Origin of the sequence: Aeromonas sp. Y318-1 (assembly GCF_027706125.1) — a bacterium.
GTDB lineage: Bacteria > Pseudomonadota > Gammaproteobacteria > Enterobacterales > Aeromonadaceae > Aeromonas > Aeromonas hydrophila.
This window is the reverse complement of sequence record NZ_JAPDCM010000001.1, coordinates 57672-173014: the sequence shown is the minus strand read 5'-3', so window position 1 is coordinate 173014 and position 115343 is coordinate 57672. Positions and strand designations below refer to the sequence as shown.

Sequence of the window (115343 nt, the reverse complement as noted above, 5' to 3'; positions counted from 1 at the left end):
GAGTCCAAGGCTGCGGCGGCCTCCGCCAAGGCTGAAGGGCGTGCGGTGGAGTACGATCGCGAGCTCATCAAGGCCGACGAGATCTACGGCGCCAAGTTCCGCGAGCTGGCCTATCAGGCCGATGGCAAGACCTATCGTGCCATCGAAGAGATCGCCGCCGATCCGGAAGCCCGCAAGGTGGGTCAGCGTCTGTTCCTGCAGAACTGCTCCCAGTGCCATGGCTCCGACGCCCGCGGTGGTCGCGGTTTCCCGAACCTGACCGACAGCGAATGGCAATGGGGCGGCGCGCCCGACCAGATCAAGACCACCATCATGGGTGGTCGTCAGGGCGTGATGGCAGCCTGGGGCGAGATCCTCGGCAAGGACGGGGTCAAGGAAGTGGCCTCCTACGTGCTGAGCCTCTCCGGTCGCAAGGTGGACATGGTGGAAGCCAAGAAGGGTGAAGCGCGCTTCACCATCTGCGCCGCCTGTCACGGTCCGGACGCCAAGGGCGGCATCGCCTTCGGAGCGCCGGATCTCACCAACAACACCTGGCTCTATGGCGGTTCCCGTCAGGTGGTCGAGCAGACCATCACCCACGGTCGCCACGGCGTGATGCCGGCCTGGAAGGATATTCTGGGTGAAGACAAGGTGCACCTGCTCGCCTCCTACGTTTACAGCTTGTCCCACAACGACCAGCAAAATAAGCAGTAACATGTGATAAACACGTGATTACTCAGCAAAAAGCCTCGACTCTTCGAGGCTTTTTGTTATCTTGTGTTGACTGAAATTCCTCTGTTTCGTTAATCACTGGTTTCACGGTAGTAGCACTATGTCCCAACCCTGGTATCGCCAATTCTGGCCCTGGTTCATCATCGCCCTCCCGACCGCAGCCGTGATCGGCAGCATCAGCACGGCGATCATCGCCAGCAAGGATGGCGTCAACCTGGTGGCCGAAGACTATTACAAGCAAGGCAAAGAGATTAATCAGGATCTCAGCAAGTTTGATCGCTCCGAAGCCCTCAACATCCACATCGCGCTGGAGGTCAACGGCAACGAGCTGACCCTCAAGCCGCTGTCGGGGGATATCCCGGCCGGCCAGGCGCTCTACCTCTCCCTGTTTCACCCCACTCTCGCCGGCATGGACAGCGAGCACATGGTGACCGCCGACGGCAACGGCGTCTATCGCCTGCTGCTCGACAAGCCGCTCACCGGCAAGTGGCACGTGCGGGTGGATGCCTTCAACCACGAATGGCGGCTGCAAGAGACTGTCCAGCTCCCCACCAAGGCCCCCGTCGAACTCGATCCCAAAGGACGCTGAGTCATGAGCCGTCCTGTTTACCATGACGCGCCGGCAGTGACCGGCGCTTCACTGTTTCTGCCGACAGGCCAGGCGGCCTGCGGCCAGCTGTCATGAGCGGCTGCTTTCACTGTGGTGAGCCGGTGCCCGCCGGCAGCCACTATGCCCTCGAGATAAAAGGCATAGTCCAGCCCATGTGCTGCCCCGGTTGTCAGGCGGTGGCGGAAACCATTCTGGAGTGCGGCCTGGCCAGCTACTACGAGCACCGCACCGCCCCCGGCACCAAGGGCGAGCTGGTACCCGCAGAGCTCGCTGCCCTCACCCACTATGATCTGGCCGAAGTACAGCAGGATTTTGTCACCGACAGCGCTACCGGCAGCCACAAAGTGCGCGAGATCCAGCTGACGGTAGAAGGCTTGACCTGCGCCGCCTGTGCCTGGCTCATCGAACGCCATCTGGGCAACCTGGCCGGGCTGCACTACATCAACGTCAACACCACCACGCACCGGGCCCGCATCAAGTGGGATCCGGACCGGCTCTCTTTGAGCGACATCCTCAAAGGCTTTGCCAAGATTGGCTATCGCGCCTACCCCTTCCAGACTCACCAGCAGGAAGCGCTCTACGCCAAAGAGGTGCGCAGCTACATGTTCCGGCTGGCACTGGCGGGGCTCGGCTCCATGCAGGTGATGATGTGTGCGGTGGCGCTCTACATGGACCTCTTCATCAGTGTCGAAGAGGAGTTCATGGTCTACTTCAAGTGGATAAGTCTGCTGCTCTCCACCCCCATCATGATCTATTCGGCCCAGCCCTTCTACGTGGGTGCCTGGCGCAGCCTCAAGCAGGGGCACCTCTCCATGGACGTGTCGGTGTCGCTGGCGTTGATCGGTGCCTTCGTCGCCTCCATGTGGGCCACCGTGTTCAACACCGGCGAGGTCTATTACGACTCCATCACCATGTTCGTCTTCTTCCTGCTGCTGGGGCGCTTCCTCGAGCTGCGGGCCAGACGCAAAGCCTCCGAGTCGAGCTCCAACCTGGCGCGGCTGGTGCCCATCATGGCCACCCGGCTCGATGAGGATGGCGAACACGAGGTGGCCGCCAAGACGCTGCAGGTGGGCGACCGGGTACGGGTGCTGGCGGGTGCCACCCTGCCGGCGGATGGCATCATCCTGGTTGGGCAGGCCAGCCTCAACGAATCCATGCTGACCGGCGAACAGCTGCCGCTGCTCAAGCAGGTGGGGGATGCCGTCTACGCCGGCACCATCAACACCGACGCCCCCCTCGAAATTCGGGTCAGCCATCGCATCGAAGAGTCGCGCCTGGCCCAGATCATGCGGCTGCAGGATCACGCGCTGGACGACAAACCGGCCATTGCCCAGATGGCGGACGTACTCTCCCGCCACTTCATTCTGGTACTGCTGTTCATCGCCGCCGGGGTATGGACCTTCTGGCACTTCCATCAGCCGGAGCAGGCCTTCTGGGTCACCCTGGCGGTGCTGGTGGCGACCTGCCCCTGCGCCCTGTCGCTGGCCACCCCCACCGCGCTCACCTCGGCCACCGCCCGCCTGACCCGCGCCGGCATTCTGTTGCGCCGTGGCCACGTGCTGGACGTGCTGACTCGGGCCAATCGCATCGTGATGGACAAGACCGGCACCCTGACCACGGGCAACATCAGCCTCACCAGCACGGAGGCCCTGGGTAACCTTGACGAGACGCGCTGCCTTGCCATTGCCCGCGCCCTGGAGGCCTATTCCGAGCACCCCATCGCTCGCGCCTTTCGCAGCAACGCCGCAGAGGACGCCGTGCTGCTGGCTGCCAGCAAGGTGACCCCCGTCATCGGACACGGTATCGAGGGGGTGATCGACGGTCGCCACTATCGCCTCGGCAGTGCCCGCTGGCTCGGCATCAGCGATGCCCACGAAACGCAAGCGGACGGGCTGGTCATCTATCTGGCCGACGAGGTTCGGGCGCTCGCCCGCTTCCTGCTGACCGATACCCTGCGCCCCGATGCGAAGGCGCTGATCCAGGCCTTCAAGGCGGCTGGCCTCAAGACCACCATCCTCACCGGCGACAGCTCGGCCCAGGCCGACGAGGTGGCCCGCGAGCTGGGGGTCGACGAGCTGGTCAAGGGCGTCACGCCAGATGGCAAGCTGGCCTACCTCAAGGAGCACGAGGCCCGCGGAGACATCAGCATCATGGTGGGAGATGGCATCAACGATGCCCCGGTGCTGGCCGGTGCCCACGCCTCCTTCGCCATGGCCGGCGGCACCGATCTGGCCAAGAACAGCGCCGACGCCATCTTGCTGGCCGATGATCTCTCCCGCCTGCTGGATGCCCGCGCCCTGGCGCTGCGCACCCGCAAGATCATCAAGGAGAACTTCGCCTGGTCCATCGGTTACAACCTGCTGGTGCTGCCGCTGGCGGCGAGCGGCTGGCTGCCCCCCTATGTGGCGGCGGCGGGCATGTCATTGAGCTCCCTCATCGTGGTCACCAACTCCATGCGGCTCAACCGCTGAGCCGTGGCCACAGGGACAGACAGGGTGAAGGGAGCGGGCTCCGGTCAGGCTCCCTTCACCATCGAATCGACGGGCCTGCGGCCACCAACGGGTGTACCATGACCCTTTTCATTGCAAGGCTTGCTGCATGAACATCATCTTCGTCCTCATCCCCATCGCCATCCTCTTCGTCATCATCGCCGGCGCCGTCTTCTTCTGGGCCATTCGCTCCGAGCAGTTTGAAGATCTCGACCGCCAGGGTTCCAATATCCTGTTCGACGAAGAGCAACCCGCCCCCAAACATGCCGAACACGAGCACAAAGATGACGGCCACCCTTGATCTGCTGGGCGCCCTGCTGGTGGGACTGGCTGGCGCCGGCCACTGCATCGGCATGTGCGGCGGTGTCTCCGCCGCCCTCTCCATGGCCATTCCTGCCGAGAAGCAGCACTTCTGGGGGCGACTCGGTTATCTGCTCAACTACAACCTCGGCCGGATCCTCAGCTATGTGATTGCCGGCGCCTTGGTCGGGGGACTGCTGGCCACTACCAGTGAACTCGGCGCGGGCAAGCACGCCATCGCCGGCTTGCGGCTGGTGGCGGCCTTCCTGATGATTGCCCTCGGGCTCTATCTCGCCGGCTGGTGGCAGGGGGTGTTGCTGCTCGAGCGCATTGGCGCCAGGTTGTGGCCCCGTCTCAAGCCGCTGGCGGGCAAGTTCATCCCCTTCACCTCGACCTGGCAGGCACTGCCGTTTGGCATGGTATGGGGCTGGCTCCCCTGCGGGCTGGTCTACTCCATGCTGACCTGGAGCGCAGCGGCGGGATCCGCCGGTGGTGGAGCGCTGATCATGCTCTTTTTCGGGCTCGGCACCCTGCCGACCCTGTTTGCGCTGGGGGGGCTGGCGGATCGGCTGCGCTACTGGCTGACCCTGCGCAGTTTGCGCCTTGGTGGTGCCCTGCTGCTCATCGCATACGGGCTGCATACCCTCTGGATCGGGATTGCGTCCTTTTGAAACCCTATCCAAAACGGATGAGTTGATGGTAAACTTGTTTGATATAAATCAATTATTCGTATGAGCCTATGATCCCGGAAAAGAAACCTGGCAGACGTATTCAGAGCGGTGGCTGTGCAATTCATTGCCAGGATTGCAGCATCAGCCAGCTCTGCATTCCCTTCACTCTGAACGACAACGAGCTCGATCAGCTGGACAGCATCATCGAGCGCAAGAAGCCGATCCAGAAGGGTGAAGAGTTGTTCAAGGCCGGCGATGAGCTCAAGTCGCTCTACGCCATCCGTTCCGGGACCATCAAGTCATACACCATCACCGAACAGGGTGACGAGCAGATCACCGCCTTCCACCTAGCTGGTGATCTGGTTGGGTTTGACGCCATCCACAAACAGGCTCACCCCTCCTTCGCCCAGGCGCTGGAAACCGCCATGGTGTGCGAGATCCCGTTCGACGTGCTTGACGATCTCTCCGGCAAGATGCCGAAGCTGCGCCAGCAGATCATGCGGCTGATGAGCAACGAGATCATGGGCGACCAGGAGATGATCCTGCTGCTCTCCAAGAAGAATGCCGAAGAGCGCCTCGCCGCCTTCCTGCACAACCTGTCGGTGCGCTTCTCCGAGCGTGGTTTCTCCGCCAAGGAGTTCCGCCTCTCCATGACCCGCGGCGACATCGGCAACTACCTCGGCCTCACCGTCGAGACCATCAGCCGTCTGCTGGGCCGCTTCCAGAAGTCCGGTCTCATCAGCGTCAAGGGCAAGTACATTACCGTGCTGGATCACGTTGCCCTCGGCGTCATGGCCGGTGCAACCCGCCCCCCCTGCGGTTAAGCTTCCTCTCTCTGGTGCCGGATCGGTTTACCCCGAAATTTGATCCGGCACACGTCCCCCTCTCTCCTCCTGAGCTAAGCTGTAATGGCTAAAGGTCTGCCATCATTGGTATTTTTGCCAAGGAGGAGGAGAACATGGTCAAGTACCGAAAAATTCTGGTGGTCATCAACCCGGAAGAAGAGCGGCAAATCGCCCTCGAACGTGCGGTCAAGGTAGCCGAGCTGGATGAAGGCGCCCAACTGACCCTGTTGCTCACCATTTACGACTTCTCGTATGAAATGACCGCCATGCTGTCGGTGGATGAGCGGGAAGAGATGCGCCACGGGGTGATTGCCCAGCGCCGCGAATGGCTCGACGACATTCTCAAACCCTACCGCGCCCGAGGGCTGGATTGCGAGATCAAGGTGGTCTGGCACAACCGTCCCTTCGAATGCATCATTCAGGAAGTGCTGGAGCAGCGCCACGATCTGGTGGTCAAGGCCACCCACCACCACTCCTTCCTGCAAACCTTCATCTTCACCCCCACCGACTGGCATCTGCTGCGCAAGTGCCCCTGCCCCGTGCTGCTGGTGAAAGAGGGTCATTGGCAGCGGGGCGGCAACATCATCGCCGCCATCAATTGCTCCAGCGACGATCAGGATCAGAAACTGCTCAACGAGCGGATCACCGAAGAGGGGATCGCCATCGCCGAGCTGCTCGGCTCCAACCTCTATCTGGTAAACACCTATCCGGGCACCCCGGTCAACGTGGCCATCGAGCTGCCAGAGTTTGACCCCAACGCCTACAATGACGCCATTCGCAAACACCACGAGAGCCTACTGCTGAGCCACGCCGACAAATACGGCATCGGCCATCTCTGGACCCGGGTGGCGGAAGGCCTGCCCGAAGAGGTGCTGCCCGATCTCGCCGGCGAGCTGCAGGCCACCCTGATGATCATGGGGTGCGTCGGTCGCACCGGGCTCTCCGCCGCCCTGCTCGGCAACACCGCCGAACACGTGGTGGATCGCCTCGCCTGCGACATGCTGATCCTCAAGCCCGCCGATTACAGCTGCCCGGTCGATAGCCGCCGTCCAGCATAAGCCTTTCTTGCCCTCCCCCGGGACATGGCTATAATAAGCCGCTTATTTTTGTCCCGGGTTTCAGGTCATGCTAGAAGAGCTTAACGCCAAAGAAAAATACAGTTTCAACAAACTGCAGAAGCGCCTGCGGCGCAACGTAGGTCAGGCCATTGCCGACTTCAACATGATTGAAGAGGGTGACAAGGTCATGGTGTGCCTGTCCGGCGGCAAGGACAGCTTCGCCATGCTCGACATTCTGATGAGCCTGAAGGCCAGCGCCCCCATCCATTTCGATCTGGTGGCGGTCAACCTGGATCAGAAGCAGCCCGGCTTCCCCGAGCACGTGCTGCCCGAATACCTGACCACCCTCGGCATCGACTTCAAGATCGTCGAAGAGGATACCTACGCCATCGTCAAGGAGAAGGTGCCGGAGGGCAAGACCACCTGCGCACTCTGCTCCCGCCTGCGCCGCGGCATTCTCTACCGCACCGCCCAGGAGCTGGGCTGCACCAAGATTGCCCTTGGCCACCACCGCGATGACATCCTCGAGACCCTGTTCCTCAACATGTTCTACGGCGGCAAGCTCAAGTCCATGCCGCCCAAGCTGGTGAGCGACGATGGCAAGAACGTGGTGATCCGCCCGCTCGCCTACTGCAAGGAGAAGGACCTGGTACGCTATGCCGAGGTCAAGGCCTTCCCCATCATCCCGTGCAACCTGTGCGGCTCCCAGGAGAACCTGCAGCGCCAGGCCATCAAGCAGATGATGCAGGAGTGGGATCGCCGCTTCCCGGGTCGTCTCGAGACCATGTTCACCGCCATTCAGGACGTGATCCCGAGCCACCTGCTCGATCACAAACTGTTTGACTTCAAGAGCATCAACCGCGACTCCGGCATCATCGACGGCGGCGACAAGGCGTTTGATCCGCCCGAACTGCCCAAGGCACCGCTGCTGGACATCGACGAGATGGACATGCTGGACGTCATTGAGGTGCGCTAAGCCCACTTCAACCATAAAAAAGGAGCGCATCGCGCTCCTTTTCGTTTTTATACCGGCCACCCTCGGTAGCGGCTCAAGATGGGCTAGCCCTTGTGCAGCCAGGGAGTCAACCGCAGGATCTCCCCCTGCAGCTGCAGCTTGCCCCCGGCAAACTCCGCCAGCTGGGCGTTGCTCAGCAGCAATTGCCCCTCCTGCCAGGGCAGCGGCAGCTGGCGAGCACCGTCGATGAGGTAGGCGGTACCGCTTGGCTGCACCAGGCTGACCCTCACCCCCGTCATCTCGGGCAGGAAATATTTGCCGACCATGCCGGCCAGCTTTTCCAGCAGGCTCTGCATGTCGTGCTGGCGCCCCGTCAGCTCGCTCACCTTGAGCTCCCACCGACTGTCTGCCGGCGGCGGCACATCCGCCATCACCTGTACCGACAGATCGCAGGCCTCATGGGGCTCGGTGAGCCCCACCACCACGGTCGCCTTGTCGAGATTCAAATCATCGTCATAGGGCAGCCGCAATTCGCTGTCGATGGTCACCTCGGCCGCCACGTCCCGATCCAGAGTCGAGACCCGGGCCGAGGTGAGCAAGCAGCGCCGGCCATTTTGCTGATCGGTCAGATAAAAGCCCAGCCTGGCGTGACCAAACTCCCCTTTAGCGAAGGTCTTCATCTGGCTGTAGAAGGTACCGTACTGCAGCTCAAGGGAGGGCTGGGCCACTGCCAGCATGGGCGCCATCAGCAGCGCGGCCGCCATCCCGTATCGATTGTTCATATGCCATCCTTTTGCATCACGCATCTGTACGCGCCGCTATCTGTAGCTGTTGTCTGAGGCCCTGCATGCCGTCAGGCGTTGAAATGATCGGGGCCCTGGCTCACCTCGGTCACTTCGACCGCCACCCCGCACAGATCCCGGTAGAGGATCCCCTTGCAGTTGAAATAGAGCGGTGCCACCCAGATAAGTCCGAGCCCCATGGGGATCAGCGCCAGGAAGAACAGCGCCATCATGACCCCGTGCAGCAGCACTATGCTGGGCCAGCCGCGGGCAAACAGGCGCAGGGAGACCAGGATGGCCTGCACCGGCGACAAGCCGCGCTCCAGCACCAGCGGCACGGTAAACACCAGCCCCATGCCGATCAGGGCCGACGGAATGAAGGCCAGCATTACCGGCAGACCCAGCAGTTCGAACAGCGGGCCGAACAGGCTGGTGATGAGGCTGCCGAGCAGGCTCAGGCTGCCAAGGCGCAGGAAGTGGCGAAAGAAGTCGAACACCTGGCTCGGTCGGGCTCTCACCCCCACCGACTGCTGCAAGCCCAGCATGTCGAGGGAGGAGGTCATGGGCGACATGATGATGGTGATGAGCAGGCTCAGCACCAGGGCCACGTCCATCCCCCCTTCCTGACTGACGTAGGGGGCGAGCAGGGTGTTGCTCAACAGCATCCAGATGGCTGTCACCCCGACAATGGCCAGCAGCAGGCCGAATCCGGTGCGCCGCGTCTGTTGCCAGCTCTCCTGCAATACCCCCTTGAGGTCGAGACGATATCCCTGGCTCAGGGACTGTTCGAGGGAACCACCTATCCGCATTTTGTTACTCAATTGACTATCCAACATCCGAAAAACTGCTATTCAGGGAGCACATTATAGCGATTTGACCCGGCATGCGTAGCCGTTTTTCCCACGCGTCTGCGCTCAAAAAGCCTTTGATTTCATCACCCCCCATAGTCCAGGCCAGGATCCCCTCCTTGGCCGACGGCCACCAGGGGCGTAGGATGCCAGGCGACAGTGCGGATTTTTTTGCGCGCCCCGCCCTACCCGGGAATACAGGGGCACGCGCTTTACAAGGAGATGTTCATGTCTGATTTGACCCTCTATCTTGCCCCCGGTACCTGCGCCATGGCCGTGCGTATCGCCCTCACCGAAGCCGGTGCCCCTCATCGGATCAAGCAGCTGGATCTGACGGCTGGCGAGCAGCGCTCCCCTGCCTATCTCGCCATCAACCCCAAGGGACGGGTCCCGGCGCTGGTGACCGAGCGGGGCGTACTCACCGAGACGCCGGCCTTGCTGCTTTATGTGGCGCAGCGTTTTCCCAATGCCGGGCTGGCGCCGCTGGACGATCCCTTCCTGCTGGCCAGGATGCAGGAGGTGCACGGCTTTCTCGCCGCCACCGTGCACGTCGCCCATGCCCACGGCCGGCGCGGCAGCCGCTGGGCCGATGACCCGCAGGCCATTGCCGCCATGCAGGCCAAGGTGCCACACAACATGCGCGATGGCTTTGCCGAGATTGAACGCCATTATCTGGCCGGCCCCTGGGTGCTGGGGGAGCGGTTCAGCCTGGCCGACATTTACCTGTTCGTGGTGGCGAGCTGGCTCGAGGGCGACGGGGTGGCCATCCGCGAGTTTCCCAAGGTAGCGGACCACTATCGGCGCATGCTGGCACGTCCCGGCGTGCAGCAAGGGCTCGCCCTCTAGTCCGCTCATTGCGGGTGCCAGTGCTCCTCTGGCACCTGTTTTTCCCCGCTTTCCCCTCCCCATTGAGATCGTTTTCACATTTCTGCCATCTCTTGGTGGATCAAAACCGCCTGAGCGCCTATCTTCCACCCCATGACGCAACCGGTTGCGTAACCGGTTGCCTAGCTAACATCAAATACGCGGGCATAGCCTGCCGAGGTGCTGTATGAAACGAGGCTTACTGCTCAATGCTCCCCTGAGTGCCCTGGTGGCACGGATGGGTCACACCGACGAGATCACCGTCTGCGATGCCGGCCTGCCCATTCCGACGGGACCGGAGCGGATCGATCTGGCGCTGATGGCGGGGACGCCGAGCCTTAAAACCGTACTGACCGCCCTGCTCACCGACCTGGTGGTGGAGAAGGTGATCATGGCAAGCGAGATCAAGCAGATCAGCCCCGCTGCCCATCAGGCGCTGGTGGATCAGCTGGAGGCGCACGCCGCTGCCCAGGGCAAGCCCATCACCATCGAGTACTGCCTGCACGAAGCATTCAAGGCTCGCTCCCACCAGAGCAAGGCCATCGTGCGCAGCGGCGAGGTGACCCCCTACGCCAACCTTATTCTCTGCGCCGGCGTGGCGTTTTAAATTCCCAAGGAAGCAGCTATGAGCAACGCCAATATGCTCCCCTCGCCCATTCTGGCTCTTTCCGGGATCGTCAAGACCTTCCCCGGGGTGCGTGCCCTCGATGAGGCGGGCCTCAAGGTCTATCCAGGCCAGGTGATGGCCCTGCTCGGCGAAAACGGCGCCGGCAAGTCGACCCTGATGAAGGTCTTGACCGGCATCTACCAGGCCGATGCGGGCAGCATCAGCTATCGCGGCCAACCGGTTCACTTCAAGGGGCCGCGCGACTCTCAGGATCAGGGTATCAGCATCATCCACCAGGAGCTGAACCTGCTGCCGGAGTTGTCGATTGCCGCCAACATCTTCCTCGGCCGCGAGCCCCGTACCCGTTTTGGCAGCATCGACCACAAACAGCTGCGCGAACGAGCAAGCACCCTGCTGGCACGGCTTGGCGTCAAACACGGCCCGGATACCCGGCTCGGGGATCTCTCCATCGGCGAACAGCAGATGGTGGAGATCGCCAAGGCGCTGTCGTTTGATGCCAGCGTCATCATCATGGACGAGCCCACCGATGCCCTCACCGACACCGAAACCGAGCAGCTGTTCGTGGTTATCCGCGAGCTGCGTGAGCAGGGTTGCGGCATCGTCTACATCTCCCATCGCTTGAAGGAGATCTTCGAAATCTGTGATCGGGTCACCGTGCTGCGCGATGGCAAGTGGATCGGCGAGCAGGCGGTGAGCGAGCTCGACGAAGACAGGATCATCGAGATGATGGTGGGTCGCCGGCTGGAAGAGCAGTACCCGCGCCTTGCCCGCGAGCTCGGTCCGGTCAGCCTGCAGGTCAAGGATCTGGCCGGTCCCGGCGTGCGCGGGGTGAGCTTCTCCCTGCGTCAGGGTGAAATTCTGGGCTTCAGCGGCCTGATGGGGTCCGGGCGTACCGAGCTGATGAAGCTCATCTACGGTGCCAGCCCCATCAGCGCCGGTGAAGTGGCAGTGGACGGTCATGCTCTGGTGCCCAAAAGCCCGGCCGATGGTCTGGCCGCCGGCATTGCCTACATCTCCGAGGATCGCAAGGGCGACGGCCTGGTGCTGGAGCTGTCGGTGCGCGAAAACATGAGCCTGTGCGCCCTTGGCGAGTTCATCAGCCACGGCAAGATTGACGGTCAGGCCGAGCGCCAGGCGGTGAGCGACTATGTGCGTCTGTTCAACATCAAGACCCCGAGTCAGGATCAGCTGATAAAACTGCTCTCCGGCGGCAACCAGCAGAAGGTGGCCATCGCCAAGGGGCTGCTGACCAGGCCCAAGGTGCTGATCCTGGACGAGCCGACCCGCGGCGTCGATGTCGGCGCCAAGAAGGAGATCTATCAGCTCATCAACCAGTTCAAGAAGGAGGGGATGAGCATCATCCTGGTCTCCTCCGAAATGCCGGAAGTGCTCGGCATGAGTGATCGCATCATGGTGATGCACGAAGGGCGCATCAGCGCAGAATTCAACACCCGCGATGCCAATCAGGAGAAGCTGATGGCAGCGGCAGTCGGTAAACAGTGGCAAGCAGAGCAAGAGGCAGCACAATGACAACCCAAACCCTTTCCCGCCGCGGCGTCATGAGCAAGGCCTGGTGGATCGAGAACAAATCCCTGGTGGCGCTGCTGGTGCTGATCGGCGTGGTCTCCTTCCTGAGCCCCAACTTCTTCACCGCCGACAACCTGCTCAACATCCTGCGCCAGACCTCGGTCAACGCCATCATGGCGGTCGGCATGACGCTGGTCATCCTCACCGCCGGCATCGATCTGTCGGTTGGCTCGGTGCTGGCCCTGTGCGGCGCCCTGGCCGCCACCATGGTCGCCCTGGAGCTGCCCATCGCCCTGGTGATCCCCCTCACCCTGGGGGCCGGCGCCCTGCTTGGCGGCATCAGCGGCCTCATCATTGCCAAGGGCAAGGTACAGGCCTTCATAGCCACCCTGGTCACCATGACCGCCCTGCGCGGCGTCACCATGGTCTATACCGAGGGGCGCCCCATCTCCACCGGTTTCAGTGACGGCGCCGATCACTTCGCCTGGCTGGGTACCGGTTACCTGTTCGGTCTGCCGGTGCCCATCTGGCTGATGGCCATTGTCTTCCTGCTGGCCTGGTTCATGCTCAACCACACTCGCCTGGGTCGCTACATCTATGCCCTGGGCGGCAACGAATCGGCCACCCGCCTCTCCGGCATCAATGTGGACCGCGTGAAGCTCGCGGTGTATGGTCTGTGCGGCATGCTGTCGGCACTGGCCGGGCTCATCGTCACTTCCCGCCTCTCCTCCGCCCAGCCGACCGCCGGCATGGGGTACGAGCTGGACGCCATCGCCGCCGTGGTACTGGGTGGCACCAGCCTGATGGGGGGCAAGGGCCGCATCATGGGTACCCTGATCGGTGCCTTGATCATCGGCTTCCTCAACAATGCCCTCAACCTGCTCGACGTATCGTCCTATTACCAGATGATCGCCAAGGCCAGCGTGATTTTGCTCGCCGTGATGATCGATAACAAAAGCAATCGTTGATAAAACAAGCCACACACAAGGAATGAAATGATGAAAAAGCTCAATACCCTGCTCGCTGCCGCCATCATGTCCGTGCTGGGCACCGCCCAGGCCGCCGATCACACTCTGGCCATGGTGGTCTCCACCCTCAACAACCCCTTCTTCGTCACCATGAAGGAAGGGGCCGAAGCCAAGGCCAAGGAGCTTGGCTACGAGCTGGTGGTGCTGGACTCCCAGAATGACCCGGCCAAGGAGCTCTCCAACATGGAAGATCTCACCGTGCGCAAGGTCAACGCCATCCTGATCAACCCGACCGATTCCGAAGCGGTGGGCAACGCCATCCGGCTGGCCAACAAAGCCAACATCCCGGTGCTGACCCTGGACCGCGGCGCGGCGCAGGGTGACGTCAAGGCCCACATCGCCTCCGACAACGTGGCAGGTGGCAAACTGGCCGGCGATTTCATCACCCAGAAGCTGGGTGCCGGTGCCAAGGTGATCCAGCTGGAAGGGATCGCCGGTACCTCCGCCGCTCGTGACCGCGGCGAAGGCTTTGCCCTGGCCGTGGCCGCCAACAAACTGGAAGTGCTGGCCTCCCAGCCCGCCGACTTTGACCGCACCAAGGGTCTGAACGTCATGGAGAACCTGCTGGCCGCTCACCCGAGCGTGCAGGCGGTGTTCGCCCAGAACGACGAGATGGCGCTGGGTGCCATCCGCGCCGTGCAGGCCGCCGGCAAAGAGGTGATGATCGTAGGCTTCGACGGCACCGACGATGGCAAGGCCGCCGTGGCCAAGGGTAAACTGGCCGCCACCGTGGCCCAGCAGCCCGCCCTGATTGGTGCCATCGGCGTGGAAACCGCCGACAAGGTGCTCAAGGGGCAGCCGGTAGAAAAATCCATCCCGGTTCCACTGCAAGTGGTCAGCAAGTAAGTTGACGGGGGGAGGCTCGCCTCCCCCTTTTTTCTCAAGGTTTAGGGTGCCTCCCGGCCTGGATCCGGCTTTCGTGTCCATGCCAAGATGCATCAGGAGTACTCAACATGAATCGTCTCGTCGTTCTGGGCAGTGTCAATGCAGACCACGTGCTGCGCGTTCCCCACTTTCCTCGCCCGGGTGAAACCCTGACAGGCCACAGCTATCAAGTGGTGCCCGGTGGCAAGGGCGCCAACCAGGCGGTGGCCGCCGCTCGGTTAGGCGCTGAAGTCTCCTTTATCGCCCGCATCGGCGATGACGCCATCGGTCACCAGATGAAGACCGGCTTTGCCAAAGACGGCATCGACGTGAGCGCCGTCGAGCTCGACCCCAAGCTCCCGACCGGCATCGCCATCATCTATGTGAGCGATGAGGGGGAGAACAGCATCGGCATCTCCGCCGAAGCCAACGGCGCCCTCACCCCGGCCGTGGTGAAAGGCCATGAAGCAATGATCGCCGCCGCCCATACCCTGCTGCTGCAGCTGGAAGTGCCGCTGGAGAGCGTGCTGGAAGCCGCCCGCCTGGCCCGTGCCCATGGTACCCGGGTGGTGCTCAACCCCGCCCCCGCTCGCCCGCTCTCAAACGAACTGCTGGCACTGGTCGACCTCATCACCCCCAACCAGACCGAGGCCGAGCTGCTGACCGGCGTCAAGGTCACCGACGAGGCGAGCGCACGCGAGGCGGCTGCCAGCTTCCACCAGATGGGCATCGGGGAGGTGATGATCACCTTGGGGTCGCAAGGAGTCTATTGCAGCAAGGGGCAGCAACAAGCGCTCATTCCGGGTTTTCGAGTGAAAGCAGTAGACACCACGGCGGCCGGCGATACCTTCAACGGCGCCCTGCTGGCGGCCGAGCTCGCCGGTGCCGACTTTGACGCTGCCGTGCGCTTTGCCCACGGCGCCGCCGCGCTCTCCGTCACCCGGTTTGGTGCCCAAAGCTCCATCCCGAGCAAGCAGGAGGTCGACGCCTTCCTGCTTGAGCAGACTGCGCAGGGGCACTGATGGCCAATATCAAGGAGGTGGCGGCGCTGGCGGGGGTGTCGACCACCACCGTTTCCCACGTCATCAACGAGACCCGTTTCGTCGCCGAGGAGACCCGCGAGCGGGTCTTCAGCGCCATGCGCGATCTCAACTATGCCCCGAGCCTGGTGGCCCGCAGCCTCAAGGTGAAGGAGACCAACAGTATCGGCATGCTGGTCACCACCTCCAGCAACCCCTTCTTCGCCGAGGTGGTGCGCGGGGTGGAGCGCTACTGCTTCGAGCAGGGCTACAACCTGATGCTGGGCAACACCGAGGGCCAGGCCGAGACGGCGCTCTCCTACCTCAAGATGATGCTGCGCAAGCGGGTCGACGGCCTGCTCATCATGTGCAGCGAGGGGCAGCAGGAGGTGTTCAACCAGCTCGACTGGCTCAAGAGCCTGCCGGTGGTGGTGATGGACTGGGGGATGGAGAGTGCCGACGTGGATCTCATCGCCGACAACTCCCATCGCGGCGGTTACCTGGCGACTCGCCACCTGCTGGGGCTGGGTCACACCGCCATCGGCTGCATCACAGGCCCCCACAGCCGCGCCCCCGCCAACCAGCGTCAGGCAGGCTTCGAGCAGGCGATGCAGGAGGCCGGGCTCACCGTCAACCCAGAGTGGGTTCAGGAGGGTGACTTCGACTGCGCCAGCGGTCATCAGGCGATGACCCGCCTGCTGGCGCTGCCCGAGCGCCCCACCGCCCTCTTTGTCTGCAACGACATGATGGCGATGGGGGCCATCAGCGCCGCTCATCAGGCTGGGCTGGTGATCCCGCGCGATCTCTCCATCATCGGATACGACAATGTGGCGCTGGCCGAATTCATGTCGCCGCCGCTCACCACCGTCAATCAGCCGAAAGAGGAGCTGGGCCGCCTTGCCGTCACCCGGCTGCTGGCGCGCATCAATGGCGAGGCGGTGGCGGATCATCTGATCACCGTCGACCCTGACCTGGTGATCAGGGATTCCTGCTCCCCCCGCCCCTGACATTCACGGGCATTAAACGCAGCAAGGCGACCCTGGGGTCGCCTTGCTGCGTTTTGTCTCTGGCCGGTTCAATACCGCTCTTTGTGCTCAGGCCAGCTGCCTTGCCTCACCGCCCGCCAGCACCTGCAGTTGCAGTTGCACCAGCCCCAGTCGCCGGGCCAGCGGCTGCAACAGCTCGCTGTGCTCCGCGTCATCTGGCAGCCAGTAGCGGACAGGCCAGCCGGCCGCCAGCTGGGCCGGGGTGGCGCTGCCAATGTCTCTGAGCGCCAGGGCGCAACCCTGCTGCCGCAACCCCGCCAGCAAGGCTGCATCCGGCAACAGCGCCGGCACCAGCAGCACCCGCGGCGTGCGGGATGCAGCCGGCAGATAGGCCACGACATGGGCCAGCTGGGCCTGGTTGTCGAGCGGGAGCAACAACGCCCGCCCATCGACATGCTGCGCCTCGTGCGCTTGCAGCAGCCGGGCCAGCACGGGCCCCAGCACGCCGCACTCCTGCAGCCAGCGCATCTGGCAGGGCGCCCCCTGCTCACGCCAGTAGAGCGTCATTTGCCACAGGTCGTTGCCCTGCCCGTCCGTCAGCCCCTGCAACGCCACTCGCAGCGGTGCAGGCTCACGCCCGGCCAGCCAGTCGCGCAGCTGATGAAGCTGATGCTGGCTCAACTGCAGTTGCTGCAGCATGGCAGGTTCGAACCAGCAGATGTCCCCCTCCTGGCTGCGTTTGGCCTGATTGAGGGCCAGGATGGCCTGATCCAGCAGCCGGCCGGCATCTTGCTGCTGCGCCTTGGCCACCCCGAGCCGACAGGCCAGATCGAAGCTGCACTCCCGGGTCACGAACTCGAAATGGAGCAGGCTCACCAGCTCATGAATGCGGGTTTCCAGCACGCCATCCGCGCGGGTCAACACCACCGCGAACTCGTCGCCACCGAGCCGGTAGGCGTGGCCACCGTGGGCCTGCTGCAGCTTGTCGGCCACCGTCTGCAACAGCCGATCACCGACCTGATAACCGAGCAGATCATTGACCTGTTTGAAGCGCTTGAGATCGAGCACCACCAGGGCGCTCGCCTCGCCAGCATGCAGGGCGCGGGAGAGCTGCTCCTGCAGGGCACGGCGGTTGCCAAGCCGGGTCAGGGGATCGAGCAGGGCGAGCCGGCGATTCGCTAGGTTGGCGCGAATGAGGGCGGCCACCAGGGCGCCGCCGGTCAGCAGCAGGATCAGTTGCCAGATCTGCAGCCAGAACAGGCTGCTGCGGATCTGGCTGACCGAACGCTCCCGCTCCTGGCCGGAGAGGATCTGATCCCCAATCTGCTCGATGAGGCGGGTCTGGCTGGCGATCGCCTCTTGCAAGCGAGCAAGCTCGGCCCCCTCGCGCAGCGCACCGGCCTCCATCTGGGGCTCGAGCTGCTTGATCTGCTCGAACAGTCCGGCCAGCGCCTTGCCAAGCCCGTGCCGCTGACGCGCCTCGGCGGTTTCGCTGCTGATGAGGAAGATATCGAGCCGGTTCCACAGCAGATCGTAATCAAGGCTCAGGGTCTCCATCGTCAGCCGGCCGGCCCGGTAGAGCTGCAGATCGTAGAGGAAACGCTGGGATTCGAGCATCACCTGGCTGATGTTCCAGTGGATATTGCGGTAGAAGGTATCGACCAGCTGCTCCTGGCGATGCTGCAGATAGAGGCTGCTGCCCGAGGAGAGCAGAAACAGCAGCGACACCGCAACCAACAGCAGTTTGTGGCGGGATAGCCCCATCAATCGACGATCTCGATGCGGGTCACCTGCCACACCATGCAATTGTGGATGGCGGGCACGTCCAGCTTGGGATAGGTGGTGAACGGAATGAGCAGCCAGAGCGGGCCCTTGTTGCGCCGGGTCAGCGGCTTGCCGTCCTCCTGGCGCACCAGGGTCAGCGGCACGCCGTCGAACAGGGCCAGATCCACCACCTGCTGATAGCCGTTGAGGGCCGAGACGGCGATCTTGCGGGCATCCAGGATCCCTTGCGCCGCCAGCACGGCTGCCAGGGTCGGCCCGCGATAGTGGTGGGCGCCCTGGGTCCAGGGGGTGGTGGTAGTGAATTCGGTCTGCGGCAGGGCGGACAGGGCCGCCTCATCGAGGGCCACTTGCTGGCCACTTGGCAGCACCAGGGTCATCAGGGGGATCGAGGCCGATGCGCCGGCACTGGCCAGCATCAGGAGGAAAAAAGCGATCCATTGCTTTACTGCGGTCATGGTAATTTGCGCCAACTGCGTCCCATTTTTTGTGGCTGCCAGTGTGGCGATTTCACCGGTTCATTGCAACTGTCCAGTCACACAATAGCTCAGGGACCGCGCATCTCCATCCAGTTGTGGCCCTCGATCTGCGCCGGCTGGTGCACGCCGCAGCTTTGCAGCAGCTCATCCACGTAGGCCGGCACCAGCAACGAGGCCGGACCGTAGCGCTTCTCGTCAAACTGGCTGCCCACTTCGCTCGGTTCGAGATTGAGCTCGATGGTATGGGCCCCGTTCAATCCCGCCTCGTGCACGAAACCGGCCGCCGGATAGACGGCGCCCGAGGTGCCAATGGAGATGAACAGATCGCACTGGGCCAGCGCGCTGTAGATGCGATCCAGCCCGAGCGGCATCTCGCCGAACCAGACCACGTGCGGGCGCAGCGGCTGGGGAAACTGGCAGCAGGTGCACAGCTCCTCCTGCTGCAGATCGCCGCGCCATTCGATCACCTGGCCCGAGCCCGGGCAGCGCGCCTTGAGCAGCTCCCCGTGCATGTGAATGAGGTTCTTGCTGCCGGCACTCTCGTGCAGGTTGTCGATGTTCTGGGTCACCAGGGTGACGCAGCCCGGCAGCAGGCGCTCGAGCCGGGCCAGCGCATAGTGGGCCGGATTGGGGTGGATGTGGGGTTGCTGCAGCTGGTAGCGGCGGGAGTTGTAAAAGCCCTGCACCAGGGCGGGATCCCGTGCGTAGCCCTCCGGCGTCGCCACGTCTTCGACCCTGTGCTCTTCCCACAGACCGTCACAGGCGCGAAAGGTCTTGATGCCCGACTCGGCCGAGATCCCGGCACCGGTAAGAATGACGATGTGTTTCGCTGACTGCACCATGACTGACTCCCTCTGACGACCTCTCTGGCTGACCTTAGCACAGGGTGAAAAACCGGCCTATTCGCCCTTGGTCTTATGACGCGGTTACAGGGTGTCGAGCACGCTCAGATCGAGTCGCACGAACACCAGCTCCCGCCCCGTCACCAGGGTGAGCGGCAAGCCCAGCCCGCGCAGCAGCGCCAGCATGGGGCGATTCTGGGGCAACACCTCCGCCGTCCACTCGCGAATGCCTTCGGCGCGCGCCAGCAGGGCCAGCGCCAGCAGGATGCGCCGTCCCGCGCCCCGGTGCTGGAAGTGATCGGCGACGATGCAGGAGAACTCGGCCCGATCCGGGTGCAGCCGCCGCCGGATGGACTGGGCCTGGGCCAACGGTCGCCCCTGACCGTCGGTCAGCAGCAGCCCAATCTGCTGCTCTTTGGGGTAATCGAGGAAGAAGGCGAGCTGCTCGTCACTCGGGATCTGCTTGGCGCGCATGAAACGCAGGTAGACGCTCTGTTCGCTGAGCTCGCCATAGGCGGCCCTGATCCGCTCGGGATCGGCACCCGCCAGCTCCTGCAAACGGCAGGGAATGCCCCCCACCTCCATCATCAGTGGCAGGGCAGCCCGTGAATGAGGATGCAACCAGCCGGCCAAGGCGCGTCGCAGCCGGGCCTCGTCCGGTGGCCAGCAGAGGTAGCGGGCCATTGTCTACCAGCGCCCCGCCACGCCCTGATCGCGCCACAGATTGCTGTCCAACAGGTTGAAGGGATCGTCCAGATAGAGGGCGATCCCGAGCTCCCTGGCCCGGTTGATGAAGCGCCCCAGCAGGGAGTCCGGGGTCATGGCTTCCAGCCCGGGCAGCAGACTCTGTCCCAGCAGCAGGTGCTGTAGCGGCATCCGCTCCAGCAAGTCGAACGGAATGTGCTGATCGTTGTCCAGCAGCAGTGCCAGCTTGGCCCCCGCCAGACTGGCCTGCAACACCAGGGCAAAACGCTCCGCCTGGCTCAGCAGGTGGTCGCGCCGGTGGATGAGCAGGGTGAGCTCGCCGGGCTCCCGGCCCTGCTGGACCAGCCACTCGCGCACCCGCTCCCAGCGCGGCGGCAAGCCGGTCACTGCCAGCCAGATGGGCAAGGGTGACGGGGGATCGGACAAGAGCCCGAGCAGCCCTTTCTCTTCCCCCTGCCAGGTGCGGATGGTGCGGCGCAGGCCGCTCAAGCGGCGCTGACGCTGCGGCCCCAGATAGAGCGTCTTGAGCAGCCGCAGCAGATCGTCGGCCAGCAGCGGCTTGGCCAGGGCGGCCAGCACGTTGAAACCGGCGTCGTGCAGCAGGCGGCGGGCGCCGTCGATCAGGGTCTGATCGTGGGCGGAGAGCAGCACGATGGGCAAGCCACTGTGCTGGTATTGGGGCTGGCTCATCAGCAGGCTGATGGCATCCTGCTCCACCAGACTGAGATCGCTCACCAGCAGCTTCACCTCGCCGCCGGCCAGCGCCTTGATGCAGGCGTTGCCATCCTGCACCCACTGGCAAGGCACCCCCAGCCCCTTGATCTCCTGCTGGATGTGGGCCCCCTGAAACGGGTGATCCTCCAGCAGCAGCACTTGGGTCTGGGCCAGCCACTCCTGCCACGCCAGGTAGCGGCCATTGACCCCCGCCAGCCAGTCGTCGGTGAGGCGATAGACACCCTCGGCCTGCGCCGTCAGCTGTGGCAAATAGTCAGCCCCCACATGGGAGTCGGGATCGAACAGGGCGATGGCACCGGCGGCAAACAGCCCTTCCCACTGCCAGCAGGCATCGGGGCGGGTACGGCGCAAGGTGGCGAACTCGGGCAGCTCGACGGCTTTTGCCGTCCGATAGGCGACCCCGTCCAGGGCGTAGATGGTCACGGGGTGGAACAGGCGCTCGTCCGTCTCTTCCGAGTTCAGCAACGCCAGTAACTCTTCATCTGTGATGATCATGTCAGAGCCTCTCACGTAGTCGCCGGCACACCTCATCCAGAGCTTGCCGCAGCGGGGGTAGCAGGGGTTGCCGTGGATCCCGTTTCCACTGCTCGATCACCTGAACAAGCGGGGTGGCTCCCACCATTTTGGCGGCCCCCTTCATCTTGTGTAAAGCGGCTTCAAGCGCCATCTCGTCCCCTTGTGTGACGCAGCGCTCAATGTCGGCCAGATCCTGCCCGGTCGCATCCAGATAGAGCGGGATAAGCTCTGGCGCCAGCAGCGACACCTCTCGCGCTGCCCAGACCTCCCCTTCTGCCGATACGTCGCTTTGAGGGGGCGGCTCGGGTGCCGGTGCCTGGTCCGGCTCGCCCAGGCTGCGCAGCAGATTGGCCAGGTCTTTGAGCAGCAGCGGTTTGTCCAGATGCCCGCGACAACCACAGCTGGCCAGCTGCGCCGCCGCCTGCTCGCTGAGATCGGCGGTGATGACATAGGTGGGCAGATGCTGCCAGCGCGGCGAGTCACGCAGCTGGCGGCAGAGCTCGGCCCCGTCCATCACCGGCATCTGCAGGTCGGTCAACACCAGATCGACCGTCTCATGCTGCAGGATGTCGAGCGCCAGCTGGCCGTTGGCCGCGCTGATCACCCGGGCCCCCAGCTGGGTCAGCTGCATGCTGATCAGCACCCGGTTCACCTCGTGATCTTCGACCAGCAGCACCCGCATCCCCTGCCCCGGCAGCGTGATCATGCCCTGACTAGAGGGCACTAGCCTTGGCTGCATCAGGCTGACCACCGAGCCCGGCACCCAGGGTTCCCCCTGCCAGTCCCAGTAGCGCAGCCCCTGCTCATCCAGCCGGACGCTCAATACCGGGCCGGCCGGATCGTCCTGCAAATCCAGTTCACCCAGCCAGGGCAGCAGATAGTCCCGCTCCGCCCCGCCAAGTTGTACATGCACACTGGCCACCCTTGGCCGCCAGCGCGGCATCTCCTGCAGCAGCACCAGTGGCAGCGCACAGAGGAAACGGCTGCCGCCGGTCGGTCGCGGCTCGACCCGGATCTCGCCCCCCATCTGCTCCATCAACTGGCGACAGATGGCAAGTCCGAGCCCGGTGCCCTGGGCCCGCGGCTGACCCGCCTCCCCGCCCTGCTCAAAGGGCAGGAACAGCCGCGGCAGCAGCTCGGCACTGATACCGGGTCCCTCGTCGTCCACTCCGCACAACAGCTGGGAGCCAGCGCGGCGGGCCCACAGCACCACCTCGCCACGGGAGCTGAACTTGATGGCATTGGCCAGCAGGTTGTGCAGCACCTGCTGCACCCGGTGCGGATCCAGCTCCACCTGGGCGGGCAGTCGATGATCGAGATCCAGCCGCAGTTGCAACCGCTTGGAGCGGGCCTTGGACCAGTGCACGGCCGCCACGTGCTCGCACAAATCCACCAGATCTGTGGGTTGCAGCGAGAGCGCCAGCTGCCGGTTCTCGTTGCGGCTGAAGTCCAGCACGTCGTTGAGCAGGCCCAGCAGCTCGTCCCCCGCCTGGCGGACGTGGGCCAGTGCCGAGCGCTGCTCGGCATTGAGGGAGGTGTGGCTGAGCCACTCCAGCAACCCCAGAATGGCGTTCATGGGGGTGCGAATTTCGTGGCTCACCGCCGCGAGGAAACGCCCCTTGGCCAGCACCGCCTGCTCGGCCCGCTCGTGGGAGGCCTGCAGCGCCTGCTCCTGCTCGACCCGGGTCGTGACATCCTGCACCACCCCGTACACCCGCCAACCCTGTTCGGACTGGCTACGCCCCCGGCCGTAGAACTGCAGCCAGCGGGTGCCCTTGCCCGGATGCTCATAGCGCAGCGCGTAGGAAAAAGGCTGACCGGCCTGCAGCATCTCCAGCATGGGGATCTGCATCTTGCGCCTGTCCTGCTGATCCAGCCGGCCCAGCGCCTGACCGGGATTGCGGCGGATCTGCTGGCTGGCCAGCCCCAGCAGCTCGTAGCTGCCACGGCTGATGAACTCTACCTGGGCGATGCCTTCTCGCTGCAGCAGGAACTGGATCACCACTCCGGGCACCGTATTGGTCAATGCCCGCAGGCGGCGCTCGGCCTGGCGCAGCAAGCGGGTGCGCTCGCGCAGGGCGCTGATGTTGGAGAGCGCGATGAGATCCCCCGCCGGCGACTGCTTGCCAAGCTGAAGCGGGATCTGGGCATAGGAGTAGACCTGATCGCCCAAGGCCATCTCCCCCTCGCCCCCCTGCAACTGGGCCTGCGGCAGGTGCAGCTCGGCCAGGTAGCGCGCCTCTAGCCGCTTGGCCTGCTTGTTGCGCTTGATGATCTCGCCCTGGTTGTCCCGCAGAAACACCGGCACCGGCAGCGCCTGGAACAGCGACTCCCTGAACTGGCTCTCCAGCGCCAGGGTCTGCTCCATCTCCTGACGCTGGCTCACTTCCCGGGCCAACTGCTGGCGGGAGCGCCAGATCAGCCAGATGACGCCGGCACTGATCAACAGCGCCAGCGACACCGACCCCAGCCAGATCCCGTAGCTGACGCCGGCTTGCTGGGTCAGCACCAGCCGGCGCCAACGCTGATTGAGATCGTCATTCTGCCTGCTGGTGAAGGCCATCAGGCTCTGCTCCATCACCCCGGCGAGTCGCGGGCTGTGATGGCTGATGGCAAACCCCAGCCCGAAGCGTTGAGGTAGCTCCCTGATATCCAGTCCGTCCAGCTGGTTGTTGCGAAGCGGGTATTGCAGCTGGTAGAGCTCGGCCAGCATGGCGTCGGCCTCACCGCTTTGCACCGCCGCAAGCCCTTGCGCCAGGGTGTCGCTTTTGCGCCAATGATGTTCGCCATCCAGCCGGGCCAACATCCCTTCGTCATAGAGGGTGGCGGGCACCACGATGTCGCCCTTCACCGCCGCCAGCGTGTCGAACGACTTCGCCTTGCGACTGACCAGGGCATAGCGATTGAGCGCCATGATGCGGGTGAAGTCGAAGGCATTGGTCAGCGCCGGCGTCTCCAGCAGGCCGGCCATCATATCTGCCTCACCGCTGCGCAGCTTGGCCAACGCCTCTTCCTTGCTGGCGGTCGGGATCACGTGGAAGTTGAGCCCGGTCTGCTGGCTCACCTGCCGCAGTACGTCGGCGCTCCACCCCTTGAGTTCTCCCTGCTCGTCGAGACCGCTGTAGGGCATGAAATCCGGGTTGACGACCAGCTTGATGGCACGGGAGGTACCGACCAGCCAGGCCTGCTCCTTGTCGGTGAAGTGCAGCGGGTTGATGTCCTGCTCCCCCTGTGCCAGATAACGGTCCAGATCCTTGTAGAGGGCGCCGGGCGGCAGATAGCGGATGGCGGTATCGATGAGCTCGCGCAGTTCCGGCTGGTCGCGCATCATCAGCCGGTAGCTCACCACCAGTTCATCGCTGCGCAGCCGGCGCAGCCGCAGCCCCTGATCCGGATATTCGCGCATCAGGTAGCGCAGTTGCAGATAGTCACCGAGGTAGGCGGTCCCCTTTCCCGCCGCCAGCGCCGCATACCAGTTGTCCGCCTCGGTCAGGGGCAACTGGGTTGAACGGGGATAGAGCGCCTTGAGCACCTCGTTCGCCTGCCAGATAGGAGACACCAGGAAGGTCGCCCGCTCCAGATCGCCGCGATATAGGATGGCGGATTCGGCCTCCAGCATGGCACGACTCAGTGCCATGCCCGGCAGGGCCTGCAATGAAGGGCCGACATTGGGAATGAGATCGCAGCGCCCCTCCAGCAAGCCGCGCTGCACCGCCGACCAGTTGGGCAGCTTCTCATGCAGGAGCGGAAAAGGGAGCTGCTCTGCCAACCGCTCCATCTGATCGATCAGCAAGCCTCCCGACTCCTCGAGATAAGGCGGCCGGATCAGCGCCGGATAACAAATGGTCAGCGACTTGGTGGCATCGGCATACGCCTTGGCCGCCGGGGAGAGGGGGAGATCCATCGCCTGCAGTGGCGTAGCCAGCAGCAGGCCTAACAATAAGCTGGTTTTTCTCATGAAAAAGTAAAAGCCAGGCGGCTGCCTGGCTTTTTGTCACTCGTTGGGCTCAACATTTTCGACCCTGGCCTTGAGCTTCTGACCAGGGCGGAAGGTGACCACCCGCCGGGCGCTGATAGGAATATCTTCGCCGGTTTTCGGGTTACGTCCAGGACGCTGGTTCTTCTCACGAAGATCAAAGTTACCGAAGCCTGAAATCTTGACTTGTTCACCACGCTCAAGCGCTTGTCTGATCTCTTCAAAGAAGGCTTCCACCATATCTTTGGCTTCACGCTTGCTCATCCCGAGCTGGGTGAACAGGTGCTCTGCAATGTCGGCTTTGGTAAGCGCCATAGATCAATCCCTCAAGGATGCATTCAACTCTTCACCAAGGGCCCGCACGACATTGTCTACGGTCTCGGCAATCTCTTTCTCCTCCAGAGTGCGCTGGGTGTCTTGCAGAACAAGACTGATGGCCAGGCTCTTCTTGTCCTCTGCCATGCCAGCACCCTGGTATACGTCAAACAAGTTTATTCCAACTACCTGATTTCCGCCAACTTTTTTAATTACTGCGAGGACATCACCGGCCAGGACCTGACGATCAACCACCACGGCGATGTCACGACGGTTGGCAGGGAACTTGGAAACCTCGGCAGCAACCGGCACCTTGGCCGGGGTCAGCTTGTCCAGCTCCAGCTCGAACATGACGGCGCGGCTCTTCAGACCCAGCTTCTTCTCGAGGCTCGGATGGATCACGCCGATGTGGCCGATCACCAAGCCATTGCGCAGGATGGCCGCGCTCTGGCCCGGGTGCAGGGCACTGTGCTCGGCACGCTCGAAGGTGAAGGTGGCCCCTTCGGCGGTCAGATCCAGCACCGCTTCCAGATCCCCTTTCAAATCAAAGAAGTCGGCAGCGCGGCTCTTGATGTCCCAGTGCTCGTCGCTCTGGTTGCCGGTGATGATGCCGGCCAGCATGGGCTCCTGACGGATGCCGTTCTCGGCATTCTCGTCCTTGATGAAGCGCAGGCCCTGTTCGAACAGGCGCACCCGCGGCTGCTGACGGTTCTGGTTGTAAACCACGGCCTGCACCAGACCCGGGAACAGAGAGACGCGCATGGCGGACATCTCGACCGAGATCGGGTTGGGCAGCACGATAGCATCGCTCTGCGGGAACAGGGTCTGCTGAGCCTTGGGATCGACGAAGCTGTAGGTGATCGCTTCCTGGAAGCCACGATCAACCAGCAGGTCGCGCACGCGCTTCAAGGTCACCTGCCCTTCTGCCTGCTCCACCATCGCCAGAGAGGCGGCGGGTTTGAGGTTCGGGATGTTGTTGTAGCCGTAGATACGGGCCACTTCCTCGATGAGGTCTTCCTCGATGGCGATATCGAAACGCCAGGAGGGTGCCAGCGCGGTCCAGCCGTCGGCTTCAACGGTTACCTGCATGCCAAGACGAGTCAGGATCTCGACCACCTGAGCGTCAGCCACGCTGATACCGATCACCTTGTCGAGCTTGGCGCGACGCAGCTTGATGGGAGCAGCCTTGGGCAGATGAGCATCGGATTTGACCTCTACAACCGGACCTGCTTCACCGCCGCAGATGTCCAGCAGCAGACGGGTGGCTCTGTCCATCACCTTGGCCTGCAGCTGCGGATCCACCCCGCGCTCGAAGCGGTGGGAAGAGTCGGTGTGCAGACCGTAGGCGCGGGCACGGCCGGTGATGGAGAGCGGCGCGAAGAAGGCGCACTCCAGCAAGATGTCGGTAGTGGTCTCGGAGACACCGGTGCGATCGCCACCGAAGATGCCGGCCATACAGGCAGGGCCCTGGGCGTCTGCGATAACGAGCGTGGTCTCTTTGAGCTTCACTTCGTTGCCATCGAGCAGGGTCATCGGCTCGTCGCTACGAGCGCGGCGCACCACCAGTTCCCCTTCAAGCGTCGCCAGATCGAAGGCGTGCATCGGCTGACCGTATTCCAGCAGCAGGTAGTTGGTGATATCGACGATGGCGTCGATGGAACGAATGCCGCCACGGCGCAGCTTCTCCTGCATCCAGAGCGGGCTCTGGGCGTGCAGATTCAGCCCCTTGATGACACGGCCCAGATAACGGGGGCAATCGGCCGGCGCTTCAACCCGGATCGGGAAGGTGGCATCGATAGTGGCAACTGCAGGCGTCCAGGTCGGCTCGACCACGTCCACGCTATTGAGCACACCGATTTCACGGGCCAGACCCGCGATGCCGAGGCAATCAGCACGGTTCGGGGTCAGATCCACGTCGATGCTGACGTCGTTGAGTGCGAGGTATTCGCGGATATCGGTACCGATGGGTGCATCAAGCGGCAGCTCGATGATGCCATCAGCTTCGACGTCGATACCCAGCTCGCTGAAGGAGCAAAGCATGCCGTGAGACGGCTGGCCGCGCAGCTTGGCTTTCTTGATGGTGAAATCACCCGGCAGGGTCGCCCCTACTTTGGCTACGCACACTTTAAGGCCGGCGCGGCAGTTCGGCGCGCCGCAGACGATGTCCAGCAGCTCGGCCTCGCCCACGTTGACCTTGGTCACCCGCAGCTTGTCGGCGTCCGGATGCTGGGCGCACTCGACCACTTCACCCACCACCACGTTGTTGAACTGGCCGGCCACCGCTTCCACGGCGTCCACTTCCAGACCGGCCATGGTGATCTGCTCGGCCAGTGCATTGTCACTCAACTCGGTGCGGACCCACTCCATCACCCAGGATTTACTGAATTTCATGTTCTCTCGCCCTTACTTGAACTGCTTGAGGAAGCGCAGGTCGTTTTCGAAGAAGGCACGCAGGTCGTTGACCCCGTAACGCAGCATGGTCAGGCGTTCAACGCCCATGCCGAAGGCAAAGCCGGAGTATTTTTCCGGATCGATGCCGACCGAACGCAGCACGTTCGGGTGCACCATGCCGCAGCCCAGCACTTCCAACCACTTGCCGTTCTTGCCCATCACATCCACTTCAGCGCTCGGCTCGGTGAACGGGAAGTAGGAAGGACGGAAGCGAATGGTCAGATCTTCCTCGAAGTAGTTGCGCAGGAAGTCGTGCAGAATGCCCTTCAGCTCGGTGAAGCTAGCATGCTCGTCGACCAGCAGGCCTTCGACCTGGTGGAACATCGGGGTGTGGGTCATGTCGTAGTCGTTACGATAGACGCGGCCCGGCGCGATGATGCGGATCGGCGGCTGCTGATGTTCCATGGTGCGGATCTGCACACCGGAGGTGTGAGTACGCAGCATCAGATCAGGATTGAAGTAGAAGGTATCGTGATCGGTACGCGCCGGGTGGTGAGCCGGGATATTCAGCGCATCGAAGTTGTGGAAGCCATCTTCAATCTCGGGGCCACGGGCAACCTTGAAGCCCATCTCGCCAAACAGGCGCTCGATGCGCTCGATGGTGCGGGTCACTGGGTGCAGACCGCCATTCTCGATGCGGCGGCCCGGCAGGCTGACGTCGATGGTCTCGGCGGCCAGCTTCTGGTTCAGCACGGCGACTTCGAGGGCTTCACGACGCTCATTCAGGGCATCCTGAACCTGCTGTTTGGCCTGGTTGATCACGGCGCCCGCGGCGGGACGCTCTTCAGCGGACAGGGCGCCCAGGCCCTTCATCTGCTCGGTAAAAAAGCCCTTTTTACCCAGATATTTGACCCGGATTTCGTCAAGGGCGGCGATGTCGCTTACGCCCTCAATTTCGGCCCTGGCTTGGCCGACTACTTCTTCAAGCTGTTGCATGTCTTCCTCGTCACCACTCCCGGTACAGGAGCCTTTAGGCTAAATAAGGTCAAGAGGGGAATAATACAAAAAAAGCCCCTTCACTGACCATAGTTAAGGTGCCCTTTTCTCCCTAGAAATCATTTTGTTATCAAGTAGGGCTTCGAGCCGGACCGGCTTCTTCTTCGTGATTGGCTACACAATTTTAGTTTGATGGCATATGTAGCCATATGCCTAGCTATCATGATGGTCGAGTCATCACTACCTGCAGACGGTAAATGACAGACAACAAAAAAGGAGGCCTGAGCCTCCTTTTAGCATTTATAACAGAACCGGATTAGACCAGAGCTGCTTTGGCCTTTTCAACCAGGGCGGTGAAAGCCAGCTTGTCGTGAACGGCGATATCGGACAGGATCTTGCGATCGATCTCGATGGAAGCCTTCTTCAGACCGTTGATCAGACGGCTGTAGGACAGACCGTTCTGACGGGCTGCTGCGTTGATACGAGCAATCCACAGTTGACGGAACTGACGCTTTTTCTGGCGACGGTCACGGTAGGCATACTGACCAGCTTTGGTTACCGCTTGTACCGCTACGCGGTAGACACGGGAACGGGCGCCGTAGTAACCCTTGGCGGCTTTCATTACTTTCTTGTGACGAGCGCGAGCGGTCACACCACGTTTAACTCTTGGCATTTTTCACATCCCCCCTTATGCGTACGGCAGACAAGCGACAACACGTTTGTGGTCGGCAGCGGAAACAAAGAACTTCGGTCCCAGCTGACGCTTACGCTTACTGCTCTTCTTGGTCAGGATGTGACGCAGGTGGTTGTGCTTGCACTTGAAGCGACCTGAGCCAGTCTTCTTGAAGCGCTTTGCGGCGCCCCGGTTGGTTTTCATCTTCGGCATTTCATACTCCGCATTGTGAGTGACAACAAAATCGCAAGGCGAACCGACTCATGGGGCTGGCCCCATGAGTCAATTTCTTGTGGGCCTTAAGATTTCTTCTTAGGTGCGAGGACCATCACAGCTTGACGGCCTTCGACTTTCGGGAACGATTCGACTACGGCCAGCTCTTCCAGATCGTTCTTGACGCGCTCCAGAACCTTGATACCAAGTTCCTGGTGGGCCATTTCACGACCACGGAAGCGCAGGGTGACCTTTGCCTTGTCCCCGTCTTCCAGAAAGCGAACCAGGTTGCGTAGTTTTACCTGATAGTCGCCTTCGTCGGTGCCAGGACGGAATTTGATTTCCTTGACCTGGACGACTTTCTGCTTTTTCTTCTGTTCTTTGGTGGTCTTGCTCTTTTCGTAGAGGAATTTGCCGTAATCCATGATCCGGCAAACGGGCGGCTCAGCGTTCGGACTGATCTCGACCAGATCCACTCCGGCCTCAAGGGCCAAGTTCAAGGCATCCTGGATGGAGGTGATGCCAATGGCTTCACCATCCAGACCAGTCAGACGAACTTCTTTCAGACGGATCTCTTCGTTGATCCGGTGAGCGCGGGCTTGCGGTTGCTTACCCAGTTTTTTTCCGCCTTTTATAGCTTATTCCTCCACTTTCTTTTGTCCGCGGGTCTGAACTTCCTGGGTCAACAGAGCAATCAGCTCTTCAACAGGATAAGTGCCCAGGTCAGCCCCTTTACGAGTACGCACTGCAATCTTGCCGGCTTCTACTTCTTTATCGCCGCAGACCAGCATGAAGGGTACTCGCTTCAAAGTATGCTCGCGGATTTTAAAGCCAATCTTCTCATTTCTCAAGTCCGCTTTTGCGCGAAGGCCCGCATCATTCAATGCTTTGGCTACTTTCACTGCATAATCGGCCTGATTGTCGGTGATATTCATGACCACGGCTTGGGTCGGTGCCAGCCAGGTCGGGAACAGTCCGGCGTACTCTTCGGTCAGGATCCCGATGAAACGCTCCAGCGAACCCAGAATGGCGCGGTGGATCATCACGGGAACATGACGTTCGTTGTCTTCACCCACGTAGGTGGCGCCCAGACGGCCCGGCAGGGCAAAATCGAGCTGCACGGTACCACATTGCCACGCACGATCAAGGCAATCGTGCAGGGTAAATTCGATCTTGGGACCGTAGAAGGCCCCCTCACCCGGCTGCAGATCGTACTTCAGGCCGTTCAGTACCAGGGCTTCGGCCAGCGCGGCCTCGGCGCGATCCCAAGCTTCATCGGAGCCGATACGCTGTTCCGGACGAGTGGAGAGCTTGACCACGATGTTCTCGAAGCCGAAGGTGCCATAGACGTCGTAGACCATGCGGATACAGGCCGACACCTCTTCCATGATCTGCTCTTCGGTACAGAAGATGTGCGCGTCATCCTGGGTGAAACCACGTACCCGCATCAGGCCGTGCAGGGAGCCTGACGGCTCGTTGCGGTGGCAGGAGCCGAACTCGGCCATGCGCAGCGGCAGATCGCGGTAGGATTTCAGACCCTGGTTGAAGATCTGCACGTGACCCGGGCAGTTCATCGGCTTGATGGCGTACTCGCGGTTCTCGGACTGGGTGGTGAACATGGCCTGGGCGTATTTCTCCCAGTGACCCGAACGCTCCCACAGCACGCGATCCATCATGAAGGGGCCTTTCACCTCCTGATAGTCGTACTCTTTGAGCTTGCCGCGGATGAAAGTTTCCAGCTCACGGAAGATGGTCCAGCCATCGTTGTGCCAGAACACCATGCCAGGCGCTTCTTCCTGCATGTGATACAGGTCGAGCTGCTTGCCGATCTTGCGGTGGTCGCGCTTGGCGGCCTCTTCCAGGCGCTGCAGGTAAGACTTGAGCTGCTTCTTGTCGGCCCAGGCGGTGCCGTAGATGCGCTGCAGCATCTTGTTGTTGGAGTCGCCGCGCCAGTAGGCGCCGGACATCTTCTGCAACTTGAAGTGATGGCAGTGACGCATGTTGGGCACGTGCGGGCCGCGACACATGTCGATGTACTCTTCGTGATGGTACAGACCGGGCTGGTCATCACGGGCAATGTTCTGATCCAGGATCTCGACCTTGTAGGTCTCGCCACGGGCTTCAAACACGTCGCGTGCTTCCTGCCAGGAGACCTTCTTCTTGATGACGTCGTAATCCTTGGCGGCCAGCGCCAGCATGCGCTCTTCCAGCGCAGCCAGATCTTCGTCGGTCAGGGTGCGGTCGAGATCGATGTCGTAGTAGAAACCGTTGTCGATGACGGGACCGATGGCCATCTTGGTCTGAGGCCAGAGTTGCTTGATGGCATGACCCAACAGGTGTGCACAGGAGTGGCGCAGGATGTCCAGACCTTCTTCGTCTTTGGCGGTGATGATGGCCAGGGAGGAATCGGCTTCGATCAGCTCGCAGGCATCCACCAGTTCACCGTTTACCCGACCGGCAATGCACGCCTTGGCGAGACCGGGACCGATGTCCGCGGCCACATCCATGACGGAAACGGCGTGGGCAAATTGACGTTGGCTGCCATCAGGCAGAGTAATGATTGGCATTGTGTGTTTCCTTATACAGTGGTGCCCCCTACCAAAGGGCACATGCGGGATGGAAAGATTCATTCAAAAATGGGTGATGTTCTGGCTCTCCACAGCACTTTGCGAAGGCGCCCCGCGACGCAAACAACCCGTTCAACGTCGCAAGACAAACCAAAAACCGGACCATGCTACCAGAAGTAGGCGGGGCTGTATCGGGTTTGCTGAGATTTTCTACAGTCAGATGAAGTGCTTGGCAACTATTCCCCCAGCAAGGGCTGCCAGTTGAAATCGAATGTGGAACTCCCCTCCTGCGCCAGTTCCAGCTCCTGCAGCACCTTGAGCGCCAGCTGATTGCCCTGCTTGGCGGCCTGATAGAGCCACTCCTTGGCACGGGGCAGATCGACCCGCCCACTGACCCCCATCAGATGCAGCACCCCTACCTTCAACATGGCGGGCACATCGCCGTTCTTGGCCGCCAGCTCCATCCAGTGAAACGCCTCGCGCAGATCCCGCTTCACCCCGGCCCCCCGCAGGTAGACCTCCCCGAGCCGGTATTGGCCGAAGGCATCCCCCGCCTGCGCCGCCTGACGATAGAGCGTGATGGCCCGGCTGATATCCTGCTCGCTCCCCTGCCCCACTTCATGGCTCCAGCCCATCAGCGCCTGGGCCCGTGGCTGGCCCTGCTCGGCCAGCGGCGACCAGATCCGGGTCGCCTCATCAAAGTGACCGGTGCGCCAGGCGCGATTGGCCGAGGCCAGCTCCTGCTCGGTAGAGAGCGGGATCAGGCGCCAGATAACCAGCGCAATGACAGCGATGAAGAGCCAGCGGGAGGTGATGGGTGCCATGATGATTTCCGTGATCCAGTTCGCATTTCGTCTATGTAAACGAAATGTAGCGCCGCGATCAAGCAAGAGATCCCTTTGGCATGCTTTTTATGACCGGCTGAGTCGGCAGGGCTTGCATTCGGCAATGGGGGCCAGCATGATAACTGTATATATAAACAGTACTGGTGCAATGCGATGGCAGGTCGAGGCAGTTCCCACAATGTTGATCACCGCTTCAGCGGCCAGCGGGTCGATGCGGTCGACGATGGCTGGTCCCAACCCGAGTGGGAAGCGGCATTTGCCACCAGCGATCCCCGCACCGAGGTGACGGAGATCAGCGCCCGCAGCATCATCAGTTACAACAGCTCCCCCGACGTCCCTTTCAGCCGATCCATCAACCCCTATCAGGGCTGTGAGCACGGTTGCATTTATTGTTATGCCAGACCGAGCCACGCCTATCTCGAGCTCTCCCCCGGCCTCGACTTCGAGACCCGCTTGTTCGCCAAGCTCAATGCCGCCGAGCTGCTGCGCCGGGAGTTTGCCAGACCCGCCTATCAGCCGCAGACCATTGTGCTGGGAGCCAATACCGACCCCTATCAGCCCATCGAGCATCGCTATCGCCTCACCCGCCAGCTGCTCGAGGTGATGCTGGCCCACCGCCATCCGGTCGGGATCATCACCAAGAGCGCCATGATATTGCGCGACCTCGATCTGCTGACGGAGCTGGCCCGGGAGGGGCTCTGCCAGGTGATGGTGTCGGTCACCACCTTGAATGAGACATTGCGGCGACAGCTGGAGCCAAGAGCCAGCACGGGGGCCGGCCGGCTCAAGGTGGTGGAGAAACTGGCCAGGGCCGGCGTGCCGGTCGGTGTGCTGGCGGCCCCCATGATCCCACGGCTCAACGAGCCTGAGCTCGAGCAGATCATCAAAGGCGCAGCCGAGGCCGGAGCCCATTGCGCCGACTATATCCTGCTGCGACTGCCCCACGAGCTGGCACCGCTGTTCAGTGACTGGCTGGAGCAACACTATCCCGGCCAGAAGGAGGCAATCCTCAACCAGCTGCGGGCCAGCCGGGACGGCGCCCTCAACAGTCCCGCCTTCGGCAGCCGGATGCGGGGAGAAGGCCAGTTTGCCGATCTGCTGGCCCAGCGCTTTCGGTTGATCGCCAAGCGGCTCGGGCTCGGCAAGCGCCACTTTCAGCTGCGCCAGGATGCCTTCATCCGCCCTGGCGAGCAGTTGCGGCTGTTCTAAGCGCCCGTCAAGCCCGCCACGGACAAGGTCTCAGCCCCTTGGTCGCGACGCACTGACCTTGCTACGGTGGGCAATCAACTCGGCGGGCAAACGGGCTGGCTCATGTGCCACTTCAGGTTCATGTTCGCCTGTGCGCATATCCATCTCTGCCTCGCCCCATACCCGGCTCCACCAGATCTCCCACATTACCCAGCTGGTCATGACATGCTCCTGGCAGGTGTTACCTGCGTCTATGGTGGTTTATCTCCAACGGGAGCAGCATGGCTGGCCGCCATGACAGAGCGATGACATTCACATGAAGGAGCCGTGTCGAGGCCATGCGCCCATGAAGGCAGCTCTGGAAGGCGAGTAGTGCCCGTTCTTCCTGCCATGACAGGCAAGGCTTGACAGAGGAAAAAGGAAGAGAAGGAAGAGAAGGAAGAGAAGGAAGGAGGATAACGGGGGACGCCAGCGACAAGCGAGCCAATGAAAAGAGCGGCCATGAGGCCGCTCTTTGGCATCGAGTAAAGAGGAGCGATTATTCGTCGCCCGCTTCACCTGCATCGACAGCACCGGTGTCCGCTGCGGTATCGGTGCCTTCAGACACCTCCCCTTCAACGGCCAGCACTTCGTTTTCGTCTTCGTCGCTCTCGGCAACCCGCTGCAGACCGACCACGGTCTCGTCTTCACCGGTACGGATCAGACGCACACCACCGGTGTTGCGGCCGATGACGCTCACCTCGGACACCCGGGTACGTACCAGGGTACCGCCGTTGGTGATCAGCATGATCTGGTCGGTATCTTCGACCTGGATCGCATCGATCACCTTGCCGTTGCGCTCGTCCACCTTGATGGAGATGACGCCCTGGGTACCACGGCTCTTGGTCGGGTACTCGTCCAGCGCGGTACGCTTGCCGTAACCGTTCTCGGTGGCGGTGAGGATGGCCCCGTCGCCACGCGGCACGATGAGGGACACCACCTTGTCACCGGCGCCCAGCTTGATGCCGCGCACACCGGCAGCGGTACGACCCATGGGACGTACGCCCTTGAAGGTACCCTTGCTTTCGGTGCCTTCGCCGTTGTCGCTGCCATCATCGTCGTTGCCGGCGTCGTCGTCGGTGTCGACTTCGTCAGTGGCATCGGCATCAGCGCGACCGCTGCCTTCCGCGAAGCGAACCACCTTGCCCGCATCGGAGAACAGCATGATCTCGTTGCTGCCATCGGTGATGTCCACCCCGATCAGCTCATCACCCTCTTTGAGGTTGATGGCGCGGATGCCGGAGGAGAGCGGACGGCTGAAGTCGGACAGGCTGGTCTTCTTCACGGTACCGTTGGCGGTGGCGAAGAACACATACTTGTCGGCGTCATATTCCTTGACCGGCAGGATGGCGGTGATGCGCTCACCCTCATCCAGCGGCAGCAGGTTGATGATCGGACGACCGCGGGCGCCACGGGACGCCTCCGGCAGCTGATACACCTTGAGCCAGTAGACCTTGCCACGGGTGGAGAAGCACAGAATGGTGTCGTGGGTGTTGGCCACCAGCAGACGCTCCACAAAGTCCTCTTCCTTGATCCGGGTGGCCGACTTGCCACGACCACCGCGGCGCTGGGCCTCGTAGTCGGAGAGCGGCTGATACTTCACGTAACCCTGGTGAGACAAGGTCACGACCACGTCTTCCGGGGTGATCAGATCTTCGATGTTGATCTCGGCACTGGACATGCTGATCTCGGTACGACGCTCGTCGCCGTACTGCTCGCGCACGGCCAGCAGTTCGTCACGGATCACTTCCATCAACCGCACCGGGCTCGCCAGGATGAACAGCAGCTCGGCGATGAGATCCAGCAGAGATTGGTACTCTTCCAGGATCTTCTCGTGCTCGAGGCCGGTCAGCTTGTGCAGACGCAAGTCAAGGATGGCCTGGGCCTGCTGCTCGGTCAGGTAGTAGTGGCCTTCGCGGATGCCGAACTCGGGTTCCAGCCACTCGGGGCGGGCCGCGTCGTCACCGGCTTTCTCCAGCATGGAGGCCACGTTGCCGAGCTCCCAGCCACGGGCAACCAGGCCCGCTTTCGCGTCGGCCGGGGTCGCGCTGTGGCGAATGAGCTCGATGACCGGGTCGATGTTGGCCAGCGCCACCGCCAAGCCTTCCAGGATGTGAGCCCGATCCCGCGCCTTGCGCAGTTCGAACACGGTCCGGCGGGTCACCACTTCACGGCGGTGCAGCAGGAACGCATCCAGGATCTCTTTGAGGTTCATCACCTTGGGCTGGTTGTTATCAAGCGCCACCATGTTGATGCCGAACGTGGTCTGCATCTGGGTGTGTTTGTAGAGATTGTTCAGCACAATCTCGCCGGACTCGCCGCGCTTGATCTCGATAACGATGCGCATGCCGTCTTTGTCAGACTCATCGCGCAGGGCACTGATGCCCTCGATCTTCTTCTCTTTGACCAGCTCGGCGATCTTCTCGATCAGCCGCGCCTTGTTCACCTGATAGGGGATCTCGTGAACGATGATGGTCTCGCGACTGGTCTTCTCGTCCACCTCCACTTCGGCCTTGGCACGCACATAGACGGAGCCACGACCGGTACGGTACGCCTGCACGATGCCGGAACGACCGTTGATGATGCCACCGGTGGGGAAATCCGGGCCGGTGATGTAGGTCATCAGCTCGTCGATGGTGAGGTCGCCGTTCTCGATCAACGCCAGACAGCCGTTGACTATCTCGGTGAGGTTGTGAGGCGGAATGTTGGTCGCCATGCCCACCGCAATACCGGAGGAGCCGTTGACCAGCAGGTTGGGAACCTTGGTGGGCATGACAGCCGGGATCATCTCGGTGCCGTCATAGTTCGGCACCCAGTCCACGGTCTCTTTGTCCAGATCGGCCAGCAGCTCGTGGGAGATGCGGGCCATCCGCACTTCGGTGTAACGCATGGCGGCGGCGCTGTCGCCGTCGACCGAACCGAAGTTGCCCTGACCATCGACCAGCATGTAACGCATGGAGAAATCCTGCGCCATGCGAACGATGGTGTCATACACGGCAATGTCGCCGTGCGGGTGATATTTACCGATTACGTCACCGACCACACGGGCCGATTTTTTATAGGGCTTGTTCCAGTCGTTCCCCAGCTCGTTCATTGCATACAGAACGCGGCGGTGAACCGGTTTCAAGCCATCACGCACATCCGGCAGAGCTCGTCCTACGATCACGCTCATGGCGTAATCAAGATAGGAACTCTTGAGCTCTTCTTCGATGTTGACCGGCGTGATCTCTCTGGCCAGATCGCTCATAGAAAGCCTTAATCCCTAATTAGTTGTTCTTTGGCTTAAACAGCGCGACATGGTAACACACTGAGCCAAATACCTTAAGCCACAAATCCGGTAACAAGTCGGGCTGGTGTGACAAAGTCCGTCCGTTATAATGCCCGCCAGGACAACAGATTGCGCGCGCCCCACCCAGCCTGCGCGCCCTTGCCACAGGATCATCAAAAAATGCACAGTGATGCCAATGTCGATCTGACAGAAATTGCCAAATTCGAAGCCATCGCCTCCCGCTGGTGGGACATGGAGGGAGAGTTCAAGCCGCTGCACCAGATAAACCCGGTGCGCCTTGACTGGATCACCGACAAAAGCGGCGGCCTGTTTGGCAAGCGCATCCTCGACATCGGCTGCGGCGGCGGCATTCTCGCCGAGAGCATGGCCCGCCGGGGTGCCAAGGTCACCGGCATCGACATGGGCAAGGAGCCCCTCGGGGTCGCCCGCCTCCATGCCCTCGAAGCAGGCGTGGAGCTCGAGTATCGCCAGATCACCGCCGAGGCTCACGCCGATGAGGCCCCCGGCCAGTACGACGTGGTCACCTGCATGGAGATGCTGGAGCACGTGCCGGATCCCGCCTCCGTGCTGCGCGCCATCGCCACCCTGGTACGCCCGGGCGGCAAGGTGTTCGTCTCCACCATCAATCGCAACCCGAAAGCCTATCTGATGATGATCCTCGGCGCCGAGTACCTGATGAAGATGGTGCCCAAGGGTACCCACGACCACAAGAAGTTCATCACCCCCGCCGAACTGTGTCGCATGGGTGAGGCGGCAGGTCTGCTGGTACGGGACATGAGCGGGGTGCACTACGCGCCGCTCTCCAACAGCTTCAAGCTCGGTCGCAACGTCGACGTCAACTACATGGTGGCGTTCGAGCGCCCGGAGCAAGGCTGATGACGACTCACTCCGCTGCCCCCCTTGGCTGCGTGCTGTTCGATCTGGACGGCACCCTGCTCGACACCGCGCCGGACTTGGGCGCCGCCGTCAACCACGTGCTGATAAGCGAAGGCTTTGCCCCCCTCTCTGACGACATCATCCGTCAGACCACCTCCCACGGGGCGCTCGGGCTGCTCAGGGCCGGCCTTGGCGACGAGCTGCTGGAAGAGCTGGGCGCCACCCGCCTTCGCACCGCCCTGCTCGATTACTACGCCGCTAACCTCTGCGTTGGCACCCGTCCCTATGAAGGGATGGTGGATCTCATCGAGTGGCTCGACGAGAAGCAGCTGCCCTGGGGCATCGTCACCAACAAGCCGGGCTTTCTCACCGAGCCGCTGCTGGCGGCCCTGCCGGCGCTGGCCAGTTGCGGTGTCACCGTCAGCGCCGACACCCTGCCGGTGCGCAAGCCCGACCCCGCCCCCATGTACTTTGCCTGCGACCAGCTTGGCGTCGAAGCGAGCCACTGCCTTTATGTGGGAGATCACGTGCGCGACATCGAGGCCGGCCGCAACGCCGGCATGCGCACCGCCGTCGCCGGCTGGGGTTATCTCAATGACGACGAGGATCCGGCCCAGTGGGGGGCCGACCTGCACTTTGACACCGTGCAGGCCCTGCACCACTGGCTGCGCTACGAGCTGGGCTGAGATTGCCACCCCGTGCCGGGCACCTCTGGTACAGGAAGCAGGCAACAGAGATGGATAACAAAGGCAGCTTTGCCGCCAAAGGGTGGTCAGATGAGCACTGTTGACTGATCGCGGCAGAGCCTTGCCAGTACCGACGGGGGATCCCTGGCGATCCCCCGTTTTGGCGGTTTGACAAGCAGGCAAGCGGCGAGATCGGACACCTTTTGACCCTTGCTGCACAAGGGATAATCAGGCTGAATTTGCTAGTAAAAACACCCCCTTTTCGCAAGCAAAAAAAGTTATTTAAATTTTCCATGTTCGATCATCAGACTTGCATTTACCGGATCGGACGGATGAAAACCCACTCGCTGTGAGCGTCCACTAACACAGAGCGGAACACCCACAATTTATCCACAGCTAATCCCTTATCCACAGATTGCAAAGCCGGGCCGACCTCACTATCTTGTAGCTCGAAATCAAAATAACACTATATCTTGTGATTCATCGCACAATAGGTCCCCACCTCCCACGCCTCTCACAGGTCTGGAGGCGAACGCCGTGCGATGGTTTTTCGGGAATCAACTAAAGGTCATCAGCCAATGAACTTGTTTGTGACGAAGCGTAACGGCCACAAAGAACCCATCGATCTGGATAAAATTCACCGCGTGCTCGACTGGGCTGCCGAGGGTCTCGACAACGTGTCGGTCTCCCAGGTGGAACTCAAGTCCCACATCCAGTTCTATGACGGCATCCGTACCGCCGATATCCACGAAACCGTCATCAAGGCCGCTGCTGACCTGATCTCCGAGCAAAGCCCGGACTACCAGTACATGGCCGCCCGCCTGGCCATCTTCCACCTGCGCAAGAAGGCCTACGGCCAGTTCGAGCCGCCCCACCTCTATCAGCACGTCGCCAAGCTGGTGGACATGGGCAAGTACGACAAGCACCTGCTGGAAGACTACAACCAGGCCGAATTCGAGGAGCTGAACCAGCACCTGGATCACTGGCGTGACATGGACTTCTCCTACGCGGCGGTCAAGCAGCTGGAAGGCAAGTACCTGGTGCAGAACCGCGTCACCGGCGAAATCTATGAGAGCCCGCAGTTCCTCTACATCCTGGTAGCGGCCTGCCTCTTCTCCAAGTATCCGAAAGATACCCGTCTGGACTACATCAAGCGCTTCTATGATGCGGTCTCGACCTTCAAGATCTCGCTGCCGACCCCGATCATGAGCGGCGTGCGCACCCCGACCCGTCAGTTCAGCTCCTGCGTGCTGATCGAGTGCGACGACAGCCTGGATTCCATCAATGCCACCGCCAGCGCCATCGTGCGTTACGTCTCCCAGCGCGCCGGCATCGGCATCAACGCCGGCCGCATCCGTGGTCTGGGCAGCCCGATCCGTGGCGGCGAAGCGTTCCACACCGGTTGCATCCCCTTCTACAAGTACTTCCAGACTGCCGTGAAGTGCTGCTCCCAGGGCGGTGTGCGCGGCGGGGCGGCCACCCTGTTCTACCCGCTGTGGCACACCGAAGTGGAGAGCCTGCTGGTACTGAAGAACAACCGCGGCGTGGAAGAGAACCGGGTCCGTCACATGGACTACGGCGTGCAGATCAACAAGCTGATGTATCAGCGCCTGATCAAGGGCGGCGACATCACATTGTTCTCCCCGTCCGATGCACCTGGCCTGTACGATGCCTTCTTCGCGGATCAGGACAAGTTCGAAGCGCTCTACGTCAAGTACGAGCAGGATCCGAGCATTCGCAAGAAGACCCTCAAGGCGGTCGATCTCTTCTCCCTGATGATGCAGGAGCGCGCCGGTACCGGTCGCATCTACATCCAGAACGTGGACCACTGCAACACCCACAGCCCATTTGATCCGAGCGTGGCGCCGGTGCGCCAGTCCAACCTCTGCCTCGAGATTGCGCTGCCCACCAAGCCGCTCAACAACGTGGATGACGAAGAGGGCGAGATCGCGCTCTGCACCCTGTCCGCCTTCAACCTGGGTGCCATCGAGAAGCTGGAAGATCTGGAAGAGATGGCGGATCTCGCCGTGCGCGCCCTGGATGCCCTGCTCGACTATCAGGACTACCCGCTCAAGGCCGCGATGAAGGGCAGCATGAACCGCCGTACCCTGGGGATCGGTGTCATCAACTACGCCTACTACCTGGCGAAGAACGGTGCCCGCTACTCCGACGGTTCCGGTCTGGCGCTGACCCACCGCACCTTCGAGGCGATCCAGTACTATCTGTTGAAGGCCTCCGTGCAGCTGGCCCGCGAGTTCGGCCCCTGCCCCGCCTTCAACGAGACCACCTATGCCCAGGGGATCCTGCCCATCGATACCTATAAAAAGGATCTGGACAACCTGTGCAACGAGCCGCTGCACCTGGACTGGGAAGCCTTGCGCGAGGAGATCCGCACCGTGGGTCTGCGCAACTCCACCCTGACCGCCCTGATGCCGAGCGAGACCTCCAGCCAGATCTCCAACGCCACCAACGGCATCGAGCCGCCGCGCGGCCTGGTGTCGGTCAAAGCCTCCAAGGACGGCATCCTCAAGCAGGTGGTGCCCGAGTATGACCGCCTGAAGGATCAATACGAACTGCTCTGGAAGCAACCGAGCGTCGATGGTTACCTGCAGCTGGTCGGTATCATGCAGAAGTTTGTGGATCAGGCGATCTCCGCCAACACCAACTATGATCCCGCCCGTTTCGAAGGCAACAAGGTACCGATGAAGCAGCTGCTGAAGGACTTGCTGACCGCCTACAAATACGGCCTCAAGACCCTCTACTATCACAACACCCGTGATGGTGCGGACGATGCCCAAACCGATCTGCAAGATGACGGTTGTGCCGGCGGCGCCTGCAAGATCTGATGAACCGGGCGGGAGCATGAAGCTCCCGCCCTCCTGTTTCCCCTTATTCAAGACATTCAAATCACCATGGCCTATTCAACGTTCTGCCAGACCCAAAACGACCAGCTCAAGGAGCCGATGTTTTTCGGCCAATCGGTCAACGTGGCCCGTTATGACCAGCAAAAACACGAAGTGTTCGAACGGCTGATCGAAAAGCAGCTCTCCTTCTTCTGGCGCCCGGAAGAGGTGGACGTCTCCCACGACCGCATCGACTTCCAGGCCCTGCCGCCCCACGAGCAGCACATCTTCATCTCCAACCTGAAGTACCAGACCCTGCTGGATTCCATCCAGGGTCGCAGCCCCAACGTGGCGCTGCTGCCGCTGGTCTCCATTCCGGAGCTGGAAACCTGGATCGAGACCTGGGCCTTCTCGGAGACCATCCACTCTCGCTCCTACACCCACATCATCCGCAACATCGTCAACACCCCCGCCCAGGTGTTCGACGACATCGTCACCAACGAGCAGATCCTCAAACGCGCCGGCTCCATCAGCCACTTCTACGACGATCTGATCGAGGCGACCGCGCTCTACAACCTGCACGGTGAAGGTACCCACCGGGTGGCAGGTCGTGACGTGACCATCACCTTGCGCGAGCTGAAAAAGAAACTCTATCTGTGCCTGATGAGCGTCAACGCGCTGGAAGCGATCCGCTTCTACGTCAGCTTCGCCTGCTCCTTCGCCTTCGCCGAGCGCGAGCTGATGGAGGGCAACGCCAAGATCATCAAGATGATCGCCCGCGACGAAGCGCTGCACCTGACCGGGACCCAGCACATGCTGAACCTGATGCGCAGCGGCCAGGACGACCCCGAGATGGCCGAAATTGCCGCCGAGTGCGAGCAGGCCTGCTTCGAGCTGTTCAAGGAAGCCGCCATTCAGGAGAAGGAGTGGGCCGAGTACCTGTTCCAGGACGGTTCCATGATCGGCCTGAACAAGGACATCCTCTGCCAGTACGTGGAGTACATCACCAACCTGCGCATGAATGCGGTCGGTCTGCAGCCAGCCTTTGCCGGGGCCAAGCAGAACCCTATCCCCTGGATCAACACCTGGCTGTCGTCCGACAACGTGCAGGTCGCCCCGCAGGAAGTGGAAGTGAGCTCCTACCTGGTAGGTCAGATCGACAGCGAAGTGAATGCCGAAGACCTGGGTGATTTCGAGCTGTGAGTGACGCCACCGGCACGCTGACCCCTGCCCCGCACGCGGCCCCCGCCCAGAGCGACGCAGGCTCGCCACGGGTGCATACCCAGGATGGCGTGCTACACGCCCATCCCGGCGAGAGTGTGCTGGAAACCCTGGAGCGCCACGGTCATCACGTGGAGTTCCAGTGCCGCAGCGGCTATTGCGGCGCCTGCCGCACCCCGCTGCTGGCAGGCAAGGTGCACTATGCCGCCGTGCCGCTCGCCTTTGTCTCAGAGGGTGAATGCCTGCCCTGCTGCTGCAAACCGGTGGGCGCCATCCGGCTGGACATCAAGAAGCGCTGAGCCCCCTCAGGTTCGCGTCAGTAAACAAAAAGCCGCCGGATTGCTCCGGCGGCTTTTTTACGTCCATCTCTATGCCTGGTGGGCGGGTGGCTGATGCACCACCCGTCCCCACTGGGCCTTACAGCCAGGGCGCGGCGGTCGGCCCATGGTGCAGTCCCAGCTTCCAGACCCGGCCGAAGTGCTTGTAGTGACCGGCCGCGACACCGGCCTTCTCGCCCATGCCGTGGTAGAGGTCGAGGTGGCCCTTCTTCACCGCCCCGCCCACATCCAGCGCAATCAACAGCCGCAGCTGATGCTTGCCGGTCCAGTTGCCCTCTTTGTCCAGCAGCGGCACTTCCGCCAGGATCGGCGTGCCCATCGGCAGCAGTGTCTTGTCGGCGGCCACTGCCGCCATCGGCAGCAGCGGAATGCCGGCGGCCCCGATCACGTCGTTGGTGGGGCGACGCTCGAAGAAGACATAGGAGGGGTTCTGCTCCACCAGCTCCTTGACGCTCTCCTCCGGCTGACGGTTGGCCCACTCCTTGATGGCCTTCATGGACATCTGCTCCTTGGGCACTTCGCCGCGATCGATCAGCACCCGGCCGATGCTGACGTATCCGTGACCGTTCTTGCCGCTGTAACCCAGATATTGCAGCCGATCGTCGTCACCATAGTGAACGAAACCCGAGCCCTGCACGTCCATCAGGAAGTTGTCGATGAGGGATTTGCTGTAGCCCAGCTCCAGCCCACGGTTGGCCAGGGCCCCCTGGTGGATCTGGGCCCGGCTCGGACAGCGGCCACCACATTTGGGCATGGCATAGATGGGGTATTTGTACTTGGCATCCGGGCGGTGACGCACCTCCAGCACCGGCGAGTAGTAACCGGTGAACAGCACGTTGCCCATCCGATCCGAGCCGCCCAGCTGGGCCAGGCTGATGCCGTAACGGGTGATCTGAGCGGGATCGCCGCCATTGGCCACCCAGCGGGAGAGTTGATGGTAAAGCTCGCCATAGCGGCGGGTCATCTTGCCGGAGCGCTCCAGCACCAGCCGGCTCTGGGGGCCGAACTTGCTGTAGTCGGCGCGCTGCCGGCTGTTGACCCGCTCCACTCGCACCAGATCATCAGGCAGGGGACCGTCCAGATACTGCTTGCCCAGATTTTCCGGCACCTCGCAGTTGAGAAAACATCTGGCATCGGGTTTGTTTTTGGGCACCTGGGCTTGCTCAGAATTGCCCGCACAACCGGCCAACCCCAGCACTGCGGCGGTCAGCCAGTAAGCGTGTTTATTCATATGTCCTCATATAACACCAAGGGTTATGTTCGGCGGGGAAGATGCCAAATTTGCAGGGGGAAAGCAAACGCCTTCAGGCCTGTGACGGCGGATTTCTCCAAAGGGGATCTTCTGGGTTATAACAAGGTAACAGGGTGTGAGAGGCCATGGATGGAACAGCTCGAAATCTTCCCGCTGCAGAGCCCCTGCATCGGGGTCTGCGAAGTGAACAACAAGGGCTACTGCAAGGGGTGCCTGCGCAGCCGCGAGGAGCGTTTCAACTGGCTCACCATGAGCCATGCCCAGCAGCAAGAGGTGATGCGCCTGTGCCGGGGTCGCAAGGCGCGGGTGGAAGCCGCCCGCCGCAAGGCACTGGAGGGAGCCCAACCCGAGTCGCCAGAGCAACCTGGCTGGGATTTTTAAATCCAGCCCTTCTTTTATCCCTCTTTACCCCTCCCTTTGCGCCACCCGCACCAGCTCGCTGAACGCCACGAACAGGTGATAGAAGGTGCTGGCCGGTGCATGGCAGGCCAACGGCGCCCCCGTCACATCCACCTGATCTAGCCACTGACCCGGCAGCGCCGGCATCAGGTAATAGTCAAAGATCCGCCCCACCACCTCACCAATCCGGCGGGCTGTCTCAGCCTCCCCTCGCCGCTCGTAGGCTGCCAGCAGCGCCTTGAGCTGCTCGGTCTGACACCAGAGCCGGCTGGTCGTCCGATGGGGCAGCCCGTCATCGGTGAGCTCATCCAGCACCAGCCCGGTCGGCCCGTGGCAGTGAGCGGCGGCAAAGCGGGTCAGAATCGCGATCCCCTCGCCTATCTCGCGCTCACTCGGTCCACACTCCCACCCTTGCGCCAATGTCCGATAGCGGGCCAGCAGCCAGCACCACTCGTAGTGATGACCCGGGTCGATCAGGTGCGAATCGGGATGGGTCGGGAGAAGCCGCTCATCGAAGAACTCCCGCAGCAAGGTGGGCTCCAGCAAGCGCTGGCAAAACAGCTGATAGAGCCGATGGGCACGCCCCTGCCAGCGCGGCTCATCAAAGCTCTCCGCCGCCACCAGCAGCGCTTCGAACAGATGCATATGAGGATTTTGACTGCGCAGCGCGCTTGGCGGAAAGCGGGAGTGAAACCCGCCATACACACGATCGGCAAAGAGCAGTTCGATGGCCTGATAGCGCGACTCGGCCTGCTGCCGCCAGCGCGGCTCACCGCTCAAGCGGTAGAGCCAGCACTCGGCCAGCAGGGCAAAGGCGTATTCGTAGCAACACACCGCACCGTCGGCGGGCGAGCCATCTGCATTGAGGGAAAACAGCTGGTTGCCGGCACCATCAGCAAAGTGCCTCATGCCAAACTTGGCGCAGCGCTCTGCCAGCTCACCCCCCTCATACCAGCCGAGCATGGCGGCGTGGCTGAACACATAGATCTGGCGGCTCTGCACCCGAAAACGAATGGGCTGCCAGAGCGGCGCGCCTGCGCCATCCAGCCCTTCGGCAAACAGCCCCCGCTCCCAATCAAAGCTGTTTGCCCCCCAGTGAGGTAGCGCCTCCTCCACCAGCCAGCGTCGGCAGCGCTGCGCGGCCTCTCTTATCTCATCATGCATCTCATCACCTCTCCAGCCAACCCATCATCCAGCCCATAAAAAGGGAGAGCCCTGCTCTCCCCTGTCTGTGCTCACCCTCAACCGGCCTAGAAGAGCCCGACGGCGACCCCGACAAAGGCCACGACCAGCAGCCCCAGCATGGCCTTGACCGGCGAGACGTTGCGTCTGGCCATCAGATACCAGGTGCCAAGCACCACCAGCAGCGGCATCAGTTTGGGAAAAATACCGTCCAGCATGGCCTGCAGCTGGATGTTGACCCCATCGGAGGTGACGAAATCGAGCCCGGTGGAGAGATTGACGTAACTGGCCGCCACCCCGCCCATCACGAAGACCCCGAGCAGGGAGAGCGCCTCGCGCAGCTTGACCGACTCCGAGCTCACCAGTGCCTCCACCGAGCCGGTCCCCATCCGGTAGCCCTTCATGAACAGCATGTAGGAGCCGGTGATGACGATGGCGTTGAAGCTGATGATGTAAAAGAGCGGCCCCAGCACGCTGCCGCCGGCGGCCAGCGCCATGCCGATGCTGAGCAGAATGGGCACCAGCATGCCCGGGATCATGGAGTCCCCGATCCCGGCGATGGGGCCCATCAAGCCGACTTTCAGGGTGTTGATGGTCTCGCCATCGATCCGCTCGCCGTTGGCCCGCTTCTCCTCCAGCCCCACCGCCAACCCGTTGATGATGGCGCCAAGCTGAGGCTCGGTGTTGTAGAAGGAGGCGTGACGCTTCATCGCCTCCGTCCGCTCCGCCTTGCCGGGATAGAGTTTTTTCAGCGCCGGCATCATGCCAAGGCAGAAGCCGAAGGATTCGAGCCGCTCGAAGCTCATGGAGGAGAGGTTGTACATCATCCAGGCGCGCCAGCAGGCACGCAGATCCTTGGGAGTGAGGGCCACCGGCGCCTTGTTCACCGGCTGACCCGCTTGCAGCTTTGCGTCCATCAGAATTCATCCTCATCGTCGGTTTGGGTGGCAGCGCGGGTAGCCGGTGCTGGGCGCGGCTCCGGCTTGTAGTTGTAGTGGATGAGCGCAAGCAGGGCGCCGATCATCACCAGCCCCACCATGTTGAGCTTGAGAAAGACGATGCCGACAAAGCCCACCAGGAAGTAGATCAGCATGCTGCTCTGCTTGATGATCTGCTTGAGCAGGATGGCGATGCCGACCGCCGGCAGTATGCCGCCCACCACCGTCATGGTGCGGATCACCAGCTCCGGCAGGCTGTTCATGAAGCCTTCGATGTACTGGTTGCCAAAATAGACGGCGATGAAGGTGGGCACGAAGCGCAGCACGAAGTTGCTGGCCTGCGGGAAGATGGCGCTGTTGAGGTAGACCCCCTGCTCGTCCCCCTGCTCCAGCGCCACGTCGGCCCTGTGGTTCCAGTAGGAGTTGAGCACCATCATGAAGTTGAAGAGGATGGTACCGGCGATGCCGATGGTGGCGGCAATGGCCACCGCCACCGACGGCTCCTTGCCCGACAGTATGCCCAGCGCAATGGCCGGAAAGGCGACGAAGTTGAGATCCGCCGGCATGGAACCGCCCGGCGTCACCATGGCGATATAGACCGCCTGCACCGCCACCCCGATAAGGATCCCGGTCTGGATATCACCGAGGATGGCTCCCACCAGCATGCCCGAGACCAGCGGGCGGGTGATGGTGTACCAGCCCCCGGTCAATCCCAGCAGCCAGGGGCTGCTGAGGGCACCGAGATAACAGAGTATCCCGATGAGTGTTGCTTCCAGAAACATGATGTCTGCTCCCTATTTCAGCTTTTTCTGGGCATCCGCCCAGCTGTAGTGGCTGGCGTCCGGCACCAGCCGAAAGTCAATGTCGTGGCCAAGGCCGGCCAGGTAGTCAAAGGCGGCGATCTCCTGCGCCGTGACCGACTGGTTGGGGCCTATGGTGGTGGTCTGCTCGCGGGCACTCATGGGCCCGACGTTGATCTTGCCGTTGTGGTTCTCAAGGGAGATGCCGGCGGCGCAGAGCCGCTGCAGGGTGACCGGCGACTTGCCGATCACGAAGTAGCGCTTGTCGCTGGCGATCACCTTGGGCAGCTTGGCAATGGCCGTCGCCACGTCGAACAACCATACCCGGGTGTCCGGTACGGCACCGATCATCACCTGGGAGAGCAGCGGATCGGCCGCCACCTCGTCATCGATCGCGACGATGCCGTCGCAAGGCAGCTCCCTGGCCCAGCGTGTCACCAGCTGACCGTGGATCACCCGATCGTCAATGCGTACAAATGAAATGGCCATCTCGCTCTCCTAGAAGTTGTCGTCTTGCTGGTGCGCAGCCGCCGGGGCCGCAATCACCATGGATTCCAGCGCCTGGGCCAGCAACTGGCGGGCAGCCTCGTGCACATCCACGGCATCCAGCAGATCGGCGCTCATCAGCAGCATGGGGAAGTTGACCCCGGTCACCACCGCCAGCGGCTGCGGCCATTCGGGGTCAAACGCGCAGCGGCACGCCACGTTGTAGGGGGTGCCGCACTCCATGTCGCACAGCACCAGCACCCCGTCAGCCCCCGCGCCATGGCGGCGCAGGGTCTGTTCAAACTCGGTGCGAAAGGCCTCGATTCCCCCCTCTTCGGTGAGGGAGACGGTCGCCACCGCCGGCAGTTCGCCGTAAACCATGCTGGCGCTGGCCAGCAGGGCCGGCGCCAGTGAACCATGGGTTGCGATAAGGATCCTCAGCATCTTGGTTACCCCCTCACATAGGCCTTGATGGTGGCGATGGTCGCCCCTTCACTCTCGCCACTCGGACGGATGCGATAGCGCCCCACCGAGGCCGGGACGATGAAGGTCTCGGCGTAGTGCACCACAAACGGCGCGAACGCATGGTCGGGACTCTCCACCGTCGCCTCCCTCCCCTCGATCAGATTGAGTACCTGCACGGTGCCGCCGGTGTCGTGCTCCACCGGCACGCTGAACCAGTGGCGACGGGTCTCGATGAATTCCCGCTCGTGCAGCCCGGTGCGCTCCTCGCGCCAGCCCGGCCCCTCGGCAATGAGCTCGATGCGATTGACCAGGTGCTCGCGGGTCCAGTCGGTGTCGCGCTCCCACTGGATCACCTTGCTGCCATGCGCCAGATGGATGGGGCGCGGGATGCCGTCGAGCCCGACCCGGCCCCAGTCCCACAGCTTGAAGGTGAAGATGTAGGGGGTGGCGCTGATCTCGAGCACCATGGCCCCCTCTCCCGAGCAGTGGACGGTCCCGGCCGGGATCAGAAAGTGATCGTGTTTACGGGCCGGGAAGCGGTTGATGAAGCGCTCGTCATCGAAGGGCTTCTCACCGCGCTGGGCGGCGGCCAGCTCCGCCAGCATCGCCTGCGGGTCGATGCCGGTGCGGGTGCCGAGGTAGACGCAAGAGTCCGGCTTGGTATCGAGCAGGTAGTAGCTCTCGTCCTGGGTGTAGTGCATGCCGAACTCCTGCTGGATGTATTCGGTCAGCGGATGCACCTGCAGGCTGAGCGGCTGCCCCCCCACCGTGTCGAGAAAATCGAACCGGATCGGGAACTCGGCGCCAAAGCGGGCATGTACCCGCTCCCCGAGCAGGGCGCTGGGCTGGCACAGCACCAGGTTTTGCGACGGGATCTCCACCCGCACTTCGCCAATGCGCAGGTAGAGACTGTTCTCTTCCGGTACGCAATCAAAGCACCAGGCATAGTTGGGTTGGGCCGGGTCCAGATCGCACACCTGCTTCATCCACTGCCCGCCCCAGACCCCGGGGTCGAAGAAGGGTACCACCCGAAACGGCTGGCGCGCTGCCTGATGCAACCCCGCCAGCAGCGCCTGCCCCGTCACCAGGGTCGGCTTGCCTCGGGTGTTGGTGTCGAGCAGGAAATCGATGGTGGGCAGCTGGGCCAGTTTATGGCGGTCAAACACCCGCCACTCGATGAAGAAGGCACGCTTGTAGCGGCGCAGTATGTCCTCCTCCTCGTTGCCGGCCCCCCAGTTGCCCAGCTCCTTGCGCCGCAGTCGCTGCTGGATCTCCCAGCGGGCGAGATCGGCATAGACCCGCACATCCCCCCTCGCCACCAGCGAAGCGCCACTGCCCATCACCACCACCAGGCCACCGGTTATCTCTGCGACCTGCCGCTGCAGGCGCACCAGCGCGGCCGGGTCAAAAAACTCCACCATCTTGTGGGGGGCCAGCACGCCAAACACCCGGTCCTCGGTGATGAAGCGCTCCAGCATCGCCAGCACTTTTGATTCGGGCAGGCGGGCCTGCTCCACCTCGATGAGCGTGTGGGGCCCAAGCCTCGCCAGCAGCTGGCTACGCAGCTCGTCCTGATCCACGCCGTGATAGCAGTCGATCACCAGCACCACCTTTGCCCCACCTTGCCCGTCTGCCGCGGCCTGCAGTCGCCGGGCTATCTCGTGCCAGCCGGCGCAGGCGGCGCCCTCATGGCCGGCGACCACCACTTCCGGGAATTTGTCGTAGTTGGAGACGTAACTCGAATGAATCATTGGCTTGCTCTCTCGTTGACACCTACGAAAGAGATAAATCGATTAACCTGTTAACCACAACCTGATAAACAAGATTAACCTCATAAAATGGTGTATTTGATCGCCAAGATGGGCGAAATATGTGATCATGACGGCAATTTCATCATGGCAAGTGAACAAGAAAAGGTTAATCGATATACCTTTGAGGCCTACTCCCTGACAGGATCCATCCCATGAGCAATGTGACCGTTGCCGACATCGCCCGCCATCTGGGGGTGTCGACTGCCACCGTCTCCATGACCCTGCGCAACAAGGGGCGCATCTCCGAGCACACCCGCCAGCGGGTACTCAGGGCCATCGACGAGCTCGGCTATGTCTACAACCAGACCGCCGCCAACCTGCGCAACAAGAGCAGCAACCAGGTCGGTCTGTTGCTGCACGACATCACCAACCCCTTCTATGCGGAGATGACGGCGGGCCTCAGCCGGGAGATGGAGCATCACGATCTGATGCTGTTTCTGGCCAACAGCGAGGAGTCGGCCACTCGGCAGCAGCAGTTCACCGACTCGCTGCAGCGCAACAACGCCGCCGGTATGGTGATCTGCGCCACCCAGACCACTCCCCGCAGCTTCTTCGAGAGCCTGCAGCGCCGCCGCATGCCCACCATTCTGATCGTGCGACCGGTGCCGGACGTGGCGATCGACTTCGTCGGCACCGACAACTTCCTGGGCTGCCAGCTGGCGACCGAACACCTGCTGAAGCTGGGTCACCGCCACATCGCCTTTGTCGGGGGTAATCCTGCCTCTATCAGTCGCTCCCAGCGCCTCGGCGGCTACATGAGCAAGTTGCTCGAACACGGCATCTCCCCAAGGCCGGAGTGGATCATCGGCTGCGGCGCCAGCCGGGTGGAAGGCACCCGTGCCATCACGGCGCTGCTGGAACAGCATCCCGAGGTGACGGCGGCGGTCTGCTATCAGGACGTGGTGGCGCTCGGCGCCATTCTGGCGCTGCGCAAGCTGGGGCGGGTCATCGGTCAGGACTTTGCACTGGTAGGCTTTGACGATCTGCCGGAAACCGCGCTGGTGGACCCTCCCCTCACCACCGTCTCGGTGGCGTCGCGGGAGATCGGCCGAAAAGCCGGCGAGCTGCTGCTCGAGCGGATGGCCGGCAACGACGAACCGGCCAAGAGCATCATACTGCCCCCCACCCTGGTGGTGCGCCAATCCTGCGGCAGCCCCTAGCGGGCCGCCGCACGCGCTGTTTCAAGTGGCTTGCCCGGCAGAAGTGACAATTCGGGGCGTGCCATCCTCCCCGGCCAGCACCCGCAGGCCGAAGCCACGCGCTCCCAGCGCACCGTAATCGTGACCTGCAACGGCGGGCCAGACCGCCAGCGCCGAGAGCTGCGTCTCGCCGGTGTTGATGAGTCGATGGGCCACATGGCCTGGGATATGGTGAACGCTGCCGGCGAAGACCTGCTCCAGCCGGCAGACACCGGCCATATCCTGCAGCAGCAACAACCCCTGCCCGCACAACCCGAAGTAGTATTCCGCCTGCTCGACGCGCGCATGGAGATGACCGCGGGTCATGAAGAACTCCTGGCCGACCCGGCCCGCCTCCAGATAGGTGACCCCCATGTTGAGATCCCCCTCGCCACCATGGCCGGGCAGCATGGCGACCCGATAGAGCCGTGTCTCGGACGGCAGCGCCGCAGCGGCGTGCGGATCGGCAAACAGGCCCTGCAGGTCGGCCAGGGGGGTGCTCTTTTCCACCAGCTCGGCGCCAGCGAGTCTACCGGTCGCAAAGTCAAGAATGGGGGGGATCATGGGGATCATCATCTGCTCCTGGGGATCGGGTTATCAACAGGCGCGTCGGCGCCCTTCGGGGTCCCACGCTAGAGGGTTAATCCATTAACCACAAGCCAGGTTGCACCATCCTCGTCACTTTTTTGGACAATAAATTTGGGCAATAAAAAAGCGGCCCAAAGGCCGCTCTCTTGTATGGCGTATCGCTGGCTGGCGGCTTATGCCGTGGCCAGTTTGGCCTGCTCTTCACCGCGCTTGAGCATGGCGTAGGAGACACCGGTCAACAGCGAGCCTGCCGCAATCGCCACGATATACATCATGACGTTGCTGATGGCGTGCGGGATGAACAGCACGAACAGACCGCCGTGGGGCGCCATCAGCTCGCAACCGAACAGCATGGAGAGCGCACCGGTCAGGGCGCCACCCACCATGCAGGCCGGGATGACCCGCATCGGATCCTTGGCTGCAAACGGGATGGCCCCCTCGGAGATGAAGCACAGACCCAGCACGAAGGAGGCCTTGCCTGCTTCCTGCTCCGCCTTGATGAACTTGGTGCGGGCCAGGAAGGTGGCGATCCCCATCCCCAGCGCCGGCACCATGCCGGCGGCCATCACGGCAGCCATGGGGGCGTAGGTTTTGGAGGCCAGCAGACCGACCCCGAAGGCGTAGGCCGCCTTGTTGACCGGGCCGCCCATGTCGAAGCACATCATGGCACCGATGATGACACCCAGCAGCACGGCGTTGGCGGAGCCCATGTTGTTGAGGAAGGTGGTCATGGCATTCATGATGCCGGCCACCGGGCCACCCACCACGTAGATCATCACCAGGCCGGTAAACAGGCTGGCAAACAGCGGAATGATCAGGATCGGCTTGAGCGCTTCCAGGGTCACCGGCAGGCGCACCTTGTCGCTCAGGTACTTGGCGCTGTAACCGGCCAGGAAACCGGCCACGATGCCGCCAAGGAAACCGGCGCCCAGCGAGCTTGCCAGCATGCCGCCGATCATGCCGGGGGCGAGGCCCGGACGGTCAGCGATCGAGTAGGCAATGTAGCCGGCCAGCACCGGGATCATCAGGGCGAAGGCGGAGCCGCCACCGATCTTCATCAGGGCCGCGGCCAGGGTGCCTTCCACCTTGAACGCCTCGATACCGAACACGAACGAGAGCGCGATGATGAGGCCGCCCGCCACCACCATGGGCAGCATGAAGGAGACCCCGGTCAGCAGGTGCTTGTAGGGGCCAGCCTTCTCTTCTTTCTTGGGTTGGCTGGCGCCGCTGTGGCGATAGGTTTTCGCCTCGGTCCAGGCCTTGTCGAGCTCGGCACGGGTTTTCTTCAGCGCCGCGCCCGTGCTGGTGCGATAGACCGGCTTGCCGTCGAAACGGGCCATGTCCACCTCGATGTCGGTGGCGAGGAACACCAGATCGGCGGATGCAATCTCCTCGGCAGTCAGGGCGTTCTGGGCACCGACCGAGCCTTGGGTCTCGACACGGATCTGATAACCCAGCTGTTTGGCCATGGTCTCCAGCGCTTCTGCCGACATAAAGGTGTGGGCCACCCCGGTCGGGCAGGCGGTCACCGCCACGATGCGCTTGCTAGCGGCGGCCGGTTTGGCGGCAGCATTGGCAACGGCGGAGGCGGCTTGATGACGATAAACACTGGCGCCGCTGGCGGCTGCTTCCAGCAAGGCGGCCGGATCTTGCAGAGCGAGATCCATGCTGCCCTGATAGACCCGCTTGCCATCATAAGCGGCGAGATCCACCGGAGCGCTGGCGACAACCAGCACCAGGTCGGCCGCGGCAATCTGCGCCTTGTCCGGTACCTGGCGGGGCTGTACGCTGGAGCCGACGTCGAGGGTGAGCTCCCAGCCAGCCAGTTTGGCCTGCTGTTCTATCCGTTTTGCAGCGAGAAAGCTGGTAGCAATGCCCGCCGGGCAAGCCGTAACCAAGATTGCTTTCATTGGGCATCTCCTGAGTTTTCCATTGAGGGGGTATGGCATTGAACCGGTGCCAGGGCATCCAGACACTGTACGCGCACCTGTTCAAGCAAGGGGTTGAGCACACTGATATTGCTAAAGCCGACCGCCACCTGGCTAACCGCCAGCGCGGAGACGGCAGTGGCCAGCCGCAGGGTCTGCTCCGGCGTCCAGCCAAAGCTGAGACCATGGGCAAGACCTGCCACCAGGGAATCGCCGGCACCGACCGTGCTGACCACCTGCATGCGCGGCGGAATCGCCTGCCAGACGGCATCCGGGGCAAACCAGATGAGGCCATCGGCTCCGTTGGAGATCACCACGTTGGGGATCCCGCTGGCCTGCAGTGCGCGGGCACACTCGGCCTGCTCGCTCAGGGTCTTGATGGGGCGGCCCGCCCACTGGCTCAGCTCTTCCAGATTGGGTTTGACCAGGGTCGGCGCCGCCTTGATCCCTTCGCTTAAGGCCACGCCGCTGCAATCGAAGATCACCTGCTTGCCTTTGGCCTTGAGCAGGCGGATCAGATGGGCGCAGTAATCGGGGGCCACCCCTTTGGGCAGGCTGCCCGCCAGCACGAACCAGTCGGCATGCGCTGCCAGTTCGTCGATGGCCTGCTCCAGGGCGCTCACTTCCCCTTGGTGGATGGTGAGCCCCGGCAGATTGAGATCGGTGACCCGACCGGATTGCTCGGAAATCTTGACGTTGATGCGGGTGCTGCCCGCCACGCGCACGAAGTGATCGGCCAGGGCACGCTCCGTAAACAGGGAGTCAAAGCTCTGCTGGTTATCGGCGCCAAGCCAGCCGGTGACGCCCACCTCGCGGCCCAAGTCCTTGAGCACCATGGCGACGTTGATCCCCTTGCCCGCCGCACGCAGGTTGGCCTCGCTCACCAGGTTCACCTCGCCCAGGCTCATCGCCTCGAGACGGGTGGTGAGATCGAGCGCAGGGTTGAGGGTGATGGTCACTAGGTCCATCAGTGCACCCCCTCGCCCAGCCCGGCCGCAATGGCGGCGCCTATGCCCTTTAGCGCGGCTTCTGCATCCGGGCCTTCGACGCGAAACGCCAGACGGTGCCCGCACTTGACGCCCAGACCGATGACCTTCATCAGGCTCTTGGCGGAGACCGCCTCGCCGCTGCCATCCAGATTCGCTACCCGGATGTCGGATTCATACTCTTTGGCCACCTTGACCAGCATGGCACCGGGACGGGCGTGCAACCCATGGGGGTTGATGATGGTGAAGGTTTCACTAAGACCGCTGGCCGGCCCCGCTTGCAGCATGGCCAGCCCCTCGCCCCCTGCCAGCGTGGCCAGCTGACCGGCAGCGGCCAGTTTGGCCAGGTTGTCGAGCTGCGCCAGATGGCCGCTATCTGCGGCGCACAGCAGCAGCAGGGCGCTGACCGGTTGCTCCCCTGCGTTCAGTGCAGTGCTAGGCGTTGCCAGCACCCAGCCGGTCTGGGCTGCTTGTGCCCGCGCCAGCCAGATGCCTTCGCCCAGGTAGGCAGGTTCACTTGCCAGCAGGGCACTCACCATGGCGGCATCCCCCCAGTCGGCGGATTTGGCGCGGGCGGCTGCGCCCAGCAGCAGCTGGTCGCGATCGTCCGCCGGGAAGTCGGCCAGGGTCAGGAACTGCACCTCTTTGGCCGCCGTCGCACCGGTCAGGATATTGATGATGGTGTCGGCATCGGTAGCCTCTTTCAATTGTGCCGCCGCCTGCTCGTCCCCCAGCACGTGGGTGAGCTGGCGCAAAATACCCAGATGCTCGTCGGACTTGGCGGCGATGCCGATGGCGACGTAGGCGATCTGCCCCTCGTCCCACTCGATGCCCTGCGGGAACTGGGCCACCATGACGCCGGTGTTCTTCACCAGATGCCGGGTGTCGGTGGTGCCGTGGGGAATGGCGATGCCGCTGCCAAGATAGGTGGCGTGCTGCGCTTCACGTGCCAGCATGCCATCTACATATCCCGCTTCCACCAGACCGGCTTCGGTCAGTTTGCCTGCCAACAGGGCAATGGCTTCGGCCTTGGTCGCCACCGACTGCCCCAGCAGGATCTGCTGTCGCGCCAACTTCAACATAGAGATTCTCCATCAGGTGCCGGGCGGCCTGACCGTACCGGCTCATCAAACATAACCATTCGTACCACTCGCCTGCTGACAATAGACCGGATTGCATCCCTTCGCGGGTCATACCCGGTTTTTATGCCCGGCCATCGATTGTCTGCTGACAAGCTGAATCGTTTCACTTACACTCAGACTGAATCGTTTCAGCGAATTGATCAAGTACCCACAAAGAGTGCTTTTCAATGATATGATCCCGCGCACACTTTTCGGTGCCCTCACCAGGCAGTGCCCGTGGGCCTTGCAACTCAAACAGAGCCAACATGATGAAACTGGATGAAATCGCCGCCCTCGCCGGTGTCTCGCGCACCACGGCCAGCTATGTGATCAATGGCAAGGCCGACCAATACCGCATCAGCCAGGCCACCCGCGACAAGGTGATGGCGGTGGTCACCGCCCACAACTACCAGCCGGACAGCCGCGCCGCCTCCCTGCGTGGTGGCCAGACCAAGACCCTGGGCTTCATCCTGCCCGACCTGGAGAACGCCAGTTACGCCAAGCTCGCCAAACGGCTGGAGCAAGGGGCGCGGGTACAGGGTTATCAGCTGCTGATCGTCTGCTCGGAAGATGACCCCGCCACCGAAAAAGAACTGGCCGAGATGCTGGCCAGCCGCCACGTGGATGCATTGCTGGTGGCCAGTTGCCTGCCACCCGAAGATCCCTTCTACCTCGGCCTGCAGACGCGCGGCATCCAGGTACTCGCCATCGACCGGGCCATGGCGGCCGACAAGTTCGTCACCGTGGCCAGCGAAAACCAGAAGGCGAGCTGCGATCTCACCGCCTCCCTGCTCTCGCCGGCAATCAAGCACATCGCCCTGATCACCGCGCTGCCGGCGCTCACGATCAGTCGGGAACGCAAGGCAGGCTTCGAGCAGGCCGTCGCCAGCCACAGCACGGCTTGCCATCTGTGTGAAGGGGCCCACTTCTCCCGCGCCGAGGGCTACCGCCTGATCAAGACGCTGCATCAACAGCTCGGCCAGCTGCCCCAGGCACTGGTAGCCACCTCCTACATCCTGATGGAGGGGGTGCTCGACTATCTGCTGGAACAGGAGACCGACATGAGCCGGCTGGCCATGGCCACCTTCGGCGACGATCGCCTGCTCGATTTTCTCCCCTTCGGCATCAACTCCCTGCCCCAGCAGCACGATGCCCTCGCCAGCCAGGCGCTCGAGCTGGCCCTCAAGGCGATTGGCGGTGAATATCAGTGCGGGCTGCACTATGTGAGCCGTACCCTCAAGCGCCGCCGTTAATCCTCTCTGCATCACGCGCCGCTGCGACCTGGTTCGCAGCGGCGCGTTTTTTCACCAGTCAAAGCACACTCCTGTCATTTTTTATTTCCACTTATTCTGCCCACTCAGTACAAAATCCGCCTTTACACGCTTGTATCCAACATTTTAATTCGCTAAGTTGGCAACCATCTTTTACAACCAGCGGGTTTTTCGTAACGATGGGTTCACTCCGATATTGCTAGCCTCCGGTCTCGACCCCGGAGGCGCCTTGCCAACACCTCATATGCCTGCTGCGCACGGCGCAGTTTCTCGATTCGGATGGACACCATGAATACCAAAACCCTGGGATGTACCCTGTTGATTGCCGGCACCACCATAGGCGCCGGCATGCTGGCCCTGCCGCTGGCCTCCTCCTCCCTTGGCGGGCCCGCCACCCTGCTGCTGATGATCGGCCTGTGGGGCCTGATGGCCTTTACCGCCATGCTGCAGGTGGAAGCCAGCCTCAACACTGGCAAGTGGTACCTGCACCAGCTGGCGGATCACCTGCTCGGCCCCTGGGGCAAGCGCATTGCCTCCTTCTGCATCCTGATGCTGTTCTACTCGCTGGCCTCCGCCTACATCAGCGGCGGCAGCAGCCTGCTGGCCCAGGCACTGGCCGATGCCGGCCTGCCCCTCAGCCAGGAGCAGGCGGCCTGGGCCTTTACCCTGCTGTTTGGTGGCATGGTCTGCGTCGGCACCAAACAGGTGGATTACCTCAACCGACTGATGTTCACCGTCAAGCTGGTGATCATGGTGGCCGTCCTCGGGCTGCTGCTGCCGCGCGCAGAGGGGCAGCACCTGCTCTCCATGCCGCTCGGTCAGGGCTTGTTGCTGGCGGGCCTGCCGGTCATCTTCACCTCGTTCGGCTTTCACGGCTCCATCCCGAGCGTGATGCTCTACCTGGGGGACTGCCCCAAGCAGCTGCGCCGGGTCTTCGTGTGGGGCTCCGCCCTGCCGCTCATCCTCTACGTGCTGTGGCAAATCGCCATCCTGGGGCTGCTCGGTCAGCAATCCCTGATCCAGACCGGCGGAGCGCTGGACAGCCTGCTGGCCAACGTCGGCAATCTGGTGAGCTGGCCCGCCTTCAACCAGGCGATGCATCTGTTCGCCGATCTGGCGCTGGCCACCTCCTTCCTCGGAGTGACGCTGGGGCTGTTCGACTTCATGGCCAAGGTGACCCGCCGCAAGGACAACTGGCAGGGTCGCACCCAGACCGGCATGATCACCTTCGTGCCGCCCCTGCTGTTTGCCCTCTACTTCCCGCAAGGCTTCATCATGGCGCTCGGCTACGCCGCCATCGCGCTGGCTGTGCTGGCGGTGCTGCTGCCGGTGGCCCTGGTGTGGCAGAGCCGCAAGCGGGCCGAGGCGCACCACTACCGCGCCCCGGGCGGCGTGCTGGCCCTGGGCCTTGCCGGCGCCATGGGGGTGCTGATCGTCGGGGTGCAGATAAGCGTCAGCATGGGATTGCTGCCCGCGCTCTAAGCCAGCGCCGGTATTGCATGCCCCGATAGCAAAAAAGCCAAAGCCCCGCCAACCCAGTTGGCGGGGCTTTTACTAGGCTATGTCCCAGTTATGTGTTGAAAGGCTAACCTTGAAGTAGGTCATCACCTTGAGGGCCACCATCATGGATACCCAAGCCTTTCAACAGCTACTGTCCCTCTTCCCATTGCTCACTTCGCGTCAGCGTCGTCTCGCGCAACAGGAACTCACCACCCCTCATCCCATCACCTCGTTGGCCACTCAACTCCCCGTATGCCAATGTTGCCCTCACTGCCAGGCCGAGACCACACAGCTGGCTCCCTGGGGCTGGTCTCGAGGGCTGCGTCGTTATCGCTGCAAGCAGTGTCTGCGCACCAGTTCCGTGCTCACCAACACGCCTCTCGCTCGACTTCGCAAGCCACAATGCTGGGAAGACTATGCACAGGCCCTCATCGACGGTCTGACTGTCCGGCAGGCGGCGCTCCGCTGTGGGGTCGGTAAAAACACCGCCTTTTTGTGGCGTCACCGCTTTCTGAAGGCCATGGCTAGCTGTGATCTCTCTGTAGGTTGTTCACTCGGGGCATTCCCGCAAAATTGGAGGCACCAACCAAACCAATTATCCGAGGTGCCCGAGTGAACAACCATAAAAATGCCCGATTAACCCTCTTCGGTCGACAGCTTCTTGTCCGGCGTATCCTTGAACAAGGCCTGCGCGTTGAAGAAGCGGCTCACGCCGCCGGGGTCAGCACCCGCACCGCTACAAGTGGCTCACGCGATATCGCCAGGAGGGGCCTGATGGGCTGCACAATCGCTCTTCTCGACCCGCATTCTGTCCCCATGCCATCGATGACCAGCGACAACAGGTGATTATCGCACTGCGCAAGCAACGACAGACTTATCGGCACATCAGCCAAGCGTTGGGCATCGGACACAGTTCCGTCGCCCGTATCCTGCAACGAATGGGACTGAATCGACTGGCGGATCTGGCACCTGCCCCTCCAGTACAACGCTATGAACATGAGAAACCGGGTGACTTGCTGCATTTGGACATCAAAAAGCTGGGGTGTTTCCGTCGCCCCGGCCATCGTGTCACCGGTGACCGCAGCCAAGACTCTCCGGGGGCAGGATGGGAGTATGCGCATGTGGCGGTGGATGACCACTCCCGTGTGGCATTCAGCGTCCTGCATCCTGATGAAACGGAGCGCAGTGCCTGTCTGGCGCTGGTACAGCGCTCCTCCTTACTACGCCGGACTTGGTATTCGTTTCAGCCGGCTAGTTGTGTAAACCCACCAAGCGGTACGGGAAGAAGGTATCGTCGAGGTCGATGAGACCTTCTTCTTAGAGTCGTTCAAAGGACAGCGCGGATTGCCCCGCCCGGCCCGCCAGCGTATCGGCAAAGGCCATACCCGAGGCACAAGGCCGGATTACATCCCGGTGATGGTGGTGCAAGACAAAGCAGGCAACCTGGCCGATTTCCATTTGGAACAGTTGAATGCCAGGGCGGTGAAGGCGGTGCTTGAGCCGCTTATCACCCCGGATGCCGTCCTGTGCAGCGATGGTGCCGGGGTGTATGCGAGTTTCAGCAAGGGGCAAGGGATAACACACCAAGTGGTGCGCAATCGAGCGGGAGAGCGGGTGGTGGGTGCATATCACATCCAACATGTGAACGGGTACCACAGGCGATTGAAGGAGTGGATGGAGCGGTTCCATGGGGTCGCGACCCACTATCTGAGAAGTTATCTATGGGCGGGAAGTGAATGTCTCACGTTGCTTGCATGAGGCGCTGGGGCGTCCCATGCAACACGTAATTGGGACATAGCCAAAAAAGAGCGCCACAAGGCGCTCTTTGTTCACTGACCACGGCCACCAGCAAGATCAGTAGCTGTCTTCCTCTTCGGCCTTCATCCTGGCCTGACGGGCCAGAGCCTCCTCCTGGGCGCTCTCAATCTCGTGCAGCACGGAATCGAGATCCACCTGCTCGCGGCTCTCCTCGAACAAGCCGGTCAGCTCGCTGTCGGGGGTCAGTTTGCCATCTTCATACAGGGCCCACATCTCCCGGGCGTAGCGGGTCTTGAGCAGCTCGGGGGCATACATGCCGTAGTAGTTGCGCATGTTGTTGACGTCCCGCTCCAGCATAGCTTTGGCCTGGTTGTTGGCGGCGGCATCCACCACCTGGGGCAGGTCGATGATGACGGGGCCCTGTTCATCCACCAGCACGTTGAACTCGGAGAGATCGCCGTGGATGAGGCCGGCGCAGAGCATGCGCACCACGTAACGGATCACCTTGGCATGGTCGATGACCGCCTGCTCGGCAGAGAGCGCCACGTCGTTGAGACGGGGAGCGACATTGCCCTCTTCGTCGGTGATGAGCTCCATCAGCAGCACGCCATCGAGGCAGACATAGGGCCTGGGCACCCGCACCCCGGCCGCCGCCAGCTTGAACAGGGCATCGACTTCGGTGTTCTGCCACACCTCTTCGTGCTGCTTGCGACCGTATTTGGAGCCTTTCTCCATGGCACGGGCATCACGACTGCCGCGCACCTTGCGCCCTTCCTGATAGACCACGGCCTGCTTGAAGCTGCGCTTGGACGCCTCTTTATAGACTTTGGCGCAGCGGATCTCGTCGCCGCAGCGCACCACATAGACGTCGGCCTCTTTGCCGCTCATCAGCCGGCTGATGACGTCATCGACCAGGCCGTCATCAACCAGAGGTTGGATTCGATTTGGAATTTTCATGGCCGCCCTTTTACCCTATTTGCGCATCAGAAGATAGCCCCTCCCGGGCCACTTGCCTATCCCTGTTTCCTGACGGCGCCCAGCGTACCGGCAACCGCGATGATCCCGGTGCGATAACCCGCGCCGCCGGGTCGGCCGGCCTCACTCCCCGGGAGGGAGATCGCCACGGATCCGCTTAATGCCCTCTTCGTAGAACCCATCCGACCCTTGCTGATGCTCCATGGTCTCGAAAATCTTGAGAAACCACATGTACTGCTCGGGATGCTGGCGCAGCTGCTGCTCCACCATGCCGTTCATGGCGCAGACATCGGCCACCAGATCCGCACCGGGATAGGGGTCGAAAGGCGGCTCGATCTCCAGCCGGTAGCAGCCCTCCTCCTCGTCATAACAGGCGAGAATGGGCACCGCTCTGGCACCGGTCAGTTTCACCAGTTTGGGCAGGGCCGGCAGGGTCGCCTTGGGATGGCCGAAGAAAGGCACGAAGATGCTGGCCTCGCGGCCGTGATCCTGATCCGGCAGGTAAAAGAAGCTGGCGCCGCTGCGGATCGCCTTGATGGCCGGCTTGATGCCGACGCTGCGCTCATATACCTTGCCGCCCTTGGCCCGCTCGCGGTTGATGTACCAGTCAAACACCTGATCCTTCGGGCTCTTCATCATGGTACACATGGTCAGCCCACGAATGGCGAAGTAGCGGCCGATCATGTCTACCGCCCAGGTGTGGGGCACCACCAGGATCACCGGCCGGCCGGCGGCCCGCTCAGCCTCGATATGCTCCCAGCCACGCACCTTGACGCGGCTGGCCAGATGAGCGGCGCTGCGCAGAGTCAGCTCGGCAAAGCCCATGAAGGTCTTGAGACCGACCCGGATCGATTTGAGCAGCAGGGCCTGACGGCCTGCCTCGTCCAGCTCGGGAAAACAGATCTTGAGGTTGGTCTCGGCAATGTAGGCCTGCTTCTTTGACATCCGCAGCAGGGTGGGCGCCAGACGGTTGGCGAGCCGGTCGCGCAGGCCATGGGGCACCAGCGCCAGCAGACAGAGCAGACCGAGCGCCAGCCAGCTGCCCCACCAGCGCGGATGCAGCAGACGAGGATGAAATGAGGTGTCAAAAACCGGATCGTGTGAGGACATGGCCGCCATCAAGTCATAGAAAATAAACGGTTATTTTAATTATCCTGACAGATTTTTCCACTTTGGCGGCCACGCCCCCCGGCCACCGGGCTGGCAGGCAAGGCAGCCCTCCCCCCATGCCGGGTCACCATCACCAATAAAAATGGCCCCGCAGGGCCATATGACATGAACGAGTGTCGCCTCAGGGCAGCGGCTGCAAGCCACTGCGGATGCGTTGGATCCCCGCCTCGTAGCGACCATCCAGGCCGACCTGATCCTCGCGGGTGTCGAAGATCTTGAGGAACCACATGTACTGACCGGGGTCGCGGCAGAGCTGCTGCTGCACCATGTCGTTCATCCGGCAGGTGTCGGCCATCACATCCTCGGTGGGATAGTTGTCAAACGGCGCGTCGATCTCCAGCCGGTAGCAGTGCTTGGCCTCGTCATAGCAGGCCAGCAGCGGCACCGCCTTGGCGCCACTTACCAGCACCAGCCGTGGCAACGCCGGCAGCGTCGCCTTGGGGTGCCCGAAGAAGGGGGCAAAGATGCTCTTCTCGCGGCCATGATCCTGATCCGGCAGATAGAAGAAGCTGCGACCGCCCTTGATGGTACGGATCACCGCCTTGATGCCGGCACTGCGCTCATAGACCCGGCAGCCGTTGCGGGCCCGGGCCCGATTGAGGTGCCAGTCAAAGACCGGGTTGCGTGCCCGCTTCATCATGGTGCACATGGGCACCCCGCGCCGGGTGAAGTAGTAACCGGCCGCATCCACCGGCCAGCTGTGGGGCACCACCAGGATCACCGGTCGGCCGGCGGCCTGCTCCGCCTCGATATGTTCCCAGCCGCTGACCTGCATCCGGCTCATCAGATAGGCGGGGCTGCGCACGGAGAACTCGCCAAAGCCGAGCAGACTCTTGAGACCGACCCGGATCGAGGTCATCAGGATGGCGTCGCGTTCGGCCTCGCTCTTTTGCGGAAAACAGAGTGCCAGGTTGGTTCTGGCGATATAGATCTGCTTTTTCGAGATACGGAACACCAGCGGTGCCAGGGCGGCGGCGAGACGGTCGCGCAGACGGACCGGCACGAACGCCAGCAGCATCAGTACGCCAAGCGCCAGCCAGCTGAGCCAATAGCGTGGATGCAGAAATCTGGCCTCGAAGCGGGTGTCAAACACGGGATCATGGGAAGACATGGATGGGGATCAAGCTAAGAAAATGGAGCTGCATTGTATTCGTCCTGACAGGTAATACCAGTGAAATTCATCATTGTCCCCCCAGGCTGGGCGCTGGCGCAAAAAATGGGGCGCCAACGGGTATGAATGGCACCTTTCGCTGCCAGAACCGGTACAAAAAGCGCTTCACCCGAGGGTAAAGCGCTTGGTCATTATCCGGTTGATGGCCCTTGTCTGCCGCAAGGTTGCTCATCAACGCCCCGTATCCCGGCTCTCGCCGTCCTCTTCTTAGCGACGAACCATGCCGTGCGCCACCTCGTCGCTGCCGCCGAGTGGCAGGAAGAACATCAGGTAGCGCAGGGCCACATAGCCGACGATCAGGGTGGCGGCGCCCAGTTCGAAGTGGGCCAGCAGCCGGATCTGCTCGACATACTCGGCAGCCTGGGGCCACTGCTCGACCAGGTGGCTCACCTTAAACAGGGCGGTGGCGCCGATCACCAGCGGGAAGGTGAAGGCGGCGTAGCCCGGTGAGAACGGCAGACGCAGCAGCTTGATGAAGGCCAGATAGATGATGCCGGTCATCAGCACCGCAATCCCCAACAGCACGGCCACCAGCAGCAGGGAGGGTTCCTCGCTCACGGTCAGGTAACCGGCCAGTGACAGGCTGGCGGGGGCCGCCAGGATGGCGATGGTCGGCTTGGCGGCATCCGGCACTTCATGGCTGAAGATGAGGCGATAGAGCATCAGCGGCAGCATCAGGCCATAGCAGAGCATGCCGAACCAGAGCAGGCCATTGGCCAGCGCCGCAAACTGGCCGCCCGGGAAGGCGACGTCAGCGACTATGATCCCCACCGGCGGCACGAACCAGCTCGGCACCATGTGGTGGATTTCAAACTGTTTGGCCCGGTGCCAGACGAAAGTGGCCAGGAACGCCAGGTGCAGCAGCACGGCAAACAACCAGAGCCCCTCGCCCAGACCGGCGTCGAGCATGCCGACCGCCTTGGAGACCACCATGGTGCCCATGGCATAGGTGGGCACCACGCTGCCGACCACGGGGTGGGCCAGATCCTGCCACAGCAGGCGCGGGTGCAGCAGAAACTTGAAGGTCAGGATCACCAGCAGCACGGCGGCAATGGCTGCCCCCAGCAACTGCAGGCGGCCATCGAAGTGACCGGCATTTTCCCAGCACCAACCGAGACTGGCGATCCCGAGCGCCAGCCCTGCCATGGGAGTCGGGGCTTTGCCTAAGGATTGACGGGTTCTTGCGATCATGTCTGAAACCTCTGATGAGAGACGATGGGCATAGGATAATGGCCCTGTATCGTTTACGATATCTAAATGAATTAAATCAATCGTTCAGGATATCCAAACATGAAGCTGACCCTGCAACAACTCAAGGTCTTTGCCACCATCGCCCGTTACGGCAATCTGGGGCTGGCCGCCAATGAACTGTGCCTGAGCAAGGGCGCCGTCTCCCAGTCGTTGCAGGAGCTGGAGCGCCAGCTCGCCACCCCGTTGTTCGATCGCATTCACCCCAGATTGCAGCTCAACAACGAGGGGCGCCTGCTGCAACCGGCGGCCGAGGAGCTGCTGACCCGGATGCAGGATATCGAGACCCTGTTCAGCCCGGATGCCGAACCGAGCGGCCAGCTGCGTCTGGGCGCCAGCCAGACCATCGGCAACTACCTGCTGCCGGCCCTGCTCGCCACCAGCAAGCAGGAGCTGGGGCAGCCGCCCCGGGTCACCATCACCAATACCCACCAGCTCTGCCACCTGCTGGCCAACTTCGAGCTGGATCTGGCGCTGATCGAGGGGGAGAACCACCACCCGGATCTGGTCAGCGAGCCCTGGCTCCACGACGAGATGCTGATCGTGGCCCAGCCCGCTCACCCCCTCGCCGGCCGCAGCCGTCTCTCCCTCGCCCAGCTGAGCGATGAGACCTGGGTGCTGCGCGAGCCCCAGTCCGGCAGCCGCGAGCAGTTCGAGCAGCAGATCCAGCCCGAACTGCCCCGCTGGCAGGCCGGGCTCGAGCTAAATACTCTGGAGGCGGTCATGCTGGCGGTCGAGAAGGGGCTCGGCATCTCCTTCATCTCCCACCTGGCGGTGTCGGATCGATTGCAGGCCGGCCGTCTGGTGGCCCTGCCCCTGACCCGTCGCTTCCCCCGTCAGCTCTCCCTCATCTGGCATCGGCAGAAGTATCACTCCGCCACCCTGCGCCGCTTTCTGCAATTTTGCCGCGCCCAGGAGGATGTGTTGCCCAGCCAGACCAGCAGCACCTGAGCCAATGGGATGATCGGGCAGCCTATTGCCCGGCATTGCCCTTGCCACCAGGATATCGGCAGCAATAGAAGAGGGAGAGCCCAGGCTCTCCCTCTTTGGCATTCTGCCTTGTGGCTCAGCGTTTCGCGGGCTGCAATCCCCGCTCGACCCAGCCCAGCACTTGTCTGCTCAGCGCCTGCGGCACCCAGGGCGAGTCGCTCAATCCTTGTCTGACGCAGTCGGCAAAGTGATCCGCCTCGTGCTGCATGCCGCCGCCCCCGACCGGCAGCGCGATGTCGTGTGGCCAGGCTGGCAGGGGGTCGCCCCCACGCCACGCTATCTGCTGGGGATTCCACCACTTGCCCACCAGCTCCAGCGCCCAGCCGGGCCCAAACAGCCAGGCCGACTTGTCGAGATCCGCGACGATGGAGGCGGCCAGTTCGGCCTTGAGCGGGCCGGAAAAATCAAAGTGGGCGGCTTCGTCCACCTCGCCCGCCTGGCGAGACAGCGTGACCTCGGGCTCACCCGCCGCCAGCCCGAGCTGGTGACAGAGGGCGGCATAGAGCCAGAGCGGGTAGACCCCCACATCCCAGGCGGCGCCGCCGGCCAGCGCCGGGTCGAACAGCTTGCCGTCCCGCGCCTGCACCGAGCCAAAGGCGGCCCGCAGCCTGTCGGGGGCCGGCAGGGCGGCAAGCCGCCCCAGCAATTCGCGCATGGCGGGGAAGCACATCACCTTCATCGCCTCCATCAACAGCAGGCCCCGCTCGGCGGCGAGCCGCACCAGCCGATCCCAGTCTGCCACCCGGGTCACCGCCGGTTTTTCCACCAGCACGTGCTTGCCCGCCAGCAGCATGAGTTCGATCAGGGCGGCGTGCTCCGGATGGATCACCGCCACATAGACCGCCTCCACCTGTGGGCTGGCCGCCAACGCCTGATAGCTGCCATGAGCGTGGGGCAAGCCCTGCTCGTCGGCAAAGGTCTGCGCCCGCGCTTGATCACGGGCGGCGATCGCCACCACCCGGCTGCCACTGGCGTGCCCGTTCACATCCTGACAAAAACGGCGGGCAATGGCCCCCGCCCCGGCAATGCCCCAGCGCAGCGGCTGGTCGCTTGATCTCTGTTGCATCCCTGTTTCCTTATGCTGTCTGCCGGTCGGTCATCATGCCTTTGCCAGGCTGCGCAACCAGCGGATCTCGTCGCCCCAGATGGACTCGTCAATGGTCTCCAGGATCAGCGGAATGCCATCGAAGCGATGGTCATTCATGATGTGATGGAACACCGCCTCCCCCAGGTTCCCCTCGCGCAGGCTGTGGTGGCGATCGACCCGGCTGCCGAAGGTGCACTTGGCGCCGTTGATATGCATCCCCTTCAGATAATTGAAGCCGACCGTCTGTTCGAACTCGGCAAAGACGGCGGCGCAAGCCTCTGCGGTGCGCAGGTCATAACCGGCGGCAAAGGCATGGCAGGTGTCAAAGCAGATGCCGACCCGGCTCTTGTCTTCCACCCCGTCGATGATGGTGGCCAGATGCTCGAACGACCAGCCGAGGTTGGTGCCCTGACCGGCGGTGTTTTCGATCACCGCCGTCACCCCCTGGCTGCGCTCCAGCGCCCAGTTGATGGATTCGCTTACCAGCTTGAGGCTGGCCGCCTCCGGGATCTGCTTCAGGTGGCTGCCCGGATGAAAATTGAGGTAGCAAAGCCCCAGCTGTTCGCAGCGCTTCATTTCGTCCAGAAAGGCGTCGCGGGACTTGGCGAGGCCATCGGGGTCCGGATGACCCAGATTGATGAGGTAGCTGTCGTGAGGCAGGATCTGCTCGGGGCGAAAGCCCCCCTTCTCGCAGGCCAGCTTGAAGGCGCGGATGCTGGTCTCGGAAAGCGGCGCCGCCTGCCACTGGCGCTGGTTCTTGGTAAACAGGGCGAAGGCATTGGCGCCGATGGCCTGGGCACGGGCGATGGTATTCTCCACCCCGCCGGCCGCACTGACGTGGGCTCCGATAAATTTCATCTCATCTCCTCTGCACTGTTGCTGGGTCTGGCCGCGCAGCAAAGAGGCGGCCAACATGGGGCGCCATTATGCCAAGCAGCCCGGCCGGCGCCAAACCGGGATTGTCGATGGCAACCATAGAGAGGCCCGCAGCACTGGCCGCCGATGAGAGTAACGTCAACGAGTCAATCGGCCGCGTCGCTCCCGACGCTTTGCTGCCCGCCATCGCACAGTCCGCCAGGCTCCAGTGCCGACGCCAGAATGCCGCTCAGCCAATGGATGAACGCCTGCACCCGGGGGGCCAGCTGACGGCGATGGGCATAGAGGGCGTGAATGGGCAGCGGCGGCGCCTGCCACTTTGGCAGGATGGCCACCAGCTCGCCACTGGTCAGCAGTGGCTCCACCCCGACTCGCGGTAGCTGGATGATGCCAAGCCCGGCCAGCGCCGCCGCCAGATAGGATTCGCTGTCGTTCACCGTGAGCGCCCCGCTCATCGCCAGCACGGTGCGAGAGCCATCCGCCTGCAGGTACTCGAAACCACTCTCCCTGGGCCCGCTGCCGCCACCGTAGTGCACCAGCCGATGGTCGCTCAGCTCGCTCAGGCTGCGCGGTGTTCCATGGCGGGCCAGGTAACCAGCACTGGCACAGTTGATCTGACGGTAGTGGCCGAGGGGGCGTGCTACCAGGCTGGAGGATTCGAGTGCCCCGACACGGATCACGCAGTCAAACCCCTCCCGCACCAAATCGACCCGCCGGTCCGTGCTGCTCAGCAGCAGTTGCAAGTCGGGGTGGGCCGCAAGCCAGGCGGGCAGCGCCGGGATCACCAGATGGCGGGCCATCCGGCTCGGCATGTCCACCCGCAGCTGGCCGCTCAGCTGCCCCTGCTGGCGAAACAGCGCGTTGAACTCCTCCATGTCCGCCAGCAGATCCTGACAGCGGGCGTAACAGAGCTTGCCATCCGGGGTCAGCTGCACCCGCCGGGTGGTGCGTTGCAGCAGGCGGGTACCCATCTGCTCCTCCAGCCGCCGAATGGTCGCCGAGAGCGTCGCCTTGGGAACTCCTAGCTGCTCGGCACTGCGGGTAAAGCTCTCCAGCTCCGCCACCCGCACAAACATCCTCATCGCATCCAGTTGATCCATGCCGCCATTGTCTCGCCGATTGGAACAGTGCATTCATTATCACCTTATTTATCCAATCAACAACGGACAATAGAGTGATCACACCGGCTCATCCCGAGCGCATTACCCACAGACAGGAGTCCTCACATGGCCCACCCCATCGCACTCATCACCGGCGCCAGCCGCGGCCTTGGCAAACAAGCGGCGCTGGCCCTCGCCGCTCGCGGTGTCGATCTCATCATCACCTATCGCAGTCAGGCCGATGAAGCGTCGGCCGTGGTGGCCGAGGCGACCGCACTCGGCGTCAAGGCCCACGCCCTGCCCCTCGATGTGGCCGACAGCAGCAGCTTTGCCACCTTCGCCCACCAGGTGCAGGAGCAGCTGGGCGCATGGCAGCGCCAGCAGATCGACTTTCTGGTCAACAACGCCGGTATCGGCATTCACGCCACCCTAGAGCAGACCACCGAACAGCAGTTCGATACCCTGTTCAACATTCACCTGAAGGGGGTGTTCTTTCTGACGCAACAGTTGCTGCCGCTGATCCGCGATGGCGGGCGCATCCTCAACCTGTCGAGCGGCCTCACCCGCTTTGCGCTGCCCGGTTATGCCGCCTATGCGGCCATGAAGGGGGGGGTCGAAGTGCTGACCCGCTATCTGGCCAAGGAGTTGGGGCCGCGCGGCATCGCCGTCAACGTGGTGGCGCCGGGAGCCATCGAGACCGACTTTGGTGGGGGGGTGGTGCGGGACAATCAGGCCGTCAACGACTTCATCGCCGGTCAGACCGCCCTGGGACGGGTGGGCCAACCGGAAGACATCGGCGGCGTGATTGCCGCCCTGCTCTCCCCTGACAGCCGCTGGATCAATGCCCAGCGCATCGAAGCCTCGGGCGGCATGTTCCTCTAGACCTGCTTGCTCAGATGATACGGCGCTGCCAGCAGAGGCAGCCCGTCAGTGACTTGAGCTGACGTCAGGCGCCTGCCCGCAGGCGGCACACAGCGCCTGCGGCAGATGGGCGGCCAGGGTCGCAACCACTTCCACATCGACCCGGCGCTGGTTGGCCAGTTGCTGCAAAAAGCCGAGCGCCTGCCCGGCGCTCAACCCCTCCCGGTAGGGTCGGTTCTGCACCATGGCCTGGAAGATGTCGGCCACCCGCAGGATCTTCGCCTCCAGCGGCATTGCCTCGGCGGTCAGGTGGAAAGGGTAACCACAGCCATTGGGCTCTTCATGGTGATAGGAAGCCCACAGGGCGATCGCCTCGAAGCCGTCGATATGGCGCAGGATCTGGTAGGTCTCGAAACTGTGGGTATTGATGATGGCCCGCTCCCGTTCATCGAGTGCCCCCGCCTTGTCGAGGATTTCGTCAGGCACCCGCAGCTTGCCGAGATCGTGCAGCAACCCGGCAATCTCCAGCTGCTCGCAGTGCCCCTCTTCAATGCCCATCAGCTCGGCCAGCAGCCGGGCCAGTCTGGCCACGCCGAGGGAGTGGGCCACGGTGAAGGGACTCTTGGCATCGACGATGGCCGAGAAGATCCGCGCCAGCTGCTTGAGCTCGCCGTTGCTGGTGAGACAGGGTTCCCGCTCGCTCAGCATGTCGTGCATGTAGTCGCTGATGGCGCGCCCCTCCAGTTGCAGCCAGAACGCCTCTGAGCGGGATGCCAAGAGGAAGGCCGCCACCAGCTCGGGATCGAAAAACTCGCCGGCGCACGCCTCAATCCGTTGCCGGATCTCGTGGGTGTGCATCAACAGGGAGCCGTCGCCGTAATGGGGTGCCGCCAGGGCATCCACCCGGTCCACCAGAAAAATGAGATTGGCCTGGCGCATCACGCCCGACGCCAGTCCAGGGGTTTGTACCAACCGGTGCCAGTGGGTGTGGTGATAACGGATGGGTTCCGCCAGGGGCGCCAGCGGCGGAAAGTCCTTTAGCAGGTCATGACCGACCTCGCAGTGGAACTGAGAGGACTCCCAGTCAAACTCGCTGACCAGATGACAATGAATGAAGGTGGAGGAGACGCCGATGTCGTGCAGCACCCCCAGTTCGAACAGACAGGCTCGCTCGCTGGCATTTGCTCCCAGCGCCTTGCCGCACTCGGCAGCCATGATGCCGACCCGCTTGCCGTGTGCCACATCACCGATGCCGACCAGATCCAGCGACGCCGACAAGGCGTATACCACCTGGCGCAGATCAACCTGCTGGGAAACGTGCTCACCGCTGCGGGTGTATGGGGTGTTGCTGTTCATGATGCGTGTCCACATCTGCCAACGTGAAACATCCCGTGTCTGGGGCCGGGTAAACACATTGAATTTAAATCAGAATATGAACTCTGGTAGTAGCCTCACCCAGATACCACTCATCTAATTGATAAAAAGATGAGTTGGATCAATTTGGCAAGGCACGTGCCGGTTGTGTAATAGATGTGAAAAAAATGAGACCTTGTGGTTACCTGAAACCATCATCAATAGCCATTCGGAAATGGTCTATGGTTAGAGCGAAACGGCCTCAACAGGCTGGATATCAATAAGTTGCCCATAAGGAACCGACCATGAAAGCGCTAACCTTACCCCTGTTTTACCTCTTGTCTTTACTCTTCTGCGGCCAGGCCTACAGTGCCGATGAAGTTATCCTCAGCGTCGCCGCCAAGGGTTGCTGCAACAACGCCGACAAGATGGAGTACAGCCGCGCCCAGCTGCAGGCGCTGCCGCAAGCCAGCGTCACCACTACCACTCCCTGGACCAAGGGCTCCCATGTCTATCGCGGCGTCTTGCTCAAGACGCTGCTCGATACCCTCGGCGTCACTGCCGACAAGATAAAAGTGATGGCCCAGAACGACTACTTCGCTGTGATCCCGCGGCAAGATGTCGAGAAATACCCCGTGCTGCTGGCCATCGAGGAAGATGGCAAGGCACTGACCCTGCGCAACAAGGGCCCAGTCTGGGTCATCTACCCCCTGTCGGACCACCCCGAGCTCAATATCGAGCAATATCACAGCCTGATGGTGTGGCAAGTGCTCAAGCTTGAAGGGATGTAATGATGATCAAGGGCAAGTTCCTCTCCCTTGCCTTTATCATGGTCTCCTTTCTGGGGGTGACCATCTGGTCACTCTTCAATTACGATCGCACCTTCAATGACATGGTCAAATACAACCAGCTCTCCGCCTGGTCTCTGGCCCAGCTGGAGCTCGAGCTGCACGGTTTTGACGAGCAGCTGTCGCTGTATCGCAGCGGCCAGACCGATGCCGGGCAGTTGAACAAGGCCTATGACATCGCCTGGAACCGGCTGGACATTTTCCTGACCGGACAGGAGACCGCCCTTATTCGTTCCCGCTACCAGGCCAGCGAGAGAGTCGGCGCCTTCTTTGAGGTGCTCAAGGAGTATGAGCAGGACGTGGTCAACCCCACCCCCGATTCAGCCCGGCTGGCCGAGATGGAAGGCAGAATGAACAAGCTGCTGCCTTCCATCCGGGATCTGATGGTGATGAACTTCACCGGCCCCTCCGCCATCAAGCAGCGTCAGGAGCTGCAGCAGTCCAAAGAAGGGCACGTACTGGTACTGGTCGCCCTGCTGGCCATCGGCCTGCTCATCCTGTTCGTGGTCTCCCGGGAGATGAAGCTGCAATACTTCCTGGCCTGGAACGACCCACTGACCCTGCTGCCCAACCGGGCCGCCTTCATGACCCGGCTGGAGCGGCTGGCCAAGGGCAAACAGCCCGCCGACTGTACTCTGACCATCTGCCTGGTCGAGTTGAACAACTTCAAGGAGGTCAACGACAGCCTGGGCTATGCCGCCGGGGATGAACTGCTCACCATGGTGGCCAACCAGATCAGAGAGTATACCCATGACCAGGCCTTCATCGCCCGCATGGGCGGCGATGAATTTGCCCTCTTCATCTATGGCGCCATGCCCATCGAATACCGCATTCCCTACCTTGTCCGGCTGCTGGCTGAATTGAGGCCCACCGTCTTTCAGGCCGATCCGGCGCACCGGGTGCGCGTCAGCATGGGGATAAGCCAGCACCCCATCATGGCCCACAAGATCGAGGAGCTGATCCTGTTCGCCGACATTGCCCTCGCCAATGCCAAGAAGCTCAAGGAGAACCACCTGCAGGTGTTCAACCACCGGATGTTCGAGCACTACAGTCGCAACCGGAAACTGGCCGCCGAGCTGCGTGAACATCTGAATATCATCTCCAACAGCACCCTCTATCTGCACTATCAGCCGGTGATAAAACCGGGCAATGCCTACAACATGGGCGCCGAAGTGCTGATCCGCTGGCATCACCCCGAATACGGCTTCATCAACCCGCTGGACATCATCGCCATGGCGGAGGAGAACGGCCTCGGCGAACTGCTCGGCAAATGGATCTTCAGCCGGGTCAACCACGACATGTCGCAACTGCCGGCCAGCTTCGTGGACAAGCTGGAGCTGGCCATCAACCTCTCCAACTCCATGTTCACCCCGGCCCTGTTCCACCAGGTCAACGAGATGCTGCAACAGAGCCCGCTGCGCGCCGAACAGCTTATTCTGGAGCTGACCGAAACCATCGCCCTCGACGATCTGCCGCTCAGCCAGCGCATCTTCAAGGAGCTCAAACAGATCCACGTGCGCATCGCACTGGATGATTTCGGCACCGGCTGGTCCTCCTTCTCCTATCTGATGTCTCTGAGCTTTGACAAGCTCAAGATTGACAAGTCCTTCGTCAGCAACATCGAGACCGACCCGCGGCAATTCATGTTCGTCGAGTCCATCACCAAGCTATCCCATCAGCTGGGGCTGGTAGTGGTGGCCGAGGGGGTGGAGAGCCTGCATGAACTGCAGCAGCTGGCCCATATCGGGGTGGACGAGATCCAGGGCTACTACTACTCCAAGCCGCTCTCCCCTGCCGAATTTTTCATCTATGCCATGACCCATCTGGCCCACAGCGCCGAGGAGAGCGTGGACGTCAGCTATCACTGAACGCACATCCCATTGCGGGCCACCCCCTCTTTCGCCTCACCGTCTCGTTCCCACCAAAAACAACAGGCCCCGCCGGTGGGCGGAGCCTGTCAAAGTACTGCTGCTCGATTTGCTTAGAGCGTTTTGCCGCCCGAGCTTATCACCGTCTGGTACCAGTAGAAGCTGTCCTTCTTGAGCCGGCGCAGGGAGCCGCCCTGCTCGTCACGCTCCACAAAGACGAAGCCGTAGCGCTTCTGGTAGCCGTTGAGCCAGCTCAGAATGTCGGTGAACGACCAGGCGCAGTAGCCCAGCAGCTCCACCCCGTCCTGCAGCGCCTCCTGGCACGCCTTGACGTGGCTGCGCAGATAGTCGATGCGGTAGTCGTCGTGTACCCGATCTCCCGCTGCCAGCTTGTCGAACTCACCGAGGCCGTTCTCGGTGATCATCAGCGGCAGACCGTAGCGAGAGGAGAGCCGGCGCAGGGCGATGCGCATCCCGGTTGGGTCGATGGCCCAGTCCCAGTTGCTGGTCTCCAGGTGCGGGTTGGGGGCCGTCTTGTAGAGGCCGGGAATGCCGCTCGAGGGGGTGGTGCCCTTCTGCCCCGTGGTATTGATGCGCTGCAGGGTCTGGCCGCCGAGCGGGTTGTCGGTAAAGGTCAGGGTGTAGTAGTAGTTGACCCCGATGTAGTCGGGCGCCCCTTCCCGCAGCAGCTCGAGATCGCCCGGCAGGATATCCGGCGCCTCGCCGGTTTCCCGCAGGTAGGCAAGCGCCGCCTGCGGATAACGGCCAAAGCAGTAGGCATCCAGCCACCAGAGGTTGGTGAACTCCTCGGCGTTTTCAAACGCCAGCATGTCTTTGGGATCGCACGACGCCGGATAGGCGGGCGAATAGGCAAAGCTTGGGCCGATCAGCCCCCCCGGCACGTGCTGGCGAAACGCCTTGATGACCCGGGCGTTGGCCAGAAACGCGATGTGGTTGGCGGCAAAGAAGCGCTTGCGGTCCTGCACTGCGGGCGGATGAGTGCCGAGTTGATAGGCATTGGTCAGGTTGTAGTTCTGCTCGTTGAGCGACACCCAATATTTCACCTTGCCGGCAAAGCGCTGATAAAGGGTCACGCAGTAGCGCTCGAAATCCTCGATGATGCGTCGGTCTTCCCAGCCACCGTACTCATCCTGCAGCGCCTGGGGCAAGTCCCAGTGATAGAGGGTGAGCACCGGCTCTATCTGATGCGCCAGCAGGGTGTCGATGAGTTTCTCGTAGAAGGCCAGCCCCGCCTCGTTTACCTCGCCGCGGCCGGTGGGATAGATACGCGGCCAGCTCACCGAGAAGCGGTAGGCCTTGAGCCCCATTTCCGCCATCAGCGCCACGTCCTCCTCCATGCGGTGATAGTGATCCACCGCCACGTCGCCGTTGCTGCCCTCAAAGGTCTTGCCCGGCAGCTTGGTGAACAGATCCCACACCGAGGGGCCCTTGCCATCGGCGTTCCAGGCCCCTTCCACCTGGTAGGCGGCGGAGGCGGCGCCCCATAGAAAATCGGCGGGGAAGTCGTTGAACTTGTGGTGATGCATCTGGGGTTGCTCCTTCTGCGGCGGTGGCACCGGCCACCTTTATCGCGCCGACTGGCGGCGCCCAATGGAATTGGCATAAGCATCGAACAGTTATAAAATTCCGTCCAATGACAAATAAAACCATTCAACATTCCAAGCAGGAATCATAGGGGCCGGGATGGAGTTACGGGATCTGAAAGCCTTCGTCACCCTGGGAGAAGTGCTGCACTTCGGTCAGGCAGCGGTACGCCAGCACGTCACCCAGTCGGCCCTGAGCAAGCAAATACGGCGGCTGGAAGAGGAGCTGGGCGGCGAGCTGTTCGAGCGCAATGCCAGCAGTACCCGCCTCACCGTGCTGGGGCGGGCTCTTTACCAGGATGCCAGCGCGGTGGTGGCGGCCAGCGAGCAGCTCGGTCGCACCGCCCGTGACGTGCTGGCGGGCAACAGCGGCACCCTGCGCATCGGCTTCGGGGTTGCCACCAAGATCCTGGTGCCCGCCGCCATCGCCCGTTTTCGCACCGAACGCCCGCAGGTCACCATAGAGCTCAACGATCTCTCTACTCACCACCAGTTGCTGGCCTTGAGCGAGGGCAAGCTGGACCTCGGTTTTTGCCGCCTGCCCGCTCCCAAGGGGTGGCATTGTCAGCCGGTGGTTCGGGCACACTTTGTCGCCGTGCTGCCGGCCAGCTACGCCGGCGTGCGCGAACTGGCGGATCTGGTGGACAAGCCGCTGGCTATCTTGCGCCGGGACAAGGCCCCCTCGTTTTATGATCACCTGATGAACTATCTGGCCCAGAGCGGGCTGCGCTTTTGCGATATCCAGTACGTCAACGACTTCGCCGCCGGCGTTGCCACCGCCGCAGCCGACATCGCCTGGACCCTGGTGCCCTCCTCCACCACCATAGAACATCCGGATGTGTTGACCCTGCCGCTGCGTGATGCCGAGGCGAGCTGGATCATCGGCCTCATCCGCCCACCCCACAGCAAGGGCCCGCTCATCGACGCCTTCTGGCAGATTGTCGCCGATCTGAGTGAACCGGGCCCTGCGTCATAGCAGGCTAACCCCTGCTACCGCCCGATAGACGCATGTCGTGCTGCGCAGGCAGATAGTGAGCGATGAAGGTATCTAGCGGCATCGGCTTGCCGTAGAGATACCCCTGAAAGCGATCGACCCCTGCCTTTCTTAACAGTGCTACCTGCACCGGCGTCTCAATGCCTTCGGCAATGACGCTGGCACCAATGCGATCTGCCAGGTCCATGATATTCATCACGATCTGATAGGCCATCGTGCTCCGTTCAATGTCCTGCACGAACAATCTATCTATCTTGATGGCTCCGATAAAAGACGAATGGATGTGCTTTAGGGACGAGTAGCCGGTGCCGTAATCGTCCACGGCAAAGCAGACACCGGATGCTTGCAGAGATCTGAATGCCCCCATCAGTACCGGTTCAGAGTGATGCAATTGTGATTCCCGCTCCACCAGCTCAAGACATAGTCTGGGTTTGTCACCTCTTTCAAACGCCTTCAAAAATGCTTCGCAGGCCATCTTCAGGGAGGGATTGAGCAGATGTGAAAGGGTAACATTGAAATTGATGGTGAACCCCGGCGGCAGTGTGACGTCAGCCACGCTGATTTTTTCGGCAACTAACGCCATCAACCGTTCCGTCATGGGAATGATGGATCCGCTCCGTTCTGCCTGGGTTACAAACTCAGCAGGGCTGAGCAGCCCGTATACAGGATGACGCCACCTCACCAGCACTTCGCTGCCAATTACCGCTTGTGACCGACTATCAACCACGGGTTGGAGATAGGGTATGAATTCATGGTTGGCAATCCCCTTGCGTATATCGATCTCAGTGAAATCAATGCTGGCAAGCCAGTGCCGTATCAGCATATATGCAACAAGCGAGAGAACCATGATGGCCACCATCAACCAGCCATAGCTATCCATCATCGCCATGATGATATAGAGGTCACCTTCAATATAAGGAACAATACCAAAACCATATTTATCTGAGTGACTCAATACGGTAGCAGGAGGAGCACTATCAATCTGCAGCCCTATCCCCTGCAACAACTGAGTGTCATGTATCATGTCTATGGTCAATTTATAATTGACGATATTGTTCAGTCTATTGTTGTCGGCAATCAGATCCGCTATATATCTTGCATCGATGAAGGCCATGATGCTGCCACTTGGGCCATGTCGAGAGAGCAAAAATACAGGATGACCGAGTATGACATCAAGATAAACACCTTCCTGCCGTGCCGACGCGTTAAGCCTCGAGACAATACCAGCAATATTCAGGCTGTTGTCTTTGTAGGATGAGCAAATTTCACCGGATTGATCCAGAAAAGAGTAAATCATGGTATAAGCATTGCGGGTTGCGGTATCAACCAGCATCTTTGTCAACTCGGGGCAGCCCACTTTTTTACTGCGCGCCACTATGTCATCCATCCCCCCTTCCACCACTTGAAAAATATTGTTAATACCCAATATAGCTCGACGGGCATCTCTGTTGCTCTGCGCAATAACATCTCGCTTTTCATGATTGAATACTGCGTACATGACAAGGATAGAGAATATAATACACATCGCAAGGGCAACCGCGTTACATATGCTCGCGTTCAATCTGAACAAGCGGTGATAGTGAAGCCACTTCACAATGATTGTAGGTCCATCAAATTGACACTTCTTGGCCTGGCGTAATAAAAACCCTGCACTGCCCAACAGCCAGTGGAGAGCACCACCTCGCTCTGCCTCTTTGTTTCCACTTTGCTGACAATGGTTTTCATCCTGAAAGTTTCCTGCAATGACAACAATGCATCTTTGAAAACATTTATCTCGCTTTGCAACAAAGGAGGCGTATCAAACTTTACACAACTGAATATCCCACTCGAAAGGTAACGCTCACGCCAGTCACCACCTCGCCAATCGAAATTGTCCATCACCAAAATGACGCCATGTTCATGCAATTTCACCAGGGTGCTTACTGGTAATGCACTTGATATAAAAGGATACTGGCTGACTTCTATATGGAGCCTGACACCATGTTCTAAAAATACCTCCGAAAAGTAAATCAGAGCATCCCCAAGCGCATATAACACTCTGGATTCTACTTTAAAAAATAAAGCGGTTGATTCTTCTCTCAAAGCATTCAACAGTGCATCGCTTAATTGCAATAGTGTCAATTCGACAAGCGAGATGGCATCACAACTATTGTAAAAGGCAACCGCAGACTGGGTGTCATGAGGTCGATAGAACAACTCAGATAATCGCTCATCTGCAACAGCAGCACCATTTAAAGATGCATCCATATGATTTCTTATGAAATCGGCAGTGAACAACTCCTGCACAAGCGGTTTGAGCGAATGTATGATGGCTGGGTTGAACAAGGATCGGCGTTTTGCATTGAATGATTCGATTTGTTCAATCCCCATCAGCCGATAGGGTTGCAGATCAACACCCTTATCTCTGAGCTCCGCAATCAAACCAGACATAACTCCCCTCCGTGCTTTATACAATCATAAATAAGCCCATCTGAATCCAGTAGCTGGCGCATACTACAATAACGTATTTCTTGATGATTTATCCTTTTTGCCTTTTTACACAGGTATGGCAAAACTGTCACCACAAAAAAAGTATATGTCGCCATAACAATTCTTGTATATCAAGCCATTCAAGAAACATGAAATAATATCTCTCTAACGTTACTTTATTATTGTGGTCAGAGATGAAAAAACTTACATCCATAAAATTAAAATCACTCATCATTGCAAAAACAGTTGATGAGTTGCAAAGCATGAGCGCGGCCGCAGTCAAATTCAATTCTCACCAACCGTACGTCAGCAAGATCATCAGTGATCTGGAGAAAGGTCTCGGTTTTAAAATATTCAATAGAGACAATGCTGGTGTTACCACCACCACAATGGGAAAAAACTTCATTGAAAAAGTGGATAATATTCTGATGGCTTATGGTGAACTGGATAATTTTATCGCGGGCTATAAAAACTCGGCCTGTGGTGAAGTTTATATATACGGGGATGATCTTGCCTTGAATTTCATCGCCAGCAAAATTTCACCTTGTTTGACGACAATACAGGGAGATGTCAGCATCAGACTCATTGCAACCCTGGGAGAGTATGCACCAGATAACAATGATGAATGGGATCTGATTGTCTCTTCCACAATACCCAAGGATGATAACATCATTGTGAGAGAGATTGCCGAGATAGGCTATAACTGTTTTGCCTCACCAACCTTGTTCAATACCACTTTTCATGATCCCTCCTTCCTTAGCAAGGCAGCCTGTATCATTTGGGAAGATAACATGCTCCCTGCAAAAGATGGGAGGCAGTGGATATTTACCATCGACAAGCAACAGGTCAAAATTGATATCGCAGGCAAGATCAGTTGCAACAACATGTCAACCGCTATCGAAATGTCAAAAAATGGTCTCGGCATTATTTATGTACCCTACTACACGGTACAGGAGCATCTCGATTCAGAAAGGCTAATACCACTCTTCGATTACCGGTTGAATCACTATCAAAAGATATATCTCATTTATCGACGCAGAGACAATCAACCCTTCATCGTCAATCAGGTGATCGATCACATAACCGATTATGTGCAACATGCACTGCCGCTCACATGTTGATTATCTCGGTCTAAATTGCCTGACCACAATCCAAGAGAACATAGAGAACATAGAGAACATAGAGAACATAGAGAACATATATAGCCACGGAATATCTTGCTATCCCAGCACAAAGGCAGGTAGAACAGTGCCCCCATCCTGCCATTCTGGTGATGCCCGGCACACTCCACTGATTAAACCGCCGCGGCGTGAATTTTGACACAATGCCACAGATGTCATTGCCTATCACCCGCTGAGCCGCAGGCATTGGTGCCTGGATGAAGATGACTCTGGCTACAGGCTCAAAGAGCTGCCCTCTTCTATTGGGATATCTACGACTTGGGGCCAGGAGGAGTGGTACAAGCGACATAACCGCCGGAGCCATCATCTTGGCCAATCACTGCTGCCAGGCGGTCTCTGGCTGTGCGACAGGCGACACACCAGATGTTGGTCTGGACTTGGCCGACAACTGGGTCACCTTGTGGAAAGCACAAGGCTTGTCTCGGGTATGCAGGGATTTTTGCTCTCTGTAGGACGACCACAGAGAAGCGTGGTGACTTTCCGGTAACACCAGATGCCGTGGGAACTGAGCGAGAGATTCACAGAGAAGACTCCTGATTCATCCACACAAAGTAGATGACCAAGAGGTCTGAAGGGGGTAATTAGCTGTAACTTATTGAATTGCAGAAACAAGTGGTGGCCCTACCAGCCACATCCCGGCACTCGAGTCCCCCGCCTTGGCTGCTACCTTCCGGTCCTGACCAGGTCGACGGGTTATCAATGCGAGCCCAAATAAATCAGGCACTTGGGGATGGAACTGATTGCCATCACAGTGTTCTGAAACCTCAACAAGCGAGAATCCGCCGCAAGTACGGTCATCCACATCAAGTGGACATGCTTAAATGGGTAACAAACAGGGCAATCCTACCCGCCCTCCCCCGTACACTGCAAGCACCTCATTAAAGACCCCATCCCCTCCCGCAGCAGCTCAACAATCAACCCCATGTTGAGCAAAATGACATCTAATGATAACTTTGGGTCTCACTTAAACCCGAGGTGACATATGGCTACGAACACAGGCAAAGGCTATCGACAAGGTTCCGTCAACGACCGTACCCAGGTAAAAAATCCGGTGACTGGAAACTGGGTGAAACGGGACGCTGACACTGGCCGCTTTATCGACCAGAAACAAGATGGAGAACCCTTCAAAGGGGTAGCCAAAGAAACCGACAACCGCCGTAAGTGAGATCGCCGATGACCGACCAGTGTTCTTGTGGCCAGCCACTCAATCATTCTGTTGTGTTCCATCAAAACGGGCAGAAACTCAAAAGCTGCCCGAACTGTTCAGAACAGGCTGGCGTTCATGTGTTCTATCGGGCAGGAGAATTCGGATTCAGACGGATGGCTGGTGTAACCAGGATACAATCATGGTGCCGTGGTTGCCGAGCCAAGCACCGCTACCGGCTTGATGCCTTGCATACCTGCTAAAGAAAAGGAGCTCTGATGTGAGCTCCTTCAAGTCTACTAGGCCAGAATCGCCACTGCCGGAAACAGCAGAAGCAAATGGAACACAAACAGGATCGGGGTAGGATAGCCCTGTGCCTTCCCTAACGCCTCTTTCGCCTTTTCTGCAAGGTTATCGCTGTTGCGGTAACTTGGGATCAAGAAGAGCAGAGCCAAGCCAACGTAGACCATGACTTGGCTGGCCAATATCCAGGAGTCATAGCCTAGCTCCGACAGAAACTCTGATGTTTTGAGTCCAACGTCATAGCCGAGGCCAAGATCATTGGATAGTCCATAAATCCTTGCAAAGTGTGCAGAACGTTCAATGCTGATGAACCATCCGATCACGAATCCTGTCGCAGTCATCGCAACAGTAGCCACACCGATCATGCGGCTCAGCGGGTCTGTGAGTACGGCAGCCTGGAGACGCTTTTCGTAGCCAATAAAGACCAGAATGGCCCAGTGCAGAGTACCAACTACAACAGTGCCCATGATGATCCCAAGCCCTGCGTTGTAGTTAATGCTCATCCCCATGCGAGGCAGCAGAAACTGCCAGGCGAGCACGAGAAGTGCCGTCAGCCACAACCCCCACAGGTGAGCCCTCAGCATGCCCGAGAGATAGGCGTTATAACTGCAGATCCCGCCCCGCAGATAAGGGTTGTTGTTGACCTCGCTTGAATTGGACGGAAGTTCTAGTCGCACAGATTGCTTTAGCCAATCGCGATAGCGGGCCCACTTACCTGCGACCTGTGCCGATGCAGTTTCCCGCTGCTCGAAGAACCGGCCGGACTCTTGTTTCGTCTTCTCTTGTTCCATGTAGTTTTCCTTGTTGTCAAAACTATTCATTCGCCAGACAGTCCACGCAAGATCCGCTGCACACTGGAGAGACTGATCCCCGTTCGACGTGCGATTTCGGCCTTGGCTAGTCCCCGTTCAGCGAGTGACAGCACCTCCTCCCCTTTAGCCATGGCGGTCGGCTTGCGACCTTTGTAGACCCCACGCTGTTTTGCCATAGCAATCCCTTCTGCCTGACGCTCCAGCATCAGCTCCCGCTCAAACGTGGCGATGGCACCGATCATGGTTAACATCAGTTTTCCGGTAGGTGTCGAGGTATCGATACCCAGATTCAAAATCCTCAGAGCAACCCGCTTAGCGTGCAGGTACTCTGAGATCTCCAACAGATGGCGAGTGTTGCGAGCCAAGCGATCCAGCTTGGTCACCATCACCACGTCTCCCTCACGAACAAAATCCAGCATCAACGCGAGCTGAGGGCGGTCATCCTTTGCACCGCTCACCTTCTCCCTGAATATCTTGCTGCACTCGGCCAGAGCCTGAAGCTGGGCATCCAGGCTCTGCCCCACAGTGCTGACACGTGCATATCCCACCAGTTCCATGGTCTCCTCCTGGTCAATAGGGCAAGGTACACTGACGCGACCGGTCAGAAGGTCGAAAGGAACCCATATGACCGGCAAAAAGTGGCACTTTCGCTCGCGTCACACGGGCTTGGTCTATTGACCTGTGCCAGTGATACAAATGAAAACGGGCCGCTCCGTAATGGAGGGCCCGCAGGGGTAGTCAACCAGACGCTATGGCTGCTCTATCTATTGGTCATGCAGGGTGCCGACCGGGGGATCTCAATGACGCGTCGCCCCGCCCGGCATCCGCAATACCTTGGCCAGCTCCTCGGCATGAGCCTTGTCACGGGCGATGAGGCGGATCATCAGGGTTCCCCCTGCAATGGCAACCAGAGTCACCGAGGTCAGGATCATTTTGTTCATTGGTAGTCCTCTTCGTTCATGTTGTAGAAGTGTGGCGGCATGTAGCGAGCCATCATCGCGTTGACGATGACCGATGCAAACGCCGTCAGGGCTGCCTTCAAGGCGTCCAGCAGCAAGGTTTTCATGAAGTCGTTCATTGCGATTACTCAGGGGTTATCTTCAGTCGGTAGACCTCCATCCGGTGATAGTCGAGAAAGTTCCTCTCCCAGAGCCGGTAGAGGTCCATGGTGGTGGCCAGCGGCCGCTCTCCACACCAGAGCTGTGATGCCAGCCCGGCGTTGAAGTCAAAATCGAGATCCTTGACCAGCTCGCCACCGAGGTAAGTGAACTCGGTGACGTAGGCCATCCCCCAGCTACCAGCCCGTTTTTCCAGACGGATTTCGACCGGACGGTAACCACCTGTGTCGGCGGAATAATCGGGACTGCGGAAGTTGAGAGTCAGGGCGGTGGCATCGGGGTGGAGGTCGATTAACTTGGCGAACAGAGCCTGTAGCGGTTTGGATGGGGTCATAGCAGCCCCCTGTCGGCAAACGAGACGATGTCGTGCTGTCCCACCACAAAGTGGTCAAGCACTCGCACGTCTACCATCTCAAGCAAATCCTTGAGACGGGTGGTAATCGCTTTGTCTGCATCTGAAGGGTCGACCATACCGGAGGGATGGTTGTGGGCCAGTATGACCGCTGCGGCGTTTCTGTTGAGGGCCGCCTTGACCACCTCACGGGGATGAATAGTGCCCGCATTGATGGTGCCAAAGAACAGCTCCTGGAAATCCAGTAACCGATGCTGATTGTCGAGCAGCATGACGGCGAACACTTCCCGCTCGTACTCCCCCATCTTGAGCCGAAGGAAGTCTGCTGCCGCTTTCGGTTGAGTGAAGGCATGGCCCAGATGCCGCTGTCGGCTCTCCAAAATGGCCAATGCCTGATTGATGATGTGATCGCCCTGTCCGGGGTGATCGTCGTAGTGATGTGTCATAACAGTAACCTCGCGTCGTTTTGGTACACGAGTTACTTATGCCAGGGGGCCTGGTTGTTATTGAATCCGAACGGGACTGGTATAAGGGGTGCAGGGGCCCACATTCACCTATGAGCCCTCTTAAAACTTTTTAGACGGATTTCACGGTTTTCCCTTTCATGACGCGATATGTTTCCACTTGTGGTCAAAAAAGAGGGGTTAAAACCCACTTGAGACCAATTGTTAGCAATACAGTCTCGTTTTGTGTGAAGGAGAACACCAGTGGCAACTACTCATTTTATCCCCGCTCAACCCAGTGAGTACGGTTACATCATTGTCGAACCAAATGACAACGGAGAAACAACCCTTGAGCGTTATCCATTGATCGGGTACGCCATCCAGATTACAGACGGTGGGCCAGAAGATATCAAGATACAGACGCTGCCGGTCTGCACCACCGGCGAGAGCTTCACTCCGAATTTCATCCAGCGCCATGACGGCACCTTCAGTCGAGCCGATGGCGAGTACCTCTGCTACTCCCTGTCAGAGATGATGAATCTTTTCGGTTTCGAAGCTGATGACCCGCAGTGGTTACCCCCCACGAACGTTAAGGAGCTGTCCGAATATGTATGGCGCCCACTGCGGAATCCGCAAAGCTAACCTCTGCTGATTTTGGATCGGGCCCTTTTGCCCGCAATCAAAGGCAAAGGGCCCATTTCGGATGTTCAATCTGCTGAAATTTCAGCTATTTATAGAAATTTTTATGTATGGAATCTCGTAGAAAAAGTTCTTAAAAATGCCAAAATTTCAGCCGTTCGGCAGACCTCCTCGACCTACCTAGCCTAGGATGGTGTTCCCACCTCTTTTGCTTGATCTCGTGCCCCTACTTGTAAAGGCTGAAGGTGCACGTCAGCCCTGACATGCATCTCCAGCAAACGCCTACTGGCTCTGTGCCCGTAATGACTGATGGCCAGCCAAGCCCTCGAGCAACAAGTCCAGCAGCATATTTTGCAATGCCTTGGCCTTATCGGGGTGAGAGAGGTACGTCAGCGACATGCCCTGCTGGGTTTCCATTCGTCCGATGACGGCTTCATCCACCGCATTCGGGAAATCGCCATGCAGAATCGATTCCCGTGGGTTATTGCGGACCTGTTCCATCAGGGGGCCGTTTTCACTCAGCTTGGTCACCATCCCCTGCACCCAGTCGAGCTTGTCCCCATCAGTCACTTCCAGGCCAAACAGATCGTTCATCCGAGCCAGCAGCTCGGAGAGGAAATCCTTCTTCTCCTCTTTCGGCTTGGCACTGCCGAGGGAGGCGATCCCCTCCAGTCCATAACCGGCAGTATTCTCTTTGAGTTGCAGATCCTGGGTCCGCTTGGCCTTAAGGTGGTAGTGGCTCAGCATCACCGAGGAAAGGTCTACTTGCTCTTCATCCAGCACCTCTTCCCGCAGCAGAGGCAGCAGGTGGCGAGCAAAGACACACAGCCGCTCCATGTCGTAATCGTCGAAGGGGGTGATCTGGGAGACAAACTCGTAGAACCGCACATAGCCGTTGAGGTTCTTCTTGAACAGCTCCAGCACCGAACGGGCTTCCCCCGCCTCCTTCAGGCGACGTTCGGCATTGACCTGGTCGCTACCTGAACCACCTTGTTCCATCAGCCACTTAAGCTGGGTCCGACACTCCCGAATGGCATCCATTGCCAGCCGGTAACGCTTGGCGAAGCGATCCCGTGCCGGGACGGCGTGCCGCAAGAAGGCATCGGCCCCCCGTTTGGGGTCGAAATAGGCATCGGTAAACGCCACCACCTCGGGCCAAGTGAAGATCCCTTCGCCCTTGAGCTTGTGGAACAGGTCATAGATAAGGTTCGGGTCCGATACCGAGTCCAGCGTGGCGGTTTCGTAATACTTTTGGAACTCTTCCAGCACATCCTGCGGGTCGTTCACGAAGTCGAGTACATAGGTACTCTCCTTGCCCGGATAGGTGCGATTGAGCCGCGAGAGGGTCTGGATGCAGTCCACCCCGGTCAGCTTCTTGTCCACATACATGGCACACAGCTTGGGCTGATCGAAACCAGTCTGGAACTTGTTGGCCACCAGCATCACCTGATAGTCAGCCGTATCGAACGCCTTACGCATGTCCCGCCCCTTCAGCTCCGGGTTCATGTTCCGCTCGTTCCAGGTCAGCCCCTCGTCCTCTATGTCGCCCGAGAAGGCCACCATGGCCCGAATGGCTTGATAACCCTGGTCCTTAACGTACTTGTCGAACGCCAGCTTGTAGCGGACCGCCTCCATCCGGCTGCTGGTTACCACCATCGCCTTGGCTTGTCCGCCCAAGAGTTTGCCAACATGCTGGCGGAAGTGCTCGACAATCACCTGCACTTTCTGGCCAATGTTATGCGGGTGCAGCCGCACCCACTGGGAGAGCTTGCGTTTGGTCTTCTTGCTGTCCACTTCTGCATCGGCCGCTTCGCTATCCATCGCCAACTTGAACGCTAACTGGTAGTTGGTGTAGTTCCGCAACACATCGAGGATAAAGCCTTCCTCGATCGCCTGGCGCATGGTGTAGACGTGGAACGGCTCGGGTTTGTTCTCATCCGAAATGGGCAGATGGGGCTTGGGCGGGCGACCGAACAGCTCCAGCGTCTTGGCCTTCGGAGTGGCAGTGAAGGCGAAGTAGCTGATGTTCTGACTGCCACCACGGGCAGCCAAGGTCAGATTCATCACATCCTCGGCCGAGAGCTCTTCCTCATCATTCAGCTGCTCGGCCATCAACACCTCACGCAGCTGACGAGCAGTCTTGCCGGTCTGGCTGGAGTGAGCCTCATCGGCCACCACCGCAAAGCGGCTGGCTTTGAGGCTGGAGCTCTCTTGAATGGCCTTGAGCACATGGGGGAAGGTCTGAATGGTGACGATAATGATGGGAGTGCCGCTGGTCAGTGCCTCGGCCAACTGAGCAGATTTGCTGCCATCCCCCTCTTCCCGATTAATGCGGGAGATCACCCCGGATGCGTGATCGAACTGAGCGATGGTCTCCTGCAACTGGCTATCGAGCACGGTACGGTCGGTGACGACGATAACGGAATTGAATAGCTTCTCACTCTCTCCGGCATCGGTGTCACGCCGCAGCGATGCGAGCTGATGGGTCAACCAGGCGATAGAGTTCGATTTACCAGAGCCCGCCGAGTGCTGAATAAGGTACTTCTGGCCGCTCCCTTCTTCCTGGAGCGTCGCCAGCAGCGTCTCAACCACCTTCCACTGGTGATAGCGGGGGAAGATCATCGTCTCTTTTTTCTTGATGCGGCCCAGTGCGTCCTCATCCAATTTCACCTGCAGATGCAGATAGCGACCCAGAATATTGAGGAAGGTCTCGGGCGCGAAAATCTCCTGCCATAGGTACTCGCTGGCATAGCCTATCTCAGGCTGATCGTTCCCTGCCCCGCCCTTGGCGGTGCCACGGTTGAACGGCAAGAAGAAGGTATCTGCTCCGGCCAGCCGCGTGGTCATCGCCACCTCAAACTGATTGACGGCAAAGTGCACCAGCGCCCCGCGACGGAAAGCCAGCAGCGGCTCACGCTTGCCCGCCGTCACCAGTGGGCGGTCGAAGCGGTACTGCTGCTTGGCGTTCTCCAGGCTCTGTTTGAAGCACGATTTGAGCTCTAAGGTCGCCACCGGAATGCCGTTGAGAAACAGAGTGAGATCGAGTCGGCCCTCATAGCCATGGGGGCTGTAGACCAGCTCCGGCACAACCCGCAGCCGGTTCTTGGCATAACGCTCGACGAGCTCTGGGTTAAGGTCATGGTCAGGCTTGAAAGTAGCCACTGCTAGCCGATGCCCTCTGTCCTCAACCTGATGACGAAGTAACCACAAGGTGCCCCGCTCATCGCTCTCAAGAGATCGAGCCACGGCGTTGAGCAGATGACGCTCTGGCTCCTCACCATAGGTTTTACAGTATTTCTGCCACCCCTCTGGCTGGCTCTCCTGCACATAGGCGATCACATCTTCGGGGTAGAGGGCTCTCTCTTTGTCATAGTGTGCCGACTCGCCCACCAGCCAACCTGATGCGGCCAGTTGCTCGATGATATGGTCCTGAAAAGCTTTTTCCCGTGCTTTGTTATCCATACGAATCAATTCTCCAGATAGGAACGCTCAATCAGGGCGATCACCTTTTCCCAGTCCTGCTGGTGACGAATGGTCAATTCCAGATCACCGGTTCCCCAGTGGCCCTTGTTGCGGGCATCGACAATCCTCCCCTCCACTAGCTCGACGGTATCGGGGTCGAGATTGAGGTAGAGCTTGAGGTGAGGGTTCTGCTGAGTGGAGGCAATGACCACACAGACAAAGTTGCGGATCTTCTTGAAGGCCGTGTAGAGCTTGAGCTCCTTGCGTTGCACCTCATCACCCAGCGCCTCAATAAAATCGCACACTGACTCGTGGAGGGTACGCAACGAAGGACTGGCGGCAGCCAGACGTTCCGCATTGGTACGGACATGGCCATTGGAGGCTTGGACTGGTTCACTCACAGGTATCGGTGGTGGTAGGCCAAGCTCTGTCGGGGTGGAGGGTTTATTGATCTGGCTGGTCACCGCATTGACCAACTCCAGCATCAGCAGATCATCGCCAAACAACTTGTAGCGGATCAGCTCGACATTGCGGTTGATCTGCTGCACGGCGTGCAGGTCATAGCGGGTGAAGTCACCGGCTATGCAAAGCAGGCGGGTGCCGGACCACTCGATGCTATCGGCCACCTCTTTCCCCAGCGCCTCCATCACCAGCCAGCGGTACTCGGCCTGATGGTCGAGCAACCAATCCAGATAGAAAAGGCCCTGATTGATGACATTTTCGTTGCTGTAACGCTTGTACTCGATGATCACCGGACAACCATTCTCATCGATCCCGAGGGAATCTATCCGCCCCTTGTGGGTCTTGCCGGTAGTGTATTCGCTGGCCAAGAAGCGAACCCCGAGAAAGGCGGACATCTGCTGCTCTATCAGAGTCTGCAACTGCTTTTCCACCACGGCAGCCTTGCCTTCCAGCTCGCTCACCCCGTGCTGACCATAACGGAACAGCTTGATATCGCTCATGCCGCCACCTCTTCGACAGGCGGCGTCCAACCACGCAGATCGATCTTCCCGGTAACGGCAGCGGAAATAAGGGCAGTACGACGTTCTTGTAACAAAGAGACCTGCAATTCTCCTTTTGCTATAGCATGCTCGAATTTTTCTTTAATCTTATTATTGTACTTTTCAATTTCTAACTGCTCTTCAATTGGAGGCCGAGTTACCGGCATGTTTCCAAACCCCTCTTGATTAACATATATAAGAGTTGCAGCTGTACCGACAAGTTCGAAATATGTTTTTGATATTGATATAAGGTCGCGAAGATATTGACCAGATATCGCTTTAGGAATATATGCCTGTAACTGCTGATTTATTATGACATCGACATTGAGTAATGCCGCCACACCAAAATTCCCGACACAACTAGCAACAACAGCTCCTTTCTGAAGCACTTTAGAGCCAGAAATGGTTGCAGCATCACTTGAGACAAAACGTCTAGTTTCATTTATTTCATCATTTTTCATATCTTCCATTGTCGCCCAGAATATACCATCACCGATATCATTCAGCTCTGGCTTATTTCGCTGAGGGACAAAAATTTCTGACACAAATTTTGATCGCGTTACTTCCCAATGCTCCGGCACCTGGCCGAGCCACTCGACGCCGGAGTCTTTCATGGGGGCATTGGGATTGAGACCCTTGGTCACAGCGTGGGAGATCACCGCCAGCCGCTTCTCTTTAAGCAGCTCGATCAGCCGCTGCTGCTGGGCAATCAGCCGATCAATACGAGCGGTTTCGTAGTCGAGAAAGGCGGCTATCCCTTGTCTTTCGTCTTGTGATGGCAGCCAAATATCAGCGCCTCGAAGAATCGCTTGGGTGATACTGAAAACTTTGACGCCTTTTACTGCATGACGGATAGCCGTGCGAAATTCTTTTGAGTCAAAAAGATATGCAAAAAAACGATGACTATCTTTATCAATTGGGCGAACGATAATGGTGTGATAGCCAGCGAACGTTACAACATCGCTTGTTAACTGAGTGAAATTACCAGACCCATCGATATCTTCGGATGTATCGGCAAAGACAAAGTCACCTACATTCAGCACTGACCTAGATGACGTTTTTAAATAGTCTTCTTCAACACACCTCAGAGGATGCTTTACTGGGTCAACTTCGAAACCGTACTTTGAATGTACTTCGCCGTAGTTAATGCAAGGAATACCTTCATCACGCAAATGTTCTTTGGTAATAGTAAGTCCTTTACCAAAGGTGAACATATACCTCATCTTGCTAGTTAGCCAATGGCTAGGAATGTCTCCTAACCACTCCACCCCTGAATCCTTATATTCCGGATAGGGTTGATATTGACCTGTGGTTTTCGGTTCGGCAGCTATCATTTCTGCTCTCCTTGTTGTTGGGCCTGTTGCCAGAAGGGATCTTGCTGCCAATTCGTCGGCATCCCCATATGGGCAAGGGAGATATGGGGATATTTGGCTAGCAGGGCAGCCAACCGTTCCCCCCAGCGAGAAGCGGGGCTGATGGTGCCAAGCATACTCTGCAAGGCCACCAGCACGGGGTAAAGACGCTTCTCCCAGCGGATATGAGGATCAGCAAGCTCAACCTCTTGTTTTAGCCAGTTGACCGCATCAGAGGTGGGTAGCTTGATACTGACCCCCAGCTCACGATTCCAGAGCCTTGCATGGTGAGCACAGATATTGCGGATCAGATTGATGCCTTTAAGCCAGGAGAGGAGCAGCTCGGCATGAGAACCCAAGCCCCGAGCGATAGCCTTTTGATCAGCCGCTCGCAACAAGCCAGCATAGAGGTAGGAGAGATCCCCCCAGGTCAGCATCTCTACCATCATCCAGCAAGGGGGCAAGCGTGGATGCTCGTAACTACATAGATAGTGACGAAGGAAGGTCTCTTGTCGCACCTTCTGGCCCAACGCTTGCCGCTGCTCGTCACTCAGGTTGCGGCGTTTTTCCAACTGTCGTAGATCGCTCTCCAACCGCTTTCGCTCATCATCGAGCTGTCGCTCAAGGCCTGCCAGCAGGCGTTTATGGCCGTACTCACGCTTGAAGTGGCCTTCATCCAGATACCAGAAGGGATCGTTGCCATAGGCTAGTGACATGTGGTTGCACAACTGTGCCCGCACGGCCACCTCGACACGTTCGATAGCATCGAGCACCAGCAGGCGAAGCTCCCTATCGAACACATAAAGTGACAGCAGATCGTCAAAGCGGGTGTCAGGCAGGAAACGATGCTCTCGTGAACCTGGCTGGGTATATGGGATGGCATAGGCCGAGAGCCGATAATAACTGATGTGCGAGAGGTAGCGAGTCGCACGCTCCTCATCGTCGATGATCAGACCCCGTTCACGCCACTGCTGGAGATGCTCAGCAGCACTCTTGGCCGGTTTGTTAAAGCGAGTCATGTCGCCTCCCCCAGTGCTGGCGAGGTTGACGAACGAGCATAAAAAAACCCGCCAATTTGTGCATAACCTGGTATGAAACCAACGTCATAGGCATGGCGGGTGTGTTGCCCGCAATATTAGGTATCGGACGTCCGATAGTCAATCTCTTTGCGTCATATTGCGTGCTATTGCGTCCAACCCCGTCGGCGATTCCTGAGTAGCCAGTATGCATTGGTATCATGAATGCACCTGTGCCAGCAGTTGCATGATCTCCTTGGCGACGGCATCTAGATCAGCATCGATAGCTGCCAAATCGCGGGGCGGCTGGTACTGGTAGAAGTGGCGGTTAAAGGGGATCTCGTAGCCCACGATGCCTACCTGACCATCGAGTGGATCGGTCTTGCTGGTGTCGATCCAGGCATCCGGTACATGGGGCAGCACCTCCCGCTTGAGATAGTCATGGATGTCTTCCCCGAGCGGCACGTTCTCGTAGTCCCGCAGATCGGAACTGGCCTCCACTTCCCCCTTGCTCTTGCACACTTGAGCTTCATCACACTGCTCACCAAAGGTGCTCACCAGCAGTTTGAAGGCGGGGGCTGGCAGCTTAACTGTGCCTAACGCCTTGGTGAGCTGCTTTTTGAACTGCTCGCGGCAGAGCAGCTGCTCGGGCAGGGTCGGCAGGGCCGCTAGGATGGCCTGTTGCAACTCGTTATCAAGCTTGGCCCATCCCTTGTCGGCGGTGAGACTGGCGAGCCGTTCGGCATCCTGCGGGGTGAACGCCAGTTTCAGCGGCCGCTCCACCGTGATACGGCGATAACCGAAGGCGGTGGTGGGGAATATCTTGGCGATCGGGCTCGCCTCGAAACGGCTGGCGAGGCGGACGATTTGCTCAATGGCTTCGTCGCTCAGTTGTTTACGCTTGGAGCCCAACGATTTTCGCATCGGGCTGTGCAGGTCACTGGCGTTGATCAGAAGCACCTTGCCCTTACGGTCGGTCGGTTTGTGGTTCGACAGCACCCAGATATAGGTGGCGATGCCAGTGTTGTAGAACATGTCGGTAGGCAGGGCCACCAGGGTATCGAGCAGGTCATGCTCGAGGATATAGCGGCGGATCTCGCTCTCGCCGCTGCCAGCCCCACCGGTAAAGAGCGGGGAGCCGTTGAGGATGATGCCGATACGGGCGCCCTCTGGCTTCATCTTGGCAATCAAGTGTTGCAGGAACAACAGCGATCCATCGGAGACGCGGGGCAAACCCGCCCCAAAGCGGCCGCTGTGGCCCTTTAGCAGGTGTTCATCCCGGACTTGCTTCTCGACCTTCTTCCAGTCCACCCCGAATGGCGGGTTGGAGAGGCAGTAATCGAACCGATCGGTCGGCAACTGGTCGTCGGAGAGAGTGTTGCCGAGCTTGATGTTGCTGATGTCCTGCCCCTTGATCAGCATGTCGGCCTTGCAGATGGCAAACGACTCGGGGTTGAGCTCCTGGCCAAAGGTGGCGAGACGGGCGGCGGGATTCAACTCGTGCAGGTACTCCATGCCGCAGGAGAGAAAACCGCCGGTGCCAGCGGTGGGGTCATAGATGGTTCGCACCACCCCCGCAGTGGTCAGGGCCTCGTCATCAGCCGCAAACACCAGAGATGTGGTCAGCCTCACGATGTCACGGGGGGTGAAGTGCTCACCGGCGGTCTCGTTAGAGCTTTCGGCAAACTTGCGGATCAGTTCCTCGAACACCAGACCCATGTGGTAGTTGTCGACGGTCTCGGGGGAGAGATCGACGTTGGCGAAGTTGCGGACCACCTTGTAAAGCAGGTCGGCATCTTCCAGCAGATCGATGCTGGCGGCAAAGTTGAAGTGCTCAAACACCTCGAACGCTTCACGGGAAAAGCCCCGCACATAGGCATCCAGGTTGTCACCGATCTGCTTCTCGCCCAGGTTGTCCAGGGTGAGCTTGGCGGTGTTGTAGAAGCTCTGCCCGGCGGCATTGAGCAGCAGCTTATGGCGGGCCAGCTCTGGTAGCGCCTTGGTGCTCTCGGTGGTGGCCAGCACCTTGTCACGGGTCGGGGCCAGCACGCACTCCAGACGACGTAGCACGGTGAATGGCAGGATGATGCGGCCATACTGGGACTGTTTGAAATCACCTCGCAGAAGGTCAGCCACCGACCAGATAAGATTGGCAAGGGATGAGATATTGGTAGTCATGGAAACCCCGTGGGACCGCCTTGCGGTCTGAGACAGACGAAATGGCGGGGATTCTACCACAGCGTTCAGCTGCAGAGCGTGATTCGAGCCTATGACCCAAATATGACTTCAAATTCATGCTGCTGATGTCAGCTGATTTTGCATCGGTCACTTTGCCCAAAATCACGGGGAAGATGGTCATATTAGGTGCTTAATCTGCGAAGTTACCCACTATTTACAGAACTCTATTTCTGAATGAAATCTCGTAGAAAAAGTTCTTAAAAATGCCAAAATTTCAGCAGATCGGCAGACCTACTCAACCTGTCCCAGATGGCTTTCCCATACCTGCTCCCACTTCTTTTGTTCGGTGGCATTATCGCGTGCCTGCCAGAACAGACAGATAGAGTGGGCCAAGTCGGCGGCCATGGCGTGATCACCGTCTCGGCGACATACCAGATAGTGGGCCAGCCAGTTTTGATACTGCTTCACGCTGCGGCCTCCTCATCAGCTTCCACCGTCTCAATGCCACGGGGGACGAAGAAGTTGTTGCTGCGGAGCATGGTATGGGCCTGAGCGTGGAGCGTAGCGTGCTTGAGCTCCTTCGAGCTGAAGTCATGCATGAAATAGTTGAAGAATGCGTCAACAACACGTGGAACTCGCAGGGATTCATTAAAGTTCAACACTATTTTGGCTGCCTGCACTGTCTTGCTCCATGTCGGTTGATTCGCCACTATGGCTTCTGCGTCCCTGCCAACCTGCTCAAGCCAACCCCAACGCTCCTTGAGTTCATCGCGTTCACTACCACGAGCAACCTCGAGGCGAGCCCGGTAGTCGAACAGCTTTTCTCCGAGCCAGATGCAGTAACAGTTCATATGCCGCTCGAAACCTGCTGGAGTCGGGTCGGCCCGACCGGCCCACTTCTGGTAATAGTCACTGAAATCCTGCACCGAGCGTCCGGCCAGGTTGTCCAGCATAACGAAATAGCTCGCCACTTTGCGGGATGTTTTTTCCAAAGCGCGGAAGTTAGGGAACGGCACCTGAGCCCGACGAGCGGTATCAAACATTTTTCTAAGCGGCACCCGGCAAAGCTCGGCACTGGGCCGCTGCTCGTTGGGCAGCAAGCCCCCAGTAACATCTTCGCTGATACCTGGGCAGAGTTCCTCCCGCCAACCTGACTTGAGCGGCCCAAGGGGCAGCAGGGGGCGATAGTCACGACGTTCATGGGCGGCTACCAGATGCAGGGCTCGCTTGACGGCTGGGTGAAGGGGCTTGTTATAGTCGATCACCTTGGCCCCCGCCACCACGCCTAACGGCACAGCAGCTGGGCTCTTGGTGAGCAAACTGGCCCAATCAGACACCTCGGCGACAGTATCCCCCATATCGAGCAGGCTACGCCGTGAGCTGTCGAAGAGGCCAGCGAAGATCACCTCGACCTTACTCTCCTCGTAGCGGTACTCGTTGCCCACCTTGGTACAGACCGACTCCAGCAGCTCCTCGATAAAGCGGCGGGCCAGCGCCGCCCCCAGCTCGGCCCCGAAGACCGACACCTGGATCAACTTGATGGGAAGCTGGTTCAGTTCTTTGGAAGCGGACACGCTCAGTTTGAACTTATTCTTGGCATAATCGACTCTGGCATCGACCCCAGTCATAAACAAGTCGGCTACCCACGGGAGATCCCTGATGGGAGCTACCGCTTCGACCAGTGCTCGCTTGGCCGCATTTTTGGCCGCTGAGGCTGACGCCTCGAAACTGCTCTTCAGGGTCAGCATATCGCCAAGCTTATTGGTCAAAACCTTGCTCCAATCCCCTTTGACAGCCTCGACCACCGTTTCTTTGGCCTGACCTTTCAGATCGCCAAGGTAATCGCCAGCCAACGCCTTCTGCCTTGCATCCAGAATGCTGTCTAGTCGCTCAGCTGTAGTGTCATCAAGCTGCGTGCCCAAGCCAGGAATATAGACTTTGTCATAGGTATATGAAGATGTCAGTGCTGCGGTCATTTCCCTTGGATGCGCTCGAAACAGACGCCCTACATTGGTCAACCGCTGACTGTCCTCATCAACATTTATATTCCGCTGGCGACCATCGAAGAAGAAACCAATCTGCAATGCTAGAGAGCAGGTGCCAATACCCGCCTGATAGAGGCTCTCCTCACGAGCTATACGGCAAGCTAAATCATCCCGGTCGATCATCTTCCTTTCCTCGTACGGTAGGTGTCAACGATACTATCCATCTCTACAACGCAGCTATGGGCCCAGCGTACCATCGGGGTATTGTCAGGCAGCATCAATACACAGAAATCATCCTGTCCCTTTTCCCGTTTGGGCATGGGCAAGGTGACCGAGTGCTTTTCAAATTGGTAGCCTGCTTTCTCTTGCTCCTCGGTCATATCGAGTTCCCAATCGATCTTCACCGTGTCGCCGTCGATCCGATAGGGACCAGCACTACCACCGCCAGCATTTAATCCGTCAAACGCAAACGCATTACTGCCCATTTTACCGTTGACGTAGACGTAGCTGATGGGGCGATCCATCACGGAAGCAACGTCGATAGAGGCCCCACCATGTCGCTCCTGCAACAGAAAGGTCCATCCCAGCCAGAGCACCAGCACAATGGCACTCAACCAACGCCCCCAGCGGGGCATCAAGTCCCACGCAGCAGTGACCATGGTGGAAATAAATCGTGTCAGGCTTCTTTCTACACTCATGCTTGTCTCTTTCGTTTTTCCTGGGCCAAACGCTCAACCAGCGAACTGGTGCCGATGCCGACTTGATTTAGGCTCTCTTCTCGATCAACACGGCACTTCAGATCATCCCAATCCACCATCACTATTTCCTCGTCCGATAGGTATCAACAATGCTATCCATCTGAACCGGGCAGCTACGGGCCCAACGAATCATCGGGGTATTGTCAGGCAGCATCAGTACACAAAAATCATCCTGCCCCTTCTCCCGCTTGGGCATGGGCAAAACCGCTTTATGCACTTCTGGCCTGTAACCAAGCTCGTCATACTGCTTGCGGGTCATCGCCAACTCCCATTTGATCTCGACCGTATCGCCCTCAATCCGATAGGGGCCCGCACTGCCGCCCCCGCCAGCACTGAATCCGTCAAACGCATCTGTGTTGCTGCCCATCTTGCCATTGACATAGACGTAAGTGATGGGCCGGTCAATCACCGACATGAGCACGATAGAGGCCCCGCCATGTCGCTCCTGCAACAGAAACGTCCATCCCAGCCAGAGCACCAGTACAATCGCACTCAACCAACGCCCCCAGCGGGGCATCAAGTCCCACGCAGCCGTGACCATCGTGGAAATAAATCGGGTCAGGCTTCTTTCTACACTCATGCTTGTCTCTTCTGTTCTTCCAGGGCTGCATGCCCACCTTCCAGATAGGCCAATCCCCAGTGCACGAGTTGGGCATCGGTTGCCCCTGCCAGCTTGGCCTTGTCGAGTGCTTTACGCACCATGGCCATCCGCTCACAAGGCGGAAACTGACCGATGTTCTCCCCTGACTGCCAAAGGGCCAGCAGTCGATGGGCTTGCGGTGATCCTTCCAATGCTTGATAGAGTGCCGGGGTCAATTGCACCAGGACTGGTTCTGCCGGGGGGGCAGACAAGCCCAGCTCACGCCAGTTGCCACTGCACTCCCGCAGCCACCAACGACTGATGCCGCCAAAGAGGCCACCAAGCCAAGGGGCATCCTGCTGCTCAAGCTGCAAGGGCAAGGCATCAGGGGTATAGAACCGCAGCAGCATACTGAACTTGCCACCCGGCTCTATCACTCTTGCACCCAGAGCCAACTGCTCTTGCAGTGCTTCTACAGGTCGCTCGCTTTCAATCAGCCCCACGACATGCCCCTGCTCGGCGAGTTCGGCCAGCAAGCCTTCATCCTGTTGTGAGCACAGCCAGAGCCAGGGGCCGAGATTGACCAGCTCAAACAGGTCGTCGTGCAGATAGAGCGGCAAAAACAGCCCCTCACTCAACCTCTCTCGCTGCTCGGCACTGAGATGGGCCGCTTCGAGAAGTGCTACCGTCTTTCCTTCACGCCAGATTGATTCCGGTAGCATCTTACTCTCCCTTCACCACGGCCTCGCCCTGAGCCATGGCCCTCAGCATGCAAGGGATACAGACTGGTTTTTCCAAGGGCGGCATGGCCTTAAACAGTGGGGGCTTGGGTGGAGGGACGACCTCCACCGCACCGGGTAAGCTCGGCATCTGGCCTGCCCAACCAGAGCCAGCTCCCGGACTGCCGCCAGAGTTCATCTTGATGCTGGGACCAACCAGCGTCACCCCACTGGGGTCAACCTTCACAAAGCTGCTGCCAACCTTGAGTGTCAGCTCGGCACCGGCTTCCAGCACGATCTTGTTACCGGATTTCAGGTGCACCTCTTGCCCAGCATCAACCAGCAGGGATTGGCCCAGCTTCTGATGCAGGGAGGCATCTACGGTCAGCGAATAGTCTGCCTTGATGTGATCCCGCTTCTCACCCTCTACCGTCAGGTGGTCATTGGCCTTGATACGGGTCACCCGTTCGTTGTCGATGTCGGTGTGCTGGTCATGCTTGACGTGCCACGCTGCATCATTTTCGATCAGGACGTTGAGGTCTTTCTGACTGTGGATATAGATCTCTTCCTGTCCCGCTTGGTCTTCGAAACGCAACTCGTTAAAACCCTCACCCTGATGGGTCTCGGTACGCAGCACGGTGCGGGTCTTGTTCGCTGGCAGCTCGTAAGGCGGGCGGTTAGTAGCATGGTAGGTACGGCCCGTGACGATAGGCTGGTCAGGGTCTCCTTCCAGAAACTCTACGATGACCTCGTGGCCGATACGCGGGATGGCCATCATACCGTATTGACCACCGGCCCAACCTTGCGAAACTCGTACCCAGCAGGAGCTTTGGTCTAGGCCATCACTGTAGCGGTCCCACGGGAATTGCAGCTTCACCCGGCCATTTTCGTCGCAGTAAATCTCCTCGCCTTCAGGGCCTACCACGATAGCAATCTGGGGACCATCCACCATAGGTTTGTGGGGCATCAATGCTCGCCAAGGACGGTCTGCCTTGACCACCTGAAAGTCGTTAAAGTAGACGGTCGGTTCGCTACCGCCCTCTTCTTCCAGGGCTTGGGGCTGTTTGCCTGTGTGGAAGACCTGCACCACCTGCCAAGCAGTATTGAGGGCTGGATTTCGGTGCTCGCTCAAGGAAAATGTCTGGCCGGGCATCAGTGCTGCCGCATTGGAGCGACCCTGTCCACGGGCAGCATCAGCCCGAAGGGCATCCAGCCGATGTTGGGTAAACGCCTTGCCACTCGGGTCCTGCTTGAAACGACCGGGATAATCGAAGTGCTGGTAGGTATCCCGCTGATGCGTCAGATCACGGCCCTCTTTCTGATGTGCAAGGGCATAATCAGGCGTTTTGAAGCTGTAATCCTTGAGGACCACCTCGCTGGGGCGAACCGCTTCCAGATAGCGAAAGCTGCGGACAAATGAGCCATGCGAAAGGGTCTGATTGGCGGAGTTGAAGAACAGCTCCGGCCCCTTGCCAAGAGCTGCGGGATCATCTGCAAAGACGATGCGGTGCTTGCCCGCTTCAAACTCGTGGAAGTAGAACATCCCCTCTTCGGCGGCGAGCCGGTTGAGGAAATCGATGTCCGTCTCACGGTACTGGACGCAGTATTCCCGCTGAGCATGTTCATGCTTGAGGGCAAAGGCATAGTCGGTGATGCCGTGCTCTTGCAGCAGGATACTGAGGATTTCATCCGGCTTCTGTGCCTGGAAGATGCGGGAGTTTTGGCGAAGGCCCAGCCGCCACAGGGCAGGTTTCACTTCAAGGCTGTAGCGAGTACGACGAAAGCCGCTGTCCCCTTGAGCAAACTCGCTGACAACGCCACAGACCCGACGCTGTAGCTCGCCGTTGTACCACACCAGCAGCTCGCACGGCTTGTCCAGCACATCAACGAAATCGATGTCTGGCTGGTGGCTAGCCAGCTCAAGGGAGAGAGAAAAAGGGGCGTTCAGTTGTTCGTCGAGCTCAAACGCCGCGACCGCAAACGTGTTGTCAGGGAGAGCCCCCACGGTTGCGGTGAATTGAAGTCCGGTTTGATTTGCCATCAGCAACTCCTTTGTGCTTTGCAATCAGGCCACTGATAGCCGGATGGCAAAGCATAAAGTTGATACTTTCGAAAAAAACGACTCGATTGTACCTATGCGGGAGAGGTCAAAACAATCCTTCTTGGCCAAATGCGACATTTTCTGTCAAGAAATCAGAATCGTCTGGCATGTTAGACCACATATTCCTTTGATGCATGTATGACGACTAAGTCATGAATACATTTCATATCGATGGATTTTGCGTTGTTCACAACGAAAACGCGAAATGGGGTCTTGGGGAGGAAAAAAGAGGGGTTGTATTGCTTCTGCCGATCCGTATAGTCGGGGTTGTCGGCGGGCAGACGCCCCCGCACATCGCACCTTGGCTCACGCCATAAGCCCTCGGGGGGCGCCAATTACCCGACCTGATTACCGCCGCTTGGAACACACTCATCCTAATTTTAGTTCCACAGCAGCGGTCATCTAAGAGGAGAGACATCATGTCTCAATCCACCAAATTTGACCTTGAATTTGCCCTGGCCGATGCAGGCCACTCCCTGACTATCAACTTTGCTGCTGTCAAAGAGCAGTTCCCCATTATGGATGTCGCCTCGGCTCTGACCGAGCAAGACGTCAAGAAAGTCGGCTCCAACACCTATCGACTGGACGATGCCAGTTGCCCACTGTGTGGCCATAACGACTGCTTCACCCTCTATCCTGACGACGATAGGTTTAAGTGCTTTAGCTGTAATGAACATGGGGATGTGCTCGACCTGATCGTCAAGTGCGACAAAGCCCGTAGCCCTGCTGATGCAGCCCGCTTGCTTCTGCTGGGCGAGCTGTCAGTCGCCCCGACCGTTCGCAAAGTGGTGAAGCTGGAACAGCCGATCTACACGGCCCCACCAGCTCGCCTGCAAGAGCTCTTCAAACTGGCCGCCAACCACTATCAGGCTCGCCTAGATGTAGAGGAGCTGATGGAGTTACGTGGCCACTCTGAGGAGGTGCTGGTGGAGCTGGGAATCGGCTTCTCCGGTGGCCTGAACAAGGCTCTGAGGGATGCGGGGTTCAGCCAAGAGGAGCGACTTGCCTCCGGTCTGGTCAAGCTTCGCAACGATGCCCCAGATCTGCTTCGTGACTTCTTCCCGAGCGGTGTCTATGTGTTCCCGCACTTCGACCGCAACGGACAAGTCAGTCGCTTCACCTTCAAGGACCCGAGCAAGCAGCACCAGTACCAACTGCCGAGCGCCTGTTGGCTTAACGGGGTGCAGTTCTACGGGGAAGAGTGTCTGAATGCTCCAGGTCCTGTCGCCCTGGTAGAGGGAGAGAATGACCGCCTGTCACTAGTAGATGCCGGTTGGCCGGGCCCTGTGCTGGCTAGCATTGGCACGCTGTCACAGACCCAGCTGGAGTGGTTGAAGCGTGAGCTGGCTGACCGTGACGTCGTAACCTTCTTCGACACTGATGAAGCGGGCGACAAGTACCGTTCCAAGGTGGCCCAACTCGGCCTCAAGTTGACCCAAGTCAAGCTGCCAGATTGCGTGAAGGACATCGACGAATACCTGCATGGCGACAACCCCTTGCCTCTGACCGAACTGGTGGCGGCATTCACCCTAGTTGAGCCTGTGGCTGAGGTCGAAGCCGAAGCCGAAGCCGAAGCCGAAGCCGAAGCCGAAGCCGTTCAGGACGATGATCAGCAGCCGGAAGTAGTCAAGGTCATGCCACGTACTGCCATCTTTGAAAACGAGCTCAACGATTCGGCCAACGCTGAACGGTTCGTGCAGATGCACGGGCATAACCTGAAGTTCGTCCCTGAGTTAGGTGGCTTTATCTACTTCGATGGTACGCACTGGACCCAGAATGACTTGACGCCCATGATCCTTGCTCAAACCGTGGGCAAAGAGATCCAGGAAATCGGACAGATGTTGATCAAGCAGGCGTGCAAGAAAGAGGAGCTGTCTTGGGCCTATGCAGTGCTCAGACACGGTTCTAGCAGCCTTAACCGGGCTGGCATTCAGAACATGCTGGAACTGGCCAAGCCGATGATGACGGCAAGACTGCACGAGCTAAACGCCAATTCGATGCTGTTGGGCACGGCGAACGGTGTCATCGACCTGAAGTCGGGTCGCCTGTTGGCACCGAGACGGGCATTCATGATTACCCACCATAGTCCGGTGGCCTATGACCCAGCCGCTGTCTGCCCGCGATGGGAACAGTTCATCAGCGAGATCACCTGTGACGATGCCGAGTATGCCGCCTTCCTGCAACGTTGTGTGGGCTACTGGGTCACCGGCCGCACCGACGAACAGCTCCTGTTCTTCCTTCACGGGGGCGGCTGCAACGGCAAGAGTACCTTCATGTCGGTCATTCAGCAGTTGCTGGGAGAGTTCAGTCGGCAGATCAGCAGTAACGTCTTGCTGTTCAACCGCAACGGCAATACCGGTCCGAACCCGTCCCTGACTAAGCTGGTAGATGCACGCCTCGTAGTTGCCAACGAGCTGCCAGAGGGGGCCCGTATGGATGAGAACCTGGTGAAGGCCATGACGGGGGATGACGTGATTGTCGCTCGTGCTCCCTACGCCAAGAAGGAGATGGAGTTCCGCCCATCCTTCTCTCTGGTGATGGTGGGTAACCACAAGCCCGAGATCCGCGATACCAGCAATGGCATGTGGCGTCGGATGTTGATGCTGCCCTTCAATGCCTCCTTCACGAAGGCACAGCTGGACCCCATGCTGATGGAGAAGCTACGGGCCGAGATGCCAGGCATTCTGAACTGGGCCATCCAGGGCTGCCAGATGTGGCAAGAGCAGAGGCTCAAGGCATCGATTCCTGCTCGCCTCAAGCAGGATGTCGAGACCTACCGTGCCGAGTCGGATATGGTAGGCTGCTTCCTGGAAGAGTGCACACAGACCAGAGCCGGGGCCAAAGTGCCCATAGCGAGGTCTACGCAGTCTACAGCCGCTGGGCACAGCAGAACGGTGAATGGGCCATGAAGCAGTTGGCCCTCAAGAAGAAGCTGATTGAGAAGGGCTTTGCTGTCCCCCGCTATAACAGCAAGGCAACCGTCATCGGATTGACCCTGCTCGATAGCGAGATGGCGGACATGACGGTCTCAACCCACCGAGAGCAGCCGGAGACAGGAGCGAACTACACAGTATGACGAATGGGGGGCCTGCGGGCCCCTCTGCCGTTTTTGATTTTCCCGTTTTGCCCGCCAACAAAGGAGAAGGGTCCAAACCAAGCAGTAAATCTGCTTAAATTTTAGCTATTTATAGAACTTTTTCTGTATGAGGCTTCGTAGAAAAAGTTCTTAAAAATGCCAAAATTTCAGCATCTAGGCAGACCCACCCTTCCCTTTATCCGGCATCAGCAAAGGATGACAGGGCCGCCTCTATCACCTCATGGAGCTTATCCAGCGAGACATCCCCTCCATATCGGTCATAGCTGATCGCCCCGTTGGTGTGACCCAAGATCGCCGCCGCATACTGCAATGGCACACCGTGATCTTTGAGGGCTGTCCCCACGGTATGCCGCAGGCTGTGGAAATCCTTGTCGACGGGGCGATGGCGGCTAAACCACTGCCCCCACAGGTGGCTGTATCCATCCTGGCGATATTGCAGTTCAGGGAAGAGGCGTCCCCCTACCCTCCCCTTCACAAACTCGATGAAACCGCTCTGGAGGAGGTGTCGATGGAGAGGAACGAGGCGTGCACTGTTGGCCGTCTTGAGTTTCTGGTCTGGTCGTTCGCTGCGAATATTCAGGCACCATATACCGTCAACCTGTTGCACATCATCGGCATAGAGCTGACAGATTTCGTTGGCACGAGCTCCGGTGAACAGACCCAGCAGAGCAATCCACCTACGGTGGGGCTCTTGCTGCTTAGCCCACCCGATAAACTTGCGACGTTCTTCCGCTGTGTACCCACTTCGTGAGTTCACCTCCTTGGCTCGCTGTAGCTTCAATCCGGCGAAGTGGTTGATGACCCCATCCTGATGGTTAGCCAGCCAGTTAAACAGCAGGGAGAGCTTCTGGAGATACTTGTTGATGGTGGTCGGGCTCTTGCCGGAGTTCAGCAGCTCCTCCTTGAACTTGACCACGTCCGCTTTGCCGTAGTCAGCGGCCGATCTATCACCCAGCGCCTCGATAAAGGAACCGATGTAGTTCTTCTGGTTACTGAGCTCTTTCGGTGCCCAAGAGAGGGCCTTCTCTTTCAGATAGCGGTCACTCAAGACCGACAGGAGCGGAGCACGCGGTTTGGTCGCCGGAGTCATCGGCTGGGCTACTGATTGCTCATGTGGGGCAACATTGACGTCTGCAGGCAACTGAATGGGCTTGGGTCTGGAACGCACGCAGGCAAGCAGCTGGGTCACCTTGTGACGTGCACAAAGTTTGTCTCGGGTATGCAGGGATTTTTTGATCTCTTTACGACGACCACAGGGGAGCGTGGTGACTTTCCGGTAATACCAGATGCCGTGGGGACTGAGCCAGAGATTCATTGATGAGCTCCTTGTCGTCCACACAAAGTGGATGACCAAGGGCTTTAGGAAGCTAACTTATTGAATTGCAGAAACAAGTGGTGGCCCTACCAGCCACATCCCGGCACTCGAGTCCCCCGCCTTGGCTGCTACCTTCCGGTCCTGACCAGGTCGACGGGTTATCAATGCGAGAGGACCAATAGGACCACCGGCGAGGAGAATAGGCAAACTGGGCGTTCAATGCAATGGCTTTCTGCCCTCCAACAGATCGTTTGCCTTATTTTTCAACAAACTGGCCAAGGGTTCAGCTAAACAGCATGAATTTCGCCCCCACCAGCAGCATCAGCAGGGCAAATGCCTGCTTGAGTCGCTGCGGAGAGAGTCTGTGTGCCAGTTTGGCCCCCACCCGGGCAAACTGGGTACTGGTGAGCACAATACCAATCAGGGCTGGCAGATAGATGTAGCCCACACTCCACTCGGGCAGATCCGCATGCCCCCATCCGGCATAGAGATAGCTCAGGCTACCCGCCAGCGCGATCGGCATGCTACAGGCAGCAGAGGCCGCTACCGCGTTGCGCATCGGCACGCTGTTCCAGCTCAGATAAGGCACGGTGAGCGAGCCACCACCTATGCCAAATAGTGCCGACATCCAGCCGATAACGGTGCCTGCGATGCCGGTACCGAGCGCTCCCGGCAGATGGCGCTCCGCTTTGGGCTTGAGATTGAGCCCCATCTGCAGCGCCATGATCCAGGCAAAGCAGCCAATGATGATGTTGAGGGTGCTGGCACTGAGCAGATTGGCGGTCATACCGCCGAGCCAGGCGCCAAGCAGCATGCCGGCACCGAGCCTGCGGATCATCACCCAGTCGACCGCTCCGGCCTCCTGATGGGCCCGCAGCGAACTGAAACCGGTGAAGATCATGGTCGGCAGCGAGGTGCCAAGTGCCAGATGGGTGATGATATCGGGATCGACCCCCTGCGCATGAAAGCTCACCACCAGCACCGGCACTATGATAAGGCCGCCGCCGATCCCGAACAGTCCCGCCAGCATGCCGGCGAAAGCCCCCAGCAGCAGATAACCCATAAACAGCATAAAAATTCCTTCCGAGGCGCTGCAGCGAACAAAGAGGGCGCTGCACATAAAAAAAGAGATGGCCCTTGGGCCATCTCTTTATTGTGCCGGTTAACTCAAGGGAATGGTACCGTCCATCACCTTGTAGAAGGCCAGCACCGCGCAACCGAGCAGGGCCGCCGTCATCCCCTGCTCCAGCCGGTTGAGGCCGCGCAGCCCGTGGTGCTGGCGCGCCTTCCAGTAGATGAAGATGCCGGGGCTGTAGAGCAGTGCCACCAGCAGCAGGTACTCAACCCCGGCGGCATAGACCAGCCAGCAGCCGTAGCCGGTGGCCACCAGCGCCAGGAACAGGTCGCGCTTGCGCTGATGGGGCTGGCCTGCGTAGGTCTCCCCTTTCAGCGCCAGCTTCAGCCCGTAGGCGCCGGAGAAGACGTAGGGCACCAGCGCCGCCGAGGTGGCAATGTTGACCAGCGCCAGATAGGTGCTGCTCTGGAAGTAGATGATGATGAGGAAGGTCTGCACCAGGCAGGTGGAGCACCAGAGCGACACCTGCGGCGAGCCGTTCTTGTTCTCCTTGGCAAACCAGCCAGGGAACACGCCGGTCTTACCCGCGATGTAGGGCACTTCCGCCGCCAGCACGGTCCAGCTCAGCAAGGCTCCCATCACCGAGATCACCAGGCCGATGTTGATGAGCCAGGCGCCCCAGGGGCCAACCACGGCCTCCAGGATCATGGCGGTGGAGGGGTTCTTGAGGGCCGCCAGTTGCGGCTGGTTCATGACCCCCAGCGAGAACAGGGTCACCATCACGTAGAGCGCCAGGGCACCCAGCAGCGCCAGCACGGTGGCACGGCCCACGTCCTTGCGATGACGGGCACGGGCGGAGACCACCACGGCCCCCTCGATGCCGATGAAGACCCAGAGCGTCACCTTCATGGTGGACTTGACCTGATCCATCACCGAGCCCAGCTCAGGGGTGCCCTGACCCCAGATATCCAGGGTGAAGGTCTCCATGTTGAAGGCAAGCAGGATGGCCACGCAGAAGACGATGAGCGGCACCATCTTGGCGATGGTGGTGACGATGTTGACCAGCGCCGCCACCTGAATGCCGCGCAGCACCAGGGCGTGCACCGACCAGATCAGCAGGGAGGCGAGCGTGATGGCCACCGGCGTGTTGCCGTCACCGAAGATCACCTTGTCCGGCGTGTCGAAGAAGTAGCTCAGCGCACTGAACACCACGATGGCGTAGGAGACGTTGGCCAGCAGCTGACAGAGCCAGTAGCCCCAGGCGGCGTTGAAGCCGATGAAATCACCGAAACCGGCCTTGGCATAGCTGAAGATACCGCCATCGAGATCCGGGCGACGCATGGAGAGGTTCTGATACACCAGCGCGAGGCAGATCATGCCGATACCGGTGATGGCCCATCCCAGCGCGACGGCCCCGGCACTGGCATGAGCGGCAATGTTTTGCGGCAGACTGAAGACTCCGGCACCGACCATGGAGCCGATCACCAGCGAGATGAGGGCACCAAGCCCCAGTTTCTTGTCCATCTCAATCCTGTTTAATTAGGCGGCGGCAGAGCGTCCGTATTCATACTGCGCGCAATATGGGAGGGGCTAGAAATCCGTACCCCGTGAAAAAGGCGGCAACTATATTGCATGACTATTCCGACCGCAATCCCTCGTACCGTCAATCATGCACCGTCTTGACCGCGCGCAATTTTACAGCACTGACCCCGGGGGCCTGTGAGCTGGTTCAAATTAAGAAAGACCCGTTGATATTTCACATTTTTCCATGACCTGAGCCCCGTTTTTACGGATCAGACCTGCATGAGAATGCAGCTTGCAGCCGAGGTCGACAAACCCGGCTGCTGACAAACGTTTCAATAAAAATGCCCCTGCGCCGGGGGCCAGGGGCATCTGCAACAGAGCGCCGATATTCAGAGGCGCAAGCCGCCGTCCAGCTCGATCATCCTCCCAGACAAATAGTCATTGGCGAGAATAAAATGCACCGTCTGGGCCAGCTGTGCCGCCTGCCCGAGGGTCCCCACCGGGATGGCCTGCTGCATGCGGGCCATCGCCTCCGGCTTCATCGCCGCCGTCATGTCGGTGGCAAACACCCCGGGAGCGATACCCATCACCCGGATGCCGTGGCGGGCCAGCTCCTTCCCCCAGGTGACCACCAGCGAGGCCACCCCCGCCTTGCTGGCGGCATAGTTGCTCTGGCCGATGTTGCCGGCGCGGGCGATGGAGGAGATGTTGATGATGACCCCCCCCTCCCCGCCGGTGGCCATCAGCGCCGCCCCCTCGCGCCCGCACAGGAAGGTGCCGGTGAGGTTGACGTCGATGACGCTCTGCCACTGGGCCAGGCTCATCTTCTCCGTCAGCGCCCCCTCCTTCACCTTGATCAGCATGCCGTCGCGCAGAATGCCGGCGCAGTTGATGAGGCCGTGCAGGGCACCAAACTGCCCCTTGATGGCGGCGAAGGTCGCCTCGACCTCCGGCTCGCTCGCCACGTTGCAGACGAACAGGGCGCACTGGCCGTCACGGCTGCGCACTTCCGCCTCGGTCACCTCCAGATCGGTGCGGTTGACGTCGATGAGCGCAAGTTGCGCCCCCTGCTCCGCCAGACTCAGGGCGATGGCGCGGCCCAGCCCCCTGCCCGCCCCCGTGATGGCGATGACTTTCTGTGTGATATCCATAAATGCTCCTGGTGAGATGGCCGGTGACTGTCGAGTCAAAGACTATCGGGTAAAAAGGTAGATAGCGGCCCTTAACCCGGCTCTGTCTTGTCCAGATAGAGTTCGACGATGCTGGAAAAATCCCGAGCCCCCTGCCCCTTGGTGGCGTGCAGGTTGAAGAGGTTGCGGGCCAGGGCCCCCATGGGCACGGCGCTGTGGGCATGCTCGGCCAGGGCCATGGCGAGCCCTAGGTCTTTGACCATCAACCGGGTCATGAAGCCCCCCTGATAGTTGCGCGACGCCGGTACGTTTTCCATCACCCCGGGCCAGGGGTTGTAGCGCTCGAGACTCCAGTTGTTGCCCGAACTCTTGCCCATGATGGTGGAGAGCACCCCCGGATCCAGCCCCTCCTTGACCCCGAGCGCCAGCGCCTCGGCAGTGCCCGCCATGTGGATGGCGAGCAGCATGTTGTTGCACATCTTGGCGATCTGGCCGGCGCCGAGCGCCCCGGCGTGAAACAGGTTCTGCCCCATGCAGGCAAGCACGGGTTTGGCCGACTCAAAATCCGCTTGTTCGCCACCGACGATGAAGGTGAGCGTACCCGCCGCCGCGCCGGCCACCCCCCCCGAGACGGGGGCATCGAGAAAACGGATGCCGCGCGCCTGCGCCGCCGCCCCCACCTGACGGGCCGAGGCCACGTCGATGGTGGAGCAGTCGATGACCAGGGCGCCGAGCGGCAGGGCCGCCAGCAGATCCTGCCCGCCCCGTTCACCGGCGCTCTCGCCCAGCCAGAGGCTGCGCACATGCTCGCCCGCCGGCAGCATGCTGATCACCAGCTCGCAACCGCTCACCACCTCGCGGGCATCGCCGGCGGCGATACAGCCGGCCTCGATGGCCCGGGTCAGGCTCTCGGCCACCAGATCAAACACCTGCACTGTGTGTCCCGCCCGGGCCAGGTTGGCGGCCATGGGGCCTCCCATGTTGCCAAGCCCGATAAATCCAATCCTTGTCATGGTCTGTTCCTTGTGTGTGATCGCCCGTCAGCAGGGACGCAGGGGGTTGTTCCCCTCGGGCCAGCGATAGAAGTCATCCAGCCAGGCCTCGCCCGTCTGCGGGGCCTGCCAGCGGGGTGATTTGTCCTTGTCGATGAGCAGCGCCCGTACCCCTTCCACGAAATCCCCTTTGAGCACGCAGTTGACCGAGAGGGCCAGCTCGTCGGCAAACACCTCGGCCAGCGACTGGCGCCGAGCCTGCCAGAACTGGCGCCAGAGGATGGCGCGGCTGATGGGGCTGCCGCTCTGGCAAGTCTCCCGCGCATGGGCCAGCGCCGGTTCGGCCAGCTCGGTGCCCTCGAGGCGTGCCAACACCCCTTGCAGGGAGCGGCCGGCCAACATCGCATCGATGCGGGCCTGGTGGGGCAAGAGCACGGGGGCTGGCAGCGTCTGGCCAAGGGATCGCTGCAAGCCGGCCAGCAGCCCCTCAATCTGCTCGCTGGCGTCGGCAGCGCCGGACCAGTCGAGGGCGGCGAGGCGCGCCGGCAGCTCCGCCAGCTCGCGGCTCGCCATGGCGTGATCCGCCAGACCCAGGCCGATGGCGTCCGCCCCGTTGAAGCGGGCCCCGGTGAGGCCCAGCCAGAGCCCGAGCCGCCCCGGCATGCGGCTCAAAAACCAGCTGGCCCCCACATCGGGGTAGAGGCCTATGGTCACCTCCGGCATGGCGAACAGGCTCTTTTCGGTCACCACTCTAAAACTAGCCCCGGCAAAGAGACCGATGCCGCCCCCCATGCAGATGCCGTCCGCCACGCAGATGAGGGGCTTGCTGTAGCGATGGATGTGATGATCGAGCCGGTACTCCTGCTCGAAGAAGTCGCGGGCATAGCCAAACAGTGCCGACTCGCTCGCCTCCTGTTTGCGGTAGTAGAAGGAGCGGATGTCGCCACCGGCGCAAAACGCCTTCTCGCCGGCCCCCTGCAGCAGCACGCAGACGATGGCCGGATCCTGCTCCCAGCGGGTCAGCGCCGCCTGCAGCAACTGGATCATCTCAAGGCTCAGGGCGTTGAGGGAGGCGGGGCTGTCCAGGGTCAGCATGCCAATGTGACGACCATCCGCCGTGGGGTGGGTCTCGATGCGCACAGGCTCACTCATGGCGAGCCCCCGCAGACAGGGTGCGAGCCCCTGAGACATGGCGGGCCGCCATCATTACCTCATTCATCCTACACACCCTCACTCTTTACCGGCTTGGATTGGTCGTAATGCCAGCGTGGGGATCGCTTCTCGAGGAAGGCGGCCACCCCTTCACGCTGGTTGGCATCGTCAAACAGGGTGAGAAACAGGCTGCGCTCGAGCGGTAGCGCCGCGTCCCGATGGCCGCTGCGCCCCTGATTGATGAGCTGCTTGCAGGCGCGCAGGGCACTCGGGCTCTGGCGCTCCACCAGCTGGGCCATCTGGTGCGCCGCCTCCCAGGCGTGGCCCTCCTTCACCACCTCCTCCACCAGCCCCATCTCGTAGGCCAGGGTGGCGCTCACCTTCTCGCCGCAGAGGATCATCCGCTTGGCCCAGCCCGGCCCCACCAGTTCGGTCAGGCGCTGGGTGCCGCCAGCGCAGGGCAGCAAGCCCACCGAGGCCTCCGGCAAGCCCAGCTTGGCCTGCTGCTCGGCAATGCGGATGTCGCAGGCCAGCGCTACCTCCAGGCCCCCCCCCATGGCGTAGCCATTGATGGCGGCGATGCTGACCCCGTGAAAGCGGGCCAGCGCCTCGAAGGCGCGGCCAAAAGCCTCGGCCACTTCGCGGGCGTGCTCCAGGTTGCCGTCGGCAAACATGTTGAGGTCGGCGCCGGCACAGAAGAATTTGTCCCCGGCCCCGCGGATCACCAGCGCCACCACGTCGGGGCGGCTGTCGAGCTCCACCATCATCTGCAGGAAGGCCTGCAGGCTGGCGAGGGTCCAGGTGTTGGCGGGAGGATGGTCGAGGGTGATGTAGGCCACGTGACCGTGATATTCGAGCCTGATCCTTGTCATTGCGTTGTCCTTGTCAAAAAACCTGCCCCATGATGACAGGGTTGAATGGAGCCGACCTGCGGCTGGCTCACAAAGCCTGACGACGCGCCACGCCAGCCCCGTCGTCAGGGCGGGCTGCCGGGTACGGCGGCCCCACCTCGCTACTCCAGCGCCAGCCCGGGCTCGGCCAGCAGACGGCGGGCGATGATGAGCCGCATCACTTCATTCGTCCCTTCCAGAATGCGGTGGACCCGGGTATCGCGCAGGTAGCGCTCGAGCGGGTACTCGCGGATATAACCATAGCCGCCAAAGAGTTGCAGGGCGTCGTCGCAGACGCGGTGACCCACGTCGGTGGCAAAACGCTTGGCCATGGCGCACCAGGCGCTCTTGTCCGGCGCTCCGGCATCGAGCCAGGCGGCCGCCTGGCGTACCAGCAGCCGGGCAGCGGCCAGTTCGGTGGCCATGTCGGCCAGGCGAAACTGCACGCTCTGAAATTCGCTGATCGGGTGGCCAAATTGCTGGCGCTGCTGCACATGAGCCAGGGCATCGTTGAGGGCCTGCTGGGCGGTGCCGACAGAACAGGTGGCGATGTTGATGCGCCCGCCATCGAGCGCCTGCATGGCGAACTTGAACCCTTCCCCCTCCTGCCCCAGCCGGTAACGGGCGGGGATGCGCACGGCGCTGAAGTTCACCTCCCGGGTCGGCTGGCTGTTCCAGCCCATCTTCTCTTCCGCCTTGCCATAACTCACGCCGGGGGTCTGGGCCGGTACCATGAAGGCGGAGATCCCCTTCGCCCCCTCACCACCGGTGCGGGCCATCACCACCAGCACGTCGGTGCTGCCAGCGCCCGAGATGAACACCTTGCTGCCGTCGAGAAGGTAATCCTCGCCATCGCGCACGGCGCGGGTTTTGAGGGCCGCGGCATCGGATCCGGCGCCCGGCTCGGTGAGGCAGTAGGAGCCCAGCAGTTCGCCGCCGGCAAGCCTTGGCACCCACTCCTCGGCCACCTCGGGAGGCAGCCAGCTGCCCAGCATCCAGCTCACCATGTTGTGGATGGTCAGATAGGCGGTGGTGGAGGTGCAGCCCATGGCGAGGCGCTCGAAGATGAGGCTGGCATCGAGCCTCGGCAGGCCGAGGCCGCCATACTGCTCCGGGGTGTAGAGGCCACAGAAGCCAAGCGCCGCCGCCTGCTTGATGGTAGGGATGGGAAACTCATGTTCCTTGTCCCAGCGCGCGGCATGGGGCTTGAGCGCCTCCTCGGCAAAAGCGCTGGCGGCCTCCACATAGGCCTGCTGATCCGGGGTCAACGTAAAATCCATCTTGTTCGCTTCCTTGTATTTGTTCGATCCGTTTCTGTCAGTGGGTGCGCCCGGGCAACCTGCCATCAGCGCAGCTGAATGGTCATGTTGGGGCCGCCGGGAATGTCTTCGTCGAACCAGCGTTCAGTGACCGTCTTGGTCTCGGTGTAAAAACGCACCGCCTGCTTGCCGTAGGCGTGCAGATCCCCGTAGAAAGAGCCGCGCCAGCCGGTGAAGGAGAAGAACGGCAGCGGCACCGGGATGGGGACGTTGATCCCCACCTGGCCCACCGCCACCTCGTGACGAAACTTGCGGGCAGCAGCGCCACAGCTGGTGAAGATGGAGGTGCCGTTGCCGTAGGGGTTGTCGTTGATGAGGGCGAGCGCCTCATCGAGGCTCGCCACCTCGAGACAGGCCAGCACGGGCCCGAAGATCTCCTCCTGGTAGATGCGCATCTCGGGGGTCACGCCGCGAAACAGGGTCGGCCCCACCCAGTTGCCCACCGGGTAGCCGGGCACGTCGCAAAAACGGCCGTCCAGCAGGCACTCGGCGCCCTCGGCGATCCCCGCCTCGATGAGCCCCTCCACCCTGATTTTGGCCTCCGGGCTGATCAGGGGGCCGTAGGCGGCCTCGGGATCGTGCCAGACGCCGGGTTTCACCTTGGCGAACTCGGCGGCGAGCTCGGGGATCCACTCCCGGGCACTGCCCACGAACACCGCCACGCTGATGGCCATGCAGCGCTGACCGGCGGCGCCGACCCCGGCCCCCACCAGGTTGCTCAGCACCTGCGCCTTGTTGGCATCCGGCATGATCACCATGTGGTTCTTGGCCCCGACAAAACACTGGGCCCGCTTGAGCCGGGAAGTGGCGCTGCGATAGACGTGGCCGCCGACCCGGGCCGAGCCGACGAAACTGACCGCCTTGATGTCGGGATGGGCCAGCAGTGCATCCACCTGCTCGGCGCCGCCGTGCACCACCGACAGAATGCCCCTGGGGGCTCCCGCCTCGGCAAACAGCTCGGCCAGCCGCATGGGGGTGAGCGGATCCTGCTCGGAGGGCTTGAGCACGAAGCCGTTGCCGCAAGCCACCGCCAGCGGGAACATCCAGAGCGGGATCATGGCCGGAAAGTTGAAAGGAGTGATACCAAGGCAGACCCCGAGAGGCTGCACCCAGGAGTGGCCGTCGACCCGTCGCGCCACGTTGCCCATGGTCTCCCCCAGGGTCTGACTGGCGATGGCGCAGGCCTGCTCCACCACCTCGATGCCGCGCCACACATCTCCTTTGGCATCCGCCAGATTCTTGCCGGTCTCCTGGGCCAGCAGGGCCGCCAGCTCGTCGTGATGCGTCTTCAAGAGATGCTGGTAGTTGAACATCACCCGGGCTCGCTCGGAGGCCGGCACCTCCCGCCACAGTAGATAGGCGTCGTGAGCGGTGCGCACCGCCAGTTCAATTTCCGCCGAGGTGGCTTTTGGCACCCGCGCCAGCAGGCTCTGATCCGCCGGGTCGGTCACCTCGATCCACTGCTCGCTCGCGGAAGGGTACGCCTCCCCGCCGATGTGCAGTGGCACGTCGCCAAACCGGGTCTGATGGTTGTTCATGGGCACTCTCTCCTTGCTGGCACATCATGGGCCGCTTGCGAACGGACCATGGGCACTCCTGTGACGGGGGCCATCACGACCGGGCAATCGCCCTTGCCGTCATGGCGCAACAAATTTACCTTAGACTAACAATCAATTTACGTTTACGCTAACGTAAACTTAAATCACAAATGGACTGACCAGTTTGGCC

102 protein-coding genes, 2 other RNA genes and 2 pseudogenes (1 of these 106 only partly in view) are annotated in these 115343 nt (G+C 60.4%); 39 read left to right on the top strand and 67 right to left on the bottom strand.

Annotated elements, in window-relative coordinates; genetic code table 11:
• The 8 genes from ccoP to ttcA form a co-directional block, all read left to right on the top strand.
• Positions 1-693, top strand: the 3' portion of a protein-coding gene (gene ccoP / locus OKB87_RS00765; RefSeq protein ID WP_270826139.1) for a cytochrome-c oxidase, cbb3-type subunit III. 297 nt of this gene lie to the left of the window's left edge; the window shows 693 of its 990 coding nt (coding positions 298-990); its start codon lies off the left edge, out of view; its stop codon occupies positions 691-693.
• 118 nt (positions 694-811) lie between these two features.
• Positions 812-1300 carry a FixH family protein gene (locus tag OKB87_RS00760; RefSeq protein ID WP_011706148.1) on the top strand — a complete coding sequence of 163 codons (489 nt, stop codon included), beginning with the start codon at positions 812-814 and terminating at the stop codon, positions 1298-1300.
• Positions 1301-1392: 92 nt separating this feature from the next.
• Positions 1393-3792: a heavy metal translocating P-type ATPase gene (locus OKB87_RS00755; RefSeq protein ID WP_270826138.1), complete on the top strand. Its 2400-nt coding sequence runs from the start codon at positions 1393-1395 to the stop codon at positions 3790-3792.
• A 127-nt stretch (positions 3793-3919) separates the two neighbouring features.
• Entirely contained in the window at positions 3920-4111 is a 192-nt protein-coding gene (ccoS, locus tag OKB87_RS00750) for a cbb3-type cytochrome oxidase assembly protein CcoS (RefSeq protein ID WP_005300771.1), read from the top strand.
• Positions 4095-4781: a sulfite exporter TauE/SafE family protein gene (locus OKB87_RS00745; RefSeq protein ID WP_130632374.1), complete on the top strand. Its 687-nt coding sequence runs from the start codon at positions 4095-4097 to the stop codon at positions 4779-4781. Before ccoS ends, OKB87_RS00745 begins: the two co-directional genes overlap by 17 nt.
• A 68-nt stretch (positions 4782-4849) precedes the next feature.
• Positions 4850-5605 carry an FNR family transcription factor gene (locus tag OKB87_RS00740; protein WP_005300768.1) on the top strand — a complete coding sequence of 252 codons (756 nt, stop codon included), beginning with the start codon at positions 4850-4852 and terminating at the stop codon, positions 5603-5605.
• Between the two features lie 134 nt (positions 5606-5739).
• Positions 5740-6684 carry a universal stress protein UspE gene (gene uspE / locus OKB87_RS00735; protein WP_005300766.1) on the top strand — a complete coding sequence of 315 codons (945 nt, stop codon included), beginning with the start codon at positions 5740-5742 and terminating at the stop codon, positions 6682-6684.
• A 67-nt stretch (positions 6685-6751) separates the two neighbouring features.
• Positions 6752-7660 (top strand): tRNA 2-thiocytidine(32) synthetase TtcA, encoded by a 909-nt coding sequence (gene ttcA / locus OKB87_RS00730; RefSeq protein ID WP_011706151.1) that lies wholly within the window; start codon positions 6752-6754, stop codon positions 7658-7660.
• A gap of 83 nt (positions 7661-7743) precedes the next feature.
• Here the strand turns inward: ttcA and OKB87_RS00725 are convergent, their stop codons facing one another.
• Together OKB87_RS00725 and OKB87_RS00720 are read right to left on the bottom strand one after the other, a co-directional pair.
• The gene (locus OKB87_RS00725) at positions 7744-8421 is read right to left on the bottom strand and encodes a DUF2987 domain-containing protein (protein ID WP_270826137.1); all 678 of its coding nucleotides are present in this window, start codon (positions 8419-8421) and stop codon (positions 7744-7746) included.
• 71 nt (positions 8422-8492) lie between these two features.
• Complete coding sequence (locus OKB87_RS00720) at positions 8493-9230, bottom strand: hypothetical protein (RefSeq protein ID WP_219281452.1); 738 nt, start codon at positions 9228-9230, stop codon at positions 8493-8495.
• Positions 9231-9497: 267 nt separating this feature from the next.
• Between OKB87_RS00720 and OKB87_RS00715 the strand changes: the two genes are divergently transcribed.
• The 7 genes from OKB87_RS00715 (at position 9498) to OKB87_RS00685 (ending at position 16206) form a co-directional block, all read left to right on the top strand.
• Positions 9498-10115 (top strand): glutathione S-transferase family protein, encoded by a 618-nt coding sequence (locus OKB87_RS00715; RefSeq protein WP_270826136.1) that lies wholly within the window; start codon positions 9498-9500, stop codon positions 10113-10115.
• A gap of 205 nt (positions 10116-10320) precedes the next feature.
• Positions 10321-10740 (top strand): D-ribose pyranase, encoded by a 420-nt coding sequence (rbsD, locus tag OKB87_RS00710; RefSeq protein WP_270826135.1) that lies wholly within the window; start codon positions 10321-10323, stop codon positions 10738-10740.
• Between the two features lie 18 nt (positions 10741-10758).
• Positions 10759-12291 (top strand): ribose ABC transporter ATP-binding protein RbsA, encoded by a 1533-nt coding sequence (rbsA, locus tag OKB87_RS00705; protein WP_270826134.1) that lies wholly within the window; start codon positions 10759-10761, stop codon positions 12289-12291.
• Positions 12288-13256 (top strand): ribose ABC transporter permease, encoded by a 969-nt coding sequence (gene rbsC, locus OKB87_RS00700; protein WP_219253066.1) that lies wholly within the window; start codon positions 12288-12290, stop codon positions 13254-13256. Before rbsA ends, rbsC begins: the two co-directional genes overlap by 4 nt.
• A 30-nt stretch (positions 13257-13286) precedes the next feature.
• On the top strand, positions 13287-14162 hold the full coding sequence (gene rbsB / locus OKB87_RS00695) for a ribose ABC transporter substrate-binding protein RbsB (protein WP_010634030.1): 876 nt from the start codon (positions 13287-13289) through the stop codon (positions 14160-14162).
• 107 nt (positions 14163-14269) lie between these two features.
• Entirely contained in the window at positions 14270-15202 is a 933-nt protein-coding gene (gene rbsK, locus OKB87_RS00690) for a ribokinase (RefSeq protein ID WP_270826133.1), read from the top strand.
• Positions 15202-16206, top strand: coding sequence for a substrate-binding domain-containing protein (locus OKB87_RS00685; RefSeq protein ID WP_270826132.1), 1005 nt, complete (start codon positions 15202-15204; stop codon positions 16204-16206). The genes rbsK and OKB87_RS00685 overlap by 1 nt, the downstream gene beginning before the upstream one ends.
• An 87-nt stretch (positions 16207-16293) precedes the next feature.
• Here OKB87_RS00685 and OKB87_RS00680 read toward each other — a convergent pair whose 3' ends face one another.
• From OKB87_RS00680 to OKB87_RS00615, 14 genes are all read right to left on the bottom strand, one after another.
• Positions 16294-17949 (bottom strand): GGDEF domain-containing protein, encoded by a 1656-nt coding sequence (locus tag OKB87_RS00680; RefSeq protein WP_270826131.1) that lies wholly within the window; start codon positions 17947-17949, stop codon positions 16294-16296.
• The gene (locus OKB87_RS00675; protein ID WP_270826130.1) at positions 17949-18425 is read right to left on the bottom strand and encodes a hypothetical protein; all 477 of its coding nucleotides are present in this window, start codon (positions 18423-18425) and stop codon (positions 17949-17951) included. Before OKB87_RS00675 ends, OKB87_RS00680 begins: the two co-directional genes overlap by 1 nt.
• An 89-nt stretch (positions 18426-18514) precedes the next feature.
• Complete coding sequence (cobB, locus tag OKB87_RS00670) at positions 18515-19288, bottom strand: Sir2 family NAD+-dependent deacetylase (protein ID WP_270826129.1); 774 nt, start codon at positions 19286-19288, stop codon at positions 18515-18517.
• An 84-nt stretch (positions 19289-19372) separates the two neighbouring features.
• Complete coding sequence (locus OKB87_RS00665; protein WP_017410122.1) at positions 19373-19972, bottom strand: GNAT family N-acetyltransferase; 600 nt, start codon at positions 19970-19972, stop codon at positions 19373-19375.
• Between the two features lie 3 nt (positions 19973-19975).
• On the bottom strand, positions 19976-21223 hold the full coding sequence (locus OKB87_RS00660) for a response regulator (RefSeq protein ID WP_011706164.1): 1248 nt from the start codon (positions 21221-21223) through the stop codon (positions 19976-19978).
• Between the two features lies 1 nt (position 21224).
• A complete protein-coding gene (locus OKB87_RS00655) occupies positions 21225-25184 on the bottom strand; it encodes an ATP-binding protein (protein ID WP_270826361.1) in 3960 nt (1319 codons plus the stop codon).
• A gap of 54 nt (positions 25185-25238) precedes the next feature.
• Positions 25239-25535: an integration host factor subunit alpha gene (ihfA, locus tag OKB87_RS00650; protein WP_005300715.1), complete on the bottom strand. Its 297-nt coding sequence runs from the start codon at positions 25533-25535 to the stop codon at positions 25239-25241.
• A 3-nt stretch (positions 25536-25538) separates the two neighbouring features.
• Positions 25539-27926, bottom strand: coding sequence for a phenylalanine--tRNA ligase subunit beta (gene pheT, locus OKB87_RS00645; RefSeq protein ID WP_270826128.1), 2388 nt, complete (start codon positions 27924-27926; stop codon positions 25539-25541).
• Between the two features lie 12 nt (positions 27927-27938).
• On the bottom strand, positions 27939-28922 hold the full coding sequence (gene pheS / locus OKB87_RS00640; protein ID WP_016350663.1) for a phenylalanine--tRNA ligase subunit alpha: 984 nt from the start codon (positions 28920-28922) through the stop codon (positions 27939-27941).
• A gap of 316 nt (positions 28923-29238) precedes the next feature.
• Positions 29239-29595 carry a 50S ribosomal protein L20 gene (gene rplT / locus OKB87_RS00635; protein WP_005300683.1) on the bottom strand — a complete coding sequence of 119 codons (357 nt, stop codon included), beginning with the start codon at positions 29593-29595 and terminating at the stop codon, positions 29239-29241.
• A gap of 15 nt (positions 29596-29610) precedes the next feature.
• A complete protein-coding gene (gene rpmI / locus OKB87_RS00630; RefSeq protein ID WP_005300673.1) occupies positions 29611-29808 on the bottom strand; it encodes a 50S ribosomal protein L35 in 198 nt (65 codons plus the stop codon).
• 86 nt (positions 29809-29894) lie between these two features.
• Complete coding sequence (infC, locus tag OKB87_RS00625) at positions 29895-30425, bottom strand: translation initiation factor IF-3 (protein WP_208021905.1); 531 nt, start codon at positions 30423-30425, stop codon at positions 29895-29897.
• 21 nt (positions 30426-30446) lie between these two features.
• On the bottom strand, positions 30447-32375 hold the full coding sequence (gene thrS, locus OKB87_RS00620; RefSeq protein WP_017410126.1) for a threonine--tRNA ligase: 1929 nt from the start codon (positions 32373-32375) through the stop codon (positions 30447-30449).
• A 236-nt stretch (positions 32376-32611) separates the two neighbouring features.
• Entirely contained in the window at positions 32612-33199 is a 588-nt protein-coding gene (locus OKB87_RS00615) for a tetratricopeptide repeat protein (RefSeq protein ID WP_026080375.1), read from the bottom strand.
• Positions 33200-33373: 174 nt separating this feature from the next.
• On the opposite strand from OKB87_RS00615, the gene OKB87_RS00610 reads away from it, so the two are divergent.
• The gene (locus OKB87_RS00610) at positions 33374-34429 is read left to right on the top strand and encodes a PA0069 family radical SAM protein (protein ID WP_270826127.1); all 1056 of its coding nucleotides are present in this window, start codon (positions 33374-33376) and stop codon (positions 34427-34429) included.
• A gap of 517 nt (positions 34430-34946) precedes the next feature.
• Here OKB87_RS00610 and gyrA read toward each other — a convergent pair.
• Complete coding sequence (gene gyrA, locus OKB87_RS00605; protein WP_029300958.1) at positions 34947-37694, bottom strand: DNA topoisomerase (ATP-hydrolyzing) subunit A; 2748 nt, start codon at positions 37692-37694, stop codon at positions 34947-34949.
• A 201-nt stretch (positions 37695-37895) separates the two neighbouring features.
• On the opposite strand from gyrA, the gene ubiG reads away from it, so the two are divergent.
• The 5 genes from ubiG (at position 37896) to yfaE (ending at position 43661) form a co-directional block, all read left to right on the top strand.
• On the top strand, positions 37896-38612 hold the full coding sequence (gene ubiG, locus OKB87_RS00600; RefSeq protein ID WP_016350657.1) for a bifunctional 2-polyprenyl-6-hydroxyphenol methylase/3-demethylubiquinol 3-O-methyltransferase UbiG: 717 nt from the start codon (positions 37896-37898) through the stop codon (positions 38610-38612).
• A complete protein-coding gene (locus OKB87_RS00595) occupies positions 38612-39298 on the top strand; it encodes an HAD family hydrolase (RefSeq protein WP_011706174.1) in 687 nt (228 codons plus the stop codon). Before ubiG ends, OKB87_RS00595 begins: the two co-directional genes overlap by 1 nt.
• Before the next feature lie 578 nt (positions 39299-39876).
• Complete coding sequence (nrdA, locus tag OKB87_RS00590) at positions 39877-42144, top strand: class 1a ribonucleoside-diphosphate reductase subunit alpha (protein WP_244088399.1); 2268 nt, start codon at positions 39877-39879, stop codon at positions 42142-42144.
• A gap of 66 nt (positions 42145-42210) precedes the next feature.
• The gene (gene nrdB / locus OKB87_RS00585; protein WP_011706176.1) at positions 42211-43344 is read left to right on the top strand and encodes a class Ia ribonucleoside-diphosphate reductase subunit beta; all 1134 of its coding nucleotides are present in this window, start codon (positions 42211-42213) and stop codon (positions 43342-43344) included.
• Positions 43341-43661, top strand: coding sequence for a class I ribonucleotide reductase maintenance protein YfaE (gene yfaE, locus OKB87_RS00580; RefSeq protein WP_029300960.1), 321 nt, complete (start codon positions 43341-43343; stop codon positions 43659-43661). The genes nrdB and yfaE overlap by 4 nt, the downstream gene beginning before the upstream one ends.
• A gap of 118 nt (positions 43662-43779) precedes the next feature.
• On the opposite strand, the gene mltA is transcribed toward yfaE, so the two are convergent.
• The gene (gene mltA / locus OKB87_RS00575) at positions 43780-44931 is read right to left on the bottom strand and encodes a murein transglycosylase A (RefSeq protein WP_011706178.1); all 1152 of its coding nucleotides are present in this window, start codon (positions 44929-44931) and stop codon (positions 43780-43782) included.
• A gap of 150 nt (positions 44932-45081) precedes the next feature.
• Between mltA and OKB87_RS00570 the strand changes: the two genes are divergently transcribed.
• Positions 45082-45333, top strand: coding sequence for a DUF1289 domain-containing protein (locus OKB87_RS00570; protein ID WP_029300962.1), 252 nt, complete (start codon positions 45082-45084; stop codon positions 45331-45333).
• Between the two features lie 24 nt (positions 45334-45357).
• Here the strand turns inward: OKB87_RS00570 and OKB87_RS00565 are convergent, their stop codons facing one another.
• The 6 genes from OKB87_RS00565 to OKB87_RS00540 all read right to left on the bottom strand — a co-directional run bounded on the left by OKB87_RS00565 (position 45358) and on the right by OKB87_RS00540 (position 50973).
• Positions 45358-46515, bottom strand: coding sequence for an AGE family epimerase/isomerase (locus OKB87_RS00565; protein ID WP_270826126.1), 1158 nt, complete (start codon positions 46513-46515; stop codon positions 45358-45360).
• Between the two features lie 86 nt (positions 46516-46601).
• A complete protein-coding gene (locus OKB87_RS00560) occupies positions 46602-47450 on the bottom strand; it encodes a PTS system mannose/fructose/sorbose family transporter subunit IID (RefSeq protein ID WP_045525257.1) in 849 nt (282 codons plus the stop codon).
• The gene (locus OKB87_RS00555; RefSeq protein WP_139387907.1) at positions 47450-48253 is read right to left on the bottom strand and encodes a PTS mannose/fructose/sorbose/N-acetylgalactosamine transporter subunit IIC; all 804 of its coding nucleotides are present in this window, start codon (positions 48251-48253) and stop codon (positions 47450-47452) included. The genes OKB87_RS00560 and OKB87_RS00555 overlap by 1 nt, the downstream gene beginning before the upstream one ends.
• Positions 48254-48265: 12 nt before the next feature.
• Positions 48266-48760 (bottom strand): PTS system mannose/fructose/N-acetylgalactosamine-transporter subunit IIB, encoded by a 495-nt coding sequence (locus OKB87_RS00550; protein WP_016350649.1) that lies wholly within the window; start codon positions 48758-48760, stop codon positions 48266-48268.
• Positions 48761-48769: 9 nt separating this feature from the next.
• A complete protein-coding gene (locus OKB87_RS00545) occupies positions 48770-49201 on the bottom strand; it encodes a PTS sugar transporter subunit IIA (protein WP_242794988.1) in 432 nt (143 codons plus the stop codon).
• A gap of 5 nt (positions 49202-49206) precedes the next feature.
• Complete coding sequence (locus OKB87_RS00540; RefSeq protein ID WP_270826125.1) at positions 49207-50973, bottom strand: class I mannose-6-phosphate isomerase; 1767 nt, start codon at positions 50971-50973, stop codon at positions 49207-49209.
• A gap of 212 nt (positions 50974-51185) precedes the next feature.
• Here OKB87_RS00540 and OKB87_RS00535 point away from each other — a divergent pair, with 212 nt between their 5' ends.
• On the top strand, positions 51186-52193 hold the full coding sequence (locus tag OKB87_RS00535) for a LacI family DNA-binding transcriptional regulator (RefSeq protein ID WP_016350646.1): 1008 nt from the start codon (positions 51186-51188) through the stop codon (positions 52191-52193).
• 21 nt (positions 52194-52214) lie between these two features.
• Here the strand turns inward: OKB87_RS00535 and OKB87_RS00530 are convergent, their stop codons facing one another.
• The 4 genes from OKB87_RS00530 to fruB form a co-directional block, all read right to left on the bottom strand.
• Positions 52215-52787, bottom strand: coding sequence for a glucose-6-phosphate isomerase family protein (locus OKB87_RS00530; protein ID WP_270826124.1), 573 nt, complete (start codon positions 52785-52787; stop codon positions 52215-52217).
• A gap of 185 nt (positions 52788-52972) precedes the next feature.
• Entirely contained in the window at positions 52973-54709 is a 1737-nt protein-coding gene (fruA, locus tag OKB87_RS00525) for a PTS fructose transporter subunit IIBC (RefSeq protein WP_270826123.1), read from the bottom strand.
• Complete coding sequence (gene pfkB / locus OKB87_RS00520; protein WP_270826122.1) at positions 54706-55695, bottom strand: 1-phosphofructokinase; 990 nt, start codon at positions 55693-55695, stop codon at positions 54706-54708. The genes fruA and pfkB overlap by 4 nt, the downstream gene beginning before the upstream one ends.
• Positions 55695-56795: a fused PTS fructose transporter subunit IIA/HPr protein gene (gene fruB, locus OKB87_RS00515; protein WP_270826121.1), complete on the bottom strand. Its 1101-nt coding sequence runs from the start codon at positions 56793-56795 to the stop codon at positions 55695-55697. Before fruB ends, pfkB begins: the two co-directional genes overlap by 1 nt.
• A 305-nt stretch (positions 56796-57100) precedes the next feature.
• Here fruB and cra point away from each other — a divergent pair, with 305 nt between their 5' ends.
• From cra to OKB87_RS00490, 6 genes and pseudogenes are all read left to right on the top strand, one after another.
• Positions 57101-58087, top strand: a complete 987-nt coding sequence (gene cra / locus OKB87_RS00510; protein WP_017410145.1) for a catabolite repressor/activator — start codon at positions 57101-57103, stop codon at positions 58085-58087.
• Between the two features lie 306 nt (positions 58088-58393).
• The gene (locus OKB87_RS00505; protein WP_270826120.1) at positions 58394-59587 is read left to right on the top strand and encodes an aromatic amino acid transport family protein; all 1194 of its coding nucleotides are present in this window, start codon (positions 58394-58396) and stop codon (positions 59585-59587) included.
• A gap of 142 nt (positions 59588-59729) precedes the next feature.
• Positions 59730-60134, top strand: a pseudogene (locus tag OKB87_RS00500) (transposase); the annotation flags it as partial.
• Between the two features lie 83 nt (positions 60135-60217).
• A complete protein-coding gene (locus OKB87_RS23620; RefSeq protein WP_442866068.1) occupies positions 60218-60451 on the top strand; it encodes a leucine zipper domain-containing protein in 234 nt (77 codons plus the stop codon).
• Complete coding sequence (locus OKB87_RS00495) at positions 60385-60912, top strand: helix-turn-helix domain-containing protein (RefSeq protein WP_442866070.1); 528 nt, start codon at positions 60385-60387, stop codon at positions 60910-60912. Before OKB87_RS23620 ends, OKB87_RS00495 begins: the two co-directional genes overlap by 67 nt.
• A pseudogene (locus OKB87_RS00490) lies at positions 60869-61403 on the top strand (IS1595 family transposase); the annotation flags it as partial. The gene OKB87_RS00495 and the pseudogene OKB87_RS00490, both read left to right, overlap by 44 nt.
• 56 nt (positions 61404-61459) lie before the next feature.
• Here OKB87_RS00490 and OKB87_RS00485 read toward each other — a convergent pair.
• The 4 genes from OKB87_RS00485 to OKB87_RS00470 all read right to left on the bottom strand — a co-directional run bounded on the left by OKB87_RS00485 (position 61460) and on the right by OKB87_RS00470 (position 65870).
• Positions 61460-62320: a PA4780 family RIO1-like protein kinase gene (locus tag OKB87_RS00485; RefSeq protein WP_011705970.1), complete on the bottom strand. Its 861-nt coding sequence runs from the start codon at positions 62318-62320 to the stop codon at positions 61460-61462.
• A 141-nt stretch (positions 62321-62461) separates the two neighbouring features.
• On the bottom strand, positions 62462-63457 hold the full coding sequence (locus OKB87_RS00480) for an LpxL/LpxP family acyltransferase (RefSeq protein WP_026080120.1): 996 nt from the start codon (positions 63455-63457) through the stop codon (positions 62462-62464).
• A gap of 172 nt (positions 63458-63629) precedes the next feature.
• Entirely contained in the window at positions 63630-64619 is a 990-nt protein-coding gene (lpxM, locus tag OKB87_RS00475; protein ID WP_257684971.1) for a lauroyl-Kdo(2)-lipid IV(A) myristoyltransferase, read from the bottom strand.
• Between the two features lie 267 nt (positions 64620-64886).
• Entirely contained in the window at positions 64887-65870 is a 984-nt protein-coding gene (locus OKB87_RS00470; RefSeq protein WP_158197362.1) for a TDT family transporter, read from the bottom strand.
• Between the two features lie 99 nt (positions 65871-65969).
• On the opposite strand from OKB87_RS00470, the gene OKB87_RS00465 reads away from it, so the two are divergent.
• Positions 65970-66878, top strand: a complete 909-nt coding sequence (locus OKB87_RS00465; RefSeq protein WP_113995305.1) for a LysR substrate-binding domain-containing protein — start codon at positions 65970-65972, stop codon at positions 66876-66878.
• Between the two features lie 115 nt (positions 66879-66993).
• Here the strand turns inward: OKB87_RS00465 and OKB87_RS00460 are convergent, their stop codons facing one another.
• The 3 genes from OKB87_RS00460 to OKB87_RS00450 form a co-directional block, all read right to left on the bottom strand.
• Entirely contained in the window at positions 66994-67983 is a 990-nt protein-coding gene (locus tag OKB87_RS00460) for a Gfo/Idh/MocA family protein (RefSeq protein WP_270826119.1), read from the bottom strand.
• A 33-nt stretch (positions 67984-68016) separates the two neighbouring features.
• Complete coding sequence (gene nfo / locus OKB87_RS00455) at positions 68017-68862, bottom strand: deoxyribonuclease IV (protein ID WP_060389242.1); 846 nt, start codon at positions 68860-68862, stop codon at positions 68017-68019.
• 164 nt (positions 68863-69026) lie between these two features.
• The gene (locus tag OKB87_RS00450; protein WP_270826360.1) at positions 69027-69980 is read right to left on the bottom strand and encodes a LysR family transcriptional regulator; all 954 of its coding nucleotides are present in this window, start codon (positions 69978-69980) and stop codon (positions 69027-69029) included.
• A gap of 126 nt (positions 69981-70106) precedes the next feature.
• Between OKB87_RS00450 and OKB87_RS00445 the strand changes: the two genes are divergently transcribed.
• Positions 70107-70862 (top strand): SDR family NAD(P)-dependent oxidoreductase, encoded by a 756-nt coding sequence (locus OKB87_RS00445; RefSeq protein ID WP_270826118.1) that lies wholly within the window; start codon positions 70107-70109, stop codon positions 70860-70862.
• Positions 70863-70907: 45 nt separating this feature from the next.
• Here the strand turns inward: OKB87_RS00445 and OKB87_RS00440 are convergent, their stop codons facing one another.
• Complete coding sequence (locus OKB87_RS00440) at positions 70908-72197, bottom strand: HD-GYP domain-containing protein (protein ID WP_270826117.1); 1290 nt, start codon at positions 72195-72197, stop codon at positions 70908-70910.
• Positions 72198-72499: 302 nt separating this feature from the next.
• Between OKB87_RS00440 and OKB87_RS00435 the strand changes: the two genes are divergently transcribed.
• Positions 72500-72985 (top strand): molybdopterin-dependent oxidoreductase, encoded by a 486-nt coding sequence (locus tag OKB87_RS00435; protein WP_201905643.1) that lies wholly within the window; start codon positions 72500-72502, stop codon positions 72983-72985.
• A complete protein-coding gene (locus OKB87_RS00430; RefSeq protein WP_270826116.1) occupies positions 72985-74910 on the top strand; it encodes a putative bifunctional diguanylate cyclase/phosphodiesterase in 1926 nt (641 codons plus the stop codon). Before OKB87_RS00435 ends, OKB87_RS00430 begins: the two co-directional genes overlap by 1 nt.
• Before the next feature lie 113 nt (positions 74911-75023).
• On the opposite strand, the gene OKB87_RS00425 is transcribed toward OKB87_RS00430, so the two are convergent.
• Positions 75024-76457: a glycoside hydrolase family 1 protein gene (locus tag OKB87_RS00425; protein WP_270826115.1), complete on the bottom strand. Its 1434-nt coding sequence runs from the start codon at positions 76455-76457 to the stop codon at positions 75024-75026.
• 157 nt (positions 76458-76614) lie between these two features.
• On the opposite strand from OKB87_RS00425, the gene OKB87_RS00420 reads away from it, so the two are divergent.
• The gene (locus OKB87_RS00420) at positions 76615-77490 is read left to right on the top strand and encodes a LysR family transcriptional regulator (protein WP_270826114.1); all 876 of its coding nucleotides are present in this window, start codon (positions 76615-76617) and stop codon (positions 77488-77490) included.
• Positions 77491-77494: 4 nt separating this feature from the next.
• Here the strand turns inward: OKB87_RS00420 and OKB87_RS00415 are convergent, their stop codons facing one another.
• Both OKB87_RS00415 and OKB87_RS00410 read right to left on the bottom strand, forming a co-directional pair.
• Positions 77495-78895, bottom strand: a complete 1401-nt coding sequence (locus OKB87_RS00415; protein WP_270826113.1) for an EAL domain-containing protein — start codon at positions 78893-78895, stop codon at positions 77495-77497.
• Between the two features lie 203 nt (positions 78896-79098).
• The gene (locus OKB87_RS00410) at positions 79099-79938 is read right to left on the bottom strand and encodes an EAL domain-containing protein (RefSeq protein ID WP_049047141.1); all 840 of its coding nucleotides are present in this window, start codon (positions 79936-79938) and stop codon (positions 79099-79101) included.
• A gap of 233 nt (positions 79939-80171) precedes the next feature.
• On the opposite strand from OKB87_RS00410, the gene OKB87_RS00405 reads away from it, so the two are divergent.
• Positions 80172-81098 (top strand): LysR family transcriptional regulator, encoded by a 927-nt coding sequence (locus tag OKB87_RS00405; protein WP_162498726.1) that lies wholly within the window; start codon positions 80172-80174, stop codon positions 81096-81098.
• Positions 81099-81777: 679 nt separating this feature from the next.
• On the opposite strand, the gene ffs (OKB87_RS00400) is transcribed toward OKB87_RS00405, so the two are convergent.
• Positions 81778-81871: signal recognition particle sRNA small type (ffs, locus tag OKB87_RS00400), an RNA gene on the bottom strand.
• 269 nt (positions 81872-82140) lie between these two features.
• On the opposite strand from ffs (OKB87_RS00400), the gene OKB87_RS00395 reads away from it, so the two are divergent.
• Positions 82141-82323: a hypothetical protein gene (locus OKB87_RS00395; RefSeq protein ID WP_223920027.1), complete on the top strand. Its 183-nt coding sequence runs from the start codon at positions 82141-82143 to the stop codon at positions 82321-82323.
• Positions 82324-82601: 278 nt separating this feature from the next.
• Here the strand turns inward: OKB87_RS00395 and OKB87_RS00390 are convergent, their stop codons facing one another.
• The 6 genes from OKB87_RS00390 to radC all read right to left on the bottom strand — a co-directional run bounded on the left by OKB87_RS00390 (position 82602) and on the right by radC (position 85333).
• Entirely contained in the window at positions 82602-83396 is a 795-nt protein-coding gene (locus OKB87_RS00390; RefSeq protein WP_270826112.1) for a hypothetical protein, read from the bottom strand.
• A gap of 26 nt (positions 83397-83422) precedes the next feature.
• Positions 83423-83974, bottom strand: coding sequence for a recombinase family protein (locus tag OKB87_RS00385; RefSeq protein ID WP_270826111.1), 552 nt, complete (start codon positions 83972-83974; stop codon positions 83423-83425).
• A gap of 240 nt (positions 83975-84214) precedes the next feature.
• Positions 84215-84358 (bottom strand): hypothetical protein, encoded by a 144-nt coding sequence (locus tag OKB87_RS00380; protein ID WP_005345168.1) that lies wholly within the window; start codon positions 84356-84358, stop codon positions 84215-84217.
• Entirely contained in the window at positions 84355-84483 is a 129-nt protein-coding gene (locus OKB87_RS00375; protein ID WP_270826110.1) for a hypothetical protein, read from the bottom strand. Before OKB87_RS00375 ends, OKB87_RS00380 begins: the two co-directional genes overlap by 4 nt.
• 17 nt (positions 84484-84500) lie before the next feature.
• Positions 84501-84869: a DUF2787 family protein gene (locus tag OKB87_RS00370; protein ID WP_005345165.1), complete on the bottom strand. Its 369-nt coding sequence runs from the start codon at positions 84867-84869 to the stop codon at positions 84501-84503.
• Entirely contained in the window at positions 84866-85333 is a 468-nt protein-coding gene (radC, locus tag OKB87_RS00365; RefSeq protein ID WP_060389230.1) for a RadC family protein, read from the bottom strand. Before radC ends, OKB87_RS00370 begins: the two co-directional genes overlap by 4 nt.
• A gap of 261 nt (positions 85334-85594) precedes the next feature.
• Here radC and OKB87_RS00360 point away from each other — a divergent pair, with 261 nt between their 5' ends.
• The gene (locus OKB87_RS00360; protein ID WP_048207591.1) at positions 85595-85972 is read left to right on the top strand and encodes a hypothetical protein; all 378 of its coding nucleotides are present in this window, start codon (positions 85595-85597) and stop codon (positions 85970-85972) included.
• A 279-nt stretch (positions 85973-86251) separates the two neighbouring features.
• Here OKB87_RS00360 and OKB87_RS00355 read toward each other — a convergent pair whose 3' ends face one another.
• From OKB87_RS00355 to OKB87_RS00305, 11 genes are all read right to left on the bottom strand, one after another.
• Positions 86252-89431 carry a type I restriction endonuclease subunit R gene (locus tag OKB87_RS00355; protein WP_270826109.1) on the bottom strand — a complete coding sequence of 1060 codons (3180 nt, stop codon included), beginning with the start codon at positions 89429-89431 and terminating at the stop codon, positions 86252-86254.
• Between the two features lie 5 nt (positions 89432-89436).
• The gene (locus OKB87_RS00350; protein WP_270826108.1) at positions 89437-90393 is read right to left on the bottom strand and encodes a DUF5655 domain-containing protein; all 957 of its coding nucleotides are present in this window, start codon (positions 90391-90393) and stop codon (positions 89437-89439) included.
• Complete coding sequence (locus OKB87_RS00345) at positions 90390-91766, bottom strand: restriction endonuclease subunit S (protein WP_270826107.1); 1377 nt, start codon at positions 91764-91766, stop codon at positions 90390-90392. Before OKB87_RS00345 ends, OKB87_RS00350 begins: the two co-directional genes overlap by 4 nt.
• Positions 91763-92803 carry an Abi family protein gene (locus OKB87_RS00340; RefSeq protein WP_270826106.1) on the bottom strand — a complete coding sequence of 347 codons (1041 nt, stop codon included), beginning with the start codon at positions 92801-92803 and terminating at the stop codon, positions 91763-91765. The genes OKB87_RS00345 and OKB87_RS00340 overlap by 4 nt, the downstream gene beginning before the upstream one ends.
• 216 nt (positions 92804-93019) lie before the next feature.
• Positions 93020-94978, bottom strand: coding sequence for a type I restriction-modification system subunit M (locus OKB87_RS00335; RefSeq protein WP_270826105.1), 1959 nt, complete (start codon positions 94976-94978; stop codon positions 93020-93022).
• Between the two features lie 291 nt (positions 94979-95269).
• Positions 95270-95446, bottom strand: a complete 177-nt coding sequence (locus tag OKB87_RS00330) for a hypothetical protein (RefSeq protein ID WP_270826104.1) — start codon at positions 95444-95446, stop codon at positions 95270-95272.
• Complete coding sequence (locus OKB87_RS00325) at positions 95443-97146, bottom strand: DUF2235 domain-containing protein (RefSeq protein WP_270826103.1); 1704 nt, start codon at positions 97144-97146, stop codon at positions 95443-95445. Before OKB87_RS00325 ends, OKB87_RS00330 begins: the two co-directional genes overlap by 4 nt.
• Complete coding sequence (locus OKB87_RS00320) at positions 97143-97661, bottom strand: hypothetical protein (RefSeq protein ID WP_270826102.1); 519 nt, start codon at positions 97659-97661, stop codon at positions 97143-97145. The genes OKB87_RS00325 and OKB87_RS00320 overlap by 4 nt, the downstream gene beginning before the upstream one ends.
• A 121-nt stretch (positions 97662-97782) precedes the next feature.
• Positions 97783-98301 (bottom strand): hypothetical protein, encoded by a 519-nt coding sequence (locus tag OKB87_RS00315; RefSeq protein WP_270826101.1) that lies wholly within the window; start codon positions 98299-98301, stop codon positions 97783-97785.
• Positions 98298-99023, bottom strand: coding sequence for a DUF4123 domain-containing protein (locus OKB87_RS00310; protein ID WP_270826100.1), 726 nt, complete (start codon positions 99021-99023; stop codon positions 98298-98300). Before OKB87_RS00310 ends, OKB87_RS00315 begins: the two co-directional genes overlap by 4 nt.
• A gap of 1 nt (position 99024) precedes the next feature.
• Positions 99025-101061, bottom strand: coding sequence for a type VI secretion system Vgr family protein (locus tag OKB87_RS00305; RefSeq protein WP_270826099.1), 2037 nt, complete (start codon positions 101059-101061; stop codon positions 99025-99027).
• Positions 101062-101540: 479 nt separating this feature from the next.
• Between OKB87_RS00305 and OKB87_RS00300 the strand changes: the two genes are divergently transcribed.
• Together OKB87_RS00300 and OKB87_RS00295 are read left to right on the top strand one after the other, a co-directional pair.
• Positions 101541-104030, top strand: a complete 2490-nt coding sequence (locus OKB87_RS00300; protein WP_270826098.1) for a phage/plasmid primase, P4 family — start codon at positions 101541-101543, stop codon at positions 104028-104030.
• The gene (locus OKB87_RS00295) at positions 104027-104197 is read left to right on the top strand and encodes a hypothetical protein (protein WP_270826097.1); all 171 of its coding nucleotides are present in this window, start codon (positions 104027-104029) and stop codon (positions 104195-104197) included. The genes OKB87_RS00300 and OKB87_RS00295 overlap by 4 nt, the downstream gene beginning before the upstream one ends.
• 196 nt (positions 104198-104393) lie before the next feature.
• Here the strand turns inward: OKB87_RS00295 and OKB87_RS00290 are convergent, their stop codons facing one another.
• The 10 genes from OKB87_RS00290 to OKB87_RS00245 form a co-directional block, all read right to left on the bottom strand.
• The gene (locus tag OKB87_RS00290; RefSeq protein WP_270826096.1) at positions 104394-105533 is read right to left on the bottom strand and encodes a site-specific integrase; all 1140 of its coding nucleotides are present in this window, start codon (positions 105531-105533) and stop codon (positions 104394-104396) included.
• A gap of 84 nt (positions 105534-105617) precedes the next feature.
• An RNA gene (gene ffs / locus OKB87_RS00285) (signal recognition particle sRNA small type) lies at positions 105618-105714 on the bottom strand.
• A 102-nt stretch (positions 105715-105816) separates the two neighbouring features.
• A complete protein-coding gene (locus OKB87_RS00280) occupies positions 105817-106605 on the bottom strand; it encodes a sulfite exporter TauE/SafE family protein (RefSeq protein WP_270826095.1) in 789 nt (262 codons plus the stop codon).
• A 90-nt stretch (positions 106606-106695) separates the two neighbouring features.
• Positions 106696-108132: an arginine-ornithine antiporter gene (arcD, locus tag OKB87_RS00275; RefSeq protein WP_029300698.1), complete on the bottom strand. Its 1437-nt coding sequence runs from the start codon at positions 108130-108132 to the stop codon at positions 106696-106698.
• A gap of 389 nt (positions 108133-108521) precedes the next feature.
• Entirely contained in the window at positions 108522-109283 is a 762-nt protein-coding gene (locus OKB87_RS00270; protein ID WP_104467483.1) for an SDR family oxidoreductase, read from the bottom strand.
• A 71-nt stretch (positions 109284-109354) separates the two neighbouring features.
• Positions 109355-110275 carry a 3-hydroxyisobutyrate dehydrogenase gene (mmsB, locus tag OKB87_RS00265; RefSeq protein ID WP_270826094.1) on the bottom strand — a complete coding sequence of 307 codons (921 nt, stop codon included), beginning with the start codon at positions 110273-110275 and terminating at the stop codon, positions 109355-109357.
• 27 nt (positions 110276-110302) lie between these two features.
• Positions 110303-111406 carry an enoyl-CoA hydratase/isomerase family protein gene (locus tag OKB87_RS00260; RefSeq protein ID WP_270826093.1) on the bottom strand — a complete coding sequence of 368 codons (1104 nt, stop codon included), beginning with the start codon at positions 111404-111406 and terminating at the stop codon, positions 110303-110305.
• 68 nt (positions 111407-111474) lie between these two features.
• Positions 111475-112278 (bottom strand): enoyl-CoA hydratase, encoded by an 804-nt coding sequence (locus OKB87_RS00255; protein WP_270826092.1) that lies wholly within the window; start codon positions 112276-112278, stop codon positions 111475-111477.
• 140 nt (positions 112279-112418) lie between these two features.
• On the bottom strand, positions 112419-113576 hold the full coding sequence (locus OKB87_RS00250; RefSeq protein ID WP_270826091.1) for an acyl-CoA dehydrogenase family protein: 1158 nt from the start codon (positions 113574-113576) through the stop codon (positions 112419-112421).
• A gap of 65 nt (positions 113577-113641) precedes the next feature.
• Entirely contained in the window at positions 113642-115153 is a 1512-nt protein-coding gene (locus tag OKB87_RS00245; protein ID WP_270826090.1) for a CoA-acylating methylmalonate-semialdehyde dehydrogenase, read from the bottom strand.
• Positions 115154-115343: the final 190 nt, after the last annotated feature.

What these genes read in the sequence shown, in the direction of transcription:
- radC (WP_060389230.1), bottom strand. Translation starts at nt 85,333, where the DNA reads ATGACACATCACTACGACGATCACCCCGGACAGGGCGATCACATCATC.
- OKB87_RS00680 (WP_270826131.1), bottom strand. Translation starts at nt 17,949, where the DNA reads ATGGGGCTATCCCGCCACAAACTGCTGTTGGTTGCGGTGTCGCTGCTG.
- OKB87_RS00410 (WP_049047141.1), bottom strand. Translation starts at nt 79,938, where the DNA reads ATGTCTGGTTTGATTGCGGAGCTCAGAGATAAGGGTGTTGATCTGCAA.
- OKB87_RS00465 (WP_113995305.1), top strand. Translation starts at nt 65,970, where the DNA reads ATGAAGCTGACCCTGCAACAACTCAAGGTCTTTGCCACCATCGCCCGT.
- OKB87_RS00685 (WP_270826132.1), top strand. Translation starts at nt 15,202, where the DNA reads ATGGCCAATATCAAGGAGGTGGCGGCGCTGGCGGGGGTGTCGACCACC.
- OKB87_RS00295 (WP_270826097.1), top strand. Translation starts at nt 104,027, where the DNA reads ATGAAGCAGTTGGCCCTCAAGAAGAAGCTGATTGAGAAGGGCTTTGCT.
- OKB87_RS00390 (WP_270826112.1), bottom strand. Translation starts at nt 83,396, where the DNA reads ATGGAACAAGAGAAGACGAAACAAGAGTCCGGCCGGTTCTTCGAGCAG.
- OKB87_RS00245 (WP_270826090.1), bottom strand. Translation starts at nt 115,153, where the DNA reads ATGAACAACCATCAGACCCGGTTTGGCGACGTGCCACTGCACATCGGC.
- OKB87_RS00675 (WP_270826130.1), bottom strand. Translation starts at nt 18,425, where the DNA reads ATGACCGCAGTAAAGCAATGGATCGCTTTTTTCCTCCTGATGCTGGCC.
- nrdA (WP_244088399.1), top strand. Translation starts at nt 39,877, where the DNA reads ATGAACTTGTTTGTGACGAAGCGTAACGGCCACAAAGAACCCATCGAT.
- OKB87_RS00280 (WP_270826095.1), bottom strand. Translation starts at nt 106,605, where the DNA reads ATGCTGTTTATGGGTTATCTGCTGCTGGGGGCTTTCGCCGGCATGCTG.
- OKB87_RS00550 (WP_016350649.1), bottom strand. Translation starts at nt 48,760, where the DNA reads ATGGCCATTTCATTTGTACGCATTGACGATCGGGTGATCCACGGTCAG.
- OKB87_RS00415 (WP_270826113.1), bottom strand. Translation starts at nt 78,895, where the DNA reads ATGGATGACATAGTGGCGCGCAGTAAAAAAGTGGGCTGCCCCGAGTTG.
- OKB87_RS00375 (WP_270826110.1), bottom strand. Translation starts at nt 84,483, where the DNA reads ATGAAAACCTTGCTGCTGGACGCCTTGAAGGCAGCCCTGACGGCGTTT.
- ihfA (WP_005300715.1), bottom strand. Translation starts at nt 25,535, where the DNA reads ATGGCGCTTACCAAAGCCGACATTGCAGAGCACCTGTTCACCCAGCTC.
- OKB87_RS00305 (WP_270826099.1), bottom strand. Translation starts at nt 101,061, where the DNA reads ATGGCAAATCAAACCGGACTTCAATTCACCGCAACCGTGGGGGCTCTC.
- OKB87_RS00350 (WP_270826108.1), bottom strand. Translation starts at nt 90,393, where the DNA reads ATGAGCGATATCAAGCTGTTCCGTTATGGTCAGCACGGGGTGAGCGAG.
- OKB87_RS00610 (WP_270826127.1), top strand. Translation starts at nt 33,374, where the DNA reads ATGGCAGGTCGAGGCAGTTCCCACAATGTTGATCACCGCTTCAGCGGC.
- OKB87_RS00435 (WP_201905643.1), top strand. Translation starts at nt 72,500, where the DNA reads ATGAAAGCGCTAACCTTACCCCTGTTTTACCTCTTGTCTTTACTCTTC.
- OKB87_RS00565 (WP_270826126.1), bottom strand. Translation starts at nt 46,515, where the DNA reads ATGCATGATGAGATAAGAGAGGCCGCGCAGCGCTGCCGACGCTGGCTG.
- OKB87_RS00315 (WP_270826101.1), bottom strand. Translation starts at nt 98,301, where the DNA reads ATGAGTGTAGAAAGAAGCCTGACCCGATTTATTTCCACGATGGTCACG.
- OKB87_RS00320 (WP_270826102.1), bottom strand. Translation starts at nt 97,661, where the DNA reads ATGAGTGTAGAAAGAAGCCTGACACGATTTATTTCCACCATGGTCACT.
- OKB87_RS00755 (WP_270826138.1), top strand. Translation starts at nt 1,393, where the DNA reads ATGAGCGGCTGCTTTCACTGTGGTGAGCCGGTGCCCGCCGGCAGCCAC.
- OKB87_RS00260 (WP_270826093.1), bottom strand. Translation starts at nt 111,406, where the DNA reads ATGAGTGAGCCTGTGCGCATCGAGACCCACCCCACGGCGGATGGTCGT.
- OKB87_RS00470 (WP_158197362.1), bottom strand. Translation starts at nt 65,870, where the DNA reads ATGATCGCAAGAACCCGTCAATCCTTAGGCAAAGCCCCGACTCCCATG.
- OKB87_RS00725 (WP_270826137.1), bottom strand. Translation starts at nt 8,421, where the DNA reads ATGAACAATCGATACGGGATGGCGGCCGCGCTGCTGATGGCGCCCATG.
- OKB87_RS00715 (WP_270826136.1), top strand. Translation starts at nt 9,498, where the DNA reads ATGTCTGATTTGACCCTCTATCTTGCCCCCGGTACCTGCGCCATGGCC.
- uspE (WP_005300766.1), top strand. Translation starts at nt 5,740, where the DNA reads ATGGTCAAGTACCGAAAAATTCTGGTGGTCATCAACCCGGAAGAAGAG.
- OKB87_RS00355 (WP_270826109.1), bottom strand. Translation starts at nt 89,431, where the DNA reads ATGGATAACAAAGCACGGGAAAAAGCTTTTCAGGACCATATCATCGAG.
- OKB87_RS00615 (WP_026080375.1), bottom strand. Translation starts at nt 33,199, where the DNA reads ATGGCACCCATCACCTCCCGCTGGCTCTTCATCGCTGTCATTGCGCTG.
- OKB87_RS00530 (WP_270826124.1), bottom strand. Translation starts at nt 52,787, where the DNA reads ATGATGATCCCCATGATCCCCCCCATTCTTGACTTTGCGACCGGTAGA.
- rpmI (WP_005300673.1), bottom strand. Translation starts at nt 29,808, where the DNA reads ATGCCGAAGATGAAAACCAACCGGGGCGCCGCAAAGCGCTTCAAGAAG.
- OKB87_RS00535 (WP_016350646.1), top strand. Translation starts at nt 51,186, where the DNA reads ATGAGCAATGTGACCGTTGCCGACATCGCCCGCCATCTGGGGGTGTCG.
- rbsA (WP_270826134.1), top strand. Translation starts at nt 10,759, where the DNA reads ATGAGCAACGCCAATATGCTCCCCTCGCCCATTCTGGCTCTTTCCGGG.
- OKB87_RS00745 (WP_130632374.1), top strand. Translation starts at nt 4,095, where the DNA reads ATGACGGCCACCCTTGATCTGCTGGGCGCCCTGCTGGTGGGACTGGCT.
- nrdB (WP_011706176.1), top strand. Translation starts at nt 42,211, where the DNA reads ATGGCCTATTCAACGTTCTGCCAGACCCAAAACGACCAGCTCAAGGAG.
- OKB87_RS00570 (WP_029300962.1), top strand. Translation starts at nt 45,082, where the DNA reads ATGGAACAGCTCGAAATCTTCCCGCTGCAGAGCCCCTGCATCGGGGTC.
- thrS (WP_017410126.1), bottom strand. Translation starts at nt 32,375, where the DNA reads ATGCCAATCATTACTCTGCCTGATGGCAGCCAACGTCAATTTGCCCAC.
- OKB87_RS00270 (WP_104467483.1), bottom strand. Translation starts at nt 109,283, where the DNA reads ATGGATATCACACAGAAAGTCATCGCCATCACGGGGGCGGGCAGGGGG.
- lpxM (WP_257684971.1), bottom strand. Translation starts at nt 64,619, where the DNA reads ATGTCTTCCCATGATCCCGTGTTTGACACCCGCTTCGAGGCCAGATTT.
- OKB87_RS00485 (WP_011705970.1), bottom strand. Translation starts at nt 62,320, where the DNA reads ATGAAAATTCCAAATCGAATCCAACCTCTGGTTGATGACGGCCTGGTC.
- OKB87_RS00450 (WP_270826360.1), bottom strand. Translation starts at nt 69,980, where the DNA reads ATGGATCAACTGGATGCGATGAGGATGTTTGTGCGGGTGGCGGAGCTG.
- OKB87_RS00425 (WP_270826115.1), bottom strand. Translation starts at nt 76,457, where the DNA reads ATGCATCACCACAAGTTCAACGACTTCCCCGCCGATTTTCTATGGGGC.
- rbsC (WP_219253066.1), top strand. Translation starts at nt 12,288, where the DNA reads ATGACAACCCAAACCCTTTCCCGCCGCGGCGTCATGAGCAAGGCCTGG.
- pfkB (WP_270826122.1), bottom strand. Translation starts at nt 55,695, where the DNA reads ATGGACCTAGTGACCATCACCCTCAACCCTGCGCTCGATCTCACCACC.
- rplT (WP_005300683.1), bottom strand. Translation starts at nt 29,595, where the DNA reads ATGCCAAGAGTTAAACGTGGTGTGACCGCTCGCGCTCGTCACAAGAAA.
- OKB87_RS00445 (WP_270826118.1), top strand. Translation starts at nt 70,107, where the DNA reads ATGGCCCACCCCATCGCACTCATCACCGGCGCCAGCCGCGGCCTTGGC.
- fruA (WP_270826123.1), bottom strand. Translation starts at nt 54,709, where the DNA reads ATGAAAGCAATCTTGGTTACGGCTTGCCCGGCGGGCATTGCTACCAGC.
- OKB87_RS00370 (WP_005345165.1), bottom strand. Translation starts at nt 84,869, where the DNA reads ATGACCCCATCCAAACCGCTACAGGCTCTGTTCGCCAAGTTAATCGAC.
- OKB87_RS00395 (WP_223920027.1), top strand. Translation starts at nt 82,141, where the DNA reads ATGGCTACGAACACAGGCAAAGGCTATCGACAAGGTTCCGTCAACGAC.
- mmsB (WP_270826094.1), bottom strand. Translation starts at nt 110,275, where the DNA reads ATGACAAGGATTGGATTTATCGGGCTTGGCAACATGGGAGGCCCCATG.
- ubiG (WP_016350657.1), top strand. Translation starts at nt 37,896, where the DNA reads ATGCACAGTGATGCCAATGTCGATCTGACAGAAATTGCCAAATTCGAA.
- cobB (WP_270826129.1), bottom strand. Translation starts at nt 19,288, where the DNA reads ATGGTGCAGTCAGCGAAACACATCGTCATTCTTACCGGTGCCGGGATC.
- pheS (WP_016350663.1), bottom strand. Translation starts at nt 28,922, where the DNA reads ATGCAACAGCTTGAAGAAGTAGTCGGCCAAGCCAGGGCCGAAATTGAG.
- OKB87_RS00555 (WP_139387907.1), bottom strand. Translation starts at nt 48,253, where the DNA reads ATGTTTCTGGAAGCAACACTCATCGGGATACTCTGTTATCTCGGTGCC.
- OKB87_RS00300 (WP_270826098.1), top strand. Translation starts at nt 101,541, where the DNA reads ATGTCTCAATCCACCAAATTTGACCTTGAATTTGCCCTGGCCGATGCA.
- OKB87_RS00595 (WP_011706174.1), top strand. Translation starts at nt 38,612, where the DNA reads ATGACGACTCACTCCGCTGCCCCCCTTGGCTGCGTGCTGTTCGATCTG.
- OKB87_RS00545 (WP_242794988.1), bottom strand. Translation starts at nt 49,201, where the DNA reads ATGCTGAGGATCCTTATCGCAACCCATGGTTCACTGGCGCCGGCCCTG.
- OKB87_RS00340 (WP_270826106.1), bottom strand. Translation starts at nt 92,803, where the DNA reads ATGACTCGCTTTAACAAACCGGCCAAGAGTGCTGCTGAGCATCTCCAG.
- OKB87_RS00480 (WP_026080120.1), bottom strand. Translation starts at nt 63,457, where the DNA reads ATGGCGGCCATGTCCTCACACGATCCGGTTTTTGACACCTCATTTCAT.
- OKB87_RS00720 (WP_219281452.1), bottom strand. Translation starts at nt 9,230, where the DNA reads ATGCGGATAGGTGGTTCCCTCGAACAGTCCCTGAGCCAGGGATATCGT.
- OKB87_RS00255 (WP_270826092.1), bottom strand. Translation starts at nt 112,278, where the DNA reads ATGACAAGGATCAGGCTCGAATATCACGGTCACGTGGCCTACATCACC.
- OKB87_RS00740 (WP_005300768.1), top strand. Translation starts at nt 4,850, where the DNA reads ATGATCCCGGAAAAGAAACCTGGCAGACGTATTCAGAGCGGTGGCTGT.
- OKB87_RS00250 (WP_270826091.1), bottom strand. Translation starts at nt 113,576, where the DNA reads ATGGATTTTACGTTGACCCCGGATCAGCAGGCCTATGTGGAGGCCGCC.
- OKB87_RS00505 (WP_270826120.1), top strand. Translation starts at nt 58,394, where the DNA reads ATGAATACCAAAACCCTGGGATGTACCCTGTTGATTGCCGGCACCACC.
- rbsD (WP_270826135.1), top strand. Translation starts at nt 10,321, where the DNA reads ATGAAACGAGGCTTACTGCTCAATGCTCCCCTGAGTGCCCTGGTGGCA.
- OKB87_RS00560 (WP_045525257.1), bottom strand. Translation starts at nt 47,450, where the DNA reads ATGGACGCAAAGCTGCAAGCGGGTCAGCCGGTGAACAAGGCGCCGGTG.
- rbsB (WP_010634030.1), top strand. Translation starts at nt 13,287, where the DNA reads ATGAAAAAGCTCAATACCCTGCTCGCTGCCGCCATCATGTCCGTGCTG.
- mltA (WP_011706178.1), bottom strand. Translation starts at nt 44,931, where the DNA reads ATGAATAAACACGCTTACTGGCTGACCGCCGCAGTGCTGGGGTTGGCC.
- OKB87_RS00385 (WP_270826111.1), bottom strand. Translation starts at nt 83,974, where the DNA reads ATGGAACTGGTGGGATATGCACGTGTCAGCACTGTGGGGCAGAGCCTG.
- nfo (WP_060389242.1), bottom strand. Translation starts at nt 68,862, where the DNA reads ATGAAATTTATCGGAGCCCACGTCAGTGCGGCCGGCGGGGTGGAGAAT.
- OKB87_RS00325 (WP_270826103.1), bottom strand. Translation starts at nt 97,146, where the DNA reads ATGATCGACCGGGATGATTTAGCTTGCCGTATAGCTCGTGAGGAGAGC.
- OKB87_RS00420 (WP_270826114.1), top strand. Translation starts at nt 76,615, where the DNA reads ATGGAGTTACGGGATCTGAAAGCCTTCGTCACCCTGGGAGAAGTGCTG.
- OKB87_RS00460 (WP_270826119.1), bottom strand. Translation starts at nt 67,983, where the DNA reads ATGCAACAGAGATCAAGCGACCAGCCGCTGCGCTGGGGCATTGCCGGG.
- OKB87_RS00440 (WP_270826117.1), bottom strand. Translation starts at nt 72,197, where the DNA reads ATGAACAGCAACACCCCATACACCCGCAGCGGTGAGCACGTTTCCCAG.
- fruB (WP_270826121.1), bottom strand. Translation starts at nt 56,795, where the DNA reads ATGTTGAAGTTGGCGCGACAGCAGATCCTGCTGGGGCAGTCGGTGGCG.
- rbsK (WP_270826133.1), top strand. Translation starts at nt 14,270, where the DNA reads ATGAATCGTCTCGTCGTTCTGGGCAGTGTCAATGCAGACCACGTGCTG.
- OKB87_RS00430 (WP_270826116.1), top strand. Translation starts at nt 72,985, where the DNA reads ATGATGATCAAGGGCAAGTTCCTCTCCCTTGCCTTTATCATGGTCTCC.
- OKB87_RS00665 (WP_017410122.1), bottom strand. Translation starts at nt 19,972, where the DNA reads ATGGCCCGCTACCTCTGCTGGCCACCGGACGAGGCCCGGCTGCGACGC.
- pheT (WP_270826128.1), bottom strand. Translation starts at nt 27,926, where the DNA reads ATGAAATTCAGTAAATCCTGGGTGATGGAGTGGGTCCGCACCGAGTTG.
- OKB87_RS00345 (WP_270826107.1), bottom strand. Translation starts at nt 91,766, where the DNA reads ATGATAGCTGCCGAACCGAAAACCACAGGTCAATATCAACCCTATCCG.
- arcD (WP_029300698.1), bottom strand. Translation starts at nt 108,132, where the DNA reads ATGGACAAGAAACTGGGGCTTGGTGCCCTCATCTCGCTGGTGATCGGC.
- ccoS (WP_005300771.1), top strand. Translation starts at nt 3,920, where the DNA reads ATGAACATCATCTTCGTCCTCATCCCCATCGCCATCCTCTTCGTCATC.
- gyrA (WP_029300958.1), bottom strand. Translation starts at nt 37,694, where the DNA reads ATGAGCGATCTGGCCAGAGAGATCACGCCGGTCAACATCGAAGAAGAG.
- ttcA (WP_011706151.1), top strand. Translation starts at nt 6,752, where the DNA reads ATGCTAGAAGAGCTTAACGCCAAAGAAAAATACAGTTTCAACAAACTG.
- cra (WP_017410145.1), top strand. Translation starts at nt 57,101, where the DNA reads ATGATGAAACTGGATGAAATCGCCGCCCTCGCCGGTGTCTCGCGCACC.
- OKB87_RS00335 (WP_270826105.1), bottom strand. Translation starts at nt 94,978, where the DNA reads ATGACTACCAATATCTCATCCCTTGCCAATCTTATCTGGTCGGTGGCT.
- OKB87_RS00760 (WP_011706148.1), top strand. Translation starts at nt 812, where the DNA reads ATGTCCCAACCCTGGTATCGCCAATTCTGGCCCTGGTTCATCATCGCC.
- OKB87_RS00290 (WP_270826096.1), bottom strand. Translation starts at nt 105,533, where the DNA reads ATGAATCTCTGGCTCAGTCCCCACGGCATCTGGTATTACCGGAAAGTC.
- OKB87_RS00310 (WP_270826100.1), bottom strand. Translation starts at nt 99,023, where the DNA reads ATGCTACCGGAATCAATCTGGCGTGAAGGAAAGACGGTAGCACTTCTC.
- OKB87_RS00540 (WP_270826125.1), bottom strand. Translation starts at nt 50,973, where the DNA reads ATGATTCATTCGAGTTACGTCTCCAACTACGACAAATTCCCGGAAGTG.
- OKB87_RS00405 (WP_162498726.1), top strand. Translation starts at nt 80,172, where the DNA reads ATGAAAAAACTTACATCCATAAAATTAAAATCACTCATCATTGCAAAA.
- OKB87_RS00380 (WP_005345168.1), bottom strand. Translation starts at nt 84,358, where the DNA reads ATGAACAAAATGATCCTGACCTCGGTGACTCTGGTTGCCATTGCAGGG.
- OKB87_RS00660 (WP_011706164.1), bottom strand. Translation starts at nt 21,223, where the DNA reads ATGATCATCACAGATGAAGAGTTACTGGCGTTGCTGAACTCGGAAGAG.